We start from the raw sequence: 115,343 nt of genomic DNA on the forward strand, positions 1-115,343 counted from the left end.
CTCGCGCCGTGCTCCCGCCTTCAGCAAGTCATTGATCAGGATCTCCATGGCGTAGGTGCCATACCGCATGGAGGCCGAGATCGGGCTGTTGGTATCGCTGCCGCCGTCGGGCAGCATGAAATGGTTCATGCCGCCCAGCCCCGTGACCCGGTCGCGGATGCAGGCAGAGACGCAGGAGCCGAGCACGGTGACGATCAGCATGTCCTTGTTGGTGAAGTAATACTCCCCAGGCAGGATCTTGGCGGCGTCACAATTGAACGTCCTGTCGTAATAGACGTTAGTGGCAAATTGCTCTTTGGGTTCCAGGCTCATATCTCACTCTCATGTACGATGCAACGATGCCTTGGGGACGCTGCCCCGTGGCTGGTCGAGCTCATAAACTGTTTTACCGCGCAGCTTCAATGAATCCGACACGTACAGAAAATTCTCCGAATGGCCGGCAAACAGCAGGGCATCTGGCTTCATCAACGGCACAAAGCGCGTCAGGATCTTGCGCTGCGTCGCCTTGTCAAAATAAATCATCACATTACGGCAGAAGATGACGTCGAACTGTCCCGTCAGGGGCCAGCTGTCAGCCAGCAGGTTGAGCGGCTTGAACGTGATCATCTGGCGCAACTCCGGGCGCACCCTGACCTGCCCCTCGCGATCGCCCTTGCCGCGCAAGAAGAAGCGCCGCGCGCGGTCGGCCGGCATCTTATCGAGCCGGTCCAGGTTGTAGACGCCGTTGGCGGCCGTGGCCAGCACATTCGTATCGATATCGGTGGCGATGATGGTGACCGGCGGCGTGAGCGTATTGAAGGCCTCGCACACCGTCATGGCGATCGAATACGGCTCCTCGCCGGTGGAACTGGCCGAACACCAGATGGTGATCGGCCCGCTCAGTTTCTTCACATGCTCGGCCAGCAGCGGGAAGTGATGCGCCTCGCGGAAGAATGACGTCAGGTTCGTCGTCAGCGCATTCGTGAACGCTTCCCACTCGTCGCCCATGCGGCCCGCTTCCAGGTCGTCCAGGTAGCGGACGAACGAGGAAATGCCGGTCGCGCGCAGGCGCCGCGCCAGGCGGCTGTAGACCATTTCCTGCTTGCTGTCGGCCAGCGCGATGCCGGCCCGCTTGTAAATCATGGCCCGAACCCGCTCGAAGTCCTTGCCGGTGAAGTCAAACTCCTTGACCGAATCCGTTTTAGTTTGCGGCATTTGTTTTTACCTCTCTATGACTACTCTGAACAATGCCTTTGCAATGCTACCTAGCGGGACCGGGTTGGCGTCAGAACTCTTCCCAGTCATCGCCGCCGGCTGCCGCCAGCTTTTTCACCGGCGCCGGCGCAACGGCTTGCGCCGCCTTTGCCAACCGCCGTGTACTCGTCGCCGTCACCTTCAGGGCCGGGCGCGCCACGGCCGCCTTGACGGATGCAGGCGCCGCAAGCGGTGCCTGCGGCGCCATGCCGTCGCCATCGAGCTTGAAGATGCTGACGGCGTCGGCCAGTTTCTGCGCCTGATCCTGCATGCTTTCGGCCGCCGCCGCCGCTTCCTCGACCAGCGCCGCATTTTGCTGCGTCATCTGGTCCATCTGCGCGATGGCCTGGTTGACTTCTTCGATGCCATGGCTCTGTTCCTGCGTCGCCGCCGTGATTTCGCCCATGATGTCGGCCACCTGCCGGATCGACGTGACGATCAGGCCCATGGTCTGCCCCGCCTCGTCCACCAGGCGGCTGCCCGCATCGACCTTGTCGACCGAGTCGCCGATCAGGCCCTTGATCTCTTTCGCTGCGCCGGCGGATCGTTGGGCCAGATTACGCACCTCGGACGCCACCACCGCAAAGCCGCGGCCCTGCTCGCCCGCGCGCGCCGCCTCCACCGCGGCATTCAACGCCAGGATGTTCGTCTGGAACGCGATGCCGTCGATGACGCCGATGATGTCGACGATCTTGCGCGAACTGTCCTTGATCGAACCCATGGTGTCGACCACCTGCGCCACCACGCTGCCGCCCTGCTCCGCCACCGACGATGCCGACACGGCCAACTGGTTGGCCTGGCGCGCATTGTCCGCGTTCTGCTTCACGGTCGACGTCAGTTCTTCCATCGACGACGCCGTCTCTTCCAGCGAGCTGGCCTGCGTTTCCGTGCGCGCCGACAGGTCGGCATTGCCGCTGGCGATTTCGCGCGAGGCCACGGTGATCGTGTCCGTGCCGTTGCGCACGTCGCTGACCGTCTTCACCAGGCTCTCGTTCATGTCCTTCAGCGCCTGCTGCAGCGCGCTCGTTTCATCCTTGCCCTCGACCACCACGTGCGACGTCAGCTCGCCCGCCGCCACTTTCTGCGCCACGGCCAGGGCGCCCGACAGCGGCACCGTGATCGAACGCGTGATGAACACGGCGCACCAGGCGCCGATCGCCACGGCCGCGCCGCCGAGGATCAGCAGCACCGTCATCAGGCGCGCATCGGCCGCCAGCGAACCATCCATGAAGCTTTGCTGCGCCACATGCTGCAAGTCGAGCAGCTTGTTGATATCGGCCAGCGTCTTCTTGTTCAGCGGGTCGATGCGCGTGGCAATCACCTTCGCCGCGCCCTCGCTGTTAAACGCCAGCACTTGCCCCATCGCCTCCTTGAAGGCGGCATCGACTTCGCCGTCGGCCTTGGCGATATTGGCCAGCAGCGCCTTCTCGCTGTCGGACAGTCCCAGGCTGGCCAGCTTGTCGCGCGCGCCGTCATACAGCTTGCGGTGCTCGCGCACCTTGCCTTCTTCCGCCTGCATCAGGCCGACATCGCCCTGCAAGCCGATATTGCGCATGGCAATACCCGTTTCCAGCATCGCGCTTTTCATCAGCGATGCCTGCGTATTTTTCTCGCCGGCCAGCGCCAGGCCGGACAACAGCTCGGCCTTGTTGCGGTAGTTCAGGGCATTGGCCGACACCACAACCACCACGAGGATGGCGAGGATGCTGCCAAAACCGATGCCCAGCCGCGTACCTATCTTGAAATCGCGCAAACTCATTACAGTCTCCAATATTTATGTGAACGGCGCCCGCTCAACCGTGCGGTACCGTGTTATGGCCGGGTCTCTGACGGACCTTGCAGCCTGCCGGCGCGCCTCAAGTAAGCCCCCCCCAATAAATTATTCTGACTTCTGACTTCCGTAACCGGCGCCGTGCGGTGTTGCCCGCAGCTAGCAGTGCGCGCACTGCGTCGCTGCAGGCGCCTTGCACGGCATCCGGTTCTGTTCGTCATAAATTCACAATAATTTCCCGAGGATTGCTTTCCCGCGCCGGTACATGCATATCTGTAGTGATTCTTTGCGTGGTCAAACGGCGGCGCACCGGGCGCCGCCTTGCTGCCGCTTACGCCGCCAGCTTGTCGATCAGGCCCATCTCGCTGCTCGACATCAGCTTGTCGATATCGACCAGGATCAGCATGCGCTCGTCGATGGTGCCCAGGCCGATCATGTAATCGGTCGAGAAGGCCGTGCCCATTTCCGGCGCCGGCTTCACCTGCTCCGGCGTCAGCGTGGTGACGTCGGAAACGCTGTCGACCACCATGCCGACGATGCGGCCGCCGATGTTCAGGATGATCACCACCGTGAACTGGTCGTACACGGGCGTGCCCAGGTTGAACTTGATGCGCATGTCCACCACGGGAATGATGATGCCGCGCAGGTTGATCACGCCCTTGATGAACTCCGGCGCGTTGGCGATGCGGGTCACCGCTTCGTAGCCGCGGATCTCCTGGACCTTCAGGATATCGATGCCGTACTCTTCGGAGCCCAGGGTGAAGGCCAGGAATTCACGGCCGGCGATGTCCTTGCCGTCGCCCGGTTTGCTTCCGGATGTTTGTTGAGTATCTGACATGGTGGTTTCCTATCTTTTATCTATCGGTGTTACGAAAAAATGGACTCGTCAGCCAGCTGACGAGAGGAACGGATCAGGGCGGCGACGTCGAGAATCAGCGACACGCCGCCATCGCCCAGGATGGTGGCGCCGGAAATGCCCACCACCTTGCGGTAATTCGATTCGAGGTTCTTCACCACGACCTGCTGCTGTCCGACCAGGTCATCGACAAACAGCGCCGCCTTGCGCCCTTCCGTCTCGAGGATCACGCAGATGCCTTCCGATGGACTGGTGAAGCGCGGCGCGATGTCGAACATCTGGTACAGCGGGATCAGTGGCAGGTATTCGCCGCGCACCTTCACCACCTGGCCGCGGCCAGCGATGTCCTTGATGTCTTCAACGGCCGGCTGCAGCGATTCGATGACAAAGCCCAGCGGTAAAATATACACTTCGTCGCCGACGCGGATCGACATGCCGTCCAGGATGGCCAGGGTCAGCGGCAGCGAGATGGAAATCGTCGTGCCGAAGCCCTTCGCCGAGCGGATGTCGACGACGCCGCCCATGGCGCTGATATTGCGCTTGACGACGTCCATGCCCACGCCGCGGCCCGACACGTCGGTGACCGCTTCGGCGGTGGAAAAGCCGGGCGCGAAAATCAGCTGCCACACCTCGGCGTCGCTCATGCTCTCGGAAACGTCCAGCCCCTGCTGCTGCGCCTTGGCCAGGATGCGTTCGCGATTCAGGCCGGCGCCATCATCGGATACTTCGATGATGATGTTGCCGCCCTGGTGGCTGGCCGAGAGGAACAAGCGGCCCGCCTCGGTCTTGCCGGCGGCCACGCGGGCGGCCGGCATTTCCACGCCATGGTCGATGCTGTTGCGCACCAGGTGCGTGAGCGGATCGACGATGCGCTCGATGAGGCCCTTGTCCAGTTCCGTCGCCGCCCCATTCGTGATGAAGTCGACCTTCTTGCCCAGTTTCGTCGCCAGGTCGCGCACCATGCGCGGGAAGCGCGAGAAGACGAAATCCATCGGCATCATGCGGATCGACATCACCGCTTCCTGCAGGTCGCGCGTGTTGCGCGTCAGGTGGCTGACGCTGTCGAGCAGTTTTTCATGCAGCATCGGGTCCAGCGCGCCGGCGCGCTGCTCGATCATCGCCTGCGTGATCACCAGTTCGCCCACCAGGTTGATCAGCTGGTCGACCTTTTCAATCGAGACGCGGATCGACGACGATTCGGCGCCCGCCTTGTCGCCCTCTTTCTTCGACGGCTTCTTGTCCTGCTCCACTTCGGCCACGAGGCTCGCCACGGCTTGCACGATGGCCGCGCCGGCAGTGGCGGCACCGGCCTTGGCGGCATCGGCGCGGATCTGTTCGAGCGGCTGGAAGAAGCCATAGCCACGCTGGGCATCGCTGGACTCGCCTTGCGCGGCGGCGCGGATTTCCTCGATCGGCTGGAAGAAGCCGTAGCCTGGATCTGCTGCCGCCTGCGCGGCGGGAACGCCGGGCAAGGGGTCGAAGAAGCCATAGCCCTGTGCCTTTTCCTGCGCCGCGCGGGCCGCATCGGCTTCGCCTGGCGCCAGCGGCGGCGCCTGCGTGATCACCATGTCGTCCGGATTGAGCACGAACGAGCAGATGGCCAGGATATCGTCCAGGCTTTCATGCGTCGTCACTTCCAGCACGCTGCGCGCGTCGGGCAGCGCCGACACCGCCACGTCGCCCAGCAAGCCCAGTTCGGCCGCCAGCGCATCGACTTCGCGCTGCTCCATGGCCGGCAGTTCCAGGCGGATGCGCTGGCCGCCGGCATGGCTGACGGCTTCCTTTTCCGCCGTGTGGAAGGCTGGCGCCACGGGCGTGAGCGCGGCCACCGGCACGTCCTGCGAGAACGACTGCAGCATCATGCGCACATTGGCCACGGCGTCCTGGTCGACGGCGCTGCCCAGGCGATGGCCGTCGAGCTGCATCTTGAGGATGTCCTTGGCGGCCAAAAAGGCGTCGACGTGTTCCGCCGTCAGGGCCATCTGGCCCTGGCGGATGCGGTCGAGCAGCGACTCGAGGATGTGCGTCACCTCGCTCATGTCGCTCAGGCCGAACGTCGATGCGCCGCCCTTGATCGAATGGGCGGTGCGGAAAATCGCATTCAGATCTTCGGCGTCGGGCGCCGCAATATCGACGGCCAGCAGCAGCCGTTCCTTTTCAGCCAGCAGTTCCTCGGCCTCATCGAAAAAGACCTGGAAAAACTGGCTAATATCGATGGTCATATGGTGACTCCGTCAATTGCATCGTTGCGCTGCGCGGCTGGCATCAGCCGATCACCTTCTTGACCACCTCGATCAGGCGTTGCGGATCGAACGGCTTGACCAGCCAGCCATTGGCGCCGGCGGCACGTCCCTTCGACTTCATTTCGTCCGACGACTCCGTCGTCAGCATCAGGATGGGTACCTTCTGGTAGGTCGGCAGTTCACGCAGCAGCTTGATCAGCTCCAGGCCGTCCATGCGCGGCATGTTCTGGTCCGTCAGCACCAGGTCCACGGTTTGCAGCTTGGCTTTTTCCAGTCCATCCTGGCCGTCGACGGCCTCCACCACCTGGTAACCGGCGGCTTTCAGGCTGAACGCCACCATCTGGCGCAATGAGCTGGAATCGTCCACTGCAAGTATCGTTTTGGCCATCTTTGCTCCCACTTATTCCGGGCATCCTGCCCGAGTATTTGATTAATCAATCCATGCAACCGCAAGCGTTCCGCACTGGCATGCTAGAACAGCTCGATGTCGCCACTTTCCAAATGCTGCTGACTGACAGCCTTGCGCAGCACGCTGCGCAACTCCAGGCTTTGAATCGCCAGCGCCATGCTGACCCGCCCCAGCAGGGCGACAATTTCTTCGTTATCGCTCTCTGGCAACATCTCGGCGCCATGCGAGCCCAACGTCCCGAGGAACTCGCGCAAGCCCGTCACCCGTTTCAGGGTGCGCTCGATCAGCTGGCTGGTCATGTCCTGGAATTGCAGGCTGGTGATGGCGGCGTTGACATAGCCGCCCACCTCGTCCTGCAGCGCCAGCAGCCTTGTACGCTGCTCCTCCGGCGGCACGCCGCCTTCGAGCAGCATGGCGATGGTGTCCTGCTGCGCCGCGACTGCCGCGTGGATGGCCATGAAATTGAAGGACAGCTTCTCGATCGCCTCTTCCAGCAAGATGCCGGTCTGCACCAGGTCGGTTTCCACCTCCGTCAAGTGCTTGCGGCCATGGTCCGACACGCCAGACAGCAGGCGCTTTACATGCGAGCCAAGTATTTTCTTTCTTGTCATAAAGGTCTCATTGTTTCAATACACCACGCGTTGACGGCCTTGCGTGTTATTTTTTCGCCGCTGCCGGGCTGGGGACAGGCGCCGCGGGGGGCGGCGAACCGGCCACCAGCCCCGAGGCGACTGCGGCGCTGGCGGCATCGGTCACCGGCAGCTCCATCGCCGAGCCATCGCGCAGGACGTTCTCTTCCGTGCGCTTGTTCATGACGATGATGCTGATGCGCCGGTTGATCGGGTTGAACGGGTCGAGCTTGTCCAGGTGGGCAGCCGAACCGAGTCCCACGACGCGCAGGACCTTGTCTTCATTCATGCCGCCGATCACCAGTTCGCGCCGCGACGCATTCGCACGGTCGGCCGACAGTTCCCAGTTGCTGTAGCCGGCGTCGCTCATGTAGGGCGTCGAATCCGTATGGCCGGACAGGCCGATGCGGTTCGGCACTTCATTGAGCACGAAGCCGATCGCATGCAGGATTTCCTTGGTGTACGGTTGCAAGTTGGCATTGGCCAGGGCGAACATCGGACGATTCTGCTCGTCGACGATCTGGATGCGCAAGCCTTCGCTCGTGATATCGAGCAGCAACTGGTTCTTGTATTTTTTCAGCAGGGGATTGGCGTCGATGGTCGCTTCGATGCGCGCCTTCAGCGCCTGCAGGCGCCGGCCCTCCTCGCGTTCGAGCGCGGCCTTGGCCGAATTGAGGTCGAACGACTTGCGCTGCTGCTCTTCCTGCGCCTTGCGCACCTGGCCATCCTGGCGCGACAGGTCCTGCCCGCCGCCCTGGATCACGGAGTTGCTCTCGCCGCTGCCGGAACCGCCCGCCATCGCCACCTTCAGCGGCGTCTTGAAGAATTCGGAGATGCCGTTCAAGTCGCCCTTCGACGTCGAGCCAAGCAGCCACATCAGCAAGAAGAAGGCCATCATGGCCGTGACGAAGTCGGCGTAGGCGATTTTCCACGCCCCGCCATGGTGTCCGCCAGCCGTCTTCTTGATGCGCTTGACGATAATCGGGCGCATGCCTTCATCGGCCATGGCGTTCCCCTTCCCTGCACTGCAATTGACTCATGGTATCTGTGCGTGTCTTCACTGCTTACTTCGTTTTCGATTTCTTGATGTGCTCTTCCAGCTCGTTGAACGTCGGACGCTCGGTCGAGAACAGCACCTTGCGGCCGAATTCCACGGCCAGCGCCGGCGCATAGCCGTTCAGGCTGGCCAGCAGGGTCACTTTCACGCACTGGAACATCTTGCTCGACTCTTCCAGCTTCTGCTCGAGCAGGCTGGCCAGCGGACCGACGAAGCCGTAGGCCAGCAAGATGCCGAGGAAGGTGCCGACCAGCGCGTGCGCGATCAGCATGCCCAGCTCGGCCGGCGGGATGCCCACCGATTCCATCGTGTGCACCACGCCCATGACGGCGGCGACGATACCGAAAGCGGGCAAGCCGTCGCCCACCTTGGCGATCACGTGGGCCGGCACGGCGCCTTCGTGATGGTGCGTCTCGATCTCGTTATCCATCAGGTTTTCGATCTGGAACGCGTCCATGTTGCCAGATACCATCAGGCGCAGGTAATCGGTCATGAACTCGACGATATGGTGGTCGGCCAGCACGGCCGGATACTTGGAAAACAGCGGGCTTTCCTGCGGGCTGTCGATATCGCCTTCGATCGACATCAAGCCTTCCTTGCGCACCTTGCTGAGCACTTCGAACAGCAGCGACATCAGCTCCATGTACAGCTCTTTGGTATAGCGCGATCCCTTGAACAGGGTCGGCAGGGCCGCCAGGGTGGCCTTGATGGCCTTGTTATTGTTACCAACAAGGAAGGCGCCCAGGGCGGCGCCGCCGATCATCAGCAGCTCCACCGGCTGGAACAACGCCGCCAGATGGCCGCCCGCCAGCGCGAAACCGCCAAAAACCGAGGCGCAGACGACGATGTATCCGATTATGACTAACAAGTGCCCTGACTCCCAAATAGGGCCGGGCTGACGCGCCCGGCATGCTCAAACCAGTTCCCTGCAGCCGGAGGCTGTGCCACGGGCGGGGAACAGCGGCAAAAAATGTAACCAAAGGTAGATTGAAATGCCCCGCTTTTCAACCCAAATCCAACAAAATGCCGTGTGGAACTACAATAACGTGAGATTGTCCTCCGGGCAAGCAAATAACGCAGACAATTGCTTAAAAGCACCATATGTAGAGCAAGGGGCCACTCTCTGTGGCGGCAATGGTCTTATCGGGTTCGCGTGCCGCAATCTTGAATTCGTAACTAAGAAGCATGCTTCCTGGCAACATTTCTTTTTCAGCCTTGCGCCACAGGGCCGACATGACGGCCGGCGACAGGTAGGCAAACACCACGTCGTAGGCACTGAAATCGAGCGCCGCGTAATCGCCGCGCAGGAAGCGCGCGCGGCTGCCACCGGCGCGCGCGCGCAGCCGGCTCACCAGCCACGGCAGCGGCGCCAGTTCGATGCCGGCAAAATGCCCGTCGGGACGGCGCCGCGCCAAGTCCAGTACCAGGCCGCCGAGTCCGCTGCCGATGTCGACCAGGCGCACGCCGGGCCGTTCGGCGATCAGCTGCGCCACGGCTTGCCATACTTTCGGCCCCGACGGATAGAACGGCACTTGCGTGCGAAACGTGGACCAATACAGGCTCAACAGAAAAACAAAGGCGACCAGGAAGACGGCAGGCGGCAAGTCCAGCTGGCTGGCGCCCAGCAGGGCCGGCGCGAACAGCAGGCCGATGGCGCACCACCAGCGCGCCAGGCCCGCGCGCCAGGTGATGATCGCCGCCAGCATGCCCTGCGCGCCGGCCACGGCCAGCAGCGACATGGCGACACCGAGGCGCGCCAGGGCATACACCAACAACAGCATCAGGGGAAAGGCCAGTACCTGGATCAGGATGGCCTTGAGCGCGGGCGCGCGCAGGATTTGTTGCAGCATGTGGGCAAGCTCGAAAGGGAAAGCGCCAGTGTACGGCGAAAGCGCCATGAAAAAGCCGGAGTCCGGTCTGGCGACCGGCTCCGGCATTCACTGTCTATATATGTTGGGGAGGATGGTATCAGGCAGCCAGGCCGGACGGCGCTGCCGCGGCCGCCTCGTCGCGCGCCTTCTTGGTCTTGCCGGCACGCGAAGGCATGTGGCACAGGCCGCAGACATAATCGGCGTTCAGGTCGAGGCAATTGACGACAAACTTGCCGCCGCACTTGCCGCAAGGCGCCATGTCCAGCATCTTGCTGCTGAAAAAGCGCACCAGGGTCCAGGCGCGGGTCAGCGACAGCAGCGGCTCTTCGCCCGCTTCGGGCGGCATCTGCTCCAGATACAGCTTGTAGGCCTTCATCACCGCCTCGATGCCGGTGGCGCCGGCGTGGTCGACGAGGAATTTGTGGATATTGATGAACAGCGAGGAATGGATATTCGGTTGCCAGGTAATGAACCAGTCGGTGGAAAACGGCAGCATGCCCTTCGGCGGCGAGACGCCCTTCAATTCCTTGTACAGGTTCAACAGGCGTTCGCGCGACAGCGAGACTTCGGTCTCCAGCAATTGCAAACGGGCGCCAAGCTGTATCAATTCGATGGCCAGCTGGATTTCCTGCGCTTCCGATACGACACTTTTCTTGGCCATGCTGACTACTCCGGATGTGACTGATGCTGACTGAAGGTTGCCGGCAAAAATATTCAGGGCAAGCCGCGTTGCCGAAAACGGTAAGAATGTACTGCGAGGCAAGGCAACGCCGCCATGGGCGCTTTGCCGGGAACCTTATGCGATTTCTTCGACGCCCTGGCCTGCCATCAGGATGGCAGCGTGCGACTGGGCCAGCGAGCGGTCTTTATTGTAGTTCGTCAACATGCCAAGGATGGCGCTGTCGTCGAAGCGAAAACGGGCCAGCATCATGTTGCCGCCAGCCAGCTTCAGGATTTGCGCATTGCTCATGCCTTCGATCAATTCGGCGATTTCAGCGGCAATGCCGAGACGGAAGATGGCCGTTACCTTGTCCGCACGAATCATTTGCTGAGCCAGCATCAGGTAGCTCAGGTTAGCGTCGCGAATCTCAGCCATCATATCGTTAGCAGTCATTTCCATCTCCTCAATCCGTTGAATTCAGCTGGCGTTGTTTGTTGCCAGTGAGATACATTCTGCAGGAGCAACATCAAACGCAACAGAGGCGTAGCGCTGTATTTTTGGTCGGGGAATGGCGGGCAGGAGCGTAGGTGTTTGTCTGACAAACACCGCTCAATGGGGGTCGCACGCCAGCAACGGCGCGGATTCCGGAAGTATGCAAGGGGTCAGAATCAGCTGACTTTTGACCTGCAATAAATATCACTTTTTTACAACAGCTTGACCTGAATCAAGCCCATCTACCTATGTAACGGCAGCTCCGACGGGAACTTTAGGCCTTTTTTAAAAAATATTTAAAAAAACCTGCGGTTCTTGTTCGATGGATTTCCGCGTGTCATGTATTCATTGACGGCGGCGTCTGGAGGAACTTTAGGGTTTTTTGAAAATATTTTTAAAAAGCGTGATTTTTTTCGTTGACGCCCCGCAAGCCCGCATTTTTCCGTGGCCCGCCGCCGCCGGCAATCGCGCTTTCCTGCCGGGATTTGCTACACTGCTGCTCTCGCGTGATACTTTAAGCCTCAAGCAATATCATGCCATCCAGATAAGTATCAATATGAAAGCCACCATGACTTCTCGACAAGACTGCACTGCGCGCGACCTCGATGACCCTCTGGCGCCCCTGCGCCTGCAGTTCGACCTGCCCGCCGGCGTGATTTATCTCGACGGCAACTCGCTCGGCGCGCGGCCGAAGGCGGCCCTGGCCCGCGCCCAGCAAGTCATCACGGCCGAGTGGGGCACGGACCTGATCCGCAGCTGGAATACGGCCGGCTGGTTCGACTTGCCCAAGCGCCTCGGCGACCGCCTGGCCCCGCTGCTCGGCGCGCAAACGGGCGAAGTGGTCATCACCGACACCACTTCCGTCAACCTGTTCAAGGCCCTGGCCGCCGCCCTGCAGATGCAGGCATCCGAGCCGGCGCGCGCGGCGCGGCGCGTCATCGTCAGCGAACGCAGCAACTTCCCTACCGACCTGTACATGGCGCAAGGCCTGGCCGCCTGGCTGGACCGCGGCTACCAGCTGCGCCTCGTCGACAGCCCCGAGGAACTGGCGCAGGCCATCGATGCCGAGTGCGCCGTCGCCATGCTCACGCACGTCAATTACCGCACCGGCTACCAACACGACATGGCCCTTGTCAGCAGCCATTGCCACGCGCAAGGCGCGCTGGCGCTGTGGGACCTGGCCCACTCGGCCGGCGCCGTGCCGCTGGACCTGAATGGCGCCGGCGCCGACCTGGCCGTCGGCTGCACCTATAAATACCTGAACGGCGGCCCCGGCTCGCCCGCCTTCATCTGGGTGCCGGAAAAGCACCAGGCCCGCTTCCGCCAGCCCCTGTCCGGCTGGTGGGGCCACGCCACGCCGTTCGCCATGGATCCTTCCTTCGCGCCGGCCGACGGCATCAAACGCGCCCTGTGCGGCACGCAGCCCATCGTTTCGCTGGCCCTCGTCGAATGCGGCCTGGAGATCTTCGCGCAAACCAGCATGGAGGCCGTCCGCCGCAAGTCGCTGGCCCTGACGGACCTGTTCATCGCCCTCGTGGAACAGCGCTGCGCCAGCCACCCGCTGGGGCTCGTCACGCCGCGCGAACATGCGCGGCGCGGCAGCCAGGTCAGCTTCACGCATCCGCACGGCTACGCCGTGATGCAGGCGCTGATCGCGCGCGGCGTCATTGGCGACTACCGCGAGCCGGCCATCATGCGCTTCGGCTTCACCCCCCTGTACACGAGCTTTGCCGACGTCTGGGATGCCGTCGAGATCCTGCGCGACATCCTCGACACGCAAGCGTACGACATCGCCGCCAAGCGCGACGCGGTCACCTGAACCATCCCATGAGCGACGAGAAGAATATGAACAAGGACAATACCAGCGGCTGCCCCATGCATGCCGGCGGCCAGGACGCGCAGTGGCATGGCGCACAGATGGATTTCAGCGAGTCCATGAGCTACGGCAACTACCTGGCGCTGGACCGCATCCTGACGGCCCAGCATCCGCTGTCGCCCAACCACAACGAGATGCTGTTCATCGTGCAGCACCAGACCAGCGAATTGTGGATGAAGCTGATGCTGCACGAGATGCACGCCGTGCGCGCCAACCTGCAAAACGGCGAGCTGGCGCCCGCCTTCAAGATGCTGGCCCGCGTGGCGCGCATCATGGACCAGCTGGTGCACGCGTGGGACGTGCTGGCGACCATGACGCCGCCCGAGTACACGGCCATCCGCCCCTACCTGGGCGCCTCGTCCGGTTTCCAGTCCTACCAGTACCGCGAGATCGAATTCATTTTGGGGAACAAGAACGCGGCCCTGCTGAACGTGCACACGACGGCGCCCGACACCTACAAAGTGCTCGACTCTGCCCTGCGCACGCCATCCGTCTACGATGAATCGATCAAGCTGCTGGCGCGCAGCGGCCTGCATATCGCCCCCGAACGCCTGGATGCCGACTGGACCCTGCCGACCAGCGCCGACGCGTCCGTGAAGGCGGCGTGGCTGGAAGTCTACCGCGACCCGTCGAAACACTGGGCGCTGTACGAACTGGCCGAAAAGCTGGTCGACCTGGAGACGGCCTTCCGCTTCTGGCGCTTCCGCCACGTGACGACGGTCGAGCGCATCATCGGCTTCAAGACGGGCACGGGCGGCACGGCCGGCGTCAGCTACCTGCGCAAGATGCTCGACGTGGTATTGTTCCCGGAACTGTTCGCCCTTCGCACTGAATTATAAAACTGCCAGACCAAATCTGCCGCGCGGCGCGCCTTGCGGCCTGCGATGCTCGCTGTGCATGCGCACAGCTGCGCATCCCGGCTACAACGCACTGCCGCTCGCTACGATTTTGTCAGGCATGCTAATAGGAGAAATGATGTCGCCTCTCGTCCTGACCCTGGCCGGCCTGTGGAATTCCGGGCCGCAGCACTGGCAAACCCACTGGGAGGCGCGCCACCCGGACTGGTCGCGCGCGCCGCACCGCGAATGGCAGGCGCCGGACAGGGACGAATGGGTGACGGAGCTCGATCGCGCCATCGCTGCCTGTCCCCGCCCGCCCGTGCTGGCGGCGCACAGCCTGGCCTGCGCGCTGGTCGCCCACTGGGCTGCCAGCGGCTCGCCGCACCGGATCGCCGGCGCCTTTCTGGTCGCGCCCAGCGACGTGGAAGCGCCCTCTTACCCGCAAGGCACGACGGGCTTCGCCCCCATGCCGCTGCAAGCCTTGCCGTTTCCCAGCCTGGTGCTCGCCAGCGGCGACGATCCTTATGTCAGCGTCGCGCGCGCGCAAGCCTTTGCCAGCGCCTGGGGCAGCGATTTCACCCTGATCGGCGACGCCGGCCATATCAACGGCGACGCCGGCTACGGCCCCTGGCCGCAAGGCGAGCGGATGCTGCTGGAGTTCTGCGCCGCGCACCAGCACTGACGGCCAGGGCGCGCAGCGCACACGATACGCGCGCGCATTTGCCCACAAGGAAGAACGCAGGCAGAATCGTGGCCTTTCCATTGCGGCGCCCCGGCGCCAGCCTCACGATGAAACGTCTGCTTCTGCCTTTGCTCCTCTGTTCTGCGCTGGCCCACGGCGCGCCTTTTTACGAAGGCAAGACCCTCGCCCATCCCGCCATTGCCGCCTCGCAGGATAGCGGCCTGGACATCGCCTTCCTCAAGGAAAAGGATGGCGTCAACGGCTATTATTGCGAATGCACGGGCGCCAGCGCGAAAACCCTGCCGCTCGACCGGTTCGGCAACGCCGCCATCCGCTCCGTCTTCTACGCCTCGCTGGACAAGGAATCGGACAGCAGCGTGCAAACCATGCTGGTGCTGTTCCGCCAGGACGGCAAGAACGGCTTGCGCGCCTACCGCTACGACCGCAGTTCCGGCAAGTACCGGCGCCTGGACGGCTTGCAGCCGGCGCTGAACCGCATCGTGGCGCAAGGCACCAGTCCCAACGCGGGCCAGGTCAAGGCGGCGCTGGCCAGGCTGGCGCCGATGGACTACAGCGTCGCCCGGGGCAAGAGCGGCAATGCGGACTTCGACGCCATCGACCATACGCAAGGCACGGTGGTCGGCTATTACAGCGACGACGGCACGCCCGTGGCGGCAGGCGCCAAGGACGCCATCACCTACAAGAAAACCTTCGAGAAAAAGGGCGAGCGCTTCCTGACGGCCAGCTACACGCTGTACAGCGACGCGGGCGCCGGCATCCTGCCCAACTACCGCCTGTGGCAAGTGACGTGGGAAACGGCGCCGCGGCAATTCACGGGCAGCGAGGACGGCCCGTCCGTCATCTACAGCCTGGCCTGGGACGACGGCACGGTCGTCGAGCGCGGCCAGTACGTGAAAGGCAAGCGCCAGGGCCTGTGGGTGCGTGAAGGCATGCACGAAGGCAGCGAGAAAGGCCATTTCGTCAACGGCCTGCGAGAAGGCCTGTGGCACTTCGACTACCCCAAGCAAAGCGAGAGCGGCATGTACCGGGCCGGCAAGCGCGAAGGCCGCTGGACAGTCGTCAACTATGTCGACGAAGACGAAGTGACGGGTTTCGATACCTACGCGGGCGGCCAGCTGAATGGCCCGCACGAACGCCGCATGGCCGGCAAGCTGCAAACGCATGGCAACTACGTCAACGGCGCGCGCCATGGGCCGTGGATCACGGAAGACGGCGACGGCAGCTTCATCGACGGCTTGCGCGACGGGCCATGGAAACTCAAGCTCAAGGACAAGGCCACGCAAAGCGTCACTTTTGTGAAAGGCAAGAAACAGGGCGAGGCGCTGGACACGGACGCCGGCGGCGCGCTGCGCCTGCGCGACCATTACCAGGCCGGCGTGCTCGATGGCGCGCGCACGCGCTACCTTGGCCCGGCCGGCAAGGAGTACGTCGTCTACACGGCCACCTTCCGCAACGGCCAGCTCGACGGGCGCGAGCAGGCGTTCGACGACAGCGGCAAGATCCTGCGCCTCGATACGCTGTGGGACAACGGCAAGAAACAGGGCCTGGACGCGCGCTACTACCCGAACGGCAAGCCGGAGCGCCTGGCCGTCATCGACCAGGGCCGCCTGCTCACGCACCTGCGCGAATACTATGAAGACGGCCAGCTGCTCAACGACATCCACCGCTGCACCTTCAAAGAGTACGGCAGCACGCGCGACGACGTGTGCGAATACCATCACATGTACTACCCGGACGGCAAGCCGCAGTATTACTACGCCTTCCAGTACGGCCAGCGCCAGGAAGGCTATTCGAACTACCCGAACGGCAAGCGCAAGGACGAACTGCTGGTTGACCGCGCGGCCGACACCTCCGTCGTCAACGCATATTACGAAAGCGGCCAGCTCAAATGCACGGAACCGCGCCGCGGCCACAGCACGCGCACGGTGAATGGCGAGTCGATGATCAGCTACGCTTCAGCCGACCGCGATGGCGACAATATCTGCTACCACCCGAACGGCAAGGTGGCCAGCATCTATACCTTCCGCCAGCGCGTGCTCGTCGCGTGCGGCAAGCGCTACGACGACACGGGCAAGCAGACCTTCCCGGGGCCGGAAGGCTGTCCGCCCCCCAGGCAGGTAAGCTACCCCATAGGACTGTGACGATGACGCAAGCAACACGACCGCAGTGCATCCAGAACCCCGAGCACATCGACGCCACGGCGATCCGCGCCGCCATCGCCGATGGCAAGCAGGTGCTGGTGCAGTTCAATACCCTGGGCGAGCCGCAGCCGCTGCTGGCCGACCTCGACGCCCTGGCCGCCACCTGCGGCACGGCGCTGACCATCCGTATCTACGGTTACGACCCGCGGGTGTTCGATACCCGCATCCTGCGCGCGTTGCCGCATGTGGCCAGCCTGTCCATCGACTGCCACCGCAACGCCCTGTATCTTGAAACCCTGGGCGAGCTGCGCCACCTGAAGCGCCTGAGCCTGGGCGTGTACGAGCTGGCGCAAGCCGACATCCTGCAGCTGGAGAATTTGCGCGGACTCGAGCACCTGCATCTGGGCGAATCGGCCAAGGACAATATCGACCTGGCGCCCCTGCGCCACTATGCGCGCCTGTCCAGCCTGACCATCGAAGGCCACCACCAGCACATCGACACCCTGGCCGGCCTGCCGGCGCTGCGTGACCTGTCGCTGTACCGCATCAAGAACAAGGTGGCGCTGGATTTTGTGTCTGGCATGGAGCGCCTGCGGCAGCTGAAACTGCAGCTGGGCGGCCGTGTATCGCTGGCGGACATCGAAGCGCCATTGCTGGAACAGCTGGAAGTGATACGCGTGCGAGGACTGCAGCAGCTGGGCGATATCGGCCGCTTCCCGCTGCTGCAGGCCCTATGGGTGGAAGACCAGATCAAGCTGCGCCAGGTCGTGCTGGGCCCGAACACCGCTCTCGAACGCCTGAACCTGCACACCTGCAAAACGCTCGACAGCCTGCCCGGCCTCGCCGCCCTGCCTGCCCTGCGCCAGCTGTCGGCATCGGAAACCCTGCTCGACGTGGACGCGCTGCTGCAGGATCTGCCCGCGTCGCTGACGCACGTGCGCCTGCGCACGGGCAAAAAAACACGCGACGACGCCATCGCGACGCAGCTGGCGGAGCGCGGCTACAGCAACGCGCGCCTGTAAGGCAGCGCTCTTCTCGCACAGGAATCACCCCATGTACCAGCCTCCCACCCAACACCGCATCCACCAGCCCGCGCGCATCGACGCGGCGGCCATCCGCTCGCTCATCGGCAACGGCGAGCAAGTCACCGTCCAGTTTACGCAGGACCGCTTGCCGGCGCAGCTGCTGGCCGACCTCGACGCGCTGGCCGCCACCTGCGGGCCGGCGCTGGAAATCCGCTTTTTCGGCGCCAGTGCCGAACCGTTCGACGCCGACGTGCTGCGCGCGCTGCCGCATGCCGTCAACCTGTCGCTCGACTGCCACATGCGCGCCATTCACCTCGAGCGGCTGGGCGAGCTGGGCCGCTTGAAGCGCCTGCACCTGGGCGTGCGTCACCTGGCCGAACTCGATATCCTGGCGCTGGACACCCTGCGCGGCCTGGAAGCACTGAGCCTGGGCGAAACGGGCAAGGGCCAGATCGACCTGGCGCCGCTGCGGCACTGGCCGCAGCTGGCGCAGCTGCACACGACGGGCCACGTGAAAAACATCGATGCCATCACGGCCCTGCCCGCACTGACGCAACTGTCGCTGTCGCAGGTCAAGAGCAGGGATGAGGTGGACTTCGTCGGCGCCATGCCGGCGCTGACGCGGCTGCGCTTCATCCTCGGTGGACGCGCATCGATCGCCCACGTCACGGCGCCGCGGCTGGAAGAGCTGGAAGTGGTCCGCGTGCGCGGAATGGAAAACCTGGGCGATATTGGCCGCTTTCCACTGCTGGCGCGGCTATCGGTGGAAGAGCAGATCAAATTGACGGAAATCAGCCTGGGCGCCAATCCGATGCTCGAATGGCTGGTTCTGCGCAACTGCAAGACGCTGCTGCGCTTGCGCGGCGTCGCGGCACTGCCTGCGCTACGCGCCCTGGCGGTGAGCCAGACGCAGCTCGATTTCGATCTGCTGGTGGCCGAGGGCTTGCCGCGCGCACTGCGGCAGTTCAGCTTTGGGACGGGGAAAAGACAGCGCGATAAGGAAATCGACGCGCAATTGACGCAGCTCGGTTACGCCAAGGCGCCCTACTATTGAAAACAGCGTGTTGAAAACGGCGTTGACATCAGCGGCTGGCAGCCAGCTTGCGCTGCCATAGCGCGACGTCGATCATCACGCCGTCCGTGCCCGTATTGCGGATGTAGACGCGGTAGCTGCCCTGCCCCATGTCGCCATCGAGGTAGGCGGTGCGCTCGTTGCGCTGCACCCTGGCGCCCTTGGCCATCTGCCGGTAGCGTTCCACCACGGTGTCGAAGCTGGCATAGCTGCGCAGCGCCACTTCCAGGTCGCGTGGCGGGCGGCCTTCGGCCTGGTCCAGCACATTGTTCTGCTTCTTGCCCTTGAGGGTGAGCGGATAGGCAAACACGCCGGCGCCGGCCGATGTCAGCACCGTGGATTTATCGAGCAGCAGCGGCAGCAGCGCCGGCGGAAACGCAGGCGGCAACTGCGCGCGGTTCCAGCCTGGCAGGGCCGGGCGCGCCAGCACGTATTCGACGCTGGCGATCTTTTGCCCGTCGGCGCCCGCTTCCTTGTCGGCAGCGATCAGCGCCAGCATCGGCGGCAGCTGCCTGGCCCACGCCAGCAGCGGCGCCGCTTCGTCGACCAGCATGCCCTTGCGGTGAAACACGGTCAGCACGGCGTTCGGATCGGGATTGCAGGTCTTGGCCAGCGGCCGCCCTTCGAGGCGGCAATGTCCGTTGACGAGGCCGAAGGCGATCAGGGCGCCGCGCTTGTCGAGCAACATGGCGCCCCGTTCACGCCCCTGGTTGCGGTCATTCATCGACGCCAGCAACTGCCGGCCATCGGGCAGCACGGTGCGCGTGGCGTCGCGCTTTTCGCTGATCGCTTCGAGCGCCTGCTCCAGCAGCAGCTCATCATCTTCCGTATAGCTGCCGCGCGCATAGCCGAAAAAATCGAACAGCGCGGCGCGTACCTGCGCATCCTCGCTCAAGCGCGGCAAGGGGCCGCGCGCCAGCAGCGTAGACAGGGTTTTTCCCGCTGGCGCCGACTGTGCCGCCGTGGCATGCACGGCTGGGGAAAGGAGGCTGGCGGCCACCAGCAAGGCGCCGCCCATAGAGCGATAGTTCGATAAAGTGATATGCATGTTTCTGTCTGCCCGGGATCTACCCGTTATTCCGGCCACGCGTGGCCTGTCGGGGATTCTAGCATGGCGCCAGCGCCCATGCCGTGCGGCTGGCGCGCGGCGCAAGCGCGCCGCCGGCTGCTATGATGGCCGCGATGACGACACTTGCACACGCCTCCCCCCTTCTGGTCCTGCTGCCCGGCATGGATGGCACGGGCCAGCTGTTCCGGCGTTTTGATGCGGCCCTGCACGCGCAAACGGCCATGGACCGCCTCTCCATCGCCTACCCTGCCGCACCGCTCGACTATGCGGCGCTGGAAGCGTTCGTGCGCGAACGGCTGCCGCGGGACCGTCCCTTCGTCGTGCTGGCCGAATCGTTTTCCGGGCCGCTGGGCGCCGCCCTGCGCGCCGATCCGCCGCCCGGCATGCGCGCCCTGATCCTGTGCTGCTCGTTCGTGCGCAATCCGCGCCCCCTGCTGGCGCCGCTGCGCCACCTGCTGGGCCTTGTACCCTTCGGGGCCCTGCCCGGCATCGCGCTGCGCCAGGCGCTGCTGGCGCCCTACGCCACGCCGGCCCTGCAGGCGGAACTGGCGGACGCCCTGGCACAGGTGCCGCCCGCCGTGCTGCGCCAGCGCCTGCGCGCCGTGCTGGAAACGGACGCCTCGCGCAGCTTCGCGCGCGGCGGCTTGCCGGTGCTGTATCTGCGCGCGCGCCATGATCGCCTGGTGCCGCCGGCAAACGCCCTGCAGATCCTGCGCCTGGCGCCCGGCGCGCAGCTGCTGGACATCGCCGCGCCGCACATGCTGCTGCAGGCGGCGCCACAGGCGGCCGCCGATGCGGTCACCGCATTTTGCGCCAGCCTGTCAGCCGCGCAAGAACCGATGTAAGCGCGCGCTGGCCCGCACGGCCAGCCAGCTCAAGCCGCCCGAGAGCACGCTGAAGTAGATGGCGCGCAGCGGATGCTGCGGCAGCAGATACGCGAGCACCGCCGCGCCCAGCAAGCCGCACAGCACTGGCTTCCAGCGGCCGGGCGGCAGCAGCGCCAGCAGCAAATTCGTGCCCGCATACACGTAGAACACCAGCAGCAGCGCCAGCCCGCCAGCCACGCCGCGCGAACCGAGGGCGCCAAACAGCTGCGTGTACAGGTAAAAACCCAGCCAGCTCAAAAAGACAAACAGCACGCAGCCCAGCGCATGCGCGCCCAGGCCGGCCATCAAACGATGCATCATCCTGTCCCCAAAAAGAAAAAGCCGGCCCTTTCACCTGGAAAGGGCCGGCTCGCTTGCGTCTACAACAATTACTTCGCCGAGTTAAGCAGCAACTCGTTCAGGCGCTTGACGAAACTGGCCGGGTCGGCCAGCGAGCCGCCTTCGGCCAGCATGGCCTGGTCGAACAGGATGTTGGCCCAGTCGCCGAACTTGCCGCCTTCCACATCCTCGTATTTCAGGCGCGTCACCAGCGGGTGGTTCGGGTTGATCTCCAGAATCGGCTTCGATTCCGGCGCGCTCTGGCCCGCCGCCTTCAGCATGCGCAGCAGGTTGCCCGACAATTCGTTTTCATCGGCCACCAGGCAGGCTGGCGAATCGGTCAGGCGGAACGTCACGCGTACGTCCTTGGCCTTGTCGGCCAGCGCGGTCTTCATCTTGCCCACCAGGTCGGCGTACGAGGATTCCGTTTCTTCGTGCTCTTTCTTTTCCGCCTCGTCTTCCAGCGCGCCCAGGTCCAGGCCGCCCTTCGCCACGGACACCAGTTCCTTGCCTTCGAAATCCTGCAGGAAGGACAGCATCCATTCATCGACGCGGTCCGTCAGCAGCAGCACTTCGACGCCCTTCTTGCGGAAGATTTCCAGGTGCGGGCTGTTCTTGGCGGCGGCGTAATTGTCGGCCGTGACGTAGTAAATCTTGTCCTGGCCTTCCTTCATGCGCGCCACGTAGTCGGCGAACGAGGTGATTTGTTCGTCGCTGTCGTTGGCCGTCGAGGCAAAGCGCAGCAGCTTGGCCAGGCGCTCCTTGTTGGCCGCGTCCTCGCCGATGCCTTCCTTCAGCACCTGGCCGAATTCCTTCCAGAAGACGGCGTACTTGTCCTTCTTGTCCTGCTCGTCCGCATTCGCCAGTTCCTCCAGCATGCCCAGCACGCGCTTGGTCGAGCCTTCGCGGATGACTTTCACGTCGCGCGATTCCTGCAGGATTTCACGCGACACGTTCAGCGGCAGGTCGGCCGAGTCGATCACCCCGCGCACGAAGCGCAGGTAGGTCGGCATCAGCTGTTCGGCATCGTCCATGATGAAGACGCGCTTGACGTACAGCTTGATGCCGCCGCGCTTGTTGCGGTCCCACATGTCGAACGGCGCCTTGGCCGGAATGTACAGCAGCTGCGTGTATTCGCTGCGGCCTTCGACGCGGTTGTGCGTATGCGTCAGCGGTGCCTGGAAGTCGTGCGAGACGTGCTTGTAGAATTCGTCGTACTGTTCCGGCGTGATGTCGGCCTTGTTGCGGGCCCACAGGGCGCTGGCCTGGTTGACGGTCTCGAATTCGTCTTTCAGGACGGTTTCTTTTTTCTCTTCGTCCCACTCTTCCTTCTGCATCACGATAGGCAGCGAGATATGGTCCGAGTACTTGCGGATGATGGATTTGATCTTCCAGCTCGACAGCAGCTCGTCCTCGCCTTCGCGCAGGTGCAGGATGATGTCCGTGCCGCGCGACGGCTTGTCGATCGATTCGATGCTGTAATCGCCTTCGCCGGCCGATTCCCAGCGCACGCCTTCGGAGGCGTCCACGCCGGCGCGGCGCGTTTCGACGGTGATCTTGTCGGCGACGATGAAGCCGGAATAGAAGCCCACGCCGAACTGGCCGATCAGGGCCGCGTCCTGCTGCTGGTCGCCCGACAGCTTGCCGAAGAATTCCTTGGTGCCCGACTTGGCGATCGTGCCCAGGTGCGAGATCGCCTCGTCACGGGTCATGCCGATGCCGTTGTCGGAAATGGTGATGGTGCGCGCATCCTTGTCGAAGCTGACCTTGATCTTCAATTCGTGATCGTTGCCGTACAGGGCGTCGTTATCGATCGCTTCGAAGCGCAGTTTGTCGGCCGCGTCGGACGCGTTCGAGATCAGTTCGCGCAGGAAGATTTCCTTGTTCGAGTACAGGGAATGGATCATCAGGTGCAGCATTTGCTTCACTTCGGTCTGAAAACCCAGGGTTTGCTTTTCGGAGACAGCCATTTTTACCTCATAGTCTTGTGGATGGGACGGATTCTACGGAGTTGGGGATTGTACAAGCGATTTCAAGAGCCCCCGCCGAATGTCCTGAAATGTGCTGTTTACCCGAGTTCGCGGTCGAAAAACGCCCAGACGCGCTCGTCCTGCACGGTGGCCAGGTTCAGGCGCATGAAGGTCGACGGCAGCTGGCGCGGCGAAAACAGGCTGCCCGGCCCCAGCACCAGGCCTTCGGCCAGCGCCTTCTCGGCCAGCATATTGGTGTCGCGGCCCGCATCGGCCCAGACGAACATGCCGGCCGGCGCCGGCTCGAAACGCAGGCCGGCCCGCTCGATGCGGCGGTACGTCCCCTCGCGCACCTTGTCGAGCCGCGCGCGCAGGCGTTCGGCATGCTTGCGGTACAGGCCCTGCGACAGGATCTTGTACACCACGCGCTCGCCGATATCGCTGGTGGTGAGCGTGGCCAGCATCTTGCGGTCGGCCAGGCGCTGCGCCCATTCGGGCGAGGTGGCGATGAAGCCGACGCGCAAATTGGCCGACAGGCTCTTGGAAAAGCCGCCCAGGTAGATCACGCGGCGCAGCTGGTCCAGCGCGGCCAGGCGCGTGGCCGCCTGCACCAGGCCGGCGGCGCCCGGATGCATGTCGCAATAGATATCGTCTTCGACGATGAGGAAATCGTGCTGCTCGGCCAGGCGCAGCACCTGAAAGGCCTTGGCCGCCGACAGCGAGCCGGAACCGGGGTTGTGCAGCACCGAGTTGATCACGTACAGCTTGGGCCGGTGCAGCGCCGCCATTTCGGCCAGCACGCCGATATCGGGGCCGTCGCCCAGGCGCGGGATGCCCACCACCTTCATGCCCATGGCGGCAAAGGCGCCAAACATCAGCCAGTAGGCGGGATCGTCCACGAGGATGGTGTCGCCCGGACGCGTGAATTCGCGCGCCACCAGGTCCAGCGCCTGCATCACGCCCACCGTGGTGACGATCTGCTCGGGCGGGCAGGCGATTTCCAGGCTCGCCAGTTTCAGCTGCAACTGCTGGCGCAGGGGCAAAAAGCCCTGCGGCGTGCCGTAGCTGAGCAAATGCGCGCCGGGCTGGCGGCTGACATCGCGCAAGGCGCGCGCCACCAGGTCGCCATCGAGCCATTCGGGCGGCAACATGCCGGAACCGGGCGCGGGCAGCGCGGGCGCCTGGCGGAACATATTGCGGATCAACCACACCACGTCGAACTTCTGCGCCGCCGCGTCCTCCGCGCCGCGCGGCTGCGGCACGGCCGTGTTCAGCGGCGAGCGCTCGCGCACGAAGAAACCGGCGCCGCGCCGCGATTCCAGATAATCGCGCGCCACCAGCTTGTCGTAGCTGGCCACCACCGTGGCGCACGATACGTTCAGGCTGGCCGCGCACTGGCGGATCGATGGCATGCGCGCGCCGCCGCGCAGCAGCTTGTCGTCGATGCGCGCCGCCAGCGAGCGCACGATCTGGTCGATCAGGGTTTCGCCCGAGGCGCGCGACAGCAAGGGCAGCGATGGTGATGCGGGTGTATTGCTCATATGACCATTACAGTATGTGGAATTATGCTGGAAAGTGTATTTGTACTGTATTGCTATTCGGTTCTAGGATAGCACTACAGGGTGGATTAATCCACGCCTGCCCACCTCACCCGCACCAGGACACTCATGCCATCGAATAGCACCGCCGCCGCCAGCCCCCCAACCCGCCTCAGCGCCGACCACAAGGGCCTGCTGCTGGGCCTGATCGCCGTCGCCCTCTTCAGCCTGACCCTGCCGTTTACGCGCATGGCCGTGGCCGAACTCGACCCCACGTTTGTCGCCCTCGGCCGCGCCTTGGTGGCGGCCTGCCTGGCCGGCCTGTGGCTGTGGCACCAGCGCGCGCCCCTGCCGCGGCGCGAACAATGGCTGCCGCTGGCGCTGGTATCGCTGGGCTGCGTGCTGGGCTTCCCCTGGCTGACCTCGATTGCCATGCGCAGCCTGCCCGCCTCGCACGGCGCCGTCCTCGTCGGCATCCTGCCGCTGGCAACGGCCGTCTTTGCCGTCTTGCGCGGCAAGGAGCGCCCTTCCCCCGGTTTCTGGCTGATGGCCGTGGCCGGCACGGCGCTGGTGGTGGCGTTCGCGCTGCGCCAGGGCGGTGGCAGCTTTCACCTGGCCGACGTGCTGATGTTCGCCGCCGTGGTGCTGGGCGCGCTCGGCTACGCGGAAGGCGGGCGCCTGGCGCAAAGCATGCCGGGCCAGCACGTCATTTCCTGGGCGCTGCTGCTGGCCGTGCCGTTCGTGCTGCCCGTGGTGCTGTGGAATGCCTGGCCGCAGCGCGCGCTGATGGCGCAGGCCAGCACGGCCGCCTGGCTGAGTTTTGCGTATATCTCCGTGTTTTCCATGTTTATCGGCTTCTTTTTCTGGTACCGCGGCATGGCATTGGGCGGCGTGGCCCGCGTCGGACAGACGCAGTTGCTGCAGCCTTTCCTGACCTTGCTGGGCGCCGCCGTGCTGCTGGGCGAGCCATTGACGGGCGCCAGCCTGCTGTTTGCCGGCGCCGTGATCGCCGTGGTGGCGGCCGGCCGCAAGCTCAAGTGATGTCCGTTTGCAACGGCTGCGCGCGCGAAGTGGGCACAGCCGCTGGTAAGTCGTACTACAATACCGCAGCACTTTGACAGGCACCGTCGCATTGCCATACAAAGTACATACAAGCAAGTTCCCTTAACCAAGTTCGGGCGGCGCCTACCCGGCGCCGCTTTTTCAGGAACCGCCACAAGCGGACCATAAAAACCAGCCGGCGCAGCTCGGCATCTTCTGTGAGACTCGTATGAAAATTGAAAATCCGAATCCGATCCAATGGCGCTTTGCCGAACGCGCGGACCAGCTGCAAAGCTCGTTCATCCGCGAAATCCTGAAGATCACGCAGCGCCCTGAAATCATTTCCTTCGCCGGCGGCCTGCCGTCGCCCGCCACCTTCCCCGTCGAGGAAATGAAGACGGCCTTCGACAAGGTGCTGTCGAACAATGGCAAGGTAGCCCTGCAATACGGCCCCACGGACGGCTACCTGCCGCTGCGCCAGTGGATCGCCGACTCCCTCTCGAGCCAAGGCAGCACCATCATGCCGGAACAAGTGCTGATGACATCCGGCTCGCAGCAGGCGCTGGACTTGCTGGGCAAGGTACTCATCGACGAAGGCAGCAAGGTCCTGGTGGAAACCCCCAGCTACCTGGGCGCGCTGCAGGCGTTCTCCGTCTACCGTCCCGAATTCGTTTCCGTCGATACCGATGACGAAGGCCTGGTGCCGTCGTCCGTCGACCCGCTGGCCGACGGCGCGCGCCTGCTGTACGCGCTGCCGAACTTCCAGAACCCGACTGGTCGCAGCCTGTCCGTGGCGCGCCGCGTCGAGCTGGTGGAAACCTGCGCCCGCCACGGCCTGCCGCTGATCGAGGACGATCCCTACGGCGCCCTCAGCTACAGCGGCGAGCCGTACCCGAAAATGATCAACATGAATCCCGATGGCGTGATTTACATGGGCTCGTTCTCGAAAGTGCTCACGCCCGGCATCCGCCTCGGCTACGTGGTGGCGCCGATGCCGCTGGTGCGCCGCCTCGAGCTGGCCAAGCAGGCGGCCGACCTGCACACCTCGCAGCTGACGCAGATGGTCGTGCATGAAGTGATCAAGGATGGCTTCCTGGACCGCCATATCCCCAGCATCCGCAGCCTGTACGGCAACCAGTGCCAGGCCATGCTGTCGGCCCTGGAAGAGCATTTCCCGGCCGGCGTCACCTGGACAAAACCGGAAGGCGGCATGTTCATCTGGGTCACGCTGCCGAAGCACATCGACGCCATGAAACTGCTCGATGAAGCCATCGCCAACAAGGTGGCCTTCGTGCCGGGCGCGCCGTTCTATGCGAACACGCCGGACACGCACACGCTGCGCCTGTCGTTCGTGACGGTGCCGCCGGAACGCATCCGCGAAGGCATCGCCATCCTGGGCAAGCTGATCGCCGCCAAAGTGTAAAACCGTTCGTCACGCCCCGCCTGTCGCGGGGCGTTTGCCTCTGCCCTTGCTGCCACCCGGCACGCGTCTTTTCCTTCTAAAAACAGTCTTCCCGGCAACAACTTCGTGTATTTATTTTTAAAAATATCATAAATATAATGTTTTACGCCGTCGTGGAGCATCAATTTTTCACCCAATAAATTGACAAAGCGGTATGATTCGCCCAAAGCGTCAGTTTTGAATCCGGTCAGCCTTTGACTTCACGTGTACAGCGCCGCTGTTCCGCAGTTTGCGGCCAGGGCAACACTCCCGGCACGCCCCTGCCCGACCGCCATCCGCGGCGGCCACGGCTTCCCGGGCTTCGGCATCACCGAAAGTGCAGCAAACGCTGGCCCAGCGCAGCACATCCGAAAAAGGCCGGTAGCAATGAGTCCAGGCAGTGTGGGGTATCCCCAGCGGCGCGAAGCCGCCATTTTGATTGTCGATGATGCGCCGGCCAACCTTGAGCTGCTGCGCAAGCTCATGAGCGAACAGGGGTATCAGACCTATGTCGCCACGTCCGGCGAGCGGGCGCTGGCGATCGCCCAGCGCGCCCATCCGGACCTGATCCTGCTCGACGTGCTGATGCCGGACATGGATGGCATCGAAACCTGCCGCCGCCTCAAGCAGCACCCGCTGACGCAGCGCATACCGGTCATCTTCATGAGCGCCAAGACGGAAACGGAAGACGTGGTGGCCGGCTTCGACTGCGGCGCCGTCGATTACATCAGCAAGCCGCTGCGCATGGCCGAAGTGTGCGCGCGCGTGCGCGCCCAGCTGCAAATCCGCAGCAACAATGAAACCCAGCAGGAGCAGGCCGAACGCCTGCGCACCATCGTCAACAACATGGCCGAAGGCTTGCTGATCATCGAGGCCGACGGCCGCATCCAGTACACCAATCCGGCCTGCGACCAGTACCTGGGCTACCGCGAAAACGAGCTGGCCGGGCGCTCGATCGGCGAGCTGCTCAGCCCCCTGGTGACGCAGGAATACCTCGATTACTTCGCCATGTATGCGGCCAATCCGGAGACGGCGCACAACCACGGCACGCGCGAAGTGGCGATCCGCCACCGCAATGGCGAGGCGCTGAGCATGGACCTGACCCTGACGCCCATGTATCTGCGCCAGCCCCTGTATATCGGCCTGCTGCACGACATCACGCACCACAAGCAGTCGGAAGACGCGCTGCAGCGCGCCGCCTACCTCGACCCGCTGACGAAGATCGCCAACCGCCGGCATTTCGACAGCTTCCTGGAAAAAGAGTGGCAGCGCGCCGTGCGCGGCGGCAGCGCCCTATCGCTGGTGGTGCTCGATGTCGACCACTTCAAGCTGTATAACGACAGCCTGGGCCACCCGGCCGGCGACAGCTGCCTGCAGCAGGTGGCGCAAGCCATCGACGCGCATGCCTGCCGCTCGGGCGACCTGGCGGCCCGCTACGGCGGCGAGGAGTTCGTCATGCTGTTCGCCGACACGGACGCCGACAGCGCCCTGTCCCTGGCCGAAGCCATCCGCGCCCACATCGAGGAACTGCAGCTGCCGCATCCGCGCTCAAGCACCTCGCCCTGGATCACCGTCAGCATCGGCGTGGCGACCATCCACCCGCACCAGCTGGACGACCGCGAAGCGCTGTTCGTCGCCGCCGACCGCGCCCTGTACGTGGCCAAGGAAGGGGGCCGCAACCAGGTCCGCGCCACGCATTCGGGCAGCACGGCCTGGGAAACCGTCAAGGCGATCGTCCTGCGTTAGAACTTTCTCGACACGCTCAGCTTCGCGTTGCGTCCCACGCCGGTCACGGCCTCGCTCAGGTACGGCATGTAGTTGCGGTTGAAGACATTGTCGACCGTCAGCCGCACTTCCGTGCCGCGCCACGCGCCCTGCCTGCCATTCCACGACGCGAACAAGGTGTGCAGCGCATAGCCCTTCGACGGCGGCAAGCGGTACACGCTCCCTATCGGCAGGACGCGGTCCTGCCTGGCCACGAAACGGCCCTGCCAGCCGATGCTGACGCCCTGTTCCGGGAAGCGCCAGCCCAGGCCCGCCATCAGCTTGTCCGGCGCGATGGTCGACACGGGTTCGTCCTGGCCCCACGGGTCGCGCTGCGTTCCCGTGCGGGTGCCGCGCTGCTTCGACAGCGAAGCGCTGGCAAACAGGCGCGGCGTGTTGTAGTAGGACTCGAGCTCCACGCCCTGCGTGCGGAAGCCGGCCAGGTTGCGGTACGACGACAGCGCGGGCGGCACCTTGCCCGATCCCGGCACGTAGCCTTCGACGAGGATGCCCAGGCGCGGGCCGATATTGTCGCTGACGCGGTTCTGGTAGAGCGTCAGGCGCAGCTGCGCGTCATCGTTTTCCGTCCACAGGCTGCGCCGGTGCAGCATCGCGCCCGCGCGCACGGCCGTCACGCGCTCGACGGCGAGGTTGCGGCTGGTGCCCGGCGTCGATGAACCGAGCCTGGACGACACATAGTATTCATTCGAATACATCTCGTCGATGGTGGGCGCGCGCCAGGTGCGGCTCAAGTCGCCGAACAGCGCCACCGCGCTGGACGCCTTCCAGAACAGTCCCAGGCGCGGCGACCAGTCTTCGTGCACCTTTTCGCTGAAATCGTGGCCGGCGGCGGCCAGCGGGCTGTTGTAGCGCGAGGCCTTGTTCGGCACGCCTTCGGAGACGACGCGGTCGTGGCGCAGCGCCGCCGTCAGGGTCAGGCTGCCGTAGGTCATCGCATCCTGCAGGTACAGGCCCGTGGTTTCCTGGCGGCCGGCCGGCATGTAATAGGGCTGGAAATAGCCATAGTTGTAGCTCGGGTCCTTCAGCGCCGTCGACGACGGGTAGTACATCAGGGTGTCGCGCACATTCTTGTGCCATTGCAGGCCCGTTTGCAGCACGTGCGACACGGCGCCGGTGCTGAACACGCTCTCGTTGCGCAGATCAAAGATGCGGTCCACGTACGAAGCCCAGCTCTCGTTGCCCAGCGAACCGAGGTAGGAACCCAGCGAAGCGGACGGCAAGCGCTTGTCATGCTGGTCCGTGTGCGAATAGCCGGCGCTGGCGGTCAGCTTGATCCACGGGTTGTTCTGCGGCGCATACTGCCATTTCACGGAATACGTATCGTCGTTCTGGTCGCGGTAGACGGCCTTGCGCTGCCACGCCTCTTCCAGCCCGTATTTTTTGATTTCCGCCTCGGTCGGCGTGGGCACGTCCTCGCCCATGGCGGCGAACGGTCCCCAGCCCGTGCTGCCGCTCTTCATGGCGGTCAGGGTCAGGAGCTGCTCCGGCGTCAGGCGGATGTTCAATTTCGCCAGGCTCGATGGCGCGTCGATGGCGGAAAAGCGGAATGGCTTGCCATCGGGTTTGCGCAGGTCGTCCGACTTGCGCTGCGTGGTGAAGGCCATTGCGTCGAAGCGGCCGTCTTCCGTGCGCCCGTAAACGGCCACGGTGGCGTCGTTTTCCCCGTTGTTCGAATGACGCGAGTACTTGAGCATGGCGCCCACTTTCTCGCCGCCTTCCAGCAAGTCCTGCGCATCCTTGGTGTCGACCGTGATGACGCCGCCGAAACCGCCATTGCCATACAGGCTGGTATGCGCGCCCTTGTTCACCTCGATCTGCTTGATCAGTTCCGGTTCGATGAAGATGGAGCCCTGGCGGTATTTCTCGAAGCCCTTGGGCACGCCGTCGAGGATGACCTTCACGTCCTGCACCTTGTTGAAGCCCCAGATATTCAGGCTCTGGCCACTGGGACGGGCCGTGCCGGCCAGGTCCACGCCGGGCAGGGTGTCGAGCAGCGAGGCGACGTTGTCGGCCTGCTGGCGTTCGATGTCGGCGCTGTTGATGTACGAGCGGCCGGCCGTGCCGGCGCTGATGGCGTCGCCAAACACGCTGATGGCCGGCATCTGCGTCTCGTTCTGCGCCGGATTGTCCTTCCCGGCCTTGTCGGCCGCCCAGGCGCCGGCGCCCATGCCGCCCAATATGAGCGCCAGCGCGGCGGCCATCGGGGTCAATCCACCTGCGCGCGCGCTGCCGCACATCGTTTGCTTGCTGCTGATTTTCATTGCTATCCTTGCCTGGTTTTCATGCTTCTGGAATGAAAAAACGCTGGGGCAGAGGGAACAGGCGGTGCACGATCAAGCGGCGGCGTTGAAGGAAGCGTTGCGGCGGCATTCTGCCCGCGCGGACACGCGCCGGCACATGGCCGGCGGCGCAATGCAGTCACCGGGGATAAGTTACCTTAGTGAAATGCGGGACACATCATATATCAAATGCGAATGATTCGCAATACGATTAAAGTAATACCTCACTCCGGATAGCCGGTGATGTCGGCGATCTCGCGGTACAAGGGTTGCAGCCGCGCATACATTTTCCGGTACACGCGCCGGTACAGCTGCTCGTAGATTTTCCCGTGTTCGGGATGCGGCAGGAATACCCTGCCCTTGCGCGTCATGGCTTGCACGGCGCCGGGGAAATCCGCATGCCAGCCCAGGCCCACGGCGGCGGCGATGGCCGCGCCCAGGCCCGAGCTTTCATACACGTGGGCGCGCGCGGCAGGCAAGCCGAAGATGTCGGCCGTCAGCTGCATGGCGGCGTCGCTTTGCGAGCCGCCGCCGGCGATGCGCAGCTCCGTAATCGCAATCCCGCTGCGCTGTTCGATGCGCTCCTTGCCTTCGCGCAGCGCATACGCGAGTCCTTCCAGGATGGCGCGGTAGATGTGCGCGCGCGTGTGCACGTCGCCGAAACCGATCATGGCGCCCTTCGCTTCCGGCCCCGGCACCTTGATGCCGGGACTCCAGTACGGCTGCAGCATCAGTCCCATGGAGCCGGGCGGCACGGCATCGACCAGGCGGTCGAACAGCGCCTCGGCCGACATGCCCGTGCCATCCTCGGCCGCCGCCGCCCGTTCGCGGTCGCCAAACTGCTCCTTGAACCAGTTGACCATCCAGTAGCCGCGAAAGATCTGCACTTCCGTGCTGTAGGCGCCCGGCATGGCGGCAGGATACGGCGGGATGAAGCGCGTCACTTCCACGTATTTCCGGTTCGTCGTGTTGATGGTGGCCGTGGTGCCGTAGCTCAGGCAGGCCACGTGCGGCTCGACGCAGCCGGCGCCCAGCACCTCGCACGCCTTGTCGGCGGCCGCCGCCAGCAGGGGCGTCCCTTCAGGAATCCCGGTCGCCGCGGCGGCCGCCTGCGTGATGGCCCCCATCAGGGTGCCCGGCGCCAGCAGGTCGGGCAGCATGGACGGCTTGATCGCCAGCGCCTGCCACTTCCAGTCGAAGCGCCCGGCCCAGGCGTGGCGCTTGTAGTCGAACGGGATATACGCCACCTGCGAACCGGTCGAATCGGCATAGCGCCCGCAGAGGCGGTAATTCAGGAAGCCCGACAGCAGCAGGAATTTGTGCGTGCGGCGCCAGATGTCGGGCTGGTGCGCGCTAATCCAGTTGATCTCGGCCTCGCGGCGAAAATACGCGATCGTGCCATCGAGGCGCGTGGCGCGGAAGGCGGCGCGCCACCACGGCGCCAGTTGCGGAATGTCGCGCGTGCTGCGCTGGTCCAGCCAGGTGATGGCGGGTCGCAGCGGCGCGCCATGCTCGTCCACGTTGACGACCGTGCCGCGCTGCGTGGTCACGGCAACGCCCTTCACCTGCGATTTGTCGATGGCCGTGCCGCGCCACAGCTGCTGGCACGCTTCGCACACGGCTTGCCAGTAGCCGTCGGCGTCATGCTCGGCCCAGCCGGGATGCTCGGAGAAATACGGCTCGAGGAAGACTTGCGCCTTCGCCTCCAGCCGGCCATCGCGGTCGAACAGCAGCGCGCGCACGCTTTGCGTGCCATTGTCGATGGAGAGGATATACGGGCCATCGCCCGCGGCGGCAGCCACGGCTCAGGCCACGCTGGCCAGCGCGGCGCGCAGCGCCCGCAGCAGCGCCTGCGGATCCTTGTCCGGCTGCGCGCTGAATACGGGCGCCTCCCAGTCCTGGCCGCGCACGGCCACCACGCGCAGGCGTCCCTGCTCGTTCCATGCCGGATACCAGCCCACGTCGACGATATCGCCATTCCCGCACGTGATTTGCAGCAGGTCTTCGCCCAGGTCGTCGGCCAGGGCGGCCACGGGCTGGGCCAGGTCCAGCTGCGACAGGCTGTCATAGGTGATGCGCGCGGCGCCCAGTTCCAGGGCCTCGCCAAACAGGGTGGTTTCGATGATGTTCTCCTCTTTTATATTTTTATCGGTGCTTTTTCGTTGCTTTTCCGCTGCTTTTTCGTTGCTTTTCCGCTGCTTTTTCGTTGCTTTTTCGTTGCCTCATGCGCCCTGCGGCAGGCTGTAATGGCTGCGCCACAGGGCCAGGTAGCGTTGCTGCTCCTCGTCCCAGCGCGCATCGCTCCAGCCCAGCTCCCCCTGGCACATGGCGCGCAGGCGCGGCATGATAGCAAGCGCGCCGCCGCCCAGCTGCAAACCGAGGCGCGTGCGCCGCAGCAGCAGGTCTTCCAGGTGCTGCACGTCCTCCATGCGCGCGCCCCAGCGCAGCTGCGCCCACAGGGTCTGCGTGCCGGGAATTTGCGCCAGTTCGCCATCGCGCGCCGCATCGCACAGCGCCTGCGCGGCCGCGCCATAGCGGCCTTGCAGGCGCACGCGCTGTTCGCCATCGAGCAGCAAGGCCTGGCCTGTCAGGGGCGGCACCGGCGCGAAGATGGGCCGCGGGCGCACATCCGCCTGCCAGCCGGGCAGCAGCGGCGCGGCCTGGCGCAGCGCGTCGAGGGCGATCACGCGGAAGGTCGTCAGCTTGCCGCCGGCCACCGTCAGCAAGCCGTTTTCCAGCCATAGCGCATGTTCGCGCGCTTCCTTCGACGGGTCAAGCCGGCCGCTGTCGATCACGGGCCGCACCCCGGCGAACGTGGCCAGCACGTCGGCCTCGCCCAGCGCCAGCTGCGGAAACTGCCAGCGCAGCGCGGCCAGCAGGTAATCGAGCTCGCCGCGCGTGATGGCCGCCTCGTTGTCCAGCTGGCCGCCGTGGTCGACGTCGGTGGTGCCGACCAGGGTCACGCCCTCCCACGGATAGGCGAAGACGGGACGGCCATCCCGCGGGTGCATCAGGCTGACGGCTTGCGCCAGCGGCAGGCGCCAGGCCGGCAGCAGCAGATGGCTGCCGCGCAGGGGCCGCAGCTTCGGCGGCGCGCCGACCTGGCCACGCAGGCCGTCGGCCCAGGCGCCCGTGGCGCTGATCACCAGGCGCGCGCGCACGGCCAGCCGGGCGCCGCCGACGCCATCGTTCAAGGTGGCGCCCAGCACCTGCCCCCCCTCGCGCAGCAAGGACTCCACGCCCAGGTAATTGACGGCCGCGCCGCCATGGCGCCGGGCTTCCTGCAGCACACGCAGCACCAGGCGCGCATCGTCCGTCTTGGCGTCCTGGTACAGCATGCCGCCGCGCAGGCCGTCGCGGTTGATGTGCGGCGCCAGCATGGCGAAGTCCGCCGCGTCGACATAGCGGCGCGCGCGGCGGCCCGCCATCATGTCGTAGATGGCCAGCCCCAGCATGAACTGGCGCCGGCCCGGTTTCCGGCCGATATAGTCGCCGAAGGCAAAGCCCTGCGTCTCGACCAGCCCCGCCGCATCCGCCAGCAAGGCGACCCGCTCGTGCACCGATTCGCGCGTCATGGCGAACTGGCCCTGCTTGAGGTAGCGCAAGCCACCGTGCACCAGCTTCGACGAACGGCTCGACGTGCCCCAGGCGAAATCGCGCTGTTCCACCAGCAGCGCCTTCAAGCCGCGCCGCGCTGCTTCCAGCAGGATGCCGGCGCCCGTGATGCCGCCGCCGACGATCAGGACATCCCACTCGCGCGCCAGCAGTTCGGGCAAGCCGTCCCGGCGCGGCGCGGCGTTCACAATGCGCCTCCCGCCTCGGGCAGCAGTTTGCCGGGATTCATCATGCCCTGCGGGTCGACCTGGCGGAACAGCGCGCGCATGGCAGCCATGCCCAGCTCCCCCTTCTCGGCCGCCAGCCACGGCGCGTGGTCGGTGCCTACGCCATGCTGGTGGCTGATGGTGCCGCCGTTGGCCACGATGGCGGTGCTGGCCGCATCCTTCAGGCTGCGCCAGCGCGCCATGTTTTCCTCGAACGTGGGCGCCAGCCGGTACACATACGTGGTGTAGACGCTGGCGCCCTGCGGGTACAGGTGCGACAAATGCGTGTAGGCGTGCACCTGCTCGCCATGCGCGGCCAGCGCGCTGCGGCCCGCCTGCTCGAGCGCCGCCATCATCGGCGTCACGCGGGGCCAGTCGACGGCCGTTTCCACCGTGTCGATCACATAGCCGTGTTCCCAGGCACCGTTGCGCAGGTAGACGTTGCGAAAGCGCCCCTGCTTCCACTTGTCGCCCATGTGCCGCCCCACGTGCACGCCCTTGTGCCGCCGCGCCAGCGCCAGCGCGCCGCGCAGGGCCGCGCGCGCCGGCCCGGCCGCGCCGCTGGCGCCCACCATCAGCATGCATTTGCCGTCGCCGCAGCCGCGCAGCGACAGGTAGCGCTCCAGCAGCCCCACCAGTTTTTTATGTCCGGCCAGGGTCAGCATGGTTTGCGTCTCCAGCGCGTTCGACAGGCGCAGCAGCGACAGCGGCATATCGGCCTGCGCCAGCGCCCGCACGGCCGCCTGCGCCTGGGCCCAGTCGGCAAAGAACACGGCGTGGAACGCTTCATACGGCGGCAGCGGCGCGATGCGCACGGTGGCCTGCGTCACGATGCCCATCCGGCCTTCCGATCCCAGCACCATTTCGCGCAGGTCGATGCCGGCCGCCGAAGCGGGAAAGGTGGGGATCGTCAGGGTACCGGCCGGCGTCTCCACTTCACCGCCCGCGAACAGCTGCTCGATGCGGCCGTAGCGCAGCGATTGCTGGCCCGACGAGCGCGTGGCGATCCAGCCGCCCAGGGTCGAATATTCGAACGACTGCGGATAGTGGCCCAGCGTGTAGCCATGCGCGCGCAGCTGCGCTTCCAGGTCGGGGCCATACACGCCCGCGCCGAACGTGGCCAGGCGCGCCTCGCGGTCCAGGTGGCCCAGCGCGCACAGACGCGTGAGGCTGATCGACAGCACGGGGCGCGGCCCGGCCGCCACCGTCAGGTGCCCGGCCACGCTGGTGCCGCCGCCATGCGGGATGACGGCCACGCACGCCTGGCGCGCATACGCGAGCAGCTGGCGCACCTGCAGCGCGCTGTCGGGAAAGGCCACGCCATCGGGCACGGCGCCGATACGGCCGTGGCGCAGCTTGAACCAGTCGGGCAGGCTCTGGCCCAGCGCATGGCGCACGCGCGTGGCCGGCTTCGTGTCGATCAGCGGATGCGGCGCCAGGCGCGAGGCGGGCACCTGCGCGCAGGCGTCGTCAAACGTGGCGTCCAGAATGGGCGTGCCCGGCCCCAGCCGCTCGCCCAGGAATGCCAGCGCCTCGCCACCCAGCGCATACACGATGCTTTCGTCCCCCCAGCCATTCCAGCGTTGCATCGACATCCCCTGTGTTGGGCCAGTTGCGCGCCACGGCGGCTTGCTATACTGTTCTTGCCTGATCAACAGCATATGCCGCCGCAGGCCAAGGGTATTGGTTTTTCATGACAATCGCATTGTTCCATCATGACAGGCACTGACAGCCATCCCGCCGAAGGCCGGGTCGCCGGCGCCTACCTGCAGCCGCTGCTGGAAGCGGCCGGCGCGCACGGCATCTCAGCTGCCGCCCTGGCGCAGGCGGCCGGCGTGGCGCCGCACGGCCTCGATGCCTCGCTGGCCAACCTGCCCGCGCGCGACTATGTGCGCCTGCTCGACGCCGGCGCCGCGCTGGCGGGCGACGCGCATTTCGGCCTGCACGTGGGCCAGCGCGTGCGCATGGGCACGTACAGCGCATATGGCTTGATACTGCTCAGCTGCAAGAACGTGGGCCAGGCGCTGGAGCAGACGGCCCGCTATGAACGGCTGGCGCACGACCTGGGCCGCTCCAGCGTGCAGCGCGACGGCGCCGTTGCGCACTACCGCTGGACCAGCCACTATCCGGCCGCCAGCCGGCACCTGGTCGACAGCGTCTTTGCCGGCATCCGCGTCTGCGGCGACTGGCTGGCCGGCGTGGCGCTGCCGCCCGCCCGGCTGGCGTTCACCCATGATGGCGGCGGCGAACTGCTGCGCCACGCGGCCCACCGCGACGAATACGTGCGCGTGCTGGGCAGCCTGCCCGCCTTCGGCGCCGCGGCCAACACGGCCACCTTCGACGCGCAATTGCTGGACTGGCCCGTGCCGAATGCGGACGTCAGCCTGTATCCCGTGCTGTGCCAGCATGCGGAACAATTGCTGGCGCAGCGCCAAGGCGAGGATGGCGCCGGCATCGAAGCGCAGGTGCACGCCGCCATCGTGGCCGGCCTGCGCCACGGTTCGGCCAGGCTGGCCGGCGTGGCCGCCGCGCTGGCCGTCACGCCGCGCACCTTGCAGCGCAAGCTGGCCGACGCGGACACCAGCTTCCAGGCCTTGCTCGACCAGGCCCGCTACGGCCTGGCGCGCGATTACCTGCGCCAGCCGGGCCTGTCGCTGGTCGACATCGCCTTTTTGCTCGGCTACCAGGAGCAAAGCGCGTTCAACCATGCGTTTCGCACCTGGGCCGGCACCAATCCCGGCGCCTGGCGGTTGCAGCAATTGCAGGCCAGGCAAGCGGATTTGTAGCCGTGCGCGGGCCATGCCTGAAGCGTTTTCTCGCTATACTGGCATAGTCAAGCTTCCCACGATCACTCCAACCCGCAATGCAAAGGATTAATATGCAACTCAAAGACAAAGTCGCACTGATTACCGGCGCCGCCAGTGGTATCGGCAAGGAAATGGCTATTGAATACGCGAAACAAGGCGCGAAAGTCGTGATCGCCGACCTGGCCCTGGACGCGGCCAGCAAGACGGCCGAAGAAATCAAGCAGGCGGGCGGCCAGGCGTTTGCCGTCGCCATGGACGTCTCCAGCGAAGCACAGGTCGACCAGGGCGTGGCGGACGCGGCGGCCCACTTCGGCGGCATCGATATCCTGATCAGCAACGCGGGCATCCAGATCATCAGCCCCGTCGTCGACTACCCGTTCGATCAATGGAAAAAGATGCTGGCCATTCACATGGACGGCGCCTTCCTCACCACGCGCGCCTGCATGCGCGAAATGATCAAGGCGGGCCGCGGCGGCGCCATCATCTACATGGGTTCCGTGCACTCGCATGAAGGCTCGCCCTTCAAGAGCGCTTACGTTGCCGCCAAGCACGGCCTGCTGGGGCTGGCCAAGGTGGTGGCCAAGGAAGGCGCGAAGGACCATATCCGCGCCAACGTCATCTGCCCCGGCTTCGTGCGCACGCCGCTGGTCGACAAGCAAATCCCGGAGCAGGCGGCCCAGCTGAAGATCACGGAAGAGGAAGTGATCAAGAACGTGATGCTGAAAGAAACCATCGACGGCGAATTCACCACCACGCAGGACGTCGCGCAAACGGCCGTCTTCCTGGCAGCCTTCCCGTCGACGGCGCTGAGCGGCCAGTCGATCGTCGTCAGCCACGGCTGGCACATGCAGTAATGGTGGCACCCGCCCGCATCGGCTGCGCGGCGCCCTGTGCGGCCGGCGATGCTCGCCGTACCCTGGTACGGCTGCGCGTCTCGGCCACACCTCGCCGCCGCTCGCGATGATGTGGGCGGGCGCTTTAGCGTGAGCATATCAATCTTCCTGCACCTGCCCGAAAGTCTCTCCATTGCACGACAATACTTACCGCCACCCGCGCGCGGGCCGTTGTGGCCGGCTGCTTGCGGTGCTCGCCAACAGCACGCGTTTTGCCCACATGCGCCAGGCCGTCATGGCGCGCCTGCCTTTCCTGACCCTGCACAGCGACGTGCGCGATGTCGTGTACGTGAACTGGCTGGTCGATGCCCATGCAGCGCAGCAACTGATGCCTGCCGGCGTGACCCTGTGGCAGCGCGACGGCAAGACCCCGTTCACGGTGCTGACCTACCGCCACGGGCATTTCGGCCCGGCCCTGCTGGGACCGTTGCGCCGGCTGCTGCCGTCTCCGCTGCAAAGCAACTGGCGTTTGTACCTGGAGCACACGCCGCCGGGCGCGCCCGCCATGCCCTGCGTATATTTCCTGAAAAATATCATGGACAGTCTGCCGCATGCGCTGGGCACGCGGCTGTTCAGCGACATCCTGCCCACGCACCTGGCCGCCAACATGATGCATGCAGTGACGGCCACGCAGGCGCGCTGCACGATCGCGCCCGGCGCCGGCAGCGCGCCCATGCTCGACATCCAGGCACATATTGTTGAAGACAAGACCCTCGATGCCGACTGGCAGCACCTGTTCGGCAACTGGCGCGACGCCGTCGCCTTCCTCGCCTGCCAGGATGCGGCCATCGCTGCAGTACCGCGCAACGGCAGGCTGGCCTTCGGCGAAATCGACCTTCCCGTTGATCTGGATCAAGTGCAAGCGCTGACGGCCTCGCGCGCCGACTGCGGCTTGCTGGCGCAGCTGCCGCCGGTGTCAACGCCGCTGGCCTTTCTCGTGCCCAACGTTTCCTTCAAGGCATTGTCAGAGCGCCTGCTGTAGCCCGGCGGCGCTCGGGCGGGCGCAGGGGCGTGGCCGGACTTGCCTGGCCGCCGCGCCGCCGTTCCAGCTTGAACAGGGCCATCGCTTGCTCGAGCTGCAGGGTCTGGTCTTGCAGCGAGGCTGAAGCGGCCGCCGATTCTTCCACCAGCGCCGCGTTCTGCTGCGTCACTTCATCCATCTGCGTGACGGCCATATTCACTTGACCGATGCCGTGGCTTTGCTCGCGCGAGGCCGAGGCGATTTCCGCCATGATGCCGTGCACGCCCTGCACGGCGCCCAGCATTTCGGCACTGCTGGCGCCTGCCTGCTGCGCCAGCTTCGCGCCCGCCTGCACCTGTTCGAGCGACGCCGTGATCAGCTGCTTGATTTCCGTCGCGGCCGCCGCGCTGCGCTGCGCCAGGCTGCGCACCTCGCCCGCCACGACGGCGAATCCGCGCCCCTCATCGCCCGCGCGCGCCGCTTCCACGGCCGCGTTCAAGGCGAGGATATTCGTCTGGAAGGCGATGCCTTCGATGATGCCCGTGATATCGCCGATCTTCTTCGACGAAGCGTCGATTTGCTCCATCATGGTGACCACCTGGCCGACGATCTCGCCGCCGCGCCCGGCCAGGCCGTGCACCTTGCCCGCCATGTCGCTGGCCTGCACGGCATTGCCGCTATTTTGCTGCACCGTGGCGGCCAGCTGTTCCATGCTCGACGCCGTCTGCTGCAGGGCCGAGGCCTGCGCTTCCGTGCGCCCCGACAAGTCCAGGTTGCCGGCGGCGATTTCCTGGCTGGCCGTGCTGATGCGCAGGAAATTGCCGCGCACATCGCCGACGATGGAATGCAGGTTGACGCGCAGCTGGCGCAGCGAGCGCAGCAACTGCCCCATCTCGTCGCGCCGCGTGGTGTCGAGCTCGCCCGTCAGGTCGCCGCCCGCCATCACGTCGCACGCCTGGCGCGCCTGCCGCAGCGGCTGCAGCACGGCGCGGTGCAGGCTGAACCAGAAATACAGGGTCGTGCATACGGCCACCATGGACAGGCCCGTCAGCCAGCCAGCGGCGCGCGCGGGCAGCCAGCCCGCATTGCCGGCCAGTTGCAGCAGCAGGACCGCCGTCAGCAAGCCCAGGTTCCAGCCGATGCGCTTGCCCAGCGCCAGGTCGCGCAAGCTCGCCAGCCGCGCCAGCCATCCCGTGCGCACGGCCGTGCCCTGGCGGATGACGGTGCCGCCGGCCTGCCCCGCCTTGATGCGCGCGTACAGGGCGGCCGCCTGCGCCACCTGCTGGCGCGTGGGCTTGGTGCGCACGGACATGTAGCCGACGGCCACCCCATCCTCGACCACCGGCGTGACATTCGCCAGCACCCAGTAGTAATCGCCGTTCTTGCAGCGGTTCTTCACCATGCCGCTCCACGAGCGCCCGGAGCGGATGGTGGACCAGAAATCGGCAAACGCTTCCACCGGCATGTCCGGATGGCGCAGGATGTTTTGCGGCGCGCCGATCAATTCCTCGGCGCTGTAGCCGCTGACGGCGATGAAATACGGGTTTGCATACGTGATATTGCCTTGCAAGTCGGTAGTCGAGACGATGGTCTCGGTATCGCTCAGATTGATCTCGGTATCGCTGACGGGAAGATTGAGTCGCATGGTCGGATCCTTGGCTGTAGCCCGTGCAGGCACGGGGGAAAGGGCAGATGCGGGACGGCAGAAAGCCGGCGGCAGTCTGCACCGATACATTAATTTTAATATTTAATTATTAATTTAAATGGGCAATTTTTACTTGCTGAATTGCCTTGCGAATCTGCAAAGATTGCAGGTGGCGGCGCGGCCGCTGGGGGGATGGAGAAAGCGATGCCGGAACAGCGTGACTGTCCCGGCGGCAAACAGCGATGCGTTTAACGGGGCACGTAGCGCCAGCCCGTGCTCTCCAGCATGAACGTCAGTTCCGTCTTGATGTCTTCGGGGCGGCTCGGCACGCTCAGCGCCGTATCGCACACCAGGTAACCCGTCTTGCGCTTGACTTCGCACTCGTTGATGGCCTTGACCTGCATGGTCGTCTGCGCTTCCTGCATCTGCACATCCTTGGCCGCTTCCGGATCGCGCGCCACTTCTTCCTTGGCCCAGGCGCGTATCATCGCTTGCGCCTCGGCCGGCGACGGTCCCGCGAACTTGGCGTTCTTGCGCTCGACGCCGACCCAGGTACCGTTCTCGTTACGCAGCGGCAGCACCATAAAGCCATCGCGCATGCCGGCGCTCATGGCGACCAGGCACACCACTTCGCCTTGCACTTCCTGCGACGCCTGGCAGCCCTGCAGGCTGGTAACCTTGACGGCGATCGGTATCGGCATGGCCGATGGCATCTTGGCTTGGGTCTTGGCCACGCCCGCCTGCACGGCGGCGTGGATTTGTTCGAGCGTCGGCGTGCTTGCCGCCTGGGCTGGCAGGGTGGCGAACAGGGCGGCGGCGGTCAGGGCGAGGGAAGTCAGGCGCATGGAAAAGTAAAAAGTCAGTGTCAGGAGGCCGGCAGTCTAGCACTTTCCATAAAAGCAGCTGTTTCTGTAGGGAATTATCCCTCGGCAGCCGGCGCGAGAAAGGCGCCGCCTGCGTCCGCCTGTCCGCGCAGGCGCAAGCCGATGGCGCGCAGCATCTCGACCAGTTCCTCCAGGCGCAGGCCCTCGTCCGTCAGCCGGTATTCCACCTTGACGGGCACTTCCGCGTAAATCGTGCGCGTCAGCAAGCCCGCCTCTTCCAGCGCGCGCAAGTCCAGGGTCAGCATGCGCTGCGAGATATTCGGCACGGCGCGGCGAATTTCGCTGAAGCGCTTCGGCCCCGCCATCAGATAGCTGAGCAGCACGATCCGCCAGCGGCCGCCCAGCAATCGCATGGCTTCTTCCACGGCGCAACCGGAAACATTGTCTTTCATGTGGATGCCCTGTTGGTATAAAAAATGTACCTATACCACATTATTCTGCCTTCTTCCAAATAGTAACCATGTCGATTAGACTGCCCTTCCCTCGTTTGCACGGAATCACGCCATGGTAAGCACCCTGATCTACAGTGTCCCTTTCGGCTGCTCGTTTGCCGCCATCGTCGCCCTCGAGTGGAGCGGCCTGCCCTATCGACTGGCCCGCGTGGAAGCGCGCGACCCGGCCAGCAAGCAGCATCCCGCCTTCCTCGCCATCAATCCATTGAGCCAGACGCCGGCCCTGCTCACGCACACGGGCGCGCCGCTGCTGGAAAGCATGGCGATTTTGCTGCATATCGCCGCCCGCGCGCCGCACAGCGGCCTGGGCTTTGCCCAAGGCACGCCCGCCTGCGACCGCCTGAACAGCGTGCTGTCGTTTCTGCACACGAGCTTTCACGCCGCCTTCATGCCCGCCTTCCAGGCAGCGCGCGCGGCAGACGGCGATGCGCGCGCGGCCGTCTGGCGCGAGATGGCCGTCGAAAAGGTGAACCAGGGCCTGGCCCACCTGGAGCGCCTGCTCGCCGGCCGCGCCTGGCTAGCCTCGGACACGGCACCGACCATCGCCGACGCCTACCTTGCCGCCACGGCGCGCTGGGCCGAACCGCTGCGGCTGGCGCGCCTGGCCGACTATCCGCACGTGACGCGCGTGCTGGCGGCACTCGAAGACGACCCCGGCGTGCGCTTTGCCCACGCCATCGAAGACGGCTTGCCGGCGACAAGCCGGGGCGGTTTCCGCGGCCACGTGGCGCTTGACCAACTGGCAGCGCCGGCCAGCTAACCGGCGGTCAACTCCCGCAGGAGCCGCCTCTTTATTGCTATGATGTCGGGCTGCCGGCGGTACTGCCGGCCTCGTCAATACCATATCGATAACGTCGCATTATAAAAACGGGAGTTTGAATGAGTTTACGTCTGCTGCTCTTGGGAGCATTCAGTGCCGCCATGGCCACCACCGCCGCCGCTGCGGAACCTGCGCCGGCCGCGCCGCGCGGTTTCACCGTCGAAGACATGGTCGCCATGGAGCGCGTCGGCAGCCCCGTGCTGTCGCCGGACGCCACGCGCGTCGTCTACACGGTGCGCAGCACCAACCTGGACAAGAATCGCGGCAATACGCAGCTGTGGCTGATCGACCTGCGCGCGCCCAACGCCGCGCCGCGCCAGCTCACGCGCAGTGAAGCGAGCGCCAGCGATCCGCAATGGTCGCCGAACGGCGACGCCATCTACTTCCTGTCCGGCCGCTCCGGCTCCTCGCAAGTATGGCAGCTGCCCCTGAACGGCGGCGAAGCGGCCAAGGTCACCGACCTGCCGCTCGACGTCGACACCTACCGCCTGTCGCCGCAGGGCGACCGCCTGGCCTTCAGCATGGGCGTCTACCTCGATTGCGCGGACCTCGCCTGCACGAAGAAGCGCCTCGATGACAAAGCGAAAAACAAGGCCAGCGGCATGGTCTACGACCAGATGTTCGTGCGCCACTGGGATACCTGGGCCGACGGCCGCCGCAACGCGCTGTACTCGGCGCCCATCGACGCCACCGGCAAGGTCAGCGCCGCGCCCGTCAGCCTGAGCGGCACCCTGGATGGCGACGCGCCATCGAAACCATTCGGCGACAACGGCGAATACCACTTCAGCCCGGACGGCAAGACGGTCGCCTTCTCGGTGCGCGTGGCCGGCCGTACGGAATCGTGGTCGACCAACTTCGACGTCTACACGATCCCCGCCGCCGGCGGCCAGGCGCCGCGCAATCTCACGGCCGACAATCCGGCCTGGGATGCGAAAGCCACGTACTCGCCCGATGGCCGCACGCTCGCGTATGTCGCCATGACCAAGCCGGGCTTCGAGGCCGACCGCTTCCACCTGGTCTTGATGGATGTCGCCACGGGCAAGAAACGCACCGTGGCCGATGACTGGGACCGCTCCGTGGCCGACTTCCGCTGGACGCCGGACGGCAAGGCCTTCCTCGTCGCCGCCGACGACGTGGGCCAGCACCGTCTGTTCCATATCGACGCGGCCAGCGGCAAGGTCAGCGCCCTGACGGGCAAGGGCGCCGTCGGCGACTTCGACGTGCGCGGCAATACCATCGTGCTGGCGCAGGCGAACCTGGCCTCGGGCGCGCAGCTGTACACGCGCAAGCTCGACGCCAAGTCGGAAACGGCGCCGATGGTCCAGCTGACGAAGCAGAATGCGCAAGCGCTGGCCAACGTGCGCTTCGGCGAATATGAGCAGTTCTCGTTCGCCGGCGCGAATGGCGAAACCGTCTACGGCCACGTCATGAAGCCGTGGAACGCCAAGGCCGGTGAAAAGTACCCGATCGCCTTCCTCGTCCATGGCGGCCCGCAAGGCAGCTTTGGCAATAGCTGGAGCTACCGCTGGAACCCGCAGGTGTATGCGGGCGCCGGCTACGCCACCGTCTTCATCGACTTCCACGGTTCGACCGGCTACGGCCAGAAGTTCACGGACTCCATCAGCGGCGACTGGGGCGGCAAGCCGCTGGTCGACCTGCAGAAAGGCCTGGAAGCGGCGACCAAGAAGTTCCCATGGCTGGACCGCGAACGCAGCTGCGCGCTGGGTGCCTCGTATGGCGGCTACATGATGAACTGGATCGCCGGCAACTGGCCGGACGGCTTCAAGTGCCTGGTCAACCACGACGGCGTGTTCGACAACCGCGGCATGGCTTACGCGACGGAAGAACTGTGGTTCACCGAGTGGGAAAACAGCGGTCCGTACTACGACGCGCCGGCCAAGCACGAGCAGTTCAATCCCGTCAACTTCGTGAAGAACTGGAAGACGCCGATGCTGGTGGTACAGGGCGACCTCGACTTCCGCATCCCTACCGCGCAAGGCCTGGGCACCTTCACGGCGCTGCAGCGCCAGGGCATCCCGAGCAAGCTGCTGGTCTTCCCCGATGAAAACCACTGGGTGCTGAAACCGGCCAATTCCCTGCTGTGGCATCACACGGTGCTCGATTGGTTGAATACGTACACAAAGAAATAAGCAGGTGAATGTCGGATTACGGCCTTTGGCCTCGGCGGCCCCGCCTAATCCGACCTACGTTCGCTCTTCATAACAAAAAAGCCGCACGGTGCATCCCAGCACCGCGCGGCTTTTTTCATGCGTAGGTCGGATTAGCGGCGCGCGCGCCGCGTGATCCGACACATCCACCATCGTTCAATACGCAGTGAGCGCCTTGGCGAACTTCACGATCCACAGCCGGCTTGGGCGTTCGCGGTCGTCGCCGCGCGCCACGCGGATGGTGTTGGCCGCATTGCAGCCGGCCGCGCTGCTGGTGACGATGGTGCCGTTGGCATCGACCGTGCACTTGGTCACGTCCGCATCCGCCACTTCCACGCCGTTGGCGTCATACACCTTGGTTTTCAGGCCGAAGTCGTTGTCGTTGGCCAGCGCGATGGTGGAGTCGTCGACCAGGGTCAGGCCTTCGGCCTTTTCCGCCGCCCAGCCGATGGCGTTCAAGTCCAGCAACAGGGTTTTCTTCAGCGGCGTGACGGCCGCCCAGTCGGCGCCATTGACGGCCACGCCGCCCATGCTGCTCTTCTCGAGGTCCGAGCTGGCGGCATTGTAGGCGGCGGCCGAGATATCGGTGGCGCCCTTCAATTCGACCAGCATCAGCTTGTTGAATACCTTGCCCGACGGCGCGGCGCCCTGCTCGATGACGAGGAACTTGCCACCGCCCAGCGCCACCATGTCACCCAGCTTGGCGTTGCCCGTGCGGCCATCCTGGTAGTCGGCCGCGTTAAGCGGATAGGCGAACATCTTGCCGCTGGTGCCCGCCACCGGGTCGAATTCGATCCAGCGCGTGAAGCGGGCGAAGCGCTCGACCTGCTCGGCCTTTTTCGTCACCGAGTACATGGCCGTGCCGTCCGTCAGGGGGCTTTGCAGGAAGGCGTACAGCTTGTCGTTGCTCGCGTCGAGCGTCATGCCTTCCATGCCGCGGTTGGCGCGGCGCTTGGCGAACAGCGCCGGCAAGCCCTTGCCCGGTTCATACTTGGCCTGGATCACGCCCGTGGCCGCGTCGATCTTGATGATGAAGGGGCCGTATTCGTCGGACACCCACAGCGCGTTACGCTTGGCGTCGACGACGATGGACTCCGAATCGAGGCCGCCCGCATTGAAGACAGCCTTGCCGCTCGCATCGAACTTCATCGCATCCATGACGGGAATCTCGGCCGAATTGCCGACCGCGCCCACGGGCACGGGCAAGCCCGAGCTGTTGACGCTGGCCGATACCTTGATCGGCGTTGACGAGGCCAGGACGGCGCCGTTCTTGCCTACCGTGATCACGCCAAACGATGGCGTGAAGCTGGGCGAGGGGAAGATCTTGCTGCCGATGGTGCCCTTGCCCGATGGATCGGGCACCAGCGGGCCATCGCCGTTCGGGCCGCGGTCCGTCAAGCCATAGAATTCCAGGTCGCCGTTTGCATTCTTGCCCTTGTAGGCCAGGCCCGAGCCATACGATGGCAGGAAACCGTTCGGGAATTCGCCCTTGATCTTCGCGTTCGCGCCTTCGTACGGCACGTAGAATTTGTCGGCCGCCTGGATCTGGTAGCGCGTCACCGTCACTTTCACTTCGCCGACGGGATTGGCCTGCGTCAGCGCTTCGTTGACGGGAGCGCCCACCTTCGAGGCCAGCGTATCTTCGAAATGCTCGCGCACGAGGGCGCGGCGTTCCGCATCGACGCCGCGGGCGGCGAATTTCGCGCCCAGGCCGGCCAGGTGCCCGGCCAGCGCCGTGTTGAAGACGGCCGGCGCGGCGGCAAAGTCCAGCGTCTTGCCGGCCAGCGCCGCCTTCACTTCGGCCGTGAGCTTGATGCCGTTCGACGGATCGCTGTCCTCGTCGAGCAATTGCAGCGCCATCAGGCGGTTGACGACCTTGTCGTCCGCCACATTCGTGCTGGCGGCCAGCGCCAGCGGCGTGACGACGGCGCCGCACGGCGCCGAGCCGAGGGCCAGGCCGCCCACGCTGAACGCCACCGTGTCACCAGGATTGCAGGTGAATTCGCCCTTGGCGTTGGTGCTGGCCTTGGCCGCGCTGCCCGCCACGTAATCGAGGCCTTCCACCGCGCCGTCGAGGAACACGCCCGTCTGCGCCACCGGCTTGGCCGGTTCATTGTGGCTGTCGCTGCCGCCGCAGGCGGCCAGGGTCAGGCTGGCGGCCAAGGCCAGCAGGGTCAGTTTCGGGGTCGACGTTACAGCAGTGTTCATGCATTCCTCGGCTAGGGTGGGGATTCAAGCCGTGGAGAGTAACTGGGCAAAATGACAAGCCGATGACAGCCTTCAGGAGGCCTGTGGCGCATCCGCCACGGGTCCGCCGATGCCGCCGAAGCGGCCATCGGCCTGGCGCCGGAATTGCTTGGGCGTGACGCCCTTCACCTGCAGGAAGCGGCGGTTGAAATTGGCCACGTTCTGGAAGCCCACGTCGTAGCAGACGTTCGACACGTACTGGTCGGTATCCATCAGCAGCTGGCACGCCTTGTTGATGCGCAAACGGCTGACGAAATCCGTGAAGCTGTTGCCCGTCGCCTTGCGGAAGAAGCGCGAGAATTTACTCAGCGACATGCCCACCTGCTCGGCGAGCATTTCCGCCGAAATCGGTTCGCGGTAGTTGTCCGTGATGTAGTTGAGCACCGAATTGACCTTGGCCAGGGTGGCGTCGTCATCGTACGAGCGCAGGGAAGCGCTCGACAGCAACCGGTAGTTGGCCGTGCGCGCCAGTGTGCTCATCAATTGCACGAATTCCGCGAAGCGCTCGGCGCCGTGCGTGGCGCGGATGCGCGCCAGATGGCGCTGCGCCTCCTGGCCCATGCCGAAAAACTCCACGCCATAGCTGGAACGCTCGAGCAGCGGCAGCAGCTCGCGCAGTTCGGGGATGACGCGCGCGGCGCCGGCCAGCGGCGCGTGGGCAAACTGCACGATCATGTCGCGCAGGGCCACGCCGCCTTCCGGCACGACGTTCGAGATCCAGTTATGCGGCAAGCGGGGGCCCGTCAGCACCAAGTGGCCGGGCGAGAATTCGCCGATATAGTCGCCCACGAACAGGCGTCCGCTGGTGGCGACGATCAGGTGCAGCTCGTACTCCTCGTGGCAGTGCCAGCGCACGCGCGAACTGGGATAGCCGTGTTCCAGGTAGTTGATGATGCCGTCGTAGCTTTCGCGCTCCAGCTCGGGCGCCTTGCGCTCGCCGTCCTTCTGCCATTGGTGTTCCATGCTCGTCTCTCTCGGGCTGTCCCCGCCCGTGCCATCCAATGTACCTCAAAAAGCCTCACTCGCCAAAACGGCCCAGCGCCTGCTGGCGGAATTCCTTCGGCGTCATGCCCTTCAACTCCAGGAAGCGCCGGTTGAAGTTGGCCACATTGTTGAAGCCCGCCTCGTAGCAGATGTTGCTGACGTAGCGCTCCGTCTCCATCAGCAGCTGGCACGCCTTGTTGATGCGCAGGCGGTTGACGAAGTCCGTGAAGCTGTTGCCGGTGGCGCTGCGAAAAAAGCGCGAAAACGTCCGCTCGGGCATGTCCACCTGCTCGGCCAGCTGTTTCAGCGAGAACTGGCTGCTGTAATTGTGCACGATGAAATTGATGGCGGAACTGATGCGCGCCAGCGCCACGTCGTCGTCGCTCGACTGCATCGGCACCGTCGACAGCAGCTGGTAGTCGCTGGTCTGCGCCAGCTCGCCCAGCAGGGTCAGGAATTCGATGAAGCGCGGCAGGCCGCTCGTGTCGCGGATGCGCTGGAAGCGCCGCAGCGACTGCTCGCTGGCGCCGAAGAACTCCACGCCGTGCAGGGCGCGCTGCAGCAGCGGAAAGATACCCTTCAGTTCGGGGATGGCGGCCGCCATCGAGGCCAGCGGCGGATGGCCGAACTGGATCACCATGTCGCGCAGGGCCACGCCCTCGGGCGGCGTGTCGAGCGAGACCCAGTTGTGCGGTACGCGCGGCCCCGTCAGCACCAGGTGGCCAGGCGTGAACTGGCCGATGTAGTCGCCGACGAAGACCTTGCCGCTCGATTCGACGATCAGGTGCAGCTCGTACTCGTCATGGTAATGCCAGCGCACCAGCGAATTCGGAAAGCCGTGCTCGAGGTAGCGGATGAAGCCGAAACTGCCTTTCGGCTCGAAGCCGGGCGTGGCGTCGCGCTGCTGCTCCAGCTCCATCTGCGGCTGCGGATACTCGGCCTTGCGTGCCATGGCGCGCCCTCCCCCTCAGTTGACGGCCTGTTCCAGCGCGGCGCGCGCGCCCAGCCCGTACAGGCTGGCCAGCGACTGCCCCACCGCCTGCGTGAACGCGGGCGTGTCGCTCAAGTCGCCGAACAGCTCGCGCAGCGACAGCAGCGCCGCGGCATCCGCGCCGCCCTGCAGCGCCAGCGCGCGCAGGCGCGCCGCATACGGATCGTTCAGGGGCATGTCGCGCCCCTGCTCGTCGCGGCCTTCCAGGTAGCGGAACCAGCATGCCACCGTGAAGGCCAGCAGCTTGATGGCGCCGCCCTTGGCCAGCGCCTCGCGCACGGAGGGCAGCACGAATTTCGGGATGCGCGCCGAGCCTTCCGTGCCGATGCGCGCCAGCTGGTCGCGCACGGCCGGATTCGAGAAGCGCTCGACCAGCGTATTTTTGTACTGCGCCAGGTCGACGCCCTCCACCGCGTCGAGCAGGGGCGTGACTTCCTCGTCCATCATGCGCCGCACGAGCGCGCGGATGCCAGGGTCGGCCATCGCTTCATGCGCATACGTGTGGCCCAGCTGCATGCCAATGTAGCACAGGGCCTGGTGGCTGGCATTGAGCAGGCGCAGCTTCATCTTTTCATACGGCAGCACATCGTGCGTCATCTGCGCGCCCACCCGTTCCCAGGCCGGACGGCCGTGCGGGAAGTCATCCTCGATGACCCACTGGCGGAACGGCTCGCACACGACGGGCCAGGCATCGACGATGCCAAACGTGTCGCGCACGAGCGCCCGGTGTTCATCCGTGGTGGCCGGCGTGATGCGGTCGACCATGCTGTTGGGGAAGCTGCAATGCGTGGCCAGCCAGCGCGCCAGCTCCAGGTCGCGCAGGGCGACAAAGGCCAGCAGCATCTTGCGCGTCACGTCGCCATTGTTTTGCAGGTTATCGCAGGACATGATGGTAAACGGCGGCAAGCCGCGCGCATGGCGCAGGGCCAGGGCGGCGGCCAGGTAGCCGAACGAGCAGCGCGGCGCCTGCGGGTGCGCCAGCTCGTAGACGATGTCGGCATGCGCCGCGTCAAACTCGCCCGTGCCCTGGTTGACGTAGTAGCCGCCTTCCGTGATGGTCAGCGAGACGATGCGCGTGCCCGCATCGGCCAGCTTTTCCAGCACGGCCTGCGGGTCGTCCGGCGCATACAGGTACTCGCCCACGCAGCCGATGACCCGCGCCGTATCGCCGGCCGCGCTGCGCTCGACCACCGTATACAAGCCGTCCTGCGACTGCATGGCGTCGCGCATGGCCGCATCGCCCGCCAGCAGGCCCACGCCGCAATAGCCCCATTGCGCCTGGCCTGGTACGGGCAGGGCCAGCAAGTCATCGAGGTAGACGGCCTGGTGGGCGCGGTAAAAGCCGCCCACGCCGATATGCACGATGCTGGGCACGAGCGTCTCGCGCGCATACGCGGGCACGGCGACGCCGGCCGGCAGCCGCGCCAGGTGCGCCTGTTTCAATGCGATGGCAGCCATTACAGCGCTCCTTTCGCCGCCGCATAGGTCTTGCCGGCGCGGTCGAAATAATGGACGTAGCCCGGCTCGAACGTCAGGTGCGTCTGCTGGCCCGGCTGCAGGCTGCTGCGCTCGGCGCCGCGCGACACCAGCTGCACATTGTTCGGCAGGCGCACATAGGTCAGCGTTTCCACGCCCAGCGATTCGACCAGGTCGACGGTGACGGGCACGCTGCCCGGCTGCGCCGCGCCCAGGTGCACGTGCTCGGGGCGGATGCCGACAAAGCCGTCGGCCTGCGCCGCGCTGCCCGCCTGCGCCAGCAGCTGCGGCGCGGCGTCGGCCGGCATCACGTTCATGCTGGGTGTGCCGATGAATTGCGCGACGAAGCGGTTGGCGGGACGGTCGTACAGTTCCAGCGGCGAGCCATGCTGCTCGATCTGGCCGTCGCGCAGCACCACCACCCTGTCGGCCAGGGTCATGGCCTCGACCTGGTCGTGCGTGACGTAGATGGTGGTGGCGCCCAGTTCGCGGTGCAGCTTGGCGATCTCGATGCGCGTCTGCACGCGCAGGGCAGCGTCCAGGTTCGACAGCGGCTCGTCGAACAGGAACACTTTCGGGTCGCGCACGATGGCGCGGCCGATGGCCACCCTCTGGCGCTGGCCGCCCGACAGCTCCTTCGGCGTGCGCTCCAGGTAGCGCCCCAGGTCGAGGATGGCGGCCGCCTTGTCGACTTTTTCGCGGATGATGGCCGCATCGACGCCGGCCAGCTTCAAGGCGAACGACATGTTCTGGAACACCGTCATGTGCGGGTACAGCGCATACGACTGGAACACCATCGCCAGGTCGCGCTTGGACGACGGCAGGGCCGTGATGTCGCGCCCGTCGAGCGCCAGCTTGCCGCCGTCGATCGGTTCCAGGCCCGCGATCAGGCGCAGCAATGTTGATTTTCCACAACCGGACGGTCCCACGAAGACGACGAACTCGCCCTGCCGGATTTCCAGGTCGATGCCCTTGATGGCGCGGTGTTCGCCAAAGAATTTTTCGATATTGCTCAGTTGAAGGTAAGCCATGATTTGTCTCAATTCTGATTTGTTTCGATGCTTTCAGAAACCGTGGCGAGCGGTTCACGTTCGGCTTGCGTCGCAGAGCCGTGCGGATGCACAGTGAGCAACGGAGAGCCGAACTCGGGCCGCGCAGCAGGTTTATGAAGGCATCATTTATTTGACGGCGCCGAAGGTCATCCCCTGCACCAGTTGTTTCTGGCAAAACCAGCCCAGCGCCATGATCGGGGCGATGGCCATCAGCGAGGCGGCCGACAATTTGGCCCAGAACAAGCCTTCCGGACTGGAGTAGGAAGCGATGAGCCAGGCCAGCGTGCCCGCGTTGGAAGCGCCCAGGTTCAGCGACCAGAACGATTCATTCCACGACCACACCATGCAGACGAGGGCCGTGGAGGCGATGCCGCCCACGGACAGGGGCAGCACGACGTGACGGAATTCGTCCCAGACGGTGGCGCCATCCATGCGCGACGCCTCCAGAATTTCGCGCGGCAGCTCCTTCATGCTCGTGTACAGCAGCCAGATCATGATGGGCAGGTTCATCAGCATGAACATGATGGTCAGGCCGATGCGCGTGTCGAGCAGGCCGAAGTACTGATAGCAGATATAGATGGGCATCAGGGCGCCCACGCCGGGCATGTAGCGCGAGCTGAGCATGAATTTCAGCAAGCCGATGGTGCCGCCCGTGGGGAAGAAGGCCATCGAATACGCGGCCGGAATGGCGATCAGCAAGCCGATGGCCGTCGACACCACGCTGGTAAACAGCGAGTTCCATGCGTAGCCGAAGTAATTGTCGCGCGCCAGCACTTCGCGGAAGCTGTCGAGCGTGGGCGTGAAGAACAGCAGCGGCGGCGTGGAAATGGCTTGCCCTTCCGTCTTGAAGGCCATCAGGCCCAGCCAGAAGATGGGAAAGAACAGCAGCAGCGCGAACAGCCAGGCGGCGGCCGTGCGGCCATACAGATTGAGTTTGCTATGCATCAAGGTCTCCTTATTTCGACAGGTTCTTGCCGATGACGCGCATCAGGAAGAAGGCGGCGATGTTGGCGATGAGCACGGCGAACAGCGCACCGGCCGAAGCCGCTCCGACGTCATAGGACAGCAGTGCCTGCTGGTAAATCATGAAGGTGATGGTGGTCGTGTCGAAGCCTGGACCGCCGCCCGTGGTGGTAAAGATTTCCGCAAAGATCGACAGCAGGAAAATCATCTCGATCATCAGCACCACCGAGACGGCGCGGCCCAGGTGGGGAATGTAGAGGTAGCGCAACTGCTGCAGATAGGTGGCGCCATCCATGCGCGCCGCTTCCAGCTGTTCGCGGTCCATCGACTGCAGGGCCGTCATGAAGATCAGGCAGGCAAACGGCAGCCATTGCCACGAGACCATCATGATGATCGAGAACAAGGGATGGGACGACAGCCAGTCGACGGGCGTCAGGCCAAAAAAGATGCTGATCTGCGCGAACAGGCCGTAAATCGGGTTGAGCAGCATGTTCTTCCACATCAGGGCATTCACGGCCGGCATGACGAGGAAGGGAGAAATCAAGAGCACGCGCACGATGGCGCGCCCGGGAAACGCTTCGTTGATCAGCAAACCCAGCGCGGCACCGAGCACCACCGTGATCAGCATGACGGAAAACAGCAGGGTGAAAGTATTCTGCAACGCCGGCAGGAAAGAGGCATCGGTAAAGAAAAAATGGAAGTTGGCCAGGCCATGGAAGGGATGGCCGCTCGGATCAAGCATGGAATAGCGCACGAACGCGTAATACAGCGTGATCAGCAGCGGGATCACGGAAATGACGGAGACGGCGGCCACGGCCGGCGTCAGCAAAGTCCGGGGGATAATGCGTTTCATAATGTTCTCTTGGGACAGGTGAACCGATCACCCGCAAAGCTAAAGTACCGGGGTCGGACCCTCAGGGTCCGATCCCAGATTTATGCCGTTGGGGTACGCAAACTATGCAGCAGGCTTACTTGTAGTACCCACCCTTGCGCATCTCTCGCTCGGCCGTCTGCTGCGACAGTTCCAGCGCCTTCTCGACGCTGATCTTGCCCAGCAGTGCGGCCGCCATCTGCTGACCGGCCGCCACGCCGATCACCTGGAATTCGGGGATCGATGCGAATTGCACGCCCACGTATGGCGACGGCGGCAAAGTGCTTTGCACGGCGCGCGTGGTGGCCAGGGCCTTGCCTTCGGCGGCCGCGAATTTCGCCACCTTCTGGAACTCGGGGCTGGCGTAGGTGGACTTGCGCGTGCCCGTCGGCACGTTGGCCCAGCTGGTTTCCTTGGCAACCAGTTTCACGTAATCGGACGACGTGGCCCAGTTGATGAAGCGCTGCGCTTCATTCGGGTGCTTCGAGCTCGATGGAATGGCCAGCGACCAGATCCACAGCCAGTTGGCGCCCCGCTCCGTCACGCCCACGGGCGACTGGGCAAACGCGACCTTGTCGGCCACCTTGCTTTGCTTCGGATCCGTGATGAAGGAGGCGGCAATCGTCGCGTCGATCCAGATGCCGCACTTGCCCTGGTTGAACAGCGCGAGGTTTTCATTGAAGCTGTTGGCGGCCGCGCCCGGCGGACCGTACTTCTTCATCAGGTCGACGTACATGTTGACCGCGTCCTTCCACGGCTTGCTGGTGAATTGCGGTTTCCACTGCATGTCGAACAGCTGGCCGCCGTAGGAATTGGCCATGGTGGTGATCAGGGCCATGTTGTCGCCCCAGCCCGGCTTGCCGCGCAGGCAGATGCCGTACACGCCGTTGGCCGGATCGTGCAGCTTGGCCGCCACGTCGCGCAACTGGTTCCACGTCGGGCGGTCCTCGATGGTCACGCCCGCCTTTTTGACCAGGTCGCTGCGGTACATGATCATCGAGCTTTCGCCGTAGAACGGCGACGCGTACAGCTTGCCGTCGCCGGAGAGTCCCTCGCGGATGGCGGGCAGCAAGTCGTCGATATCGTACTTGGCATCCGGCTTGATGGGGATCAGCCAGTTTTTCTTGCCCCAGATGGGGGTTTCATACAGGCCGATGGTCATCACGTCGAACTGGCCGCCCTTGGTGGCGATGTCGGTGGTCATGCGCTGGCGCAAGACGCCCTCTTCCAGGGTCACCCACTTGAGCTTGATGTCGGGATTGGCTTGCTCGAAGAACTTGCTGAGCTTTTGCATCTCGATCATGTGGCCGTTGTTGACGGTGGCGATGACGAGGTCGGTTGCGGCAAGAGCGGATGCGCTGAGGCAAAAGGCGCCGGCGCACAGCGCGGCAATGGCGGTACGTTTCATTGTGTGTCTCCAGTGTTTTTGTCGTTGGCAATGCGTGAATACTTAGCACCACGACCACAATGTAGCACCGGAACTTGATACTTTCTGATACTCCAAAACCGCAATTCAATACTCTTTTGCAGCGCCGCTATGCGCGAGAGTATCGACATTGAGTAAAAACAACACTTTGAAAGAAAGTATCGCGACTTGTTCGTTTTGTATCAGGGTGGTTAAAAATGCGCTGCTAGACTTGGTTTTCGGCATTAGACCGTGCGCGGTGGCCGCCTTTTCAGGCGCACCGCTACCACCTACATCTTTCTGGAGACCGCATGAACCGCACCGCATTGAAAACCCTGCCCGCCCTGCTCCTGGCCCTCGCCGGCGCCGCCGCCATGGCCGACCCCATGTACCCATCCGACGCCGAAGGCTTCCACGGCTACCTGCGCGCCGGCGCCGGCAGCAATACCTCCGGCGACGGCGGTTCGCAAGGTTGCTTCGGCCTGGGCGGCAATACCATGAAATATCGTCTGGGCAATGAGTGCGACGCCTACACGGAATTCGGCTACACCAAGTCCGTCGCCAAGTCCGGCGGCGTGAACTACCTGGCCACCATCTGGGTCAACGCGTATGCGCCGAACTCGGACTTCGGCGACAACAAGCTGGGCATCGTCAAGGCCTACGTGGAAGCGCAGGGACTCGACTTCCTCAACGGCGGCACGGCCTGGGTCGGCAAGCGTTTCTACTACCGTCCTGACATCCACATGCTGGACTTGCAGTACATCAATATGAACGGCACGGGCGCCGGCCTCGACCGCATTCCAGTGGGCCCCGGCAAATTCTCGTACGCCTTCTTCAAGGACAACGACGTCAACGCCCGCGACAAGAACACGGGCGCCATTCTCGGCACCCGTTCGGCCGTGCGCCAGAACTTCATCTACGGCGACATTCCCGTCAACGTCAACGGCACGCTGGACCTGGCGGCCACCATCATCACGGCCGAAGGCAAGGACAACGACATCTACGGCCCGAAACATAACGGCTGGCAACTGTCGGCATTCCACCGTCAAGGCAAAGTCTTCGGCGGCGGCAACACCTTCGGCGTGCAATATGGCGTCGGCCCCGGCATCGGCGGCGACGGCAACGGCCAGATGGGCGCCTCGGGCAGCACTTCCTACGGTTCGGACCGCAAGCGCACGCGCATCTTCAATGACATGGCGATCCAGCCGATGGAAAACTTCGGCATGGAATTCGTCGCCCTGTGGCAAAAAGACGAGTCGAACGTCACCGGTTCCTCGACCTGGACCTCGATCGGCGTGCGTCCTGTGTACGCCTTCACCAACAACTTCAAGCTGGTGACGGAACTGGGCACGGACCGCGTGACGCAAGCGGGCGGCCTGCCGGCCAAGCGCCTGACCAAGCTGACCATCGCGCCGACGATCTCGGCCGGCCCTGGCCTGTGGTCGCGTCCCGAGCTGCGCGCCTTCGTGACCTACGGCAAATGGAACGATGCGGCCACCGCTTCGGTCAATGCGTCGAACAACGGCGGCCCGATCTACAACAACAATACCAGCGGCACCTCGTACGGTTTCCAAGTGGAAACCTGGTTTTAAGCCAGCTTAACTAACGCCAGAAACTAAAAAGGGCGGAACCGCGGTTCCGCCCTTGTCTGTTTACACTACCGTATCGCCCCTTACGGCAGCGCCACCGGCAGTTCCGGATACTCCTGCGTCAGCGCATACTTGGTGCCGCCCACGGTGACCGTGTAATTGGCCGGTCCCGAGATCGGCAACCGGTAGTTCAGGGTCAGCGCCACGGAGCCGCCCGGCGCCAGCGATTGCCAGGCGGGAATCGCGAAGCGGGCCCGGTTGTAGTTCTTCGTGAAGCCGCCGATATTGTTCGGCCCCGTGTAGCCGGCATTGATCACCGTCAAGCCGAAGCCGGACTGGTCGCTCATGTCCGACGGCGCCGACACGGGATAGTCGAACTCCACCACGGTGCCGCCCGGCAGGGTCGTGGCCGTATTGTTCTTCACCGTCATGACCGGATTGATGGGGAAGTTGCTGTCGCCCAGCTTCCAGCTGCCCAGGGTGATGCTGACGTTGGCGGCCGTGCCCGGCATGGCGATCTCGGCGCGCTTGTTGCCATACACGCCAGCCGTGCGGAAGGCCTGGTACAGCACGTCCGTCAGGGTGGTGCCCATGAAGTACTCGCCCTTGCCGCCGTTGCGCGTGGCATCCCAGGCATAGTCGCCCGCCATTTCCCAGATCATCACGCCGCCGATATTGTTGTTGACGATGTACTGGGCCTTGGCCGCGATCGACTGCGTGGTTTCCGTGGAAATGAACACTTTCTTGGTCGCATTCCACAGCCACGGCGCCACCATGGTGCTGCTGTAGTACGGCACATAGCTGCCCACCAGCGCCTTGTCGGTGACCTTATAGGCATCGAGGTAGCTCGGGACTATGCCGTTCTGCAAGTTCAGCGCGTGCCAGATGGGGTTGCCGCCGCCGGGCGTTGGTTTGCCCTGCGAGTCGAGGTCGAACCAGACGTTGTCGATGCCGGTGGCGCCCGTGCCGCACGTCTTGGTGCCGGCGCAGGTGACGGTGGAACTGATCAGCGGCGTCGTGCCCCACAGGCCGTTGGTGCCGCCCGTGACATCCTTCCAGCCCCGCGTGTAGAACGGCACGCCGATATTGATGCGTCCGGCCTGCATGGCGCCCCGGTAGTAGCGGTAGGCCCAGTCCGTGTTCAGGTAGCCGATGTTCTGGAACTGGTAGGCGTTACCGGCACGCAATTCGCCATCGTTGCCGTCGTCAAACAGCGCCGCGTTCGGTCCCACGTACTGGTTCCACGCGCCGTGCAAGTCATACGACATCAGGCTCGCGTAATCGAGGTATTTCAACCCCGACATGTTTTCCTCGCCGCGCAAGACCCAGCCCGAGGCGGAACCGGCGATGGTGAGCAGGTAATACTTGTTGTCCTGCACGGCCGCTTCATCGAGCTTCTGGCGCAGCACTTTCAACAGCACGTTGTAGCTCGTCATCAGGCCGGCCAGGCGCGGCTTCGAGACGGCGAAGTCGTTCGGATTGCCCGCTTCATTGTTGGTGGTCGGATGTTCGTAATCGACATCGACGCCATCGAAGAAGTTGTACTGGCGCACGAACGCCACCATGGAATCGGCCAGGGTGTTGATGCCGGCCGTGTTCACGCTGCCGTCCGCATTCGTCGTCGCCGTGTAGAAGCCGCCGCTACCGGCCCAGCCGCCCACGGAAATCATCAATTTCACGCCCGGATACTTCTTCTTGTATTGCGACAGCAAGTTGAAGTGGCCCTTGTACGGCAGCGAGGGGTCCATGGCCGCCGCCGGCACGTTCGGCCAGGACAGGCCCGTATCCGGGTTGGCCGCGCCGCTGCCGATGGCGATCTTCGAGGTGGCCGGATCGACGGTGGCAAACGCATAGTTCAAGTGGGTGATCTTGTCCCACGGCAGGTTATTCACCAGGTACGTGGGGCTGCCATCGACGCCCGTGCGCCAGCTGGCGAAATAGCCGACGATGCGCCGGTTCAAGCCATTGCTCAGTACTTCGCGGCCATTCGCGTCGTACACCTTGCAATACGGCACATTCGGCACGGGCGAGATCAGGCCGTCCGGACGGCAAGCCGTGGGGGTTGGCGTTGGCGTTGGCGTTGGCGTTGGCGTCGGCGTCGGTGTCGGTGTCGGGGTCGGGGTCGGCGTCGGGGTCGGCGTTGGCGTTGGCGTTGGCGTTGGTGTCGGGGTCGGCGTCGGCGTCGGCGTCGGCGTCGGGGTTGGTGTCGGCGTATCGATCACTGCCCACGGGCCCCACTGGTCGGCGGCGCTGGGGACATTACCCTGCGTCCACCACTTGGCCTTGTAGTTGACACCCTGGTACACCACGCACTGGCCGCCCGTGTAGACGGTGGCGGCATCCCAGACGGCGCACGCCTCGACGGCGGCCAGCAGGGTGTTCGGCGTGGCAGTCGTGCCTTCCTGGCCGCCGCCGCAAGCGACGAGCACGCCGCTGAGCAAGGCCATCAATAATGCATTCGATTTCATGTGGTATCGGTCTCCGTTATGGTTGTACATCGAGAGCTGTTGCAGGCCCCTTGAGGGGCTCTTGTCAACTGTTATCCCTGGCCGGCTTGTGCTGCACTTGCTGTTACTGCAACTTCACATTCCAGTTGGCTTCCACGCATTTCACGTAGTTCCCGGCCAGCAAGGCGCTGTACGGGGTTTGATAGCTGACCAGCTGGCATTGGTTGTCGCCACCGGCGCTCCAGTTCTTTTCCCAATAGATGTTGTAGGAAGCGGAACTGGCCGGGGTGAAGCGTTGCATGTTGGCGCACGACAGCTGCTCGCCGGAATAATCCCAACCCATGTCGGCGGCAAACTGCTTGTAGTAATCGATGCGGTTTTGCGCGGCCTGCTTTTCCGTGCCCTGCCCGCATTCGGCGTTGATGATCATGATGGTAGTGGCAAAATTGTTGCCCGCGCCGGCCGTCGTATCGGCCGCGTTCGGCACCCACGTGCCGTCGAGCACATGCAGCATCGACGGTTTCGGCGGTTGCGGATAGACAAAGAAGAACGTGGCCGACGCCAGGTTCAGCCAGGTCGAGGCGACGAGATCCGGGTTTTTCAGCAGGACGGATTGATCGCCGTCATGCATCGCTTGCGAAAACGGCCCATAGTTGTAGTTGTACGACAGCTGCTTGGCGCCGCGGCCGAAATACTTCTTGAAGCTGCCGTCGGCATTCTTGCCGCATGTCCAGACCTTGTTGAAGACGGGGTCGGCGCACTCGACGTTGTAGCCGCAGCCGGCGCCCGTCTCGTCGCAGCCCAGTTCGCGCAAATACTTCAAGCCCTGGCGCCATTGCGGCAGCGGACTGCTGGCGTTATGGTCGCCTGTTTCCTGCACGAAATGCGCGAACATGGTGGCCAGGCTGTGACGGCAGATGGCATCCGCATTGCGCCCGTCGCTGTAGTCGTCGCACACGGCGGGGAACTTGGCGACGGCTTGCAGGAAGCGCTGGTAGGTGTAGCTGACGTCGCGCGCGGCAAAATAGTAATCCCACTTCGTCGCCGGCAGCAGGCGTTCGACGCGCTTGACGTTGAGCGGATTGCTGGCCAGGCCGGGCTGCACGGCTTCGACGGCCGTATTGCCCAGGGTGCGGATCGACGCCTTGACCTTGCGGAAGAAATCGTTGTTCGTCAGCGCCGCCTCGTTGGCCTCGGCCTGGGCCTTGGTGGGGATGCCGGGCGTGGGCGTCGGCGTCGGCGTCGGCGTCGGCGTCGGCGTCGGTGTCGGCGTCGGTGTCGGCGTCGGTGTCGGTATCGGTATCGGTGTCGGTGTCGGGGTTGGCGTGGCGGTATCGAGGCTCCATGGTCCCCACTGGTCGTTATTCGGCGCCGTGCCCTGCACCCACCACTTGGCGCGGTAGACCTTGCCGTCGTAGACGGCGCACTGGCCCGCCGTGTAGACGGCAGCGGCGCTCCAGGCCGTGCAATTATCGCTGGCGGCCGTGGCGGCCAGCAGGGTCGATGGGGGTTCGGTGGTGGAATTGCCGCCGCATGCGAGCAGCGCGCTGCCCAGCAGGCCAGCCATCAAAGGCGAGGCCAGCCGGCTTATTTGCCGTGTCTTCACAATGTCTCCTGAACGTTATACGAAAACTATCGAAGTAGCTTTTTATGTTGTACGTAAAGAAAGCACAGCGAAGCGTCGGCTTTCTGCACAGAGAATGCGACGCCCGAAATTGGTAGTCAAGTGGTTTTGTACAACGGTGTTTTTTACAATACCAGTGGTATTGAGCACGGCGCCGGTGCGCGATGCGGCGGCGAATGGAAGATGTGAAAAAGAGGCTTGCGCAAGGTGATGGAAAGCAATACCGCCAGGCAGCGCCGGCGCAAGTGGTATTACGGGCTTGCCGCGCCAACGGCCAGGGTTGGCGCGGCAAGCCTGGCCGACGAGCGCCGCCTTGCCGCGGCTGGACTTACCTGGACAGCACGTATTTGGCCAGCACGGCCGCGTCCGCTTCGCTGAGCTGGCTGAACGGCGGCATGGGCACGGCGCCCCATTTGCCGGAACCGCCCTGGCGGATATGCTCCGCCACGGCAGCGCTGCCATCCTTGCCCTTGTACCTGGCCGCCACCTCGGCAAAACCGGGACCGATCACGCGCTGGGCAAGGGCGTGGCAAGCCATGCAGCCATTCTCCGCCAGCAAGGTTTTCGCATCCTTGCCGTTCGTGGACGGCGCGGCGACGGCGGCGGCAGGCTTGGCCGCAGCCGCGACCGTGGCCGCGGCGCCCCGCTCCGCGCCATAGGTTTTCACCAGGTAATCGACCATGGCCGGCACGTCCGCGTCGGCAAACTGCGCGCCGAACGGCTTTTTCATCTTCTTGACGGTCGCTTCCCAGTAGGCGCGCGGCGAGGCGGGCGGCTGGCTCGACGCATACTGGGCCGCGTGGCAGGTCATGCAGTTGCGCTGCACCAGCTGGTAGCCGGGCAATTCGCTGGGTTTATACGTGGCCGTTTCCGGCGGCAACTGGATGTCCAGCGCGCACGCGCTGCCCGCCGCCGCCAGCGCCAGCGCGGCAATCAATATGTTCATTCGCATGTGAATCTCCTCAGACTGCCTGGATGCGCGTGGTTTCCACCACGTTGCGCATATAACCCATGGGATTCCACAGGGCTTTCATCGGCTGGCTCTGGCCGATGCGGTTGACGGCGCGCACCATCAGCACGTGCCTGCCCTTGCGCGGCGCCTTCACGAGCATCGTCCACTCGCGGAACGAGAAGCGCCCCAGGTCCTTGCCCAGTGCCGCTTCCTGCCAGGTCTGGCCGCCGTCGGACGACACGGTCACCTCGCTGATGCCGTGGCCGCTGTCGAAGGCGATGCCGCGCAAGGCCAGGTCGCGCCCCGCTTTCACTTGCGCGCCGTCCTGCACGCTGGTGATGAAGGAGCGCACGTTGAGGCGGCTGATCGGCGTCGTCTTGCCCACGGGCGCGCCCGGCTCGATGAAGCCGGAACCATTGTCGGGAATGCGGTAGCCGGTGCTCATCCAGAAGCCGTCGAACGGCTTGTCGAGCACGGTGATGTCGCTCAGGTGCTTGACCCAGTAGGTGCCATAGAACCCTGGCACGATCAGCCGCAGCGGATAGCCGTTGAGGAAGGGGATGTCTTCGCCATTCATGGCCCAGGCCAGCATGACGTCGCCAGCCATGATGTGCTCGACGGACAGCGCCTTTTGAAAGTCGGGGCCGTCGCCCACGGGCGGCGTTTCCAGGCCGTTGAAGGCCACCTGCACGGCACTGGCCGCGATGCCCGCCTTTTCCAGCACGGTTTTGAGGGGGATGCCTGTCCAGCGGGCATTGCCCATGGCGCCATTGCCCAGCTGCCCGCCATTCGCGCGCGGGGCGAAGAAGCCGCGGCTATTGCCCGAACATTGGGTCACGGCCACCACGTCGACGGGTTCGGCCAGCTGCTTCAATTCCGCCAGCGACAATTCCAGGGGCGTCGTCACCAGGCCGCCTATGCGCAGCCGGTAGCTGCCGCCATCGATACTGCTGGGCAAGCCGCTCCAGTGGTAGCGCACGAAAAACGCGTCGTTGGGCGTGATCGCCCCTTCATTGAAGACGCTGAACGGCGTTTCCAGCTGCGGCGGGCGGCTGGTCAGCAGGATCAGCGGGCGCTTTTGCGGGAAGGCCACGAGTTCGCGCTCGCCGTTTTCAAACGGCAGGGTGACGGAAGCGGCCAGTGCCGGCCCCGCCACGGCGGCCGCGCCCAGGGCGGCCGTGGTGCGCAGGAAGCGGCGCCGGCCAGCGGGTAGCAAGGTGGCGTCAGACATGTTTGAGCTCCACTTTGGCATCGGCGGCATCGCCGCCCGCGCGGTCGTCGTTGACGAGTTTCTTGATGTAGTACATGACGCTCATGATGACCACGCTCAACAGGCCGAACCAGAACGACACGCGCTGCTCCGTATCGGACGACACGCTCATGGCGCCGAGGATCACCAGCATGGCGATGATGGTGAAATACGTCAGGTAGGGGAACAGCCACATGCGCACCTTGATGCGTTCCGGGCATTCGCGTTCGAGGCGGCGGCGCAGGCGCAATTGAGATATCGCAATCAGCAGGTAGACGAACAGGATCAGAATGCCGTAGGAATTGACAATGAACGGGAACACGAGGTCGGCCGACACATACGAGACGGCAATGGCGAAGTAGGCGAACAAGGTACTGAACAGGATGGCGCGAATGGGCACGCCGTTCGTGCTCAGTTTCACCAGGCCCGTCGGTGCATCGCCGCGGCGGGTCAGCGCGAAGATCATGCGCGACGACGCGTACAGGCTGGAATTGAGGGCCGACAACACGGCCGTCAGGATGATGGCGTTCATGATGTGGGCCGCGTACGGAATGTTCATCACCTTCAAGGCGCTGACGAAGGGCGTGGCGATGGCCGGCGAATCCCAGGGCACGATGCAGACGACGACGAACATGGAACCGACATAGAACATCAGCACGCGCGTGATGACGGAATTGGTGGCGCGGGCGATGGCCTTGGCCGGGTCCGACGTCTCGGCGGCGGCGATGGTGACGATCTCGGCGCCCGAATAGAAGGCCGTGGCGGCGACGGCCCCGCTCAGGACCGGGCCCCAGCCGTGCGGCATGAAGCCGCCGTTGCTGGTCAAGAAACCCAGGGTCGGGATGCTGTTGGGCAAGCTGCCCGTGATGAACAGGGCGCCGACAAACAGGAAGACGATGATGGCGACCACCTTGATCGAGGCGAACCAGAACTCGAATTCGCCGAACGCTTTCACCGAGAACAGGTTGAGCACGGTCATGGAAACGAGCAGCACCAGGCTGATCGACCACGAGGGCACGTCGGGCAGCCAGAAGTTGACGAGCTTGGCGCCGGCGATGGCTTCCAGCGCCACGACGACGACCCAGAAGTACCAGTACATCCAGCCGCTCATGAAGCCGAGGAATTTCGACACTTTCGGCTTGTCGTCGAAAGCCAGGCGCGCATATTCGTAAAAGGAGCCGACCACGGGCAGGGACGAGGCCAGCTCGCCCAGCATGCGCATGATCAGGACGACCAGGCCGCCCGTGAGCAAGAAGGAAAGGATGGCGGCCGGGCCGGCGGCCTTGGCGATGACGCCGCTGCCGACAAAGAGGCCGGCGCCGATCACGCCGCCGATGGCGATCATGCTCATGTGGCGTTGCTTCAGCGAGTGCTGCAAGCCCGTGTTGTTATGGTTGTCGCTAATCATGTGTGTCTCCTAGTAATATCTGAAGCTCAGTGCGCCCTCGCCTGCTGCGGCCGATTCCTGCCGCGCGGCTTTATTTTTTATGGGCAACACTGTCAAGCAGCATCGATACATCATCAAATCAGTCTGGTTGGCTGCATGCCATAAGTCAATCTGGAAATGCAGCGGCCCGGCGCGGTCGCCTGAGGGCGAAACACGTTGGGAGAAAAGTAAGGGGCGTTGCCGGGCGTTACGTTGAGCCGGCCTCGACATCGGCACGGCAAAGGTTAAAAAGATAGGGAGCGGCGCGCAACACTTGTGGCGTGCGCGCCACTCCCCGTGAACGTCTTACACCTTGCCCTTCCATGGCACGAGGGTACGTTCGAGGTAACGCATCATCAAATCAAACAGGAAAGCGAAGAAGCCGATCACGATGATGCCCATGATCACCACATCGCTGGCCAGGAACTCGGACGCGCTGAGCACCATGTAGCCGAGGCCGCGCGTGGCCGCCACCATCTCGCCAGCCACCAGGGTGGTCCAGCCCACACCGATGCCGATGCGCATGCCGGTAAGGATTTCCGGTATCGCGGCACGCAGGATCACGTGCACGATCACCTGGAAGCGCGTGGCGCCCATCGAGTAAGCGGCGTGGATTTGCTCCAGCGACACGGAGCTGACGCCGGCGCGGGCCGCGATCGCCATCGGCGCAAAGATGGCCAGGAAGATCAGGTAGACCTTCGAAAATTCGCCGATGCCGAACCAGATGATGACCAGTGGCAAGTATGCGAGCGGCGGCAGCGGACGGTAGAACTCGATCAAGGGATCGAAGATGCCGCGCGCCACGCGATTGACGCCCATCATCACGCCGATGGGAATGGCGAACAGGCACGCCAGGCCAAATGCGCCAAACACGCGCACCAGGCTGGCCACCGTGTGTTCCCACAGGGTGGCGCCGCCGAAGCCCGTGGTGGCCGCCATGATGAATTTCTCGTACACGGCTTGCGGCGACGGCAGGAACAGCGGTTTGACCATGCCGCTGGCCGTCACGCCAAACCACAGCAGCAGCACGGCGATGACGGTGACGGTGGCGATGCGGCTGGAATTGCCCTGCCCCGGCGCGCCGAACGCTTCGCCGGGCATGGCGCAGCGGGGCGCGAACAGGCGCGAGAAAAAACCGGCGCGCTTGGCGGTGGTGGGAGGAAATCCCACGACGGATGGGCTATGCATGGGACACCTCCAGCTCTTTATTGACGGCGCGCTCGTCGCCATAAATGATGTTGAGCACCGTTTCGCGCATCTTGATGAAGTCCGGGCTCGATTTCACGGCGCGCGCATCGCGGCATTCGAGGAAGCGCTTGTTGAAATCGAGTTCATACGTATGCGTGATGCGGCCCGGACGGGGCGACATGACGATCAGGCGGTTCGCCAGGAACAGCGCCTCGTCGACGCTGTGGGTAATGAAGAAGAACATGGTGCTGGACTTGGCCCAGATATCGAGCAGCAATTCCTGGATGGTTTCGCGCGTCAGCGCGTCGAGCGCCGCCATCGGTTCATCCATCAGCAGCATGGCCGGATTGCTGGTCAGGGCGCGGGCAATGCCCACCCTTTGCTGCATGCCGCCCGACAACTGATAGATCATATTGTCGTGAAAGTCCTTCAAGCCCACCAGCGCCAGGTTCTTGGCCGCCTGTTCGCGCCGCACGGCTTTCGGCACGCCTTGCAGTTTCAAGCCGAATTCCACGTTTTCCATCACGTTCAGCCACGGCAGCAAGGCATGTTTCTGGAACACGACGCCACGGTCGGCGCCCGGCCCTTCCACCTTGTTGCTACCCAACATGATTTCACCCTTGGACGGGGCGATAAAGCCCGCCATCAGGCTCAGCAAGGTGGTCTTGCCGCAGCCCGATGCGCCCAGGGCGACGACGAAGTCGCCGCTATTGATGGTCAGGTTGATATTATTTAAGGCATGCACGCGTTCACCGGCCGTCTTGCCCGGATAAATCACGCTGACATCCTTGACGTAGAGATTTTCCATCGTGTGCCCCGCATAGGTGTAGTCACTTCAGTTCAACGCATTCTGTTCAGTCAGCGCGCCCGCAGGCGCGCCATCGCACAACGTTTACTTCAGCAGGCCAGCGGCCTGTGCATACCTGGGTGTCACATATTTGGCGTAGTCAGGAGCCAGGGTGTCGATCTTGCCTTCGCCCTTCAGGAATTGCGCCGTGGCCAGCAGGGCTTGCGCCACGCCGCCCTTCGCGCCGCCACCGAGCCAGGCGGGCGACGCCTGTTCCTGCAGCGATGGGTAGGCGTACAGGGCCACGGAAGCGGCCACGTCCTTGGCGGCCGCGCCCGAGTGCTTGACGTTGGCCTTCACCTGCGGCGAATCGATCGTCCAGGCTTTCGGATTGGCGCGGTAGTCGGCGTCGGCGGCCGCCATCACCTTGACGAACTTGGCCATGAAGTCGGCATTCGCCTCGCCCCAGGCGCGTTCGACGGCCATGCCGTCAAACGTGGCCTTGCCCTTCTTGCTCAGTTCGCCGGAGGTCACCAGCACCTTGCCGTTTTGCTTGAGTTTGCTCAAGGCCGGGTCCCACACGAAGGCGGCGTCGATGTCGCCCCGTTCCCAGGCGGCGGCGATCTGGTTCGGCTGCATGTTCAGCAGTTTCACTTCCGTCGGCTTGATGCCCCACGTTTCCAGCGCGAACATGGTGTGGAAGTGCGTGGTGGACACGAACGGCACGGCGATCTTCTTGCCGCGCAAATCGGCGGGCTTGGTGATGCCGGCGCCGTTGCGGGCCACCATTGCTTCGGCTTCGTTGATGTCGTCGATGATCCAGAACAGCTGCAAGTCGACGCCGCGGCTGACGGCGGCCGTCAGGGGGCTCGAACCGATGACGCCGATCTGCACGTCGCCCGACGCCATGCCGGTCGCCACCTTGGCGCCGGAATCGAACTTGCGCCAGTTGATCTTATAGCCCGTGGTTTTTTCCACTTCGCCGCTGGCAATCGCCACCAGGAAGGGACCGTTGATTTCCTGGTAGGCAATCGTCACTTCCTTGCCTTGCGCGAAGACAGCGCCGCTGGACGCGAGCGCCACGCCCAGCACCACGGTGCCGAGGACGGCGCGGCGCATCGATGAAAAACCTGTTTTGCTCGTATTCGTGTTCATGTCTCACTCCAAGTTTATTGTTATGTGAACGCTGCGGGCAATCTCATCCCTTGCGGGAGGCGCCGCTGGCTGATCTTTGTCAACGCATGCGGCGGCTTGAACTACAGTGCTGCTGTTAGAAAACTTCATCCTTCAAGTGATACCAGCGGTACAGGAAGCGCTGGCCCAGGCGGCGGAACGGGGCGAATGCCTGCGACTCGACCAGTTCCATCATGTTGGGATACGGCAATTTCGAGTTGAAGATGGGCAAGCCTGTGTCGCTGGCCTTGCCGGCGATGCGCTCGGCCATGCGCCGCCCTGCCTGCGCCGAATACATGACGCCGTTGCCGCCGTAGCCGAGCGAGTAAAAGATCGACTGCTTCGGATCGGGCTGCACGATGCGCGGCATCATGTCGTGGCTGACGTCGACCCAGCCCCACCATGAATAGTCGATGCCGATGCCGGCCAGCGCGGGGAACTTGCGGTGCAGATCGTTGACCAGGAACTGCTCGTACTTGCCGTCCGGTGCATCGGCGCCCGTGATGGCGCTGCGGCTGCCGATCTGCACGCGGTTGTCCGGCATCAAACGGTAGTAATGACGCAGGATGCGCGTATCCGTGATCACCTGGTGGGTACGGAAGTTGCACGCCTCGATTTCCGAATTGGTCAACGGCCGCGTGACGATGGAATTCGACAGGATAGGCAGCAAGCGGTTCTTCACTTGCGGATGCAGATGGGGCGAGGTGTAGCCGCCCGTGGCCACGGCCACGGCGCGGGCGCGCACCACGCCGCCCGGCGTTTGCAGGTAATGCACGCCGTTGCGCGTTTCCCAGCCCATCACGGGACTCGCCGGGTGCACCTTGGCGCCCAGCGCACGCGCCTTGCGCAGGTAGCCGAAGGCCAACTTGCCGGCGTGGATGCCGATGCCTTCCGGCTCGTGCAGCGCGCCGGCCGCTTCCTTGTCGTCCACGTACTCGCGCTTGACGGTGTCGGCGTCGAGGATGCGCGCGTCGTACTTGAAGATCTCGCGCATCACCTTGGCTTCTTTTTCCAGCGCCGGCATGGCCTTCGCCTTGTGGGCGATGTACAGGTGGCCGCCCGGCTGCGGGTCGCAATCGATGTCGGCCGTGATCTTCTTGAACGTTGCCATCGCGTCGCACACTTCCGTGTGCAATTTCAGGGCCGTGTCCATGCCATAGCGGTCTATCCACTGCGAGCGCTTCAGGCGGCCCGTCGTGCATTGCGCCTGGCCGCCGTTGCGCGTGCTGCAGCCCCAGCTGACGCGGTTCGCCTCCAGCACGGTGGCCTTGATGCCGTGTTCCTGGGCCAGGAAGATGGCGCAGGTCAGGCCCGTGAAACCGGAACCGATGATGGCCACGTCGACATCGATGTCATGCGTGATGGGGCCATCGTCGGCCGGCGGCTCGCCCGCCGTGCCGATCCAGTAGGTGGGCGCGTAGGCATTGCCGTGGCCGGGACGCTGCGCCACCAGCGGATCGTAGCCGGGATCGTAAGGCGTGCGGGCCGCGGTGCTGCTACCCAGTACGCCAGGTGGAGTATCGACAGGTTTGTTCATGGTCATTCCTGGTGAACGTGCTGGCTCAGGCTTGGGTGGTGGCGCTGACGACCGGTGGACGGTCCTTGCGGAAAGCGTTCTTCACGGCGATCTTGCCATCGCGGAAAGTGAAGATATCGACCATGCGCGCCTCGATGCGCGTGCCGTCGGCCTTGGTGCCGGCAAAGGTCGATTCCGTCACGCCGCGCTCGCCGCTGACGAAATGCACGGGATTGAGCCAGGCCGCGTCGGGGAAGGTTTGCCAGGCCAGTTCGAAGCCGGCGCGCACGGCATCGCGGCCGATGAAGCTCTTGCCCAGCAAGTCGGGACCGGCCACGGCGTGGAATTCGCAGTCGTCGGCCATGGCGGCCATCAGGGCCTCGATATCGTGGCGGTTCCAGGCATCGCCGAACGCTTGCAGGAAGTCGGTGGTGACGGCATCGGTCATTACGCGTGTGTTCATTTTTGTCTCCGTGAGTCGAATTTGGTACTTTTCGTTCCGTTTTTTAGTATTTTTATTGAATTTAAGCTGAATACGGGTGCTTGTCAAATCAAATAATCCAAATACCGGGACGCTTTGTATTCTTTATTGAAATTACGATGCTGAAGTGACAATGTGTGAGAATTTCGTCACAACGCTGCGTCGGATTACGCCGGGCATACGCCCGGCTACTCCGACCTACGCCCGCGCCATATGCGGATACGCAGGTCGGATCAGCCCAGAGGGCGTCATCCGACAACCCGGGCGCATCAGACGTAGTCTTTGTACTTGTCCAGGTGACGGATCGGTTTGCTCAGCGCATCGCGGCGGAACGGGTCGCCCAGCTCGCGCGTGCACATGATTTCGATGATGGTCGTCTTGCCTTCATTCATCTGCATGTCGATCGCCTTCTTCAGCGCCGGACCCACGTCTTCCAGCTTGTCGACCGTGATGCCTTCGGCGCCCATGGCGCGCGCAATCTCGGCAAAGCTCTGGTTGTCGAGCTCGCCGGCGACGAAGCGGCGGTTGTAGAAATCCACCTGGTTTTTCTTTTCCGCGCCCCACTGGCGGTTGTGGAACACCACGGCCGTCACGGGAATGTTGTGGCGCACGCAGGTCATCGTTTCCATCAGGCTCATGCCCCAGGCGCCGTCGCCCGCATACGACACGGCCGGACGGTGCGGCGCGGCCACCTTGGCGCCGATGATGGTCGGGAAGGCATAGCCGCAGTTGCCAAAGCTCATCGCCGCAAAGAAGCTGCGCGGCTTTTCAAAGCGCAGATAGCTGTTCGCCACCGAGTTGATGTTGCCGATGTCGGTCGACACCATCACGTCTTCCGGCATGGCTTTTTCCAGCTCGCGCAAGACCTGGCGCGGGTGCAGGTAGTTGCCCGGCTCTTTCTTCTGTTCCTCGATCATGTCCAGGCTGTACGCATCCTTTTCATGCGTCCAGTTCGTCAATTCCTCTTCCCACGCCGCCTTCTCGGCCTGCACGGTGGCATAGCGTTCTTCGCGCGTGGCGTCGCAATCGAGGGTCTTGCCGTCCAGGCGGGCCAGGATGGCCTTGGCGGCCGCCTTGGCGTCGCCGCAGATGCCCACCGAAATTTTCTTGACCAGACCCAGCATCTTGTTGTCGGCATCGATCTGGATGATCTTGGCGTTCTTCGGCCAGTAATCCATGCCGTGCTGCGGCAGGGTGCCGAACGGTCCCAGGCGCGAACCCAAGGCCACGACGACGTCGGCCTGGGCGATCAGTTTCATCGCCGCCTTGGAACCCTGGTAGCCCAGCGGGCCGCACCACAGCCGATGGCTGGCAGGGAACGAGTCGTTATGCAGGTAGCTGTTGACCACCGGTGCGCCGAGGCGCTCGGCCAGGGCCTTGCACTCCTCGATGGCGTCGCCCATGACGACGCCGCCGCCCGAGATGATGACGGGGAACTTGGCTTGCGCCAGCAGTTCGGCCGCATCGTTCAGGCTTTGCTCGCCGCCGGCGCCGCGGTCGAGGCGGTTCGGTTTCGGGATCTCGGCCTTGATTTCGCCATAGAAATAGTCGCGCGGGATATTCAGTTGCGTCGGGCCCATTTCCGACATGGCGCGGTCGAAGCAGCGGCCCGTGAATTCGGCCATGCGGGCCGGATTCGTCACGTGGCCCTGGTATTTGGTGAATTCCTCGAACATCGGCAACTGGTTCGCTTCCTGGAAGCCGCCCAGGCCCATGCTCATCGTGCCGGTCTCCGGCGTAATGATGACGACCGGCGTGTGCGCCCAGTAGGCGGCGGCGATGGCCGTGACGCAATTGCTGATGCCGGGGCCGTTCTGGCCGATGACCACGCCATGGCGGCCCGAGACGCGGGCGTAACCGTCGGCCATGTGACCGGCGCCCTGCTCGTGCACGACGGGGATCAAACGGATGCCGGCCGGGGCGAAGATATCCATCGGATCCATGAAGGCCGAGCCCATGATGCCGAACATGTCGGTCACGCCATTGGCGGCCAGGGTTTCCACGAACGCTTCGGACGGCGTCATCTTTTGCGGGCCGGTGGGGGTGGCCGCTGCGGCGGCGGCTTTTTGCTCGGTCATGTCATTCATGGGTGTCTCCTGGTCTGTGGTGATTGAGGCTGTTGAAGTGATCAACTTATTTATCAAAAATCGGTATATTTTGTTCCGAAATTTGATATACAATTCAATTTAAGCGTTCGGCCATCAAAAGTCAAACAGAATTTCGAGGAAACGGTACAATTTGAGTTCGAAAATGAAATAACACACAGATACCCAACCGAGGCCACCATGGACATGATTTCATCCCCAAAACTTGAGCCAGAAAAACTGGAAGGCGACACGCCCACGATGCGTTTGTTTGCCTTGCTGGAAGTGATTGCCGAGAAAGACCAGCTGCTGTCGCTGCAAGCGCTGGTGGAAGAAACGGGCCTGCCGAAGCCCACCTTGCACCGCATGCTGCAACAGCTGGAAAGCGTGGGCGTGCTGCAGCGCGAAAGCGATGGCCGCCACTACAGCACAGGCGTGCGCCTGCGCCGCCTGGCGTCGAACCTGCTGATTAACAATACTTTCCATGGCGCCCGCCGCATGGTCTTGCGCCAGCTGGTCGAGGAAGTGGGCGAAAGCTGCAACCTGACGGCCTTCAGCGGTAGCGAAGTGGTGTACCTGGACCGCGTGGAAACGGCGGCGCCGCTGCGCTTCTATCTGCATCCCGGTTCGCGCGTGCCGGCCCACTGCTCGTCAAGCGGCAAGCTGTTCCTGGCACAAATGACGCCCGTGCAACGGCGCCGCCTGCTGGGCCACATGGAATTGACGCGCTTTACGGACAAGACGGAGACGGACCCCGTCAAGCTCGAACGCGAACTGGAAGTGGTGCGCCGCAATGGCTATGCGCTGGACGACGAGGAATTCCTGCCCGGCCTGCTGTGCGTGGCCGTGCTGGTGCCGAACCCGAATGGCCGCTCGAACCTGGCCGTGGCGATCCAGGCGCCCATCATCCGTTTGACGCACGACAAGGCTTTACATTTCTTGCCAGCATTGCAGCGCGCCGCGCAGGCATTGGCCGCCATCGAATCGGAAACCATGCCGACGACCGGTGGCGACAGCGAAGCATTGCAAGCCGGTAATTCATAAACGCCGCGGCGCCCACGCTGCGGTTTGACCAGGAGAACAAGGTGCCAGATTCACGCCAACATCCCCCCGCAGCGGCGCAAGCCCCGCACAGCATGCAATCGGTGCGCAGCCTGTTTCATATCGACAGTGACCTGCTCGTGCCCGTCTTCACGGAGCGCGACCCGCACGTGCCCGACATCGACCCCGCCTACCGCTTCAACAAGGATGTGACCCTGGCGATACTGGCCGGTTTCACGCACAACCGCCGCGTGATGGTGCAAGGCTTGCACGGCACGGGCAAGTCCACGCATATCGAGCAGGTGGCGGCGCGCCTGAACTGGCCCTGCGTGCGCGTCAACCTCGATGGCCACATCAGCCGCCTGGACCTGGTCGGCAAGGACGCCATCGTGCTGCGCGAGCAGCAGCAGGTGACGGAATTCCAGGAAGGCATCGTGCCCTGGTCCTTGCAGCGCCCCGTGGCCCTGATCTTCGACGAATACGATGCGGGCCGCCCCGACGTGATGTTCGTCATCCAGCGCATCCTCGAGCGCGACGGCAAATTCACCCTGCTCGACCAGAACCGCGTCATCACGCCGCACCCGCACTTCCGCCTGTTCGCCACCTCGAATACGGTGGGCCTGGGCAATTTGAACGGCATGTACCACGGCACGCAGGTGCTCAACCACGCGCAGATCGACCGCTGGAATATCGTTGCCACCTTGAACTATCTGCCGCAGGCCGAGGAAACGGACATCGTACTGGCGAGAGTTCCCGCCATGAATGACGAGGCGGGCCGCCAGCTGGCGGCCAGCATGGTGGCCGTGGCTGACCTCACACGCAAGGGCTATGCGGCGGGCGACCTGTCCTGCCTGATGTCGCCCAGAACCGTCATCACCTGGGCCGAGAATTGCCAGATCTTCCGCGACCCGGCCCTGGCCTTCCGCCTGTCCTTCCTCAACAAATGCGACGAGGCGGAGCGGCCCATGGTGGCCGAGTACTACCAGCGCTGTTTCAATGAGGAATTGCTGGCGACGGCGCCATGAGCGTGCCCGAGTCCCAGCCGGCAGCCTACACGCGCGAGCAGCAGGCAACCGATGAACTGTGCGCGGGCGCCATCCGCGCCGTCAGCGGCGTTGCCTCCATCCGCTACCGGGGCCGGCGCCTGCACGACGGCCACCGCCCCCTGCCCATCCACGCGGCCCATTTGCAGGCCGATGCCGCGCTACAGGATTTACCGTCCTTGCGCGGCGCGGCCGACAGCGTGGCCCTGCGCCTGCTGCATACGGATACGGCCCTGCACAAGTCGCTGTGTCCGCCAGCACCCGTGGCGCGCCTCGTCTTCGAGCTGCTGGAACAGTTACGGGTGGAAACGCTGGCGCCAGAGCAGCACGCGGGCGTGATCGAGAACCTGCGCCACCGCTTCACGGCCTGGTCGCACGCGTTTTACGATTCCGGCCTGGCCGAAGGTACTGCGGGCTTGCTCCTGTACACGGTGTTCCAGATGTGCTGGTCGCGCCTGACGGCGCGGGCCGTGCTGGAAAAGACGGAAGATTTCATCGAAGCGACGCGCTGGTCCATCTCGTCGCAGCTGAGCGGCGACCTGGCCGGCCTGCGCCGGCACCGCGCGCACCAGGCCACCTATGCGCGCCACGCGCTGGCCATCGCCCACGCCGTCGACGCCATGCTGCAGGATGCGCAGGCGGCGCGCGATGGCCAGCAGGACGAGGCGGGCGACGCCAGGGCGCAGGCGGCCTTCAAGCTGCTGCTCGATTTCGACAGCGACAACGACAACGATCATCTCCCTGACGCCGCCCCGCTGGGCGAGAGCCGCGCCTTCAGCGACGGCGATGGCGCTTACCGGGCTTACTCGACGGCGTATGACCGCGAGGAAAACGCGGGCGAACTGGTGCGTCGCGCCCTGCTGCTCGAATACCGCCAACGCATGGATGCGCGCATCGCCAGCCTGGGCATCAACACGGCCCGCCTGGCGCGGCGCTTTACCCAGCTGTTGGCCCTGCCGCAGCGCGCAGGCTGGTCGTTCGGCGAAGAGGAAGGCTATCTGGACGGCCGCCGCCTGGCGCAACTGATCAGTTCGCCATCGGAACGCCGCCTGTTCCGCAAGGAACAATTCCTGCCGCAAGCCGATTGCCTCGTCACCTTTCTCGTCGACTGCTCCGGCTCCATGAAGACGCATGCGGAATCCGTGGCCGTGCTGCTCGACATGCTGCTGCGCGCGCTGGACCAGGCCGGCGTCACGACGGAATTGCTGGGTTTTACGACGGGCGCGTGGAACGGCGGGCGGGTGAAACGCGACTGGATGCGCGCCCGCTCGCCCGCCAATCCGGGCCGCCTGAATGAACTCGTGCACATGGTCTTCAAGGGGGGCGACACCAGCTGGCGCCGCGCGCGGCCCGATATCGCGGCCCTGCTGAAAGCGGACTTGTACCGCGAAGGCGTCGATGGCGAAGCCGTGGAGTGGGCATGCACGCGCATGCTGGCGCGCCCGGAACGGCGGCGCATCCTGCTCGTCGTGTCCGACGGTTGTCCGATGGATACGGCCACGAATCTGGCCAACGACGAGTTTTACCTGGCCCAGCACTTGAAACAGGTGGTGGCGCGCCGCGAGGCGCAGGGCGCCATCGAGATTTGCGGGCTGGGCCTGGGACTGGACCTGGGCGCCTACTACAGCCGCAGCCTGGCCACCACCCTGCCCGCCTCGCTGAACAATGAGCTGTTCAGCGAGATCGCCCAGCTGATCGCCGGGCGGGCACGGCGCTGATCACACTGTGGATTTGCGACGGCGCGCCATCACGCCGGCCAGCGCCAGCCCCGTCAGCAGCATCGCATAGGTTTCCGGTTCCGGCACGGCGCTGACGTATTCATACGTCACCGCCACGCGGCCCGAGGCGGCCGTCTGGAACTGCGTCAGCAAGTTGCCGGAACCGCTGCCCGTCGAGGAACCGATGGCGTTCAGGCCCAGCTGGATCAAGCCGCCGCCCGCCGCGGAAAACAGGGCGAAATCGCTGGCGCTGGCGCTCGTATAGCCATTCGAACCCGTGCTCGACCGGGGGCCCGTATTGGCGCCCGACGTGCCGGCAAAGTCGATGCTGCCATCGAAGGCGCTCAGGGCGAACGTCTGCGTGAACAGCGGGTTGGCCACCAGCAAGGTGGAATTATCGGGACGATACAAGGTCAGCAGCGACGCCAGGCTCAGCGTCACGTCGGAGGCGCTGGCGTCCAGGCTTTCCGCCTTGCCGCTGCCCTGCACGGCGCCTTCCAGGTGGAACTTGATCGAGGTCAAGGTCCCCAGATTGCTGTCGAACTTGCCCAAGCCCAAGGTGTCAGCCCAGTTGGTGGCACCCAGCGCGCGCTCGGCGGTAAAGGTGATGGTCTCGGTAGCCGCCTGGGCGGAAGACATGGCGCCCAGGCCAAGCATGGCCGCCGCGGCCAGTGCGATCAGGGATTTTTGCATTGAGGACTCCAATTCATTCAAAGAGGAAGAGTGGATCACCCGGTGATTCACTCAGGAAACGCGAGGGAAACCCCCGCGCCACAGCCCGGCCGTTCAGCGCTCCAGGCAATCCATTGTAATAAATGAAAGAATCGCAATATACTCAGTTTGTTGCAATTTTAAAAATTAATATTATTATTTTGATTGCTTATATCCTTATGAAAAACTGGGGAACACACCGTTTCCACCGCGCCTCAAGCGACGCAGTAATGCACGGCATGCGCCTCCATCGGCAAGGGGATTTCCCAGTTCCACAGCATCGACTGCAGCTTCTTGTTGCTGAGCGAGGTGTCGCGCTGGCCGTTGCGCCTGAGTAATTCCTTGCGCGGCTGCTCCAGGTACACGAGCTCCACCTGCGCATGGTATTTGTACAGCAGGTTGAGCGTCTTTTCGCGCATCAGGCGGGACAAATGCGTGGCGTTCCACACGAACGGCTCGCCACGGCGCAGCAGTTCGCGCGCCCGCTCTTCCGCATAGTCGCCCACCTGTCCCTCGTTCTTGCCATGCTTCAAGCCCAAGGCCGTCCGCGCATCGTCGAAGGAGACGACGGGCAGGCGCGGATGGTGCTGCTCCACCCAGGTATTCTTGCCCGAGGCGGGCAAGCCCGACATGACGATCACGTGCGAACCCGGCTCCTGGAACAGCGGGTAATCGGGATGCGCCTCGGCGCCGCGAAAATACTTCACGCGCGTGTGATCGTCGACGAAGGCGCGCCGCTGGCCATAGCAGCCTTCCTCGCGCGCCAGTTCGCGGAACAGCTCGATGGCGTCGAGTATGCGCTGCGGATCGGGGCAGATGCGCCCGCGGATATCGGCCTCGGCCAGCATGGCCAGCAACCGGATATCGACTTGCCACGACAGTTCGCGCACGGTGAACTCGGGCGTGACGCCGCGCCGCGACGGCTCCAGCGCAAAGAAGGGAACCTGATGCACATTGATCAGGCGGCAGATTTCCTCGCGCACGGCAAACGGCACGTCGCAATCCCACAGGGCGATGCGCGCATCGAGGGCGCCCTTGCGCGAGTGGCCGGGCTGGCCGATGGCGCCCGTTGCCGGGTCGATCACGGTGGTGCTGCACTTGGCCACGTCGTGCAGCAGGGCGGCCAGGAAGACGATTTCCTGTTCCGCCCGCGTGGCGGCCTGGTAATCGGGCATGGCCAGCAGCGATTCCACCACCATCACCGTATGCGTCCACACATCGCCTTCCGCGTGGTAGACGGGATTTTGCGGCGTCGTCTTCGCCAGTTCCAGCTGCGGGAAGGCGGCCAGGCAGGCGGCAAGGTCGGGCGACTGGCCCGCCATGGGCACCAGTTGTTGTAACTGTTTCCAGTTCATTTTGTACTCCTTGAAAATACCGCCAGCTCATCGAGCGAACGGCAGGTGTGCAGGCCCAGGCCCTCCCACGTGACGAGCGGCTGCGGCGCGTACAGGTCGACGCCGTCGGCCAGCTGGTTCGGGATCAGGGGCCGCGTGCTGTGGTGCGAGCCGCTGTCGAGGATGGTTTGCGTAAAGTCATGGCGCACCAGCTTGTAGCGGGCCAGCACTTGCGTGTCGTCTTCCACTTTCAGGTACAGGCCTTCCGCGTGGTCGGACTTGTCCGTCTGCTTCCAGCACAGGTCCGGCGGCAGGCGCTCGCGCGCCACCACGTGGTCAAACGCCTCGCGCCACAGCCGGGACTTGGCCAGCGAATGGCGCAGCAGCTGCCACAGCTGTTTCGGCGCCGCGGGCATCGTTCCCGCATACAGCACGGGCACCGACAGCACGGGCGAGCCGGCCAGCATGGCGTGGCGGCGCGCCGTCGACAGGAAGGTCTGGGTGCGGCGGCAATACACGTCGAACTCGTTGAAGTAATGGGGCAGGCGGTCGTAAAACACGGAATGCTTGCTGTAAGCCCATTCGCCAAACAGCACATACTGATCTTCCAGCAGATGCAGCAAGGCGTGTTCGTGCGCATGCGCCCACGGTTTCAACAGGTTGAACTGGCGTTCGCTGCCGCCGCCCACCAGGTAGTGGCCGCGCGACTGCAGCAGCACGTCGCCCGCGTCGCTGAACGACACGGCCGCGTTGGCGCCATCGATTTTTTCCTCGATGACGACGTACTGGCCGGCCAGCTTTTTCAGGGGCATCTGGTCGGAAGCGTCGTCGCCGTCCTGCAGGCGCGAGCCTTCCAGGTGCGGCGTGCGCGGGTATTTGAATAAGGGCAGAGATTGTAAAAACATAGCGTCCCACGCCGCGTTCACCGGGGCGTGTCCATACAGGGTCAGGGGTGCTGACGACGTGTTCGGGCGTGGACGATCAGGACGGTGGTCCTGGATACGTGTGCGGATGGAGCAAAAACAGTGCCGCAGCAATCGGGGGCGTCAACGCGCCGAACGATGCTGCAGAGAGCATTTCGTCAGCGTTAGCAGTTGATGGCGAAGAAGCGAGGCACTTTTGGCTCCAATAAGGAAGGGGTTCGAGAAAGAACGGGGAATATAACGGCTGTTTGATTATTTTGCAAGGCGCACGTTTCAATCGTGCGCCTTGCAGTGCGCCGCCTAGAAGCGGTACTCGAGGTTCAGCCACACGCGCGGCTTGGGATCGCTGTTCGCCTCCGATTGCGGCCGGCCGCCCACCGTGCGCCAGGCCAGGGCCGCATCCACGCTCCACGCCTGGTGCTGGTAGCGCAAGCCCAGGCCGCCGCCGCGCAGGCTGCGCCGGTTATCGCCGGCCACCACGGGCTTGGCGTTGAGCGTGACGCGCCCCGCATCCATGAACGCATACGGCGTGAAGGCGCCGGCGCCGTAGCGCAGTTCCAGCTGCGCCAGGCCGCCCTCGTCGCCCGTGGCTTCGCCCGATGGATAGGCGCGCACGCCGCTGGCGCCGCCCAGGCTCAGCTTTTCCGACGAGTCCAGGTTACCGTCCGCCTGCTGCCAGCCCACATGGGCCATCAGGCTGAAGCCGGCAGGCAAGGATTGCAGGCGCACGACATCGAGGTTGAACTTATGAAAGCTGCCCCTGGTGCCGTAGGCATCGACGGCGGCCAGGCCCGCATCGAGCTTCAGCTTGCCCGGCGTCCAGCTCACGCTGCCATACGTCACGCCATCCCAGGCGTCGCGGTAATCGAACTGCAGGGCCACGGGCAGCGACTTGCTCGACTTGCTTTCATAGGTGGCCGTGCTGTCGCGGTTATCCTGCAAGTCCTTCGACTGGTAGGTGGCGATCAGGGTCAGGTTCGCCTGTTGCGAGCGCAGGATGGGATAGCTGAGGCCGGCGCTTGCCACCTTGGCCGTGCCATTCGCATGCAGGCTGGCAAATTCCTTCGCCAGCACATAGCTGGTGTGCGAATACGCCACATTGCCGCGCAAGCCCGAAACACCCAGGGGCAGGCTGTAGCCAAGCGAACCGAGCCATAACTCCTCCTCGCTGAGCAGGGCCCGCACGCTGATCTGGTCGCCCAGCAGGAAAGGACTGTTGATATCGACATTCGCCCGCAGCCGGTTTTTCCCCGTGTAGCGGCTGCCGGCGTTGTCCAGGCCGATATCGCCGCTGATGCGCCGCTCGCGCGCCACCTGGACGATCAGGTCGCCCGTGCCCGCCTGCCCGCCCGGACGCATCGTGGCGCTGGCCACGATGCCGGGCAAGTCATCGAGCAGCAAGGCGGCACGTTCGAGCGGGGCGCTGGCGATCACGCTGCCTGGTTGCAAGTTGCCAAGGAAGGCTGTCGCCTGCCGCGCCAGCGCGGCATCTTCACCTTCCGCCCGAACCACGCCGTAGCGTCCCTCGATGATGTCGATGCGCAGCTCGCCGTGCTCGAGGCCTTGCGGCGGCACGATGGCGCGGGCAAACGGATAGCCGCCGGCATGGTAAAACGCGCTGAGGCGCCCGGCCAGGCCGCGCAGGCCGGCCAGGTCAAACGTCGTGCCCGTTACCTCGCCCAGCGCCGCGCGCAGCGCCTCCTGGCTGAACACGGAATTGCCCGCCAGCGTCACGGAACGCAGCGTCACGGCCGGCCCGCCGGGCGCCACCGGTGCCGCGTCGAGCGGCGCCTGTATCGTCAACGGCTGGCTGTCGCGCGGCGGCGCCAGCGGCGCCTGCAACTGCCGCAGGGTTTGCCCCGCATCGGGGGGAACTTGCGCGTGCGCGGCAAACGGCAGGAAGGCCAGGCCCAGCGCCAGGGCAAGGCGCGTCGCCTGTGGATGTGGATGTTTTTTCATGGATGCTTTTATTTGTTGAGTCAGTGCCTTCATTGCGCGGCGCTTTCCGCCACCGGGACTACCGGAGCCTGGCGTATGCCGCCGTTGACGACGAGGATGCGCGTATAGCCCGCACTATCGGTGCCGCCCGCGGCGGCCAGCAGCGTGCCAGCGGCCGCCGGCGCAGGCTGCGCCGCGTCGGCCACGGGGACGAGCAGCAGTCCACCGGCGATGGTGGCGCCACCAGCGGGCGCCGCGCCGGCAGCACCCTGCCCTGCCACGCCAGGCACGGCCGGTCCCGCCGCGTAAGCCGTCGTTCCTGCCGCCACGTCGTTGGTGCCCGTGGTGACCTGGCGCCGCGCAAGGCGGATCGCGTTCTCCAGTGCCGGATCCGTCTCGATCTTCAGGCTGCCATTGCGCGCCGTGATCACATAGTTGCCGTTGCTCAAGCCGGAAGCGTCGATGGCGTAGCTGCCCACGCTCTCTCCCGCGGCACGGCGCAGCACGCCGGCCAGGCTGTCGCCGGCCACCAGGCTGCCATCCGTGACCTGGTACGTCAGGCTGGGGTCGGCATTGCCATAGGCCTTGCTTTTCGCATCGGCCGTCACAACGATGGGGCGCGCGGCGATGCTGGCGCTGGCACTGTCCGTGTTCAGCACATAGTTGCCGTTCGACAGGCTCAAGGTGCTGGCGTCGAAGCGGCTGTAGCGCCCGGCGCTGCTGCCGCTGACGCGGGCCGTGCCGCTGACGGTGGGCGCGCTGTCGCCATTGACCAGTCCCGACAGGACGAAGCCGGCATTGAAGGTGGCGCTGCCGTCATACGTCTTGCTGACGGCGACGTCCAGCGCGCGCGGCGTCACCGTCCAGTACACGGGGCCGCCCGGCGTCAGCGTATAGCCCGTCTTGCCCAGCACCAGGCCCGTGTCATAGGTGATCGTGTAGACCCCGGCCGACGAGGTGGCGGTAGGCGCCCCCAGCCAGGAAATGGTGCCGCTGGCGCTGGCATCGGTGACCAGCAGGCCACCGCTCAGGGCGTCGTACAGCGCATAGTGAAAGACGGGCACGTCGCCATACACGCTGCTGCCCGGGGCCAGGCGGATGTAGACGGGCTTGGACGCATTGCCGGCCGCATTGTCGACCGAGGTAATGGCATCCTTCAGCTGGGCCACGGGCGCGGCCGCATAGTAGACGGACATGCCGCCGCTCTGTCCCGGGGCCAGGTCGGCCGCGCGCAGGAACATGGCGTAGCTGCCGTCCGTCCGGCCCGAGGCCACGGCGGTGGTGCGGGGATCCTGGTTGATGGCATTCGCGAAGACGCAGCACCGGCTGTGCACGGTATCGACGCCCGCCGTCGTGGAATAGAACAGGATGGCCGAGCCGCTCGTCGTGCTGTCCGTTTCCGTCACCATGATGGCATTCGACGCATTCTTGCCGTCGCTCAATGGCGCAAATGCGCCAGAGACGATATTGCCCTTGGTCTTGTAATTGGCGTCGGAAGCGCCGATGTAGTCATCGCCCGTGCCCAGCCACATGCGCACATTGGTCAAGGGCGTATCGCTCAGGTTGGTGAGCCGGCTATCCATGTTGACGAAGGAATCGCCCGCCTTCAAGGCATAGGTATGCGTGACGCGGGCCGACTGGTTCAGGGTGCGGAAAGTCAGCGTCCCCGACGTCACCACCGTGCCCTGCCCCTCCTGGTAGCCGGCGATATTCAGGGAACGGTTGCTCAGCGCCGCCGCATAGTCGCCGCCGCCCATGCCGGGCATGCCGCCCATGCCGCCGCCCATGCCATTGGCGATCAGCAGCTCGCCATTCGCATTCCACGACGTGCCGCCATTGCCGCCTGCCGCCACGGCAAACTCGAAGGGCCGGCCCAGGGTCAGCTGGAACCAGCCATTGCGGCCAGGACTGGTATTGTCAAAATAAAACGGGGTTTTCAGGAGGCCATCGGCCGTAAAGGAATCCTGGCTGCCATCGCCGAAGCGTACCTTGCCATTGTCCAGCACCAGATTGTTCACCTTGCCGGCGCTGCCTTTTTGCCAGGTGAAGGCGCCGGATGCCGGGATATTCACGGCCACGCCGGCCGCCACCTTGTAGCCGCTGCCCGCGCCATCGGCCGTGCCCTGGCCATACTGGTAAGCCAGCGAGCCGCTGCCCGTCGCGTTCAGGTTCGCGTTGATGTTGATGTTGCGCTCGGCAATCAGGCTGAGCTTGTTGGCCGACCACGCGATGGCGTCGTTCACGTGGATGTCGCCATTGCCGCCCGTCGTGCCCATGCTGCTGGTCATGATGGCGAAATTATTGCTGGCCAGGGCATTCGACACCTCGGCCCCCGTCATGTTGCCGCCGCTGGCAGCCACCGTGAAGTCGTTCGGATCGATCAGCCAGGTGCCGGTCGCTCCGCGCGGCGCGGCCGTGCTGACCCGCGCGGCGTCGATGGCGACCCGGTTTGCACTGGTTTCGATGAAACCGCCGTCGCCGCCCTGCGGCGCGCTGGCGTCGAGCACGCCTGCCACCCTGACGCTGCCCTTGTCCATGTCGCCCAGCAGCACGATCTGGCCCCGTTCGCCCGTGGCCAGCGTGCGCGCCTCGATCACGCCCGTATTGTTGATGACGCTTGACGCCAGTTCGCCTGCCGCCTTGGCCGTCAGGAACACCCGGCCGCCGTCGGCCTGGATCGCGCCGCCATTTTCGATCAGCGTGTCGAGTGCGCCCTGCGTCACTTGCAGCTTGACGGGGCCGCCCACGTCCAGCGTGACCTGGCTGCCGGCGCCCATCAGCACGCTGCCGGCGCGCGCGGCGAGCGTGCCGCTGTTGACGATGCGGGCGGCAATCAAGGCCACGTAGCCGCCGTCCGCCGCGCGTATCGTGCCTTCGTTGACGATGCTGCCGCCGCCCTTGCCGTTGAAGACATGCTTGTTGCTGCGCAAACTCGCGCTGTCCACCTCCAGGGTCGACGCCACCAGGCCGCCCACGTTGACCTGGGCCGTGCGGCCAAACAGGATGCCGTTCGGGTTGATCAGGTACACCTGGCCATTCGCGTTCAGGCGGCCGAGGATCTGCGAGCCATTGCCGTCGAGGATGCGGTTGACGGCCAGCGCGCTGGACGAAGGCTGGACGAAGTTCACGCTTTCCTTGCTGCCGACATTGAAGCTGGACCAGTTCAGCGTGGCCTGCTGGCTCGCCTGCTGCACCGTCGTGGTGGTGCCGGACTGGCTGATGGTGGCCGTGCCCGCCACCACCTGGCCGCCCGTGGGACCGGCACAGGCGGGTCCACCCAGCGCCAGCGCGCCGATGGCGGCCACGGCGGCGGCCAGCTTGCGGCGCGCGCCCTTGCCGCGTCCGCGCGACGTCTCGGCGACGGCAACCCAGGCATTCAGGACGTGGCTCCAGACGAGCCGGTAAATATGATTCAGTGAAGCGTGACGGTGCATGCTGTGTATCCTTGTCATTGTGGATGGGGGCGCGGCCGCGCGCGAGCCCTCCCTCACCCGGGAGGGGCAGCGCCGGCGGGCGAGAAAGCGGCTGGACACGCGCGATGCGGCAGCCCTCTGTCCCTGGCGCCATTTCTGTTGCATTTCGCTACACAGTCGTGGCTAAAAGCTACAGAAATTTCTTGGGGGAAATATAACAAGAATTGCAGATTTATAAGTGAGCAAACCTGAGCAATTCCCGAGCGATTCAGTCGGGAATATGCGCGCCGAGGCTAGGCTGGCAGGCGCATGGAAAAGCTGACGATGCCGTCGCTGCCCGTGCGCTCCAGCGTCACCTGGCCGCCGTGCAGTTCGGCGATGCGCCGCACCAGGTACAGGCCCAGCCCGGCGCCCGGCTTGTGCTGGGCGATGCGGCCACGGAAGTATTTCTGGAACAGGCGGGGGATTTCATCGACGGGCAGCGCGTCGCCATCATTGCTGACGGTAAACTGGATGCCGCCATCGGCGGGCATGGCCGCGTCGAAGCGTATGGCTTGCGCCTGCGGCGCGTGCCGGTCAGCATTGCTGAGCAGGTTGCGCAGCGCCACGCGCAGCAGGCCGGGATCGCATTGCAGGCGCGCCGGCAAGTCCCGCATGCTGGCCTCCACCCTGCCGGCCGGCCATTCGGCCAGCACGGTCTCGAGCAGCACGCGTGGATCGCAGTGCTGGGGACGGAAAGTGGCCGCGCTCGTTTCCATGCGGTCGGCGCTCAGGTATTCATCGACGAGGGCGGCCATGCGGCCGCTGGCCTCGCGCAGGTTCTGGCAGCGCTGCAGCGTCTTGTCCCACACGGCGCCAGGATTGCGGGCAATTTGCTGCGCCGTCGTATTGATGATGGCCAAAGGCGTGTGGAATTCATGCGATACCATGGCCACGAAATCCTGCTGCTCTTCGCGGGTGCGCGTTTCCACCTCTAGCGCCGCGCGCAACTCGCCTTCGAGCGCGGCGCGCCGGCCGATTTCCTGCCGCAGGGCGGCCGTGCGCAGCGCCACCTGTTCTTCCAGCCGCTCGTTGAGCGCCCGCACGGCCCGCACGGCCTGTGCCTGCGCCAGGTCCTTGGCGCGGCGCAGTTCCGCGTAGCGCCGGTTCAAGCGCAAGCTCATCAGCATCATGTGCACGAACGCCCCCAGGGTAGCGGCGTGGTTGGTCCAGAAATTGGGCGGCAGCACGCCCATATTGCGCAGGAAGCTGACCAGCACGCCCGCGTAAAAAATGCCGAATATCAGCAGGAAGGCGCGCGCCGGGCGGTGGCCGCGCAAGGCCAGCCAGGTGGCCAGCGCGATGAAGACAGCGATCAGCGGCAGCGCCGCGCCCTGCACCACCAGCACGCCGGCGGCGTAGCGGCCGCACAGCACCAGCAGGGCCCCGGTCAGGGCGGCGGCGGCCGTGGCGCCCATCACGCCGCGGCTGAAGCGCGGATACAGGGCGGACAACTCCAGCTGCAAGATGGAGAAACGGGTACCGACGGCGATGGACGCCGCCATCGACACGCCCAGCATGGGATCGGAAAGCCAGTTCGGCATGCTGAAGATCTGCTGCGGAATGGCGATCGTCAGCGCTTCCGTGGTGGCATTGCTCAACACATACAGCAAATACCAGCCACTGTGGGCTTCCCGCGTCATGCGCCAGAAGAAGATGTGAAACAGGATCAGCAACAGATAGCTGCCGAACTGCAAGCCGTAATACAGGTATTCGCGGCGCGACGACTCATCGAAGGCCGCGCGCGGCCACAGGGTCAGCTCCGTCGACATGGCTTTCTTGCTGTGCAGGCGCACCAGCCATTGTTCGTCCGCGCCCGCCCGCAGGCGCAAGGGAAACACGACCTGGCGCGCATCGACGGGCCAGGCGGCGCGCGGCACGTCCGCGCCCGCCGTTTGCAGCGCCCAGCGCCCCTCGCCGTCGAGCCGGTACAGGCGCACATCGTCGAGCACGGCGTTGCTAAAACGCAACACCCATTCATCGGGCGATGCCGCCGCGCGCACCACGTCCAGGCGCAGCCAGATGGCGTCGTCCGTGTAGCCGGCGCTGACGGCGGCAGGCAAGGCCCGCCAGCCAGCCGCATGCAGGGCCGCATCGGGATCCAGCTTGCCGCCGGGGTCAGCCAGCATGCGCAGGTGGCCGCTGGCCGTCACCTTTTGCGCGCCGGCCGGCAGCACCAGAGGCGCAGGCGCGGCCCATCCGGCAAGGGGGTGGAGGGCGGCGAAAAACAGGAAGATGGCGAGCAGGATTTGCATGGCGGCGCAGCTTACCACAGGCAGATCAAGCGACCATCAAGCCGCCTTCACGCCGCCGGGGCGATCGGTTATCCTTGCGCCATGTTGAACCTTATTCTGCTTGAAGACGAAGCCGTGCTGCGCCAGGAACTGGCCGAGTTTCTCGGCGACTGCGGCTACCGCGTGAGCACCGTCGCCGACCTGGCCGGCTTTCATGCCTGCTACCAGACCGTGCGGCACCACATCGCCGTCATCGACCTGGGCCTGCCCGATGGCGATGGCATGGAACTGGTCAGAACCCTGCGCGCGCAAGACCCACAGCTTGGCATCCTCGTGTTTACGGCGCGCGGCACCACGCCGGACAAGATCAAGGGATTGAGCGGCGGCGCCGATTACTACCTGCCCAAGAGCACGGACCTCGACGAACTGGCCGCCACCCTGCTTGCCTTGCAGCGGCGCCTGGGCGAGCCGTCGGCGCCGGCCACCTGGATACTCGAACTGGGGCCGCGCCGGCTGTTGCCGCCAGGTTGCAGCGCCATTGCGCTATCACAACAAGATGCCACCGTGCTGCGGGTACTGATGGCCGAGCCGGAACGCATCGTCAGCCGCCAGCAAATCGTGCAGTCGCTGGGCGAGGATTACCTCGATTACGACCAGCGCCGCCTCGATACGCAAATCCGCCGCCTGCGCCGCAAGACGGAGCAAGCCACGGGACTGCCCTTGCCCATCAACACGGCGCGCAATGCGGGCTACCGCTTCTTCGCCGACGCGGCGGTCCGGCCCTGAGCCTAGGCCAGCAACTGTGGCACGGCCGCCGCCATCAGCGAAATGCCGATCAAGGTCAGCACGGCAAACGCGATGCGGCGCATGCCGCGCTGGGCGATCGGCGGCGGGTAGCGCTTGCCGGCCATCGTGGCCAGCACGCCCACGGGCAGGGCCAGCATGCACAGCAGCAAGACCTTCGCGTCGAGCTGGCCCTGGCTGCCCGCCATCAGCGAGCGCCCGCCCGCGCTGATGGCGAACAGGAAGATCAGGCTGTAGCGGATGGTGGTCAGGCTCATTTCCTGGCGATAGAACTGATACACGAGCGGCGGCCCCGCCAGCGAAAACAGGCCCGAGAACAGGCCGCCGCACACGCCGCTGATGAAGAAACTGCGCCTGTCGGCCGCACCGGGTCCCGGCGGCGCCTGCAGCAAGATGCTGACGCCGCCATACACGATGGCCGCGCCCAGCAGCAGCTTCAGCAAGGGCGCATAGGCCTGGTCCAGATAGCCCAGTAGCAGGACGCCGGCCGCCATGGCCGGCAGCAAGCCGATGCTGGCCGCGCGGATGGCGCGCCAGTCCAGGTGGTGCAAGGCGCCCGGCAAGGCCACCAGGCAATTGGCCAGCGACAGCAGGCTGACGAGGGCCGCCAGCGCGGGTACGGGCGCCAGGCCCAGTCCGCTGGCCACGCCCATGACGATCATGCCCAGTCCGAACCCCGTCACGGTCTGGAAATACGTGCCCGCCGCCACCACGCCCAGCAGCGCCAGTACGGGCAAGCTGAACAGAAAGTCAGCGTCCACCCTGGGCCTGCACGGCCGTCACCGCAATGACGTTGTAGACATCGTCGGCGCAGCAGCCGCGCGACAGGTCGTTGGCCGGCTTGTTCAAGCCTTGCAGCAGGGGTCCGATGGCGACGGCGCCGCCCATGCGCTCGGCCAGCTTGTAGCCGATATTGCCCGCGTCCAGGTTCGGGAACACCAGCACGTTGGCGCGGCCATTGACGACGGAATCCTTGACCTTGCGCTGCGAAATCTCGGCCACGATGGCCGCGTCGAGCTGCACGTCGCCATCGATGGCCAGCAGCGGACGCTGGGCCTTGACCCGGTCCGTGGCCGCATGCACCTTGTCGACGGCCGCGTGGTGGGCGCTGCCGCTGGTGGAAAACGACAGCATGGCGACCCGCGGCTCTTCCATCAGCAACGCTTGCGCGCTGTCGGCGGCGGCCATGGCGATGTCGGCCAGCTCTTCCGCCTTCGGATCGACGACGAGGGCGCAGTCGGAAAAGATGAAGCCGCCCTTCAGGCTGTGGAACGGTTCGCACAGCATCATCAGGAAAAAGCTGGAGACCAGCTTGAAGGCCGGGTCGACGCCGATGATCTGGATGGCGCTGCGCACCACGTCGGCCGTCGTGTGCACGGCCCCTGCCACGCAGCCGTCGGCGTCGCCCAGGCGCACCATCAGGTTGGCGTAGCACAGGGGGTCCTGCACGGCGATGCGCGCCTGCGCCACCGTCATGCCCTTGGCTTGACGCAGCACAAACAATTGCTGGGCATAATGCTCCGCCTCGCTCGAGGCGGCCGGATCGACCAGGCGCACGGCGTCCAGGTCCAGTCCGTGTTCGCGCGCCAGCGCCAGGATGGCGGCCGGCTTGCCGACGATGGTGATGTGCGCCAGGCCTTCGGCAGCGGCGCGCGCGGCCGCCTGCAGCACGCGCACATCATCGCCCTCGCACAAGACGATGTTTTTCGGCACGGCGCGGGCCTGGGCGATGATGCGGTGCAGGGCTTTCATGGAAACTCCAATTCGGTAAAAAAATGCCGGAACCACGGAAGCAGGAAGATGGCTCCGGCATACAAAACCCGGCGCGATTGCCGGGGTCATACAAGGAAGGGGCCGACGGATTACACGTAGTCTTTATACTTGTCCAGGTGACGGATCGGTTTGCTCAGCGCATCGCGGCGGAACGGGTCGCCCAGCTCGCGCGTGCACATGATTTCGATGATGGTCGTCTTGCCTTCATTCATCTGCATGTCGATCGCCTTCTTCAGCGCCGGACCCACGTCTTCCAGCTTGTCGACCGTGATGCCTTCGGCGCCCATGGCGCGCGCGATTTCCGCGAAGCTCTGGTTGTCGAGCTCGCCGGCGACGAAGCGGCGGTTGTAGAAATCCACCTGGTTTTTCTTTTCCGCGCCCCACTGGCGGTTGTGGAACACCACGGCCGTCACGGGAATGTTGTGGCGCACGCAGGTCATCGTTTCCATCAGGCTCATGCCCCAGGCGCCGTCGCCCGCATACGACACGGCCGGACGGTGCGGCGCGGCCACCTTGGCGCCGATGATGGTCGGGAAGGCATAACCGCAGTTGCCAAAGCTCATCGCCGCAAAGAAGCTGCGCGGCTTTTCAAAGCGCAGATAGCTGTTCGCCACCGAGTTGATGTTGCCGATGTCGGTCGACACCATCACGTCTTCCGGCATGGCTTTTTCCAGCTCGCGCAAGACCTGGCGCGGGTGCAGGTAGTTGCCCGGCTCTTTCTTCTGCTCTTCGATCATGTCCAGGCTGTACGCATCCTTTTCATGCGTCCAGTTCGTCAATTCCTCTTCCCACGCCGCCTTCTCCGCCTGCACGGTGGCATAGCGTTCTTCGCGCGTGGCGTCGCAATCGAGGGTCTTGCCGTCCAGGCGGGCCAGGATGGCCTTGGCGGCCGCCTTGGCGTCGCCGCAGATGCCCACCGAAATTTTCTTGACCAGGCCCAGCATCTTGTTGTCGGCGTCGATCTGGATGATCTTGGCGTTTTTCGGCCAGTAATCCATGCCGTGCTGCGGCAGGGTGCCGAACGGGCCCAGGCGCGAACCCAAGGCCACGACGACGTCGGCCTGGGCGATCAGTTTCATCGCCGCCTTGGAACCCTGGTAGCCCAGCGGGCCGCACCACAGCGGATGGCTGGCGGGGAACGAGTCGTTATGCAGGTAGCTGTTGACCACCGGCGCGCCGAGGCGCTCGGCCAGGGCCTTGCACTCCTCGATGGCGTCGCCCATGACGACGCCGCCGCCCGAGATGATCACGGGGAACTTGGCTTGCGCCAGCAGTTCGGCCGCATCGTTCAGGCTTTGCTCGCCGCCGGCGCCGCGGTCGAGGCGGTTCGGTTTCGGGATCTCGGCCTTGATTTCGCCATAGAAATAGTCGCGCGGGATATTCAGTTGCGTCGGGCCCATTTCCGACATGGCGCGGTCGAAGCAGCGGCCCGTGAATTCGGCCATGCGGGCCGGATTCGTCACGTGGCCCTGGTATTTGGTGAATTCCTCGAACATCGGCAGTTGGTTCGCTTCCTGGAAGCCGCCCAGGCCCATGCTCATCGTGCCCGTTTCCGGCGTGATGATCACGACCGGCGTGTGCGCCCAGTAGGCGGCGGCGATGGCCGTGACGCAATTGCTGATGCCGGGGCCGTTCTGGCCGATGACCACGCCATGGCGGCCCGAGACGCGGGCATAGCCGTCGGCCATGTGGCCGGCGCCCTGCTCGTGCACGACGGGGATCAAGCGGATGCCGGCCGGCGCGAAGATATCCATCGGGTCCATGAAGGCCGAGCCCATGATGCCGAACATGTCGGTCACGCCATTGGCGGCCAGGGTTTCCACGAACGCTTCGGACGGCGTCATCTTTTGCGGGCCCACTGGAATGGCAGCGGCGGCGGCTTTTTGGTCGGACAAATCGGTCATGGCTCAGTCTCCTTACAGTTTTATGAAAAATCGGTATATTTTGTTCCGATATTTGAAATACGTGTTCAATTTAACGGTTGCGAAATGCGCTGTCAATGAAAATTCATGAAAAATCGGACTGTTTCATTCCTGAATCCGGAATCCGTAACAAAGTCCCATTCCTGAAACAACAATGGCGGCTTATCCGCAACAGATAAGCCGCCACCGGTGCCGCCAGCCTGACTCCTTAGAACTTCAGGCGCATGCCGGCCGTGAAGGCGCTCGAGTTATGCCCAGGCAAGGGCACGCTGCCGCCGCTGGAAGCATCGCCGACAAAGTTGGTGCCGGCGCCATCGTTGTTGATGCGGCCGTACGAGGTGTACAGATTCGTGCGCTTGGACAAGGCATAGGTATAGCCGATGGCCAGCTGGCGCCCGCCGCGGCGCGCGTTCGTACGGTCATCCTTGCGGATGTAGGACGCCATCACGCTGCCCGCCGCGCCCACGGGCGCCGACGCGCCCAGCATGTAGTTGCGGAAATCCGTGCCCGCATCGTCCTTGTCCGTCTCATACGCGGCGTGCAGCTTGGCGGCACCGAAATCGTAGGTGCCGCCCAGCAAGGTGACTTTTGCCGTGTTCAGCGGCGTGTCCTTGCGGTTGTCGTGCGCCAGCGTCAGCACCAGCGGGCCGTTGGCATAATCGATGGAAAAGTCGATGGTGCGGCCCAGGGTATTGCTGTCCGGCTTTTCGCCGAGGCCGTACATGATGGCGGCCGACAGGCCGTTCACCTTCGGCGTCTCGTACATGATGGCATTTTTCGTGCGCAGGGTGGCCACGCTCATCAGGTTGATCGAGGCGCCCGTCATGCCCGTCTCGAACGGGTCGATATTGTCCAGCGCGGTGAACAGCGGATTGTGCTGCAAGCCGATATTCACGGCGCCGAAATCGCCCGACAGGCCCACGTAGGCCTTGCGCCCGAACAAGGCGCCCTGGCGGTAGGCGCCCGTGTCGAGGTCGAGACCATTTTCCAGCAAGAAGTTAGCTTTCAAATTGTTGCCCAGGTCTTCCGTGCCCTTGAAGCCGATGCGGCTGCCTGACTGCACGCCGGTGGCCAGCTTGGTGACGGAGCCTTCCGCGCCGCCATGCTCGGAGGTCAGGCCCGCGTCGAGCAAGCCGTACACGGTGACCGACGATTGCGCGCTGGCGCCGCCGGCGAAGAGTGTGGCCAGGACGGCCGCCGCTACGAATGTGTGTTTCATGTCATCTCCAGATATTGTGGTTTTTATGGGTGCTTCCAACAAGAATCAACAACGTGCTACAAATTGCGGCAAATGCGGCGGCTCAGGCGATCAGCCCGGCCATCGGCGACGAAGGCGAGGCGCTCATGGCGCCGGCCCTCCGCGGCATGCGCCCGGCCAGGTAGGCCTCGCGTCCGCCCTGCACTGCCAGTTTCATGGCGCGCGCCATGCGTATCGGTTCGCGCGCCGCCGCGATGGCGGTATTCATCAGGATGCCGTCGCAGCCGAGTTCCATGGCGATGGCCGCATCCGACGCCGTGCCGACGCCGGCGTCGACCAGCACGGGCACCGTGGCTTGCTCGATGATCAGCGACAGATTCCACGGATTCAGAATGCCCATGCCCGAACCGATCAATGACGCCAGCGGCATGACGGCGATGCAGCCGATCTCTTCCAGCATGCGCGCCTGGATGGGGTCGTCGCTGCAATACACCATCACCTGGAAGCCATCCTTGACCAGCTGCTCGGCCGCCTTCAAGGTTTCCGGCATGTTCGGGAACAGGGTCTTGTCATCGCCGAGCACTTCCAGCTTGCACAGCGGGTGGCCGCCCAGCAGCTCGCGCGCCAGCTGCAGCGTGTAGACGGCGTCGCGCGCGTTGTAGCAGCCGCCCGTGTTGGGCAAAATCGTGTATTTCGACGGCGGAATAAAATCAAGCAGGTTGGGCTCGCCCTTTTCCTGGCCGATATTCACGCGGCGTATCGTCACCGTGACGATCTCGGCGCCACTCTCTTCGATGGCCAGGCGCGTTTCCTCGAAATCCCTGTACTTGCCCGTGCCGACCAGCAGGCGCGACTGGTAGGTGGTGCCGGCCAGGGTCAGGCCGCCCGGTGCTAGCCCGGGGATGGCGTCGTCTCTCATCGTGCTGCTCTCCTAAGTTGAATGAACGCGGCCCCCTGCGCGAGGGGTACGCCGCAAAACGCAAAATCGACGTCGGGCCGCCGTCCCGACACGAGGTCGGCCAGCGCCCTGCCCGCGCCGCAGCCCATGGTCCAGCCCAGGGTGCCGTGACCCGTGTTGAGGAACAGCTGGCGGTAGCGCGTGGCGCCGATGTACGGCACGTTCGAGGGCGTGAGCGGGCGCAGGCCGGCCCAGTAGACGGGGTCGCTGTAATCGCAGGCATGGGGAAACAGGGCCTGCACGCGGCGCGTGATGGCGGCGCAGCGCACGGGATTGAGGTCGCGCGTATAGCCGTTCAGCTCGCACGTGCCCGCCACGCGCAGGCGTTCGCCCAGGCGCGAAAACACCAGCTTGTGGCCATCGTCCGTCAGCGACACGGTGGGCGCCGCGGCGGGATCCAGTATCGGATACGTGGCCGAATAGCCCTTGCCCGGATACAGCATCAGGCGGATGCCCAGCGGCTGCAGCAGGGGCGCGGAAAAACTGCCCATGGCCACCACCACGGCGTCCGCGTGTTCCAGGCCGTGGCGCCCGTGCGCATCGATGCATTCCACGCCCGCGATGCGCTCGCCGTCCGCCAGCAGGCGCGTCACCGTCGTGCCGTACCGGAAATCCACGCCGGCCGCCGCCGCGCGTGCGGCCAGCGCCGTGGTAAACAAATGCACGTCGCCGGACTCGTCGCTGGCCGTGAAGTCGCCGCCCACGATCTGGCCGCGCGCGTGGGCCAGGGCCGGTTCGATGCGGACCACGTCATCGGCGCTGAGCGTATTGCGCGGGCAGCCCAGTTCACGCAGCAGCGCGGCGCCCGCTTGCGATTTGTCAAACTCCTGTTCATCCGTATAGAAGTGCAGGATGCCGCGCTCGAGGTGGTCGTATTCGATGCCCGTCTCGCGGCGCAAGGCTTGCAGGCTCTGGCGGCTGTACTCGGCCATGGCGACGATCTGGCGCATGTTGCGCGACACGCGCGATGGCAGGCATTCGCGCAGGTAGTGCAGCGCCCACTGCCATTGCAGTGCATCCAGACGGGGACGGAACAGCAGCGGCGCGTCGTCCTTGCCCAGCCAGCGCACGACCTTGCGCAGGGTGGCGGGATTGGCCCACGGTTCCGCATGCGAGACGGAAATCTGCCCGCCGTTGCCGAAGCTGGTTTCCTGCGCGGCGCCCGCCTGGCGCTCGAGCACGCGCACATCGTGGCCCGCCTGGCGCAAGTACCAGGCCGTGGCCGTGCCGATCACGCCGGCGCCGAGGACTAGGATCTTCATGGCGGGCCCGGTTCGCTCAGCGCGTCAGCAGCACGGCGATGGCGACGAAGGCGGCGATCCACACCGTTTCCATCACCAGCATGATGACGGGACGCCAGCCCAGCGAGGCCAGCGACTGGAACGAGGTTTTCACGCCCAGCGCGGCGATGGCGATGACGAGGCAGGCGCGCGAGGCATTGTTGATCCAGCCATTCACTTCCTGCGGAATCAGGCCCAGGCTGTTGGTAATGACGAGCCAGACAAAACCGATCAGGAAGAACGGCACCAGCGGCGGCGCGTCGACTTCACTCTTGCCATCCTTGCGCTTGAACATGATCGACAGGCCCAGCACGACGGGCACGAGGCAGGCCACGCGCGTCAGTTTGACGAAGGTGGCGACGTCGCCCGTGTGGTTGCTGACCAGATAGCCGGCGCCCACCACTTGCGCCACGTCATGGATCGTGCCGCCGATAAACACGCCCGCCTCGGTCGGGTCAAAACCCAGCAGCCTGACCAGCAGCGGATAAACGATCATGGCCAGCGTCGACAGGGTCGTCACGCCGACCACCGTCAGCAGGGTGAACTTTTCGTTTTCCTTGGTTTGCGGCAGCACGGCCGAGATGGCCAGCGCGGCCGAGGCGCCGCAGATGGCGACGGAACCGCCCGACAGAATGCCTTCCGTGAGGGGGCGCTTCAGCCATTTGGCCAGCAGGTAGCCGAAACCCAGCGTCGCCACCAGGCCGCCGACGACGATCAGCAAGGGCGTCACGCCTACGGAAGCGATCTGGTTGAAGGTGATGCGCGCGCCCAGCAGGGCCACGCCCGTGCGCAGCAGCACCTTGCTGCAAAACTCGATGCCGGGCTTGCAGGTAGGGTCCGATGCCAGGAAGTGGAAGGCCAGGCCGAAGAACAGCGCATACAGCAGCTGCGGGCCGCCGTAATTGCTGGAAATGAAGGTGGCCGACAGCGCGATCACGAGCGCGATGGCCACGCCGGGCCAGCTGCGCAGCACGGCGCGGGGACGCCAGATGGCGACGGCGGATGACAGGTAGGGAATGTTCTTGTCGACAACGCGTGTTATCGCTGAGGAGTTGGTTTTCATGCGGGTCCGCTCATAATGTTTTAAAAATTGGGACATTTCATCTCGTTTTTTAATAATACACGATGAGCTAGCGAAGTCCATGCTTTTCCATGAAAATCGAAACCAGATGTTCCGGAAACTGACGTTTTAATGATGCCGGTGCCGTAAACGACAAGCGGCGCGGCCCTTGGAAGGGACGCGCCGCCGTGGCTGGCGTGTGAGAGATTACTTTTTGTTCAGGCGGGTAATCAGGCTGGACGTGTCGTAGCGGTTACCGCCCGCCTGCTGTACTTCGCCATAGAACTGGTCCGTCAAGGTCGTCACGGGCAGGTCGCTGCCGTTGCGCCTGGCTTCGGCGAGGCAGATGCCCAGATCCTTGCGCATCAGGTCGACGGCGAAACCGAAGTCGAACTTGCGCTCGATCATGGTCTTGCCGCGGTTTTCCAGCTGCCACGACTGCGCCGCCCCCTTGGAAATGACGTCGACGACGAGGGCCGCATCGAGGCCCGCGTTTTCCGCAAAGGCGATGCCTTCGCTCAAGGCTTGCACGAGGCCGGCGATGCAGATCTGATTGACCATCTTCGTCAGCTGGCCCGAGCCGGAGGCGCCCATGTAGGTGACGGCGCGCGCGAACAGGGCGATGACAGGCTCGGCCCTTGCGTACGCTTGCGCATCGCCGCCCACCATCACCGTCAGCTTGCCGTTTTCCGCGCCGGCCTGGCCGCCGGACACTGGCGCGTCGAGGAAGAACACGCCCTTCTCTCTGGCTGCCGCATGGATGGTGCGCGCCGCCTCGGCCGAGGCCGTCGTATGGTCGATCAGGATGCTTCCTGGCGCCATGGCGGACAGCAAGCCGCCCTCCTCCAGGATGACCTGGTACAGGTCATTGTCGTTGCCGATGCAGGTGAAGACAAACTCGGCGCCCGCGGCGGCGGCGGCCGGCGTGGCGGCGCTGCTGCCCTTGTATTGCGCGAGCCAGGCGGCAGCGCGTGCCGGGTTGCGGTTGTACACGGTGACGTCGTGCCCGCCCGCCGCCAGGTGGCCTGCCATGGGGAAACCCATGACGCCCAAACCGATGAATGCCACTTTTGCCATATTGTCCGTCCTGTCGATGAATGAATCCGATTATTGTTGCACAAATGGCCTGTGCCGACAGCATGGCGCGGCCAGACGGCCGCCATGGCCGCACCGGTAGTGGCGCCGGGGAGACATCCGCATTTCAGCTATACAAGACGAAAATTATCATAAAGAAACTTTATGTTGCATTTTTTTCTAGCAAATACTATATTGAATTGGCATCAGGAAATCTCGGTTCACGGTGCCCCATCCTTTTCCCAACCCCTGTCAAGGAGTCGATCTTGCAAACTACATTTTCCCGCCTGAAAATCATGAGCGCCGCCGCCCTGCTGCTCGCCGCCAACGCCGCGCAGGCAGACATCACGGTCTTTACCAGCCAGTCTGCCTATCTGGCAGCGGTCGGCAATACCGGCGTCGATACCTTTGATGATTTGCCCATCGATGCGCTCGACGGCCCGCTGAGCCGCAGCGCGGGCAGCTACGCCTACACGGTGAGCAGCGTGGGCACCTCGCCCATCCTGTATGGCGCCGGCACGGGCAGCGACCACTGGCTGAGCACGAACGACCGCAACGACAGCGTGTTGTTCTCCAACTTTTCCAGTGCCGTACGCGGCGTGGGAGGATACTTCTTCGGCTCGAACTTTTCCGGCGAATATGCCGCCGGCCAGAACATCACCCTGACGGCCCGCAATGCGCTGGGCGAGCTGCTCAGCTACGAGCTGGCCTTGCCGACGCAAGCCTCGTTTATCGGCTTCGTGTCGTCGGGCGCCTTCTCCGACCTGGCCGTCAGCACGGCCGGACAGATCGGTATCTGGCCAACCATCAATAACCTGACGGTGTCGGCCGTACCGGAGCCCGCCACTTACGGCATGCTGCTGGGCGGCCTGGGCTTGCTGGGCTTCATGGCGCGCCGCCGCCGGGCCAGCCAGCAATAAACTGGCGCCTGGCACGGCTGCCGGCAGCCGTGCCAGGCCTTGCCCTCACGCCAGCAATGCGCGCAAGGCCGCCATCAGGGCCGCGCATTCGCCCACGTTGCCGATGCTGATGCGCAGATACTGGCTGATGCGCGGCGCGTTGAAATGGCGCACGATCACGGAACGGGCGCGCAAGCCGGCCGCCAGTTGCGCCGCGTCATGCCGCGGATGGCGGGCGAAGATAAAATTGGCCACGGAAGGCAGCACCTCGAAACCCAGCGCCGCCAGGTCCGCCGTCAGCTGTTCGCGGCTGGCGATCACGGCCTGGCGCGTCTGCTGGAAATACGCTTCATCGTGCAGCGAGGCGACGGCGCCGGCCAGCGCCAGCCGGTCCAGCGGATAGGAATTGAAACTGTTCTTCACGCGTTCGAGCGCCTCGATCAGGTCCGGGTGTCCCAGCGCGCAGCCCACGCGCAAGCCGGCCAGCGAACGCGACTTCGAGAACGTCTGCACCACCAGCAGGTTCGGATAGCGCTCGACCAGGGCCACGGCGCTCTCGCCGCCGAAATCCACATACGCTTCATCGACCACCACCACGGCGTCGGGATGCGCGCGCAGCAGGGTTTCCACGCCGGCCAGCGGCAAGTCCACGCCTGTCGGTGCGTTGGGATTCGGGAAGATGATGGCGCCGCACGGCCCCTGATAGTCTTCCGGACGGATGCGCATGGCGTCGTCGAGCGGCACGGTGCGGTAGTCGATGCCGTACAGCTTGCAATACACGGGATAGAAGCTGTAGCTGATGTCCGGGAACAGCAGCGGCGCATCGTGCTTGAGCAAGGCCATGAAGGCCAGCGCCAGCACTTCGTCGGAACCGTTGCCGACAAACACTTGCGCGCTGCGCAGGCCATGGTAGTCGGCCAGGGTTTGCTTCAGTTCGCTGGCCGAAGGATCGGGGTACAGGCGCAGGCTGTCGTTGCTGGCCTCGCGCAGCGCGGCCAGCACCTGCGGCGACGGGCCGTACGGGTTTTCATTGGTGTTGAGTTTGACCAGGTCGGGCAGTTTCGGCTGCTCGCCCGGGACGTAGGGGGTCAGCTCGCTGACGATGTTGCTCCAGAATCGGCTCATTGCATGTGGGGTCGGGGATGGGGATCGGGTAGATTACCATGGACTGATGGGGGTGTTCGGGCGGGTGTCGTTTGCGTCGGCGGAGGCGCTGGGCGTTAAAGCTTGAATGGAGGAAAAGACGCCTTGCGCTGCGCGCTTTGGGCGCTTTTTCTGCCGGGATTGGTGCGCTGGTGGCTCGCCTATATTGCGGGCATAAAAAAAGCTCCCTTGCGGGAGCTTCTCTTATGTATTCTGGCGGAGAGGGTGGGATTCGAACCCACGGTACGATTTAACGTACGCTTGATTTCGAGTCAAGTACATTCGACCACTCTGCCACCTCTCCGTTTACTGCGGTCTGTTCATTCAAACTGGCGTGCCTGTTTGAACGAGGCGCTATTTTAGCATGGGCATTGTTCAGTTGGGTAGGGGTTTTATTGGTGATTTGCAACTGAAAGCGGGTAATTCACATCAACACCTGTTTGGACGATTCGGAGAGCCTCGCGCGAGTACGCGCTCGTCTTCGAATCCCACGCGTACGCCCCGCAGGGGGCGTACTTCTCTTCGCCGCCACAAATAAAAAAAGCTCCCTTGCGGGAGCTTTCTCTATTTGTTCTGGCGGAGAGGGTGGGATTCGAACCCACGGTACGATTTAACGTACGCTTGATTTCGAGTCAAGTACATTCGACCACTCTGCCACCTCTCCATTTGCTGCGGTCTTTTCCCGCATTGCTGCGAGAAGGCAAGATTATAGCAGCCGCTTGAAAAAATGGAAGGACTATTTTAAGCCTTCCATTCATGGGGCCGCCTGAAGCTTTTATGCCTTCAGATGCGTCAGGCCGCCCATGTACGGACGCAGCACTGGCGGGATTTCGACGCTGCCGTCCGCTTGCTGGTAATTCTCCAGCACGGCGACCAAAGTACGGCCCACTGCCAGGCCGGAGCCGTTCAGGGTGTGCGCCAGTTCCGGCTTGCCGGCGGCGTTGCGGAAACGCGCCTGCATGCGGCGGGCCTGGAACGCTTCCGTGTTCGACAGCGAGGAAATTTCGCGATAGGTGTTTTGCGCCGGCAGCCACACTTCCAGGTCGAAGGTCTTGGTGGCGGTAAAGCCCATGTCGCCCGTGCACAGCGACATCACGCGGTATGGCAGGCCCAGGCGTTGCAGGATGGTTTCCGCATGGCCGACCATTTCTTCCAGCACCTGGTACGAGGTGTCCGGATGCACCACCTGCACCATTTCCACCTTGTCGAACTGGTGCTGGCGGATCATGCCGCGCGTGTCGCGGCCATAGCTGCCCGCTTCCGAGCGGAAGCACGGCGTGTGGGCCGTCATTTTCAGCGGCAATTGGTCGAGCGCGAGGATTTCATCGCGGGCGATGTTGGTCAGCGACACTTCCGAGGTGGGGATCAGGTAGAAGGTCTCGCCCTCGCCTTCCACGCCGCCTTTTTTCACCGAGAACAAATCGGCTTCGAATTTCGGCAGCTGGCCCGTGCCGCGCAGCGAATCGGCGTTGACCATGTAGGGGGTATAGCATTCCGTGTAGCCGTGCTCGTCCACGTGCGTGTTGAGCATGAATTGCGCCAGCGCGCGGTGCAGGCGGGCGATGCCGCCCTTCATGACGGAGAAGCGCGAGCCGGTCAGCTTGGTGGCCACTTCGAAATCGAGGCCCAGCGGGGCGCCCACGTCGACGTGATCCTTGACGTCGAAATCGAAGGTGCGTGGCGTGCCGACCTTGCGCACTTCCACGTTGCCCGACTCGTCCGTGCCCACCGGTGCCGATTCGTGCGGCAGGTTGGGTACGGCCATGATGAATTCGCTCAGCTTGGCTTGCACGAGGGTCAGGGCCGCTTCGTCGGCTTTCAATTCATCGCCCAGGCCGGCCACTTGCGCCATCACGGCCGAGGTGTCTTCCCCCTTGCCTTTCAACATGCCGATTTGCTTGGACAGCGCGTTGCGCTTGCCCTGCAGTTCCTCGGTGCGCGTCTGGATCGCCTTGCGTTCGGCTTCGAGGGCATTGAAACCTGCCACGTCGAGCTGGAATTTGCGCGTTGCCAGGCGGGCGGCGACGGTGGCGATGTCTTTACGGAGAAGTTGGATATCTATCATGGGTGGATGGCGGTGCCGATGTATCGAAAGCATCCATTGTACCAAGACCCGTTCAGTTCTTTATGAGTTTTGCACACGGCTGGCCATCGTCATGGCAGCATGGCCGGGCACTCGCGCCCGCTTTACGGCTGGTGCTCAGGCTGGTACTTAAATAAAGGCGGCTTTTTCGGCGGCGGTCAGGCGGCGGGCGCTCACGGTAACGACGGGCATCTTGCTGTCGGCGGCCTTGGCGACCAGGGTCGAGGTGGCGCTCACTGCCACCGTATTCGCGCCGGCGGTGGCGAAGCTGCTGCCGATGGCCAGGACGGCGGCGGCGACAAAGGCGATTTCCATGTTTTTCAGTGCGTTCATGATGTAACTCCTGGTTGGTTTGTTCGTTTAACTGCGCTTGGTATGGTGGTACTTTAGCCAACGGGCACGAACAAGGCCACCGGCTTGCGACCGGCGGCGAAAAACAGGGAGCGAACGGTGAAAAACGGGGACTGAAGCGAAAAGCGGCGCTACAGGGATTGCTTGACCAGCCGGCCCAGTCGGCCGATCGCCTGCTCGATGCGCGGCGTCCACGCATTGCCGCAATTGAGGCGCAGATAATTGCCGAACTTGCCCGAGGCCGAGAACAGCTGGCCCGGCATGAAAGCCACGCCGTCGGCGATGGCCTGCCCGTGCAGGGCCAGCGCATCGACTTGCGGCGGCATCTGCACCCACAGCACGAAACCGCCCTGCGGCTCGGACAGCATGCAGTCGGCCGGAAAGTGCGCCGCGACGGCGTCGGACATGCGGGCGATGCGCTGCACCAGGGTGCGCCGCATCTTGCGCAGCTGCTGGTCGTAGCTGCTACCCTCCAGAAAGTCGGCCAGCACGGCCTGGAAGAAATGGCTGGTGGCGCCGCTCGACACGGTTTTGAGCAGGGCCACTTCCTGCGCGAAGCGCCCGGCCAGCACATAGCCGACGCGCGAGGCGGGCGTGATGGCCTTGGAAAACGAGGAACACAATAAAACATTGCCGCTCGTATCGTAGGCCTTCACGGGCCACGGCCGCTGCGGGGCAAAGCACAGGTCGCCATACACGTCGTCTTCCACCAGCGGAATATTGAATTCCGATAGCAGGCCCGCCAGCCGCTTCTTGTTTGCTTCCGGCATGACGCTGCCCAGGGGATTGTTCGCGTTCGGCACGAACAGGCACGCTTGCACGAGTCCCGCGCGCAGGGCCAGCTCGAGCGCGTCGAGCGACGGTCCCGTCTTCGGGTCGGTGGGAATTTCCAGCGCCTTCATGCCCAGGCTTTCTATCATCTGCAGCAGCACGAAATACGTGGCCGACTCGATGGCGATGGTGTCGCCCGGCCTGGCGACGGCGCGCAGGCACAGGCTGATCGCTTCCGTGCAGGAATTCGTCACGACGATCTCTTGCGGGTCGAGCTTGCCCCAGTCCAGCGCGCGGCGCGTGACCTGGCGCAGGAAGTTGCCTTCGCTGATGTCGTAGCAGCTGACCTTGCTCAACAAGGCGGGCTCGCGCCGGGCCACGGCGCTGATGGTGCGCTGCATGCGCTTGATGGGCAGGATTTCATCGGGTGGCCAGGCCGTGCCCAGCTGCACCACGTCGCGCGTCTCGTTGTCCTTCAAGACGCGCATCAGCAGGTTGTTGATGCCGACAAAGGCCGGCTCCTTCAGGTGCTGGGCGTCGGCGCTGCAGGGCCGGCGCGGCGCGCGGTGGCGCACGAAATAGCCGGACTGGGGCCGCGCATCGACCTGGCCCCGGTCCTCCATCAGGCGCAAGGCTTGCATCACCGTGCTGATGGAGATGCGCTTTTGCTGCGCCAAGTGGCGGATCGACGGCAGGCGGTCGCCGGGCGCGAATACGCGCGAATCGATCAGCGCACCCAGCTCGTTGGCCAGGTGCTCGTACAGGTTCAGGTCGGCGCTCATGTTCATCCCTTCAGTATGCGGCTGCCGCGCGGGGCCGGCACAGATACAGTTGCCGAGTTTTTTGATAAGCACAGTGTACGGCAAAGAGCACTGTGATCATTACAATTTCGTTTTCCTGCATCTGTCATGGTTCGCCGCAAGGGCCTAAGCTGTTCCTGTCTGCACAACAGGAGCGATGCCATGCACACCGACTACGAACTCGCCAGCGCGCGGCCCCTGCGCCTGGAAAAAGCGCATGCCAAGGTGATCGAATGCGTGGCGGGCACGGCGTGGATCACGGCCTATGCCCAGTTCGAGGATTGCGTGCTGCGCGGCGGCGAGCGCTACACGATACCGAATGACGGCCTGGTGCTGGTCGAAGCCGTGGGCAGCGGCCGCATCCGCGTGCATGGGACTGCCGCACCCCGCCCCGCCCTGCTGCGCTGGCTGAACCTGGCACTGCCTCACACCTTAAATACTAGGAATACATGACTCAAGCACCACCATTGCGCGTCCTCGTCACGGGCGCCGCCGGCGTCATCGGCACCGTTTTCTGGAAGAGCCGGCACGGGGAATTCTCCCTGCGCCTGGCCGACCTGCACACTGACGGGCTGGCGCCAGCGCCCTGCCCGTCCATCCAGCTCGACGTGGGCGACTACGCCGCCTGCCTGGCCGCCTGCGCCAACATCGACGTGGTGCTGCACCTGGCCGGCGTGCCGCACGCCGGCGCCGACTTCGATGCGCAGCTGCTGCAGCCGAATGTCGTCGGCACGCACAACATCTTCCGCGCGGCGCAGGCACAGGGCGTGAAACGGGTGGTGTTTGCCAGCAGCGCGCAAGCCATCGAAGGCTATCCGCTCGACGTGCAGGTACACGAGCACATGCCGGCGCGGCCAGCCAATATGTATGGGGCCAGCAAGGCCTTTGGCGAAGGCGTGGCCTCCGCGTTCGCCCACCAGCATGGCATGACGGCGATTGCCGTGCGCATCGCCAACGTGGCGCAGTTTGCGCCAGGTCAACAGCACAGCGCGCGCGACATTGCCGCCTTCATCAGCGAGCGCGACGTGGTGCAGCTGCTGGCGCGCTGCATCGCCGCCGACGTGCCGGCCGGCTACCACGTCGTGCATGGCGTGTCGGACAACCGCTATAAACGGCTCTCCATCGCCGCGACGCGCCAGCTCGTCGGCTACGCGCCGCAGGACGACGGCTTTACATTACTGGGACTGTAATTCAGCCCTTGCCGGCGGGTTTACCTGCTTTCCTGTCCAGCTCGCGCAACCAGGCCAGCTTGTCGGCAATCTTGCTTTCCAGGCCGCGCGGCACGGGCTGGTACCAGCCCGGTTCCACCATGCCGTCGGGGAAGTAGGTTTCGCCGGCCGCATACGCATCGGGCTCATCGTGCGCGTAGCGGTAGGCGTGGCCGTAACCGAGTTCCTTCATCAGTTTCGTCGGCGCATTGCGCAAGTGCACGGGTACTTCCTTGGATTTATCTTTCTTGACGAACGCCATGGCCGTGTTGAAGGCGTTGTAGCCGGCATTGCTCTTCGCGGCGATGGCCAGGTAGATCACGGCCTGGCCCAGGGCCAGCTCGCCTTCGGGCGAACCGAGGCGCTCATACGTTTCGGCCGCGTCATTGGCCATGGTCAGGGCGCGCGGGTCGGCCAGGCCGATATCTTCCCAGGCCATGCGCACGATGCGCCGCGACAAATAGCGCGGGTCGGCGCCGCCGTCGATCATGCGGCAAAACCAGTACAGGGCCGCGTCGGGATTCGAGCCGCGCACGGACTTGTGCAGGGCGGAAATCTGGTCATAGAAATTGTCGCCGCCCTTGTCGAAGCGGCGCGAATTCAATGTGAGTGCATTGTCGACGAAGGCCGCGTCTATCTTTGTCGTGCCCGTCGAGCTGGCGGCCGTCTCGGCCTGCTCCAGCAAGTTCAAAAAGCGCCGCGCATCGCCATCCGCGTAGCCGATCAGGGTGTCGGCGGCCGCCTCGTCAAAGCTCAGGTGCGTCAAGGCCGTGGACTGCGCCTTGGCCAGCAGCTGCTTCATCTCGTCTTCGTTGAGCGACTTCAACACATACACTTGCGCGCGCGACAGCAGCGCCGAATTGACTTCGAAACTCGGATTTTCCGTCGTCGCGCCGATGAAGGTCACGAGGCCCGATTCGACGAACGGCAGCAAGGCATCCTGTTGCGATTTGTTAAACCGGTGGATTTCGTCGACGAACAATAAGGTGTGCTTGCCGAACTGGTCCAGGCTATGGCGGGCCTGGTCCATGGCTGCGCGGATATCTTTCACGCCGGCAAACACGGCAGACAGGGCGATGAATTCGCTGTCGAAGGCGTTCGCCATCAGGCGCGCCAGGGTCGTCTTGCCGACGCCGGGCGGGCCCCACAAGATCATCGAATGGGCCTTGCCCGCCTCGAACGCGAGGCGCAGCGGCTTGCCGGCACCCAGCAGATGCGTCTGGCCAATGACTTCGTTCAGGGTAGCCGGCCGCAGGGCTTCGGCCAGCGGCTGGCGCGGTGCGGTGGAAAAGAGATCCGCCATAATATTTACCGGGTAAGAATGCAAAGGCCCCGCACGATGCGAGGCCGGTCAAAAGACAGCATGAAAAACTTAGTTGTTGATCACATCCGCGCCCTTGGGCATCACGAATTTGAAATGGTTGGCGGACAGCGTCGGGTTTTTCTGGAAGTTCTTGAACGCCAGCACCGACGTCTGGCCGAACGAGTCGCGCAATTCCATCGCTTCGGGCACGCCATTGCGCAAGCCGATGCTGATTTCATCGAAGGTCGTGTCCTTGGCCTTCGGCGTCGCTTTCAGCCATTCCAGGCCATCGCGCGTGCCCGCTTCGGCCAGGGTGAAGTTCTTTTCCAGGTCATTGCTGCCAAACAGGATGGCGGCCGGCGAGGAACCGAGGGCGTCGCCCAGTTTCTTCACCGTCACCTGGCTCAAGTCCTTGTCATAGATATAGAGCTGTTCGCCATCGGCTTGCAGCAGCTGCTCGTACGGCTTCAGATACGTCCAGATGAACTTGCCCGGGCGGGCGAATTCGAAGGTGCCGCTGGCGGGCGTCGAGACTTTCGCCTTGCCGCCGGCGTCCGCCTTCTTGACCTGGCGCTGCACGAACTCGCCCTTGGCCGACTTGGTGCCGGCGGCAAAGCTCTTGAATTGCTCGAGCGCGCTGGCCGAGGCGCTGGCCGCGAACAGCAGGCCGCAGACGACACTGGCCGCGCCGATCATCATTTTTGCTGCGAAAGTCGTGCTCTTCATTCTTCGTATCCTTCGTATTGACTCTTATTCGGCACTTGCCGCCGGCACCAGGATTTCCCGGTTGCCATTGGATTGCATGGTTGACACTACCCCGCTCTGCTCCATCTGCTCGAGCAGACGGGCGGCGCGGTTGTAGCCGATGCGCAAATGGCGCTGCACCAGCGAAATCGAAGCGCGGCGGTTTTTCAGCACCACCGCCACGGCCTGGTCGTACAGGGCATCGGCCTCGCCGCCGCCCTCGCCCGCGGCACCGCCTTCGGCGCCGTCGCCTTCCAGGGTGCCGCCTTCGAGGATGCCCTCGATGTAGTTCGGTTCGCCCTGCAGCTTCAAATGGCTGACGACGCGATGCACTTCCTCATCGGATACAAACGCGCCATGCACGCGCATCGGCAAGCCCGTGCCGGGCGGCATGTACAGCATGTCGCCCATGCCCAGCAAGGTTTCCGCGCCCATCTGGTCCAGGATCGTGCGCGAGTCGATCTTCGACGATACCTGGAAGGCGATACGCGTTGGAATGTTGGCCTTGATCAGCCCCGTGATCACGTCTACAGATGGGCGCTGCGTGGCCAGAATCAAGTGCAAACCGGCGGCGCGCGCCTTTTGCGCGATACGCGCGATCAATTCCTCGACTTTTTTGCCCACCACCATCATCAGATCGGCCAGCTCGTCGATGATGATGACGATGGTCGGCAGTTTTTCCAGCGGTTCCGGCGAGTCCGGCGTCAGGCTGAACGGATTCGGGATGTGTTCTTCGCGCTTTTTCGCGTCGGCAATCTTCGCGTTGTAGCCGGCCAGGTTGCGCACGCCCATCTTGCTCATCAGCTTGTAGCGGCGCTCCATCTCGTTCACGGCCCAGTTCAGCGCGTGGCCCGCCTGGCGCATGTCGGTGACGACGGGCGCCAGCAAATGCGGAATGCCTTCGTAGACGGACATCTCCAGCATCTTCGGGTCGATCAAAATCAGGCGCACGTCGAGCGGGTCGGATTTGTACAGCAGCGACAGTATCGTCGCATTGATGCCGACCGACTTGCCGGAACCGGTGGTGCCGGCCACCAGCAAGTGGGGCATCTTGGCCAGGTCGGCGACGACGGGCTTGCCGGCGATATCCTTGCCCAGCGCAATCGTCAGGCTGGACACGCCATCGTTGTAGACCTTGGAGCCGAGGATTTCCGTCAGGCGCACGATCTGGCGCTTGCTGTTCGGCAGCTCCAGCGCCATGTAATTCTTGCCGGGTATGGTTTCCACGACGCGGATCGACGTCAAGGACAGCGAACGGGCCAGGTCGCGCGCCAGGCCCACGATCTGGCTGCCCTTGACGCCCGTGGCCGGCTCGATTTCATAGCGCGTGACGACGGGACCGGGGTAAGCGGCCACTACCTTGGCATCCACGCCAAAGTCGGACAATTTCTTTTCGATCAGGCGGCTCGTGAATTCCAGGGTTTCCACGGACACCGTTTCCACCACGGGCGGTGCTTCATCGAGCAGGGACAGCGGCGGCAGCTTGCCATCGCCGAGTCCCTCGAACAGATGCGCCTGGCGCTCCTTTTCCACGCGCTCCGACTTCACGACGGTAACCACCTGCGGCTCGATCTTCATCGGTGGCGCGGCCACGTGCTTTTCCACGTGCTTGGCCCGTTCGATGACCACCACTTCGTCGCGGCGCACGGCGGCCACTTCGCCCTGGCGGCGGTCTTCGCGGTCCTGGTAGCGCAGCACGAACCAGTTGAACGCATCTTCGATGGCGCCGCCGATGCGCTCGGCCACTTGCAGCCAGGACACATGGAAGAACAGGGAAAAGCCCAGGCCGAACAGCAACAGCAGCAGCAAGGTGGCGCCCGTAAAGCCGAAGGCCACATGGGCCGAGTGGCCGATCAGCTGGCCCAGCACGCCGCCCGGATCGCGCGGCAGCTGCACGTGCAGGCTCTTCGCCATGCGCAGGTATTCGAGGCCCATGCTGCCGATCAGCATGATGGAGAAGCCGACGATGCGGATCAGCATCTCGACATGGTGCTCGCGCTCCACCTCTTCCTCTTCCAGCAGGAAGCGCTTACTCAGGCGGCGGTAGCCATTCCACACGGTGCGCAGCAGCCACACGCACCACCACCAGGCGGAAAAACCGAAGATATACAGCAACAAATCGGAAAAGGTCGCCCCCAGCTTGCCGCCCAGGTTGGCCACCTTGTCGACGTTGGTGGCGTGCGACCAGCCCGGGTCGAGCTTGTTGAAGCTGGCCAGTATCAGCACGAAATACAGGGCAAACGCGGCCAGCGCGAACCAGCGCGCCTCGGACAGCAGCCGCACCAGCCGGTTCGGCAGGGGCCGGCGTTCGACCGGTTTACGGGTGTAACTATTCTGGGTGGCCTGGGCTGGTTTAGTCATTCTGGGAAGCGCTGCAAGGTGATAAATGTTTCTGAAAGGGAATTTCCCATAATAAGGATGTATTCTAAGCCATATATGCCGACCACGGCCCCACGATTCGTCGCCACAGGCGGCTTGGTCTATAATCCGGGATTGCTTGCGCAAGCGCAATACGCCCTTGTTCTTCGCGCGTATGCCCCCAATTCGGATAGACCACACTCATAGAGAAGCTCCCATGACTACTACCAAACACGCCCGCGTCTTGATTCTTGGTTCCGGCCCCGCCGGCTACAGCGCCGCCGTCTACGCCGCGCGCGCCAATCTGAACCCGATGCTGGTGACCGGCGTGGAACAAGGCGGCCAGCTGATGACCACCACCGACGTGGAAAACTGGCCAGGCGACCCGATGGGCGTGCAAGGCCCGGACCTGATGCAGCGCCTGTTGCAGCACGCCGAGCGCTTCAATACCGAGATCGTGTTTGACCACATCCACACCACCTTCCTGAATGAAAAACCGATCCGCCTGAAGGGCGACAGCCACGAATACACGTGCGACACCCTGATCATCGCCACGGGCGCGTCCGCGCAATACCTGGGCCTGCCGTCGGAAGCGGAATTCATGGGCAAGGGCGTGTCCGCCTGCGCCACCTGCGACGGTTTCTTCTACCGCAACCAGGAAGTGGCCGTCGTCGGCGGCGGCAACACGGCCGTCGAGGAAGCGCTGTACCTGTCGAATATCGCCAATAAAGTCACCCTGATCCACCGCCGCGACAAGTTCCGCGCCGAAGCGATCCTGATCGACCGCCTGAACGCCAAGGTTGCCGAAGGCAAGATCGTGTTGAAATATAACCACACTCTGGATGAAGTGACGGGCAACGAAGGCGGCGTGACGGGCCTGAACATCAAGTCGACCATCGACGGCAAGGTCGAGGCGCTGTCCGTGCACGGCGTCTTCATCGCCATCGGCCACAAGCCGAACACGGGCATCTTCGAAGGCCAGCTGGAGATGCACAACGGCTACATCAAGACCAAGACGGGCCTGGAAGGCATGGCCACGGCCACCAGCGCGCCGGGCGTGTTCGCCGCCGGCGACGTGCAAGACCATATCTACCGCCAGGCCATCACCAGCGCCGGCACGGGTTGCATGGCAGCACTGGACGCCCAGCGCTACCTGGAAGGCCAGGAGTAAGCGTCGCATGGCGTCGATGAAAGACTTTGCCGACCTGAAAGCGGTCAGCAAGCAGCTCAAGGAACAGGCGGACGCGCGCGCCCAGGCCGAAGCCGAGCGCATCAAGCAGGTCAAGGTGCAGGCCGTGGAGAGCAATCTGTTCAAGGCCAGCATCGGCGGCGTCAAGCGCCTGCCCGAATCGGACCGCTACGTGCCCAGCCTGCCCAAGGCGGGCGCGACAAGCGCCCAGCAGCCGGCGCGCAAGCTGACGCCGGAAGAGGACGATGCGGCCGTGCTGCGCGAGTCGCTGTCGGACTTGTTCGAAGTCGACCATTACCTGGAAAACGATCCGGCCCTGAACTACGCCCGCCCCGGCGTGGGGCCGGACGTGGTGAAGAAGATGCGCAAGGGCCACTGGCCCATCCAGGACGAGCTGGACTTGCACGGCTTGCGCCGCGACGAGGCACGCGACGGCATCGGCGCCTTCCTGAACCAGGCAACGCGGCGCAAGCTGCGCTGCGTGCGCGTGATCCACGGCAAGGGTTTCGGCTCGAAAGGCCAGGAACCCGTGCTCAAGTCCATGGTGCACAGCTGGCTCGTGCAAAAGGATGAAGTCATCGCCTTTTGCCAGGCGCGCCGCTCCGAGGGGGGCGATGGGGCGCTCGTCGTGCTGCTCTCGGCAGCGCTGCAGCCCGTCCGCTAGGCTTGACAGCAAGCAATTACCATTCAGTCACCCGTTCCACACCGCACACGGCCCCGTTTGTCACCATTCGGGGCCGTGTCATGTTAACCTGTGACAATTATTTCCTGTCCTCGCGCTCCGCCCATGATGCCACCCCAATTGCCGCCTGGCTCGCTGATCAAGATCATCGAGGTCATCGCCATCCTGGTGGGCGCGTTTTCCGGTTTCATCGAAGCGCGCCGCAAGCGCATGGACCTGGTCGGCGTCTTCGTCGTGGCCTTCATCACGGCGTTCGGCGGCGGCACGCTGCGCGACATCCTGCTCGACAAGCGCCCCCTGTTCTGGGTCTCGCACCAGGAATACGCGATTCTGATCTTCGTGCTGGCCCTGACGGCCGCGCCCCTGATCCAGCACCTGCGCCAGATCGTCTCGGAACGCCTGATCGTCGTGGCCGACGCCATCGGCCTGGGCATGTTCGCCATCGCCGGGGTCGCTGAAGCGATGCGCGCCGGCATGCCGATCTTTATCGCCTCGATGATGGGCGTGATTACGGGGATCTTTGGCGGCGTGATGCGCGACATCGTGTGCAACGAAGTGCCGATGGTGTTTCGCGACGGTAAACCCTACGCCATCTGCGCCTTTTTCGGCTGCTGGGCCTATTTGCTGCAGATGCATTTCGGCGCCGAGCACGACTTCGCGCTGTGGACCAGCGCCAGCGGCATCACCATCTTGCGCCTGATCTGCTGGAAATTCGATATGCGGCTGGGGCGCTGAACGGCGCTGATGCGTAATCCAGCAATATTATTGGCAACTCATGTCGGATTACGCGCACGCGCTAATCCGACCTACGGCCTGCAAGGATGCGCGATGAATCGCGCAGGTCGGATCAGGCTCAAAGAGCCGTCATCCGACAACATTGTTGGCGTTGCCCCAGCAAGAAAACTTTAAACTGCGTCCGGCCCAGTTTCGCCCGTGCGGATACGGATGACCTGCTCCACGTCGCGCACGAAGATCTTGCCATCGCCAATCTTGCCCGTGCGGGCTGCCTTGATGATGGCGTCGACCACCAGTTCCGACACGCTGTCATCGACCACCACTTCCACTTTGACTTTCGGCAGGAAGTCGACCACGTACTCGGCGCCACGGTACAGCTCGGTATGACCCTTCTGGCGGCCAAAGCCCTTCACTTCCGTCACGGTCAAGCCCGTCACGTTCACATCGGCCAGCGCTTCGCGTACTTCGTCGAGCTTGAATGGTTTGATGATGGCTGTAATCTGCTTCATGGCTTTCTCCTTATTGATAATCGTCAATTCTTAACTAGCTGGCTTAACGGGACCCCGCAAAACCGTAGCGAGCAAGTGCAATACCGGGTGGCGTAGCGGAGCCGTATTTGAGTACGGCGAGCAACGGCTACCCGGTAGTGAGCTGCGCAGCAGCTTGGGCGGGACTCCCCACGTTATTCGTAAAACTTCGACGTAATGGGGTAGCGCCAGTCGCGGCCAAAGCCACGGTGCGTGACGCGGATGCCCACCGGCGACTGGCGCCGCTTGTATTCATTGATCTTGATCAAGCGCGTGACGCGGGCCACATCGGCCGGCGGGTAGCCAGCCTCGATAATCTCGGCGATCGGCCGATTTTCTTCCATATACAGCTGCATGATGCCGTCGAGCACGTCATATGGCGGCAGCGAATCCTGGTCCAGCTGGTCGGCGCGCAATTCGGCCGACGGTCCGCGCGTCAATATGCGCTCGGGTATCACGTCCGAGACGCTGTTACGGTAGGCGCACAGACGGTACACGAGGGTCTTGGCGATATCCTTGATGACGGCAAAGCCGCCCGCCATGTCGCCGTACAGGGTGCAATAACCGACGGCCATCTCGCTCTTGTTGCCGGTCGTCAGCACGATACTGCCATGCTTGTTCGACAGGGCCATCAGCAAGGTGCCGCGGATGCGCGCCTGGATGTTCTCTTCCGTCGCATCTTCCGCCAGTCCCGCGAACTCGCCGGCCAGGGTGGCGCGGAAGGCGTCGAAAGTTTGCTTGATCGGAATTTCATCGTAGCGCACATCGAGGCGTTTTACCATGTCGCGCGAATCGATCCACGAGATATCGGCCGTGAACTGAGACGGCATCATGACGGCGCGCACCTTGTCGGCGCCCAGCGCATCGACGGCGATGGCCAGGGTCAGCGCCGAATCGACACCGCCCGACATACCGATCAGCACGCCTGGGAAGCCGTTCTTGCCTATATAGTCGCGCACGCCCAGCACCAGCGCCTGGTACACCTGCGCTTCCGTGCTCAACGGTGCAGCCAGTTGCTGCGGCACGGGCGTGGCGCCGTCGAATTCGACGAGCTGCAAGTCTTCCTCGAAATGGCGCAGCTGGGCGCAGATCGTGCCGGCCGCATCCATGACGAACGAGTCGCCATCGAAGATCAGTTCATCCTGGCCGCCGACCAGGTTGGCATACACGAGGGCCATGCCTTGCGCGCTGACGTTCTTGCGCATGGTTTCATAGCGCAGATGCTGCTTGTTCATATGGTATGGCGAGCCGTTCGGCACCAGCAGCACTTGCGCGCCGGCCGCGCGGGCGCGCATGGGCGCGTGCTCGAACCACGTGTCTTCGCAGATATTGATGCCGAAACGCACGCCTTTCACGCCAAACACGAAAGCCTGGTCGGACGAGGTGAAGTAGCGCTTTTCATCGAATACGGTGGTGTTCGGCAAGTCGTGCTTGCGGTAGGTACCCAGCACTTCGCCGTTCAACAGCACGGAGGCGGCGTTGTGGCGCACGCCCTTCTCGTCCTGCAGCGGCAAGCCCACCACCACGTGCAAATCCTTGAACTGGGCCAGGTCGGCAGCCAGCTCGGCAAACGCCTGCTGCGTTTTTGCGTAGAATGCATTGCGCAGCAACAGGTCCTCGGGCGGATAGCCGACCAGCGACAGTTCCGGCGTGAGCACGATATCGGCTCCCGCCTCGAACGCGCGGCGGGAAAGGTCGAAGATCTTGGCACGGTTGCCGGCCAGATCGCCGACCGTACTATTCATTTGAGCAATTGCGACTTTGACTGTCATGATGATGGATATTTCGCTTATTAAACAAGACGGTGGCGCACAGGCCGATGGTGGCGCCCCGAGAGTGATGAATGCACACTACAACAATGAATTATCGCACGGCTATCGTCTCTACCCTGGCTGAAATTGGCGAAGCGGCCTGGTCCGAACTGCTGGCGCGCCAGCTGGACGCCAATCCCTTCCTCTCCTACGCCTTTTTGCACGCGCTGCACGAGTCCGGCTGCGCCAGCGCCGACACGGGCTGGCAGCCGAATTACCTCGTGCTGTGGCAGGGCGAGACCCTGGCCGCCGCCCTGCCCCTGTACCTGAAATCGCACTCGTATGGCGAATATGTGTTCGACTGGGCCTGGGCCGATGCGTATCAGCAACATGGCCTCGAATATTACCCGAAACTGCTGTCGGCGATTCCGTTTACGCCCGTCAGCGGCACGCGCCTGCTGGCCCGCGACGGCCAGGCGCGCGCCGCCCTGCTGGCCTTCCTGCAGGCGCAGCAGCAAGCCAGCGACGTCTCGTCCTGCCACATCCTGTTCCCGCCGGAAAGCGAGGCGCGCCAGCTTGCGCAAGCCGGCTACCTGATGCGTAGCGGCGTGCAGTTTCACTGGCTCAATCCCGGCTACACGGATTTCGAACAATTCCTCGCCACCCTGGAACACAAGAAACGCAAGAATATCCGCGCCGAGCGGCGCAAGGTGAGCGAGGCCGGCGTCACCCTGCGCCAGGTGCGCGGCGTGGACGCCACGGATGCCGACTGGAAGCTGTTCCACCGCTGCTACAGCAATACCTATGCGGAACACCGCTCCTCGCCCTATTTGTCGCTCGATTTCTTCCTGCGCATAGGTTTCAGCATGCCGCAGAACATTTTACTGGTGATCGCCGAGCGCGAAGGCCGGGCCATTGCCGCCTCGCTGCTGATCCACACTGCCGACACCCTGTACGGCCGCTACTGGGGCGCGCTCGAACACGTGCCCTGCCTGCATTTCGAGACGGCGTATTACCAGCCGCTGGAGTTTTGCATCGCCAACGGCATCGCCACCTTCGAAGGCGGCGCGCAGGGCGAGCACAAGATGGCGCGCGGTTTCCTGCCGCAAAAGACGTGGTCCGCCCACTGGCTGGCGCACCCCGCGTTTGCCGACGCCGTGCAGCGCTTCCTCGAGCGCGAACGGGGCGGCATCAATGCCTACCTCGATGAATTGAACGAGCACAGCCCGTTTCGCACGGCAGCGGCACCCTGAAAGCAAAAACGCTCCCGGCCGGCTGGCGGGGAGCGCTCGTCATCACGAGTACGCAGGCGGAATCAGGCGGCCGAGCGCCCCGAACTGCCGCCGAAGGCACCATCCTTCTTCAGCTTGTAGGCGCGCCATGCCAAGGTCAGCAGCAAGATGCCCGTCAGCAAGGCGTACACGCCGATCATCCACACGAGGGCGAAGGTGCCGGCGGCCGGAAACATGAGGATCAGGATGCCGAAGGCGATGGAAATGAGGGCATTGAGCACCAGCAGCCATTCGCCCTGGATGACCTTGCGCAGGCGGATCGCCAGCACGATATCGAACACACCCGAGACCAGCGCATTGACGCCGATCATGACGATCAAGGCAAACGTCGTCAGCAGCGGGTTAATGATGGTCAAAATACCCACGGCCAGGCCGCAGATGCCCAGCAGCAGCAAGGCCCACCAGTCGCCGCCATGCTTGCGGTTGCTGAAGGCGCCGACGACGGAAACGCCGCCACCGAGCAGCGCATACACGGCAAACACGGTCAGCAACGACAATACCGTCACGCCGGGCCAGGCCAGGGTAATCGCGCCAAAGGCGATCGCCGCCGCGCCGCGCAGGGCCAACACCCACCATGAGCGCATCAATAAATGCTCAGAATACATACCACCTCCCGGTTATCACTACAAATTAACTTTTCGATAATATTTTAGGCGTGAAAAAGCCATCATCCCCATCGGAAAGAGTTATGTTGTGGCAATAAAAAAGCGCACCCGGCCATCATAGCAGGGTGCGCTTTTTACTCGCACACGACAGAAAACCGGCGGCAAGCCGCAGTTGTCCGCGCAGCGTTTTAATTAGGAAGCGGCTTTTTCAGCATCGGCCTTGTAGGCGGCAACGCCGCCGAGGATTTCTTCCTTGGCCACTTCAGGACCATACCAA

Annotated in this window: 95 protein-coding genes and 2 tRNA genes (2 of these 97 cut by a window edge); 27 read left to right on the forward strand and 70 right to left on the reverse strand. The window is 64.2% G+C overall.

Going from position 1 to position 115,343, the window contains the following annotated elements:
* The 12 genes from cheD to flhD all read right to left on the reverse strand — a co-directional run.
* On the reverse strand, nt 1–312 hold the 5' portion of the coding sequence (gene cheD / locus YQ44_RS17470; RefSeq protein ID WP_071324465.1) for a chemoreceptor glutamine deamidase CheD. The gene continues 297 nt to the left of window position 1, outside the view; 312 of the gene's 609 nt are visible here — the first part of the coding sequence; it begins with the start codon at nt 310–312; its stop codon lies off the left edge, out of view.
* A 9-nt stretch (nt 313–321) separates the two neighbouring features.
* Nucleotides 322–1,194, reverse strand: a complete 873-nt coding sequence (locus YQ44_RS17475; protein WP_071324466.1) for a CheR family methyltransferase — start codon at nt 1,192–1,194, stop codon at nt 322–324.
* A 70-nt stretch (nt 1,195–1,264) separates the two neighbouring features.
* Nucleotides 1,265–2,992 (reverse strand): methyl-accepting chemotaxis protein, encoded by a 1,728-nt coding sequence (locus YQ44_RS17480; protein ID WP_071324467.1) that lies wholly within the window; start codon nt 2,990–2,992, stop codon nt 1,265–1,267.
* A gap of 343 nt (nt 2,993–3,335) precedes the next feature.
* Complete coding sequence (locus YQ44_RS17485; protein ID WP_071324468.1) at nt 3,336–3,842, reverse strand: chemotaxis protein CheW; 507 nt, start codon at nt 3,840–3,842, stop codon at nt 3,336–3,338.
* 29 nt (nt 3,843–3,871) lie between these two features.
* Nucleotides 3,872–6,082 carry a chemotaxis protein CheA gene (cheA, locus tag YQ44_RS17490; protein ID WP_071324469.1) on the reverse strand — a complete coding sequence of 737 codons (2,211 nt, stop codon included), beginning with the start codon at nt 6,080–6,082 and terminating at the stop codon, nt 3,872–3,874.
* A 43-nt stretch (nt 6,083–6,125) separates the two neighbouring features.
* Nucleotides 6,126–6,491, reverse strand: a complete 366-nt coding sequence (locus YQ44_RS17495) for a response regulator (protein WP_034758362.1) — start codon at nt 6,489–6,491, stop codon at nt 6,126–6,128.
* Between the two features lie 83 nt (nt 6,492–6,574).
* Nucleotides 6,575–7,123, reverse strand: coding sequence for a chemotaxis protein (locus tag YQ44_RS17500; protein WP_071324470.1), 549 nt, complete (start codon nt 7,121–7,123; stop codon nt 6,575–6,577).
* Nucleotides 7,124–7,169: 46 nt separating this feature from the next.
* Nucleotides 7,170–8,147, reverse strand: coding sequence for a flagellar motor protein MotB (gene motB / locus YQ44_RS17505; protein WP_071324471.1), 978 nt, complete (start codon nt 8,145–8,147; stop codon nt 7,170–7,172).
* Between the two features lie 58 nt (nt 8,148–8,205).
* Entirely contained in the window at nt 8,206–9,066 is an 861-nt protein-coding gene (gene motA / locus YQ44_RS17510; protein ID WP_071324472.1) for a flagellar motor stator protein MotA, read from the reverse strand.
* 220 nt (nt 9,067–9,286) lie between these two features.
* Nucleotides 9,287–10,048 (reverse strand): class I SAM-dependent methyltransferase, encoded by a 762-nt coding sequence (locus tag YQ44_RS17515; RefSeq protein ID WP_071326582.1) that lies wholly within the window; start codon nt 10,046–10,048, stop codon nt 9,287–9,289.
* 118 nt (nt 10,049–10,166) lie between these two features.
* Nucleotides 10,167–10,730: a flagellar transcriptional regulator FlhC gene (gene flhC / locus YQ44_RS17520; protein ID WP_071324473.1), complete on the reverse strand. Its 564-nt coding sequence runs from the start codon at nt 10,728–10,730 to the stop codon at nt 10,167–10,169.
* A gap of 135 nt (nt 10,731–10,865) precedes the next feature.
* Entirely contained in the window at nt 10,866–11,183 is a 318-nt protein-coding gene (flhD, locus tag YQ44_RS17525; RefSeq protein ID WP_034758381.1) for a flagellar transcriptional regulator FlhD, read from the reverse strand.
* 607 nt (nt 11,184–11,790) lie between these two features.
* Between flhD and kynU the strand changes: the two genes are divergently transcribed.
* The 6 genes from kynU to YQ44_RS17555 all read left to right on the forward strand — a co-directional run bounded on the left by kynU (nt 11,791) and on the right by YQ44_RS17555 (nt 18,860).
* Nucleotides 11,791–13,041 (forward strand): kynureninase, encoded by a 1,251-nt coding sequence (gene kynU, locus YQ44_RS17530; RefSeq protein ID WP_071326583.1) that lies wholly within the window; start codon nt 11,791–11,793, stop codon nt 13,039–13,041.
* 8 nt (nt 13,042–13,049) lie between these two features.
* The gene (gene kynA / locus YQ44_RS17535) at nt 13,050–13,937 is read left to right on the forward strand and encodes a tryptophan 2,3-dioxygenase (protein WP_071324474.1); all 888 of its coding nucleotides are present in this window, start codon (nt 13,050–13,052) and stop codon (nt 13,935–13,937) included.
* A gap of 136 nt (nt 13,938–14,073) precedes the next feature.
* On the forward strand, nt 14,074–14,619 hold the full coding sequence (locus YQ44_RS17540; protein WP_071326584.1) for an RBBP9/YdeN family alpha/beta hydrolase: 546 nt from the start codon (nt 14,074–14,076) through the stop codon (nt 14,617–14,619).
* 107 nt (nt 14,620–14,726) lie between these two features.
* Complete coding sequence (locus tag YQ44_RS17545) at nt 14,727–16,781, forward strand: toxin-antitoxin system YwqK family antitoxin (RefSeq protein ID WP_156894896.1); 2,055 nt, start codon at nt 14,727–14,729, stop codon at nt 16,779–16,781.
* Nucleotides 16,782–16,783: 2 nt separating this feature from the next.
* A complete protein-coding gene (locus tag YQ44_RS17550; RefSeq protein ID WP_071324476.1) occupies nt 16,784–17,803 on the forward strand; it encodes a hypothetical protein in 1,020 nt (339 codons plus the stop codon).
* Nucleotides 17,804–17,834: 31 nt separating this feature from the next.
* Nucleotides 17,835–18,860, forward strand: a complete 1,026-nt coding sequence (locus YQ44_RS17555; RefSeq protein WP_071324477.1) for a hypothetical protein — start codon at nt 17,835–17,837, stop codon at nt 18,858–18,860.
* A 28-nt stretch (nt 18,861–18,888) separates the two neighbouring features.
* Here the strand turns inward: YQ44_RS17555 and YQ44_RS17560 are convergent, their stop codons facing one another.
* A complete protein-coding gene (locus YQ44_RS17560) occupies nt 18,889–19,926 on the reverse strand; it encodes a hypothetical protein (RefSeq protein ID WP_156894897.1) in 1,038 nt (345 codons plus the stop codon).
* A gap of 134 nt (nt 19,927–20,060) precedes the next feature.
* Here YQ44_RS17560 and YQ44_RS17565 point away from each other — a divergent pair, with 134 nt between their 5' ends.
* Entirely contained in the window at nt 20,061–20,792 is a 732-nt protein-coding gene (locus YQ44_RS17565; RefSeq protein ID WP_071326586.1) for an alpha/beta fold hydrolase, read from the forward strand.
* Here YQ44_RS17565 and YQ44_RS17570 read toward each other — a convergent pair.
* From YQ44_RS17570 to YQ44_RS17580, 3 genes are all read right to left on the reverse strand, one after another.
* Nucleotides 20,769–21,134 (reverse strand): hypothetical protein, encoded by a 366-nt coding sequence (locus tag YQ44_RS17570; protein WP_071324478.1) that lies wholly within the window; start codon nt 21,132–21,134, stop codon nt 20,769–20,771. The genes YQ44_RS17565 and YQ44_RS17570 overlap by 24 nt on opposite strands.
* Nucleotides 21,135–21,202: 68 nt before the next feature.
* Entirely contained in the window at nt 21,203–23,122 is a 1,920-nt protein-coding gene (gene htpG / locus YQ44_RS17575) for a molecular chaperone HtpG (protein WP_071324479.1), read from the reverse strand.
* A 98-nt stretch (nt 23,123–23,220) separates the two neighbouring features.
* Nucleotides 23,221–24,663 (reverse strand): aminotransferase-like domain-containing protein, encoded by a 1,443-nt coding sequence (locus YQ44_RS17580; protein ID WP_071324480.1) that lies wholly within the window; start codon nt 24,661–24,663, stop codon nt 23,221–23,223.
* Nucleotides 24,664–24,789: 126 nt separating this feature from the next.
* On the opposite strand from YQ44_RS17580, the gene YQ44_RS17585 reads away from it, so the two are divergent.
* From YQ44_RS17585 to YQ44_RS17595, 3 genes are all read left to right on the forward strand, one after another.
* Nucleotides 24,790–25,701, forward strand: a complete 912-nt coding sequence (locus YQ44_RS17585) for a DMT family transporter (RefSeq protein WP_071324481.1) — start codon at nt 24,790–24,792, stop codon at nt 25,699–25,701.
* A gap of 229 nt (nt 25,702–25,930) precedes the next feature.
* Complete coding sequence (locus YQ44_RS17590; protein WP_071324482.1) at nt 25,931–27,124, forward strand: aminotransferase-like domain-containing protein; 1,194 nt, start codon at nt 25,931–25,933, stop codon at nt 27,122–27,124.
* 405 nt (nt 27,125–27,529) lie between these two features.
* Nucleotides 27,530–28,888 (forward strand): diguanylate cyclase, encoded by a 1,359-nt coding sequence (locus tag YQ44_RS17595; protein WP_071324483.1) that lies wholly within the window; start codon nt 27,530–27,532, stop codon nt 28,886–28,888.
* Here YQ44_RS17595 and YQ44_RS17600 read toward each other — a convergent pair.
* The 5 genes from YQ44_RS17600 to YQ44_RS17620 all read right to left on the reverse strand — a co-directional run bounded on the left by YQ44_RS17600 (nt 28,885) and on the right by YQ44_RS17620 (nt 36,616).
* A complete protein-coding gene (locus tag YQ44_RS17600) occupies nt 28,885–31,188 on the reverse strand; it encodes a TonB-dependent hemoglobin/transferrin/lactoferrin family receptor (RefSeq protein ID WP_156894898.1) in 2,304 nt (767 codons plus the stop codon). The genes YQ44_RS17595 and YQ44_RS17600 overlap by 4 nt on opposite strands.
* A gap of 242 nt (nt 31,189–31,430) precedes the next feature.
* Nucleotides 31,431–33,008, reverse strand: coding sequence for an FGGY-family carbohydrate kinase (locus tag YQ44_RS17605; RefSeq protein WP_071324484.1), 1,578 nt, complete (start codon nt 33,006–33,008; stop codon nt 31,431–31,433).
* Nucleotides 33,009–33,011: 3 nt separating this feature from the next.
* A complete protein-coding gene (locus YQ44_RS17610; RefSeq protein ID WP_071324485.1) occupies nt 33,012–33,239 on the reverse strand; it encodes a hypothetical protein in 228 nt (75 codons plus the stop codon).
* A 189-nt stretch (nt 33,240–33,428) separates the two neighbouring features.
* Nucleotides 33,429–35,009, reverse strand: a complete 1,581-nt coding sequence (locus tag YQ44_RS17615) for a glycerol-3-phosphate dehydrogenase/oxidase (RefSeq protein WP_071324486.1) — start codon at nt 35,007–35,009, stop codon at nt 33,429–33,431.
* The gene (locus YQ44_RS17620) at nt 35,006–36,616 is read right to left on the reverse strand and encodes an FAD-binding oxidoreductase (RefSeq protein ID WP_071326588.1); all 1,611 of its coding nucleotides are present in this window, start codon (nt 36,614–36,616) and stop codon (nt 35,006–35,008) included. The genes YQ44_RS17615 and YQ44_RS17620 overlap by 4 nt, the downstream gene beginning before the upstream one ends.
* 126 nt (nt 36,617–36,742) lie before the next feature.
* Between YQ44_RS17620 and YQ44_RS17625 the strand changes: the two genes are divergently transcribed.
* From YQ44_RS17625 to YQ44_RS17635, 3 genes are all read left to right on the forward strand, one after another.
* Entirely contained in the window at nt 36,743–37,813 is a 1,071-nt protein-coding gene (locus tag YQ44_RS17625; RefSeq protein WP_071324487.1) for an AraC family transcriptional regulator, read from the forward strand.
* Nucleotides 37,814–37,905: 92 nt separating this feature from the next.
* Nucleotides 37,906–38,688, forward strand: coding sequence for a 3-hydroxybutyrate dehydrogenase (locus YQ44_RS17630; protein ID WP_071324488.1), 783 nt, complete (start codon nt 37,906–37,908; stop codon nt 38,686–38,688).
* Nucleotides 38,689–38,917: 229 nt separating this feature from the next.
* Nucleotides 38,918–39,709, forward strand: coding sequence for a DUF2071 domain-containing protein (locus tag YQ44_RS17635; RefSeq protein ID WP_232250931.1), 792 nt, complete (start codon nt 38,918–38,920; stop codon nt 39,707–39,709).
* Here YQ44_RS17635 and YQ44_RS17640 read toward each other — a convergent pair.
* From YQ44_RS17640 to YQ44_RS17650, 3 genes are all read right to left on the reverse strand, one after another.
* Nucleotides 39,681–41,333 carry a methyl-accepting chemotaxis protein gene (locus YQ44_RS17640; protein ID WP_071324490.1) on the reverse strand — a complete coding sequence of 551 codons (1,653 nt, stop codon included), beginning with the start codon at nt 41,331–41,333 and terminating at the stop codon, nt 39,681–39,683. The two genes, YQ44_RS17635 and YQ44_RS17640, sit on opposite strands and share 29 nt — an antisense overlap.
* Before the next feature lie 248 nt (nt 41,334–41,581).
* A complete protein-coding gene (locus YQ44_RS17645) occupies nt 41,582–42,178 on the reverse strand; it encodes a hypothetical protein (RefSeq protein WP_071324491.1) in 597 nt (198 codons plus the stop codon).
* Nucleotides 42,179–42,252: 74 nt separating this feature from the next.
* Entirely contained in the window at nt 42,253–42,609 is a 357-nt protein-coding gene (locus YQ44_RS17650) for a winged helix-turn-helix transcriptional regulator (RefSeq protein WP_071324492.1), read from the reverse strand.
* 112 nt (nt 42,610–42,721) lie between these two features.
* Between YQ44_RS17650 and YQ44_RS17655 the strand changes: the two genes are divergently transcribed.
* On the forward strand, nt 42,722–43,429 hold the full coding sequence (locus tag YQ44_RS17655; protein WP_071324493.1) for a glutathione S-transferase family protein: 708 nt from the start codon (nt 42,722–42,724) through the stop codon (nt 43,427–43,429).
* A 119-nt stretch (nt 43,430–43,548) separates the two neighbouring features.
* Nucleotides 43,549–45,639 carry a S9 family peptidase gene (locus tag YQ44_RS17660; RefSeq protein ID WP_071324494.1) on the forward strand — a complete coding sequence of 697 codons (2,091 nt, stop codon included), beginning with the start codon at nt 43,549–43,551 and terminating at the stop codon, nt 45,637–45,639.
* A gap of 174 nt (nt 45,640–45,813) precedes the next feature.
* On the opposite strand, the gene YQ44_RS17665 is transcribed toward YQ44_RS17660, so the two are convergent.
* The 8 genes from YQ44_RS17665 to YQ44_RS17700 form a co-directional block, all read right to left on the reverse strand.
* A complete protein-coding gene (locus YQ44_RS17665) occupies nt 45,814–47,865 on the reverse strand; it encodes an esterase-like activity of phytase family protein (protein ID WP_071324495.1) in 2,052 nt (683 codons plus the stop codon).
* A gap of 72 nt (nt 47,866–47,937) precedes the next feature.
* Nucleotides 47,938–48,867, reverse strand: a complete 930-nt coding sequence (locus YQ44_RS17670) for a helix-turn-helix domain-containing protein (protein ID WP_071324496.1) — start codon at nt 48,865–48,867, stop codon at nt 47,938–47,940.
* Between the two features lie 55 nt (nt 48,868–48,922).
* Entirely contained in the window at nt 48,923–49,840 is a 918-nt protein-coding gene (locus YQ44_RS17675; protein WP_071324497.1) for a helix-turn-helix domain-containing protein, read from the reverse strand.
* A gap of 15 nt (nt 49,841–49,855) precedes the next feature.
* On the reverse strand, nt 49,856–51,337 hold the full coding sequence (locus YQ44_RS17680) for a mannitol dehydrogenase family protein (RefSeq protein ID WP_071324498.1): 1,482 nt from the start codon (nt 51,335–51,337) through the stop codon (nt 49,856–49,858).
* Nucleotides 51,337–52,386, reverse strand: a complete 1,050-nt coding sequence (locus YQ44_RS17685; protein ID WP_071324499.1) for an ABC transporter ATP-binding protein — start codon at nt 52,384–52,386, stop codon at nt 51,337–51,339. The genes YQ44_RS17680 and YQ44_RS17685 overlap by 1 nt, the downstream gene beginning before the upstream one ends.
* A gap of 147 nt (nt 52,387–52,533) precedes the next feature.
* A complete protein-coding gene (locus tag YQ44_RS17690; protein WP_071324500.1) occupies nt 52,534–53,352 on the reverse strand; it encodes a carbohydrate ABC transporter permease in 819 nt (272 codons plus the stop codon).
* Nucleotides 53,353–53,362: 10 nt separating this feature from the next.
* Nucleotides 53,363–54,223 (reverse strand): carbohydrate ABC transporter permease, encoded by an 861-nt coding sequence (locus tag YQ44_RS17695; RefSeq protein WP_071324501.1) that lies wholly within the window; start codon nt 54,221–54,223, stop codon nt 53,363–53,365.
* A gap of 115 nt (nt 54,224–54,338) precedes the next feature.
* Entirely contained in the window at nt 54,339–55,649 is a 1,311-nt protein-coding gene (locus YQ44_RS17700) for an ABC transporter substrate-binding protein (protein ID WP_071324502.1), read from the reverse strand.
* A 308-nt stretch (nt 55,650–55,957) separates the two neighbouring features.
* Between YQ44_RS17700 and YQ44_RS17705 the strand changes: the two genes are divergently transcribed.
* Entirely contained in the window at nt 55,958–57,238 is a 1,281-nt protein-coding gene (locus tag YQ44_RS17705; protein ID WP_071324503.1) for a maltoporin, read from the forward strand.
* An 80-nt stretch (nt 57,239–57,318) separates the two neighbouring features.
* On the opposite strand, the gene YQ44_RS17710 is transcribed toward YQ44_RS17705, so the two are convergent.
* The 11 genes from YQ44_RS17710 to xsc (YQ44_RS17765) form a co-directional block, all read right to left on the reverse strand.
* On the reverse strand, nt 57,319–59,703 hold the full coding sequence (locus YQ44_RS17710) for a chitinase C-terminal domain-containing protein (RefSeq protein WP_083411922.1): 2,385 nt from the start codon (nt 59,701–59,703) through the stop codon (nt 57,319–57,321).
* A gap of 103 nt (nt 59,704–59,806) precedes the next feature.
* Nucleotides 59,807–61,288 (reverse strand): glycoside hydrolase family 19 protein, encoded by a 1,482-nt coding sequence (locus YQ44_RS17720; RefSeq protein WP_232250932.1) that lies wholly within the window; start codon nt 61,286–61,288, stop codon nt 59,807–59,809.
* Nucleotides 61,289–61,634: 346 nt separating this feature from the next.
* Nucleotides 61,635–62,258, reverse strand: a complete 624-nt coding sequence (gene sorB / locus YQ44_RS17725; RefSeq protein WP_071324506.1) for a SorB family sulfite dehydrogenase c-type cytochrome subunit — start codon at nt 62,256–62,258, stop codon at nt 61,635–61,637.
* Between the two features lie 10 nt (nt 62,259–62,268).
* On the reverse strand, nt 62,269–63,489 hold the full coding sequence (gene sorA, locus YQ44_RS17730) for a SorA family sulfite dehydrogenase catalytic subunit (RefSeq protein ID WP_071324507.1): 1,221 nt from the start codon (nt 63,487–63,489) through the stop codon (nt 62,269–62,271).
* The gene (locus tag YQ44_RS17735; RefSeq protein ID WP_071324508.1) at nt 63,482–64,915 is read right to left on the reverse strand and encodes an amino acid permease; all 1,434 of its coding nucleotides are present in this window, start codon (nt 64,913–64,915) and stop codon (nt 63,482–63,484) included. The genes sorA and YQ44_RS17735 overlap by 8 nt, the downstream gene beginning before the upstream one ends.
* 324 nt (nt 64,916–65,239) lie before the next feature.
* Nucleotides 65,240–66,121, reverse strand: coding sequence for an ABC transporter permease subunit (locus YQ44_RS17740; protein WP_052140647.1), 882 nt, complete (start codon nt 66,119–66,121; stop codon nt 65,240–65,242).
* The gene (locus YQ44_RS17745) at nt 66,114–66,929 is read right to left on the reverse strand and encodes a taurine ABC transporter ATP-binding protein (protein WP_071324509.1); all 816 of its coding nucleotides are present in this window, start codon (nt 66,927–66,929) and stop codon (nt 66,114–66,116) included. Before YQ44_RS17745 ends, YQ44_RS17740 begins: the two co-directional genes overlap by 8 nt.
* Before the next feature lie 84 nt (nt 66,930–67,013).
* Nucleotides 67,014–68,063, reverse strand: coding sequence for a taurine ABC transporter substrate-binding protein (gene tauA / locus YQ44_RS17750; protein WP_071324510.1), 1,050 nt, complete (start codon nt 68,061–68,063; stop codon nt 67,014–67,016).
* A 115-nt stretch (nt 68,064–68,178) separates the two neighbouring features.
* Nucleotides 68,179–69,618 carry an NAD(P)/FAD-dependent oxidoreductase gene (locus YQ44_RS17755; RefSeq protein WP_071324511.1) on the reverse strand — a complete coding sequence of 480 codons (1,440 nt, stop codon included), beginning with the start codon at nt 69,616–69,618 and terminating at the stop codon, nt 68,179–68,181.
* Between the two features lie 25 nt (nt 69,619–69,643).
* Nucleotides 69,644–70,060 (reverse strand): nuclear transport factor 2 family protein, encoded by a 417-nt coding sequence (locus YQ44_RS17760; protein WP_232250933.1) that lies wholly within the window; start codon nt 70,058–70,060, stop codon nt 69,644–69,646.
* Between the two features lie 287 nt (nt 70,061–70,347).
* The gene (gene xsc, locus YQ44_RS17765) at nt 70,348–72,156 is read right to left on the reverse strand and encodes a sulfoacetaldehyde acetyltransferase (protein ID WP_071326590.1); all 1,809 of its coding nucleotides are present in this window, start codon (nt 72,154–72,156) and stop codon (nt 70,348–70,350) included.
* A 213-nt stretch (nt 72,157–72,369) separates the two neighbouring features.
* Between xsc (YQ44_RS17765) and YQ44_RS17770 the strand changes: the two genes are divergently transcribed.
* The 3 genes from YQ44_RS17770 (at nt 72,370) to YQ44_RS17780 (ending at nt 75,964) form a co-directional block, all read left to right on the forward strand.
* Nucleotides 72,370–73,206: an IclR family transcriptional regulator gene (locus YQ44_RS17770; RefSeq protein ID WP_442905831.1), complete on the forward strand. Its 837-nt coding sequence runs from the start codon at nt 72,370–72,372 to the stop codon at nt 73,204–73,206.
* 92 nt (nt 73,207–73,298) lie between these two features.
* Nucleotides 73,299–74,228: an AAA family ATPase gene (locus YQ44_RS17775; RefSeq protein ID WP_071324514.1), complete on the forward strand. Its 930-nt coding sequence runs from the start codon at nt 73,299–73,301 to the stop codon at nt 74,226–74,228.
* Nucleotides 74,225–75,964, forward strand: a complete 1,740-nt coding sequence (locus tag YQ44_RS17780; protein WP_071324515.1) for a cobaltochelatase CobT-related protein — start codon at nt 74,225–74,227, stop codon at nt 75,962–75,964. The genes YQ44_RS17775 and YQ44_RS17780 overlap by 4 nt, the downstream gene beginning before the upstream one ends.
* On the opposite strand, the gene YQ44_RS29580 is transcribed toward YQ44_RS17780, so the two are convergent.
* From YQ44_RS29580 to YQ44_RS17810, 6 genes are all read right to left on the reverse strand, one after another.
* Nucleotides 75,965–76,657 carry a choice-of-anchor E domain-containing protein gene (locus YQ44_RS29580; RefSeq protein ID WP_071324516.1) on the reverse strand — a complete coding sequence of 231 codons (693 nt, stop codon included), beginning with the start codon at nt 76,655–76,657 and terminating at the stop codon, nt 75,965–75,967. It abuts the gene before it with no gap.
* A gap of 233 nt (nt 76,658–76,890) precedes the next feature.
* Nucleotides 76,891–78,030 (reverse strand): AAA family ATPase, encoded by a 1,140-nt coding sequence (locus YQ44_RS17790; protein WP_071324517.1) that lies wholly within the window; start codon nt 78,028–78,030, stop codon nt 76,891–76,893.
* Nucleotides 78,027–78,914 (reverse strand): RNA ligase family protein, encoded by an 888-nt coding sequence (locus YQ44_RS17795; RefSeq protein ID WP_071324518.1) that lies wholly within the window; start codon nt 78,912–78,914, stop codon nt 78,027–78,029. The genes YQ44_RS17790 and YQ44_RS17795 overlap by 4 nt, the downstream gene beginning before the upstream one ends.
* A gap of 318 nt (nt 78,915–79,232) precedes the next feature.
* Nucleotides 79,233–80,891 (reverse strand): ShlB/FhaC/HecB family hemolysin secretion/activation protein, encoded by a 1,659-nt coding sequence (locus tag YQ44_RS17800; protein WP_071324519.1) that lies wholly within the window; start codon nt 80,889–80,891, stop codon nt 79,233–79,235.
* A gap of 29 nt (nt 80,892–80,920) precedes the next feature.
* On the reverse strand, nt 80,921–84,304 hold the full coding sequence (locus YQ44_RS17805; RefSeq protein ID WP_071324520.1) for a two-partner secretion domain-containing protein: 3,384 nt from the start codon (nt 84,302–84,304) through the stop codon (nt 80,921–80,923).
* 272 nt (nt 84,305–84,576) lie between these two features.
* Complete coding sequence (locus YQ44_RS17810; RefSeq protein ID WP_071324521.1) at nt 84,577–86,577, reverse strand: sensor histidine kinase; 2,001 nt, start codon at nt 86,575–86,577, stop codon at nt 84,577–84,579.
* Nucleotides 86,578–86,658: 81 nt separating this feature from the next.
* On the opposite strand from YQ44_RS17810, the gene YQ44_RS17815 reads away from it, so the two are divergent.
* Complete coding sequence (locus tag YQ44_RS17815; RefSeq protein WP_071324522.1) at nt 86,659–87,342, forward strand: response regulator transcription factor; 684 nt, start codon at nt 86,659–86,661, stop codon at nt 87,340–87,342.
* Nucleotides 87,343–87,344: 2 nt separating this feature from the next.
* Here the strand turns inward: YQ44_RS17815 and YQ44_RS17820 are convergent, their stop codons facing one another.
* The 8 genes from YQ44_RS17820 to YQ44_RS17855 all read right to left on the reverse strand — a co-directional run bounded on the left by YQ44_RS17820 (nt 87,345) and on the right by YQ44_RS17855 (nt 96,628).
* Nucleotides 87,345–88,121 (reverse strand): sulfite exporter TauE/SafE family protein, encoded by a 777-nt coding sequence (locus YQ44_RS17820; RefSeq protein WP_071324523.1) that lies wholly within the window; start codon nt 88,119–88,121, stop codon nt 87,345–87,347.
* Nucleotides 88,111–89,112 (reverse strand): phosphate acetyltransferase, encoded by a 1,002-nt coding sequence (pta, locus tag YQ44_RS17825; protein ID WP_071324524.1) that lies wholly within the window; start codon nt 89,110–89,112, stop codon nt 88,111–88,113. The genes YQ44_RS17820 and pta overlap by 11 nt, the downstream gene beginning before the upstream one ends.
* Nucleotides 89,113–89,222: 110 nt before the next feature.
* On the reverse strand, nt 89,223–91,037 hold the full coding sequence (gene xsc, locus YQ44_RS17830; protein WP_071324525.1) for a sulfoacetaldehyde acetyltransferase: 1,815 nt from the start codon (nt 91,035–91,037) through the stop codon (nt 89,223–89,225).
* Between the two features lie 226 nt (nt 91,038–91,263).
* Entirely contained in the window at nt 91,264–92,274 is a 1,011-nt protein-coding gene (locus YQ44_RS17835; protein ID WP_071324526.1) for a porin, read from the reverse strand.
* 82 nt (nt 92,275–92,356) lie between these two features.
* On the reverse strand, nt 92,357–93,172 hold the full coding sequence (locus tag YQ44_RS17840; protein WP_071324527.1) for a thiazole synthase: 816 nt from the start codon (nt 93,170–93,172) through the stop codon (nt 92,357–92,359).
* Complete coding sequence (locus YQ44_RS17845) at nt 93,169–94,473, reverse strand: D-amino acid dehydrogenase (protein ID WP_071324528.1); 1,305 nt, start codon at nt 94,471–94,473, stop codon at nt 93,169–93,171. The genes YQ44_RS17840 and YQ44_RS17845 overlap by 4 nt, the downstream gene beginning before the upstream one ends.
* Before the next feature lie 16 nt (nt 94,474–94,489).
* A complete protein-coding gene (locus YQ44_RS17850) occupies nt 94,490–95,554 on the reverse strand; it encodes a YeiH family protein (RefSeq protein ID WP_083411926.1) in 1,065 nt (354 codons plus the stop codon).
* 204 nt (nt 95,555–95,758) lie between these two features.
* On the reverse strand, nt 95,759–96,628 hold the full coding sequence (locus YQ44_RS17855; protein ID WP_071324529.1) for an NAD(P)-dependent oxidoreductase: 870 nt from the start codon (nt 96,626–96,628) through the stop codon (nt 95,759–95,761).
* 263 nt (nt 96,629–96,891) lie between these two features.
* On the opposite strand from YQ44_RS17855, the gene YQ44_RS17860 reads away from it, so the two are divergent.
* Nucleotides 96,892–97,545 carry a PEP-CTERM sorting domain-containing protein gene (locus YQ44_RS17860; protein WP_232250934.1) on the forward strand — a complete coding sequence of 218 codons (654 nt, stop codon included), beginning with the start codon at nt 96,892–96,894 and terminating at the stop codon, nt 97,543–97,545.
* Nucleotides 97,546–97,590: 45 nt separating this feature from the next.
* Here YQ44_RS17860 and hisC read toward each other — a convergent pair whose 3' ends face one another.
* The 6 genes from hisC to YQ44_RS17890 form a co-directional block, all read right to left on the reverse strand.
* Nucleotides 97,591–98,649, reverse strand: a complete 1,059-nt coding sequence (hisC, locus tag YQ44_RS17865) for a histidinol-phosphate transaminase (RefSeq protein ID WP_071324530.1) — start codon at nt 98,647–98,649, stop codon at nt 97,591–97,593.
* 232 nt (nt 98,650–98,881) lie between these two features.
* Nucleotides 98,882–98,971, reverse strand: a tRNA-Ser gene (locus tag YQ44_RS17870).
* A gap of 270 nt (nt 98,972–99,241) precedes the next feature.
* Nucleotides 99,242–99,331, reverse strand: a tRNA-Ser gene (locus tag YQ44_RS17875).
* Nucleotides 99,332–99,442: 111 nt separating this feature from the next.
* On the reverse strand, nt 99,443–100,732 hold the full coding sequence (gene serS, locus YQ44_RS17880; RefSeq protein WP_071324531.1) for a serine--tRNA ligase: 1,290 nt from the start codon (nt 100,730–100,732) through the stop codon (nt 99,443–99,445).
* A 147-nt stretch (nt 100,733–100,879) separates the two neighbouring features.
* Nucleotides 100,880–101,083 carry a hypothetical protein gene (locus YQ44_RS17885; protein WP_071324532.1) on the reverse strand — a complete coding sequence of 68 codons (204 nt, stop codon included), beginning with the start codon at nt 101,081–101,083 and terminating at the stop codon, nt 100,880–100,882.
* A 149-nt stretch (nt 101,084–101,232) separates the two neighbouring features.
* Nucleotides 101,233–102,654, reverse strand: coding sequence for an aminotransferase-like domain-containing protein (locus YQ44_RS17890; protein ID WP_071326593.1), 1,422 nt, complete (start codon nt 102,652–102,654; stop codon nt 101,233–101,235).
* Between the two features lie 180 nt (nt 102,655–102,834).
* Here YQ44_RS17890 and YQ44_RS17895 point away from each other — a divergent pair, with 180 nt between their 5' ends.
* Together YQ44_RS17895 and YQ44_RS17900 are read left to right on the forward strand one after the other, a co-directional pair.
* The gene (locus YQ44_RS17895) at nt 102,835–103,125 is read left to right on the forward strand and encodes a DUF2917 domain-containing protein (RefSeq protein ID WP_071324533.1); all 291 of its coding nucleotides are present in this window, start codon (nt 102,835–102,837) and stop codon (nt 103,123–103,125) included.
* The gene (locus YQ44_RS17900; RefSeq protein ID WP_071324534.1) at nt 103,122–103,862 is read left to right on the forward strand and encodes an NAD-dependent epimerase/dehydratase family protein; all 741 of its coding nucleotides are present in this window, start codon (nt 103,122–103,124) and stop codon (nt 103,860–103,862) included. The genes YQ44_RS17895 and YQ44_RS17900 overlap by 4 nt, the downstream gene beginning before the upstream one ends.
* Nucleotide 103,863: 1 nt before the next feature.
* On the opposite strand, the gene YQ44_RS17905 is transcribed toward YQ44_RS17900, so the two are convergent.
* From YQ44_RS17905 to YQ44_RS17915, 3 genes are all read right to left on the reverse strand, one after another.
* Nucleotides 103,864–105,183, reverse strand: a complete 1,320-nt coding sequence (locus YQ44_RS17905; protein ID WP_071324535.1) for a replication-associated recombination protein A — start codon at nt 105,181–105,183, stop codon at nt 103,864–103,866.
* Nucleotides 105,184–105,252: 69 nt separating this feature from the next.
* Complete coding sequence (gene lolA, locus YQ44_RS17910) at nt 105,253–105,909, reverse strand: outer membrane lipoprotein chaperone LolA (protein ID WP_071324536.1); 657 nt, start codon at nt 105,907–105,909, stop codon at nt 105,253–105,255.
* A gap of 24 nt (nt 105,910–105,933) precedes the next feature.
* The gene (locus YQ44_RS17915) at nt 105,934–108,288 is read right to left on the reverse strand and encodes a DNA translocase FtsK (RefSeq protein WP_071324537.1); all 2,355 of its coding nucleotides are present in this window, start codon (nt 108,286–108,288) and stop codon (nt 105,934–105,936) included.
* A gap of 214 nt (nt 108,289–108,502) precedes the next feature.
* Here YQ44_RS17915 and trxB point away from each other — a divergent pair, with 214 nt between their 5' ends.
* The 3 genes from trxB to YQ44_RS17930 all read left to right on the forward strand — a co-directional run bounded on the left by trxB (nt 108,503) and on the right by YQ44_RS17930 (nt 110,891).
* The gene (gene trxB / locus YQ44_RS17920) at nt 108,503–109,456 is read left to right on the forward strand and encodes a thioredoxin-disulfide reductase (protein ID WP_034786153.1); all 954 of its coding nucleotides are present in this window, start codon (nt 108,503–108,505) and stop codon (nt 109,454–109,456) included.
* Nucleotides 109,457–109,463: 7 nt separating this feature from the next.
* The gene (locus YQ44_RS17925; protein WP_071324538.1) at nt 109,464–110,138 is read left to right on the forward strand and encodes a Smr/MutS family protein; all 675 of its coding nucleotides are present in this window, start codon (nt 109,464–109,466) and stop codon (nt 110,136–110,138) included.
* A gap of 123 nt (nt 110,139–110,261) precedes the next feature.
* A complete protein-coding gene (locus tag YQ44_RS17930; RefSeq protein ID WP_071324539.1) occupies nt 110,262–110,891 on the forward strand; it encodes a trimeric intracellular cation channel family protein in 630 nt (209 codons plus the stop codon).
* 170 nt (nt 110,892–111,061) lie between these two features.
* On the opposite strand, the gene YQ44_RS17935 is transcribed toward YQ44_RS17930, so the two are convergent.
* Nucleotides 111,062–111,400, reverse strand: coding sequence for a P-II family nitrogen regulator (locus YQ44_RS17935; RefSeq protein ID WP_034758685.1), 339 nt, complete (start codon nt 111,398–111,400; stop codon nt 111,062–111,064).
* A 173-nt stretch (nt 111,401–111,573) separates the two neighbouring features.
* Nucleotides 111,574–113,190: an NAD+ synthase gene (locus tag YQ44_RS17940; protein WP_071324540.1), complete on the reverse strand. Its 1,617-nt coding sequence runs from the start codon at nt 113,188–113,190 to the stop codon at nt 111,574–111,576.
* Between the two features lie 86 nt (nt 113,191–113,276).
* Here YQ44_RS17940 and YQ44_RS17945 point away from each other — a divergent pair, with 86 nt between their 5' ends.
* Nucleotides 113,277–114,422 carry a GNAT family N-acetyltransferase gene (locus tag YQ44_RS17945; protein WP_071324541.1) on the forward strand — a complete coding sequence of 382 codons (1,146 nt, stop codon included), beginning with the start codon at nt 113,277–113,279 and terminating at the stop codon, nt 114,420–114,422.
* A gap of 62 nt (nt 114,423–114,484) precedes the next feature.
* Here the strand turns inward: YQ44_RS17945 and YQ44_RS17950 are convergent, their stop codons facing one another.
* Both YQ44_RS17950 and ppa read right to left on the reverse strand, forming a co-directional pair.
* Nucleotides 114,485–115,066: an HdeD family acid-resistance protein gene (locus tag YQ44_RS17950; protein ID WP_071324542.1), complete on the reverse strand. Its 582-nt coding sequence runs from the start codon at nt 115,064–115,066 to the stop codon at nt 114,485–114,487.
* A gap of 192 nt (nt 115,067–115,258) precedes the next feature.
* On the reverse strand, nt 115,259–115,343 hold the final stretch of the coding sequence (gene ppa / locus YQ44_RS17955) for an inorganic diphosphatase (protein WP_071324543.1). 464 nt of this gene lie beyond the right edge of the window; 85 of the gene's 549 nt are visible here — the last part of the coding sequence; the start codon falls outside the window, past its right edge; the stop codon is at nt 115,259–115,261.

Source organism: Janthinobacterium sp. 1_2014MBL_MicDiv, assembly GCF_001865675.1.
Lineage (GTDB): Bacteria > Pseudomonadota > Gammaproteobacteria > Burkholderiales > Burkholderiaceae_D > Janthinobacterium.

Excerpts from the sequence above, each read along its gene's own strand:
- YQ44_RS17475 (WP_071324466.1), bottom strand. The coding sequence starts at position 1,194 with ATGCCGCAAACTAAAACGGATTCGGTCAAGGAGTTTGACTTCACCGGC.
- YQ44_RS17480 (WP_071324467.1), bottom strand. The coding sequence starts at position 2,992 with ATGAGTTTGCGCGATTTCAAGATAGGTACGCGGCTGGGCATCGGTTTT.
- YQ44_RS17485 (WP_071324468.1), bottom strand. The coding sequence starts at position 3,842 with ATGTCAGATACTCAACAAACATCCGGAAGCAAACCGGGCGACGGCAAG.
- cheA (WP_071324469.1), bottom strand. The coding sequence starts at position 6,082 with ATGACCATCGATATTAGCCAGTTTTTCCAGGTCTTTTTCGATGAGGCC.
- YQ44_RS17495 (WP_034758362.1), bottom strand. The coding sequence starts at position 6,491 with ATGGCCAAAACGATACTTGCAGTGGACGATTCCAGCTCATTGCGCCAG.
- YQ44_RS17500 (WP_071324470.1), bottom strand. The coding sequence starts at position 7,123 with ATGACAAGAAAGAAAATACTTGGCTCGCATGTAAAGCGCCTGCTGTCT.
- motB (WP_071324471.1), bottom strand. The coding sequence starts at position 8,147 with ATGGCCGATGAAGGCATGCGCCCGATTATCGTCAAGCGCATCAAGAAG.
- YQ44_RS17515 (WP_071326582.1), bottom strand. The coding sequence starts at position 10,048 with ATGCTGCAACAAATCCTGCGCGCGCCCGCGCTCAAGGCCATCCTGATC.
- flhC (WP_071324473.1), bottom strand. The coding sequence starts at position 10,730 with ATGGCCAAGAAAAGTGTCGTATCGGAAGCGCAGGAAATCCAGCTGGCC.
- flhD (WP_034758381.1), bottom strand. The coding sequence starts at position 11,183 with ATGACTGCTAACGATATGATGGCTGAGATTCGCGACGCTAACCTGAGC.
- kynU (WP_071326583.1), top strand. The coding sequence starts at position 11,791 with ATGACTTCTCGACAAGACTGCACTGCGCGCGACCTCGATGACCCTCTG.
- kynA (WP_071324474.1), top strand. The coding sequence starts at position 13,050 with ATGAGCGACGAGAAGAATATGAACAAGGACAATACCAGCGGCTGCCCC.
- YQ44_RS17540 (WP_071326584.1), top strand. The coding sequence starts at position 14,074 with ATGTCGCCTCTCGTCCTGACCCTGGCCGGCCTGTGGAATTCCGGGCCG.
- YQ44_RS17545 (WP_156894896.1), top strand. The coding sequence starts at position 14,727 with ATGAAACGTCTGCTTCTGCCTTTGCTCCTCTGTTCTGCGCTGGCCCAC.
- YQ44_RS17550 (WP_071324476.1), top strand. The coding sequence starts at position 16,784 with ATGACGCAAGCAACACGACCGCAGTGCATCCAGAACCCCGAGCACATC.
- YQ44_RS17555 (WP_071324477.1), top strand. The coding sequence starts at position 17,835 with ATGTACCAGCCTCCCACCCAACACCGCATCCACCAGCCCGCGCGCATC.
- YQ44_RS17560 (WP_156894897.1), bottom strand. The coding sequence starts at position 19,926 with ATGCATATCACTTTATCGAACTATCGCTCTATGGGCGGCGCCTTGCTG.
- YQ44_RS17565 (WP_071326586.1), top strand. The coding sequence starts at position 20,061 with ATGACGACACTTGCACACGCCTCCCCCCTTCTGGTCCTGCTGCCCGGC.
- YQ44_RS17570 (WP_071324478.1), bottom strand. The coding sequence starts at position 21,134 with ATGATGCATCGTTTGATGGCCGGCCTGGGCGCGCATGCGCTGGGCTGC.
- htpG (WP_071324479.1), bottom strand. The coding sequence starts at position 23,122 with ATGGCTGTCTCCGAAAAGCAAACCCTGGGTTTTCAGACCGAAGTGAAG.
- YQ44_RS17580 (WP_071324480.1), bottom strand. The coding sequence starts at position 24,663 with ATGAGCAATACACCCGCATCACCATCGCTGCCCTTGCTGTCGCGCGCC.
- YQ44_RS17585 (WP_071324481.1), top strand. The coding sequence starts at position 24,790 with ATGCCATCGAATAGCACCGCCGCCGCCAGCCCCCCAACCCGCCTCAGC.
- YQ44_RS17590 (WP_071324482.1), top strand. The coding sequence starts at position 25,931 with ATGAAAATTGAAAATCCGAATCCGATCCAATGGCGCTTTGCCGAACGC.
- YQ44_RS17595 (WP_071324483.1), top strand. The coding sequence starts at position 27,530 with ATGAGTCCAGGCAGTGTGGGGTATCCCCAGCGGCGCGAAGCCGCCATT.
- YQ44_RS17600 (WP_156894898.1), bottom strand. The coding sequence starts at position 31,188 with ATGAAAATCAGCAGCAAGCAAACGATGTGCGGCAGCGCGCGCGCAGGT.
- YQ44_RS17620 (WP_071326588.1), bottom strand. The coding sequence starts at position 36,616 with ATGCAACGCTGGAATGGCTGGGGGGACGAAAGCATCGTGTATGCGCTG.
- YQ44_RS17625 (WP_071324487.1), top strand. The coding sequence starts at position 36,743 with ATGACAGGCACTGACAGCCATCCCGCCGAAGGCCGGGTCGCCGGCGCC.
- YQ44_RS17630 (WP_071324488.1), top strand. The coding sequence starts at position 37,906 with ATGCAACTCAAAGACAAAGTCGCACTGATTACCGGCGCCGCCAGTGGT.
- YQ44_RS17640 (WP_071324490.1), bottom strand. The coding sequence starts at position 41,333 with ATGCGACTCAATCTTCCCGTCAGCGATACCGAGATCAATCTGAGCGAT.
- YQ44_RS17645 (WP_071324491.1), bottom strand. The coding sequence starts at position 42,178 with ATGCGCCTGACTTCCCTCGCCCTGACCGCCGCCGCCCTGTTCGCCACC.
- YQ44_RS17650 (WP_071324492.1), bottom strand. The coding sequence starts at position 42,609 with ATGAAAGACAATGTTTCCGGTTGCGCCGTGGAAGAAGCCATGCGATTG.
- YQ44_RS17655 (WP_071324493.1), top strand. The coding sequence starts at position 42,722 with ATGGTAAGCACCCTGATCTACAGTGTCCCTTTCGGCTGCTCGTTTGCC.
- YQ44_RS17660 (WP_071324494.1), top strand. The coding sequence starts at position 43,549 with ATGAGTTTACGTCTGCTGCTCTTGGGAGCATTCAGTGCCGCCATGGCC.
- YQ44_RS17665 (WP_071324495.1), bottom strand. The coding sequence starts at position 47,865 with ATGAACACTGCTGTAACGTCGACCCCGAAACTGACCCTGCTGGCCTTG.
- YQ44_RS17670 (WP_071324496.1), bottom strand. The coding sequence starts at position 48,867 with ATGGAACACCAATGGCAGAAGGACGGCGAGCGCAAGGCGCCCGAGCTG.
- YQ44_RS17675 (WP_071324497.1), bottom strand. The coding sequence starts at position 49,840 with ATGGCACGCAAGGCCGAGTATCCGCAGCCGCAGATGGAGCTGGAGCAG.
- YQ44_RS17680 (WP_071324498.1), bottom strand. The coding sequence starts at position 51,337 with ATGGCTGCCATCGCATTGAAACAGGCGCACCTGGCGCGGCTGCCGGCC.
- YQ44_RS17685 (WP_071324499.1), bottom strand. The coding sequence starts at position 52,386 with ATGGCTTACCTTCAACTGAGCAATATCGAAAAATTCTTTGGCGAACAC.
- YQ44_RS17690 (WP_071324500.1), bottom strand. The coding sequence starts at position 53,352 with ATGCATAGCAAACTCAATCTGTATGGCCGCACGGCCGCCGCCTGGCTG.
- YQ44_RS17695 (WP_071324501.1), bottom strand. The coding sequence starts at position 54,223 with ATGAAACGCATTATCCCCCGGACTTTGCTGACGCCGGCCGTGGCCGCC.
- YQ44_RS17700 (WP_071324502.1), bottom strand. The coding sequence starts at position 55,649 with ATGAAACGTACCGCCATTGCCGCGCTGTGCGCCGGCGCCTTTTGCCTC.
- YQ44_RS17705 (WP_071324503.1), top strand. The coding sequence starts at position 55,958 with ATGAACCGCACCGCATTGAAAACCCTGCCCGCCCTGCTCCTGGCCCTC.
- YQ44_RS17710 (WP_083411922.1), bottom strand. The coding sequence starts at position 59,703 with ATGAAATCGAATGCATTATTGATGGCCTTGCTCAGCGGCGTGCTCGTC.
- sorB (WP_071324506.1), bottom strand. The coding sequence starts at position 62,258 with ATGCGAATGAACATATTGATTGCCGCGCTGGCGCTGGCGGCGGCGGGC.
- sorA (WP_071324507.1), bottom strand. The coding sequence starts at position 63,489 with ATGTCTGACGCCACCTTGCTACCCGCTGGCCGGCGCCGCTTCCTGCGC.
- YQ44_RS17735 (WP_071324508.1), bottom strand. The coding sequence starts at position 64,915 with ATGATTAGCGACAACCATAACAACACGGGCTTGCAGCACTCGCTGAAG.
- YQ44_RS17740 (WP_052140647.1), bottom strand. The coding sequence starts at position 66,121 with ATGCATAGCCCATCCGTCGTGGGATTTCCTCCCACCACCGCCAAGCGC.
- YQ44_RS17745 (WP_071324509.1), bottom strand. The coding sequence starts at position 66,929 with ATGGAAAATCTCTACGTCAAGGATGTCAGCGTGATTTATCCGGGCAAG.
- tauA (WP_071324510.1), bottom strand. The coding sequence starts at position 68,063 with ATGAACACGAATACGAGCAAAACAGGTTTTTCATCGATGCGCCGCGCC.
- YQ44_RS17755 (WP_071324511.1), bottom strand. The coding sequence starts at position 69,618 with ATGAACAAACCTGTCGATACTCCACCTGGCGTACTGGGTAGCAGCACC.
- YQ44_RS17760 (WP_232250933.1), bottom strand. The coding sequence starts at position 70,060 with ATGAACACACGCGTAATGACCGATGCCGTCACCACCGACTTCCTGCAA.
- xsc (WP_071326590.1), bottom strand. The coding sequence starts at position 72,156 with ATGACCGAGCAAAAAGCCGCCGCCGCAGCGGCCACCCCCACCGGCCCG.
- YQ44_RS17770 (WP_442905831.1), top strand. The coding sequence starts at position 72,370 with ATGATTTCATCCCCAAAACTTGAGCCAGAAAAACTGGAAGGCGACACG.
- YQ44_RS17775 (WP_071324514.1), top strand. The coding sequence starts at position 73,299 with ATGCAATCGGTGCGCAGCCTGTTTCATATCGACAGTGACCTGCTCGTG.
- YQ44_RS17780 (WP_071324515.1), top strand. The coding sequence starts at position 74,225 with ATGAGCGTGCCCGAGTCCCAGCCGGCAGCCTACACGCGCGAGCAGCAG.
- YQ44_RS29580 (WP_071324516.1), bottom strand. The coding sequence starts at position 76,657 with ATGCAAAAATCCCTGATCGCACTGGCCGCGGCGGCCATGCTTGGCCTG.
- YQ44_RS17790 (WP_071324517.1), bottom strand. The coding sequence starts at position 78,030 with ATGAACTGGAAACAGTTACAACAACTGGTGCCCATGGCGGGCCAGTCG.
- YQ44_RS17795 (WP_071324518.1), bottom strand. The coding sequence starts at position 78,914 with ATGTTTTTACAATCTCTGCCCTTATTCAAATACCCGCGCACGCCGCAC.
- YQ44_RS17800 (WP_071324519.1), bottom strand. The coding sequence starts at position 80,891 with ATGAAAAAACATCCACATCCACAGGCGACGCGCCTTGCCCTGGCGCTG.
- YQ44_RS17805 (WP_071324520.1), bottom strand. The coding sequence starts at position 84,304 with ATGCACCGTCACGCTTCACTGAATCATATTTACCGGCTCGTCTGGAGC.
- YQ44_RS17810 (WP_071324521.1), bottom strand. The coding sequence starts at position 86,577 with ATGCAAATCCTGCTCGCCATCTTCCTGTTTTTCGCCGCCCTCCACCCC.
- YQ44_RS17815 (WP_071324522.1), top strand. The coding sequence starts at position 86,659 with ATGTTGAACCTTATTCTGCTTGAAGACGAAGCCGTGCTGCGCCAGGAA.
- pta (WP_071324524.1), bottom strand. The coding sequence starts at position 89,112 with ATGAAAGCCCTGCACCGCATCATCGCCCAGGCCCGCGCCGTGCCGAAA.
- xsc (WP_071324525.1), bottom strand. The coding sequence starts at position 91,037 with ATGACCGATTTGTCCGACCAAAAAGCCGCCGCCGCTGCCATTCCAGTG.
- YQ44_RS17835 (WP_071324526.1), bottom strand. The coding sequence starts at position 92,274 with ATGAAACACACATTCGTAGCGGCGGCCGTCCTGGCCACACTCTTCGCC.
- YQ44_RS17840 (WP_071324527.1), bottom strand. The coding sequence starts at position 93,172 with ATGAGAGACGACGCCATCCCCGGGCTAGCACCGGGCGGCCTGACCCTG.
- YQ44_RS17845 (WP_071324528.1), bottom strand. The coding sequence starts at position 94,473 with ATGAAGATCCTAGTCCTCGGCGCCGGCGTGATCGGCACGGCCACGGCC.
- YQ44_RS17850 (WP_083411926.1), bottom strand. The coding sequence starts at position 95,554 with ATGAAAACCAACTCCTCAGCGATAACACGCGTTGTCGACAAGAACATT.
- YQ44_RS17855 (WP_071324529.1), bottom strand. The coding sequence starts at position 96,628 with ATGGCAAAAGTGGCATTCATCGGTTTGGGCGTCATGGGTTTCCCCATG.
- hisC (WP_071324530.1), bottom strand. The coding sequence starts at position 98,649 with ATGAGCCGATTCTGGAGCAACATCGTCAGCGAGCTGACCCCCTACGTC.
- serS (WP_071324531.1), bottom strand. The coding sequence starts at position 100,732 with ATGATAGATATCCAACTTCTCCGTAAAGACATCGCCACCGTCGCCGCC.
- YQ44_RS17885 (WP_071324532.1), bottom strand. The coding sequence starts at position 101,083 with ATGAACGCACTGAAAAACATGGAAATCGCCTTTGTCGCCGCCGCCGTC.
- YQ44_RS17890 (WP_071326593.1), bottom strand. The coding sequence starts at position 102,654 with ATGAGCGCCGACCTGAACCTGTACGAGCACCTGGCCAACGAGCTGGGT.
- YQ44_RS17895 (WP_071324533.1), top strand. The coding sequence starts at position 102,835 with ATGCACACCGACTACGAACTCGCCAGCGCGCGGCCCCTGCGCCTGGAA.
- YQ44_RS17900 (WP_071324534.1), top strand. The coding sequence starts at position 103,122 with ATGACTCAAGCACCACCATTGCGCGTCCTCGTCACGGGCGCCGCCGGC.
- YQ44_RS17905 (WP_071324535.1), bottom strand. The coding sequence starts at position 105,183 with ATGGCGGATCTCTTTTCCACCGCACCGCGCCAGCCGCTGGCCGAAGCC.
- lolA (WP_071324536.1), bottom strand. The coding sequence starts at position 105,909 with ATGAAGAGCACGACTTTCGCAGCAAAAATGATGATCGGCGCGGCCAGT.
- YQ44_RS17915 (WP_071324537.1), bottom strand. The coding sequence starts at position 108,288 with ATGACTAAACCAGCCCAGGCCACCCAGAATAGTTACACCCGTAAACCG.
- trxB (WP_034786153.1), top strand. The coding sequence starts at position 108,503 with ATGACTACTACCAAACACGCCCGCGTCTTGATTCTTGGTTCCGGCCCC.
- YQ44_RS17925 (WP_071324538.1), top strand. The coding sequence starts at position 109,464 with ATGGCGTCGATGAAAGACTTTGCCGACCTGAAAGCGGTCAGCAAGCAG.
- YQ44_RS17930 (WP_071324539.1), top strand. The coding sequence starts at position 110,262 with ATGATGCCACCCCAATTGCCGCCTGGCTCGCTGATCAAGATCATCGAG.
- YQ44_RS17935 (WP_034758685.1), bottom strand. The coding sequence starts at position 111,400 with ATGAAGCAGATTACAGCCATCATCAAACCATTCAAGCTCGACGAAGTA.
- YQ44_RS17940 (WP_071324540.1), bottom strand. The coding sequence starts at position 113,190 with ATGACAGTCAAAGTCGCAATTGCTCAAATGAATAGTACGGTCGGCGAT.
- YQ44_RS17945 (WP_071324541.1), top strand. The coding sequence starts at position 113,277 with ATGAATTATCGCACGGCTATCGTCTCTACCCTGGCTGAAATTGGCGAA.
- YQ44_RS17950 (WP_071324542.1), bottom strand. The coding sequence starts at position 115,066 with ATGTATTCTGAGCATTTATTGATGCGCTCATGGTGGGTGTTGGCCCTG.